General features: G+C 45.8%; 112 protein-coding genes (1 of these 112 only partly in view). 43 read left to right on the top strand and 69 right to left on the bottom strand.

Annotated elements, in window-relative coordinates:
- Positions 1 to 224: 224 nt before the first annotated feature.
- Entirely contained in the window at positions 225 to 764 is a 540-nt protein-coding gene (locus DQX04_RS09500; RefSeq protein WP_111915643.1) for a gamma carbonic anhydrase family protein, read from the top strand.
- Between the two features lie 18 nt (positions 765 to 782).
- Here the strand turns inward: DQX04_RS09500 and DQX04_RS09495 are convergent, their stop codons facing one another.
- The 3 genes from DQX04_RS09495 to DQX04_RS09485 are packed head-to-tail and all read right to left on the bottom strand — an operon-like array spanning position 783 to position 5,918.
- The gene (locus tag DQX04_RS09495; RefSeq protein WP_111915642.1) at positions 783 to 3,863 is read right to left on the bottom strand and encodes an error-prone DNA polymerase; all 3,081 of its coding nucleotides are present in this window, start codon (positions 3,861 to 3,863) and stop codon (positions 783 to 785) included.
- A complete protein-coding gene (locus tag DQX04_RS09490) occupies positions 3,863 to 5,260 on the bottom strand; it encodes a DNA polymerase Y family protein (RefSeq protein ID WP_111915641.1) in 1,398 nt (465 codons plus the stop codon). Before DQX04_RS09490 ends, DQX04_RS09495 begins: the two co-directional genes overlap by 1 nt.
- A gap of 10 nt (positions 5,261 to 5,270) precedes the next feature.
- Positions 5,271 to 5,918: an ImuA family protein gene (locus DQX04_RS09485; protein ID WP_111915640.1), complete on the bottom strand. Its 648-nt coding sequence runs from the start codon at positions 5,916 to 5,918 to the stop codon at positions 5,271 to 5,273.
- 131 nt (positions 5,919 to 6,049) lie between these two features.
- On the opposite strand from DQX04_RS09485, the gene DQX04_RS09480 reads away from it, so the two are divergent.
- Positions 6,050 to 6,955, top strand: a complete 906-nt coding sequence (locus DQX04_RS09480) for an acyltransferase (protein ID WP_111915639.1) — start codon at positions 6,050 to 6,052, stop codon at positions 6,953 to 6,955.
- Here the strand turns inward: DQX04_RS09480 and DQX04_RS09475 are convergent.
- The 8 genes from DQX04_RS09475 to DQX04_RS09440 all read right to left on the bottom strand — a co-directional run bounded on the left by DQX04_RS09475 (position 6,927) and on the right by DQX04_RS09440 (position 15,938).
- Positions 6,927 to 8,213: a mechanosensitive ion channel family protein gene (locus DQX04_RS09475; RefSeq protein ID WP_111915638.1), complete on the bottom strand. Its 1,287-nt coding sequence runs from the start codon at positions 8,211 to 8,213 to the stop codon at positions 6,927 to 6,929. The genes DQX04_RS09480 and DQX04_RS09475 overlap by 29 nt on opposite strands.
- A gap of 21 nt (positions 8,214 to 8,234) precedes the next feature.
- The gene (locus tag DQX04_RS09470) at positions 8,235 to 8,855 is read right to left on the bottom strand and encodes a thiol:disulfide interchange protein DsbA/DsbL (protein WP_111915637.1); all 621 of its coding nucleotides are present in this window, start codon (positions 8,853 to 8,855) and stop codon (positions 8,235 to 8,237) included.
- Between the two features lie 56 nt (positions 8,856 to 8,911).
- Positions 8,912 to 9,889: a serine/threonine protein kinase gene (locus DQX04_RS09465; RefSeq protein WP_111915636.1), complete on the bottom strand. Its 978-nt coding sequence runs from the start codon at positions 9,887 to 9,889 to the stop codon at positions 8,912 to 8,914.
- A 3-nt stretch (positions 9,890 to 9,892) separates the two neighbouring features.
- Complete coding sequence (gene ccoG, locus DQX04_RS09460) at positions 9,893 to 11,323, bottom strand: cytochrome c oxidase accessory protein CcoG (protein WP_111915635.1); 1,431 nt, start codon at positions 11,321 to 11,323, stop codon at positions 9,893 to 9,895.
- Positions 11,324 to 11,380: 57 nt separating this feature from the next.
- Positions 11,381 to 12,622: a Zn-dependent hydrolase gene (locus DQX04_RS09455; protein ID WP_111915634.1), complete on the bottom strand. Its 1,242-nt coding sequence runs from the start codon at positions 12,620 to 12,622 to the stop codon at positions 11,381 to 11,383.
- A gap of 55 nt (positions 12,623 to 12,677) precedes the next feature.
- Positions 12,678 to 14,030, bottom strand: coding sequence for a magnesium transporter (mgtE, locus tag DQX04_RS09450; RefSeq protein WP_111915633.1), 1,353 nt, complete (start codon positions 14,028 to 14,030; stop codon positions 12,678 to 12,680).
- 79 nt (positions 14,031 to 14,109) lie between these two features.
- Complete coding sequence (locus tag DQX04_RS09445; protein ID WP_111915632.1) at positions 14,110 to 15,141, bottom strand: FAD:protein FMN transferase; 1,032 nt, start codon at positions 15,139 to 15,141, stop codon at positions 14,110 to 14,112.
- Positions 15,141 to 15,938, bottom strand: a complete 798-nt coding sequence (locus DQX04_RS09440) for an undecaprenyl-diphosphate phosphatase (protein WP_111915631.1) — start codon at positions 15,936 to 15,938, stop codon at positions 15,141 to 15,143. Before DQX04_RS09440 ends, DQX04_RS09445 begins: the two co-directional genes overlap by 1 nt.
- 341 nt (positions 15,939 to 16,279) lie before the next feature.
- On the opposite strand from DQX04_RS09440, the gene DQX04_RS09435 reads away from it, so the two are divergent.
- The 4 genes from DQX04_RS09435 (at position 16,280) to DQX04_RS09420 (ending at position 22,224) form a co-directional block, all read left to right on the top strand.
- Positions 16,280 to 17,194 carry a hydrogen peroxide-inducible genes activator gene (locus tag DQX04_RS09435; RefSeq protein WP_111915630.1) on the top strand — a complete coding sequence of 305 codons (915 nt, stop codon included), beginning with the start codon at positions 16,280 to 16,282 and terminating at the stop codon, positions 17,192 to 17,194.
- A gap of 57 nt (positions 17,195 to 17,251) precedes the next feature.
- On the top strand, positions 17,252 to 18,403 hold the full coding sequence (locus DQX04_RS09430) for a PQQ-dependent sugar dehydrogenase (RefSeq protein ID WP_111915629.1): 1,152 nt from the start codon (positions 17,252 to 17,254) through the stop codon (positions 18,401 to 18,403).
- A complete protein-coding gene (locus DQX04_RS09425; RefSeq protein ID WP_111915628.1) occupies positions 18,403 to 20,454 on the top strand; it encodes a TonB-dependent receptor in 2,052 nt (683 codons plus the stop codon). Before DQX04_RS09430 ends, DQX04_RS09425 begins: the two co-directional genes overlap by 1 nt.
- A 99-nt stretch (positions 20,455 to 20,553) precedes the next feature.
- Entirely contained in the window at positions 20,554 to 22,224 is a 1,671-nt protein-coding gene (locus DQX04_RS09420) for a M28 family metallopeptidase (RefSeq protein ID WP_111915627.1), read from the top strand.
- Here DQX04_RS09420 and DQX04_RS09415 read toward each other — a convergent pair.
- Together DQX04_RS09415 and DQX04_RS09410 are read right to left on the bottom strand one after the other, a co-directional pair.
- Entirely contained in the window at positions 22,221 to 23,264 is a 1,044-nt protein-coding gene (locus tag DQX04_RS09415) for a glycosyltransferase family protein (RefSeq protein WP_111915626.1), read from the bottom strand. The genes DQX04_RS09420 and DQX04_RS09415 overlap by 4 nt on opposite strands.
- 18 nt (positions 23,265 to 23,282) lie before the next feature.
- Positions 23,283 to 23,819, bottom strand: a complete 537-nt coding sequence (locus DQX04_RS09410; RefSeq protein ID WP_111915625.1) for a phosphatase PAP2 family protein — start codon at positions 23,817 to 23,819, stop codon at positions 23,283 to 23,285.
- A 182-nt stretch (positions 23,820 to 24,001) separates the two neighbouring features.
- Here DQX04_RS09410 and DQX04_RS09405 point away from each other — a divergent pair, with 182 nt between their 5' ends.
- Positions 24,002 to 24,565 carry a glutathione S-transferase family protein gene (locus tag DQX04_RS09405; protein ID WP_111915624.1) on the top strand — a complete coding sequence of 188 codons (564 nt, stop codon included), beginning with the start codon at positions 24,002 to 24,004 and terminating at the stop codon, positions 24,563 to 24,565.
- Here DQX04_RS09405 and DQX04_RS09400 read toward each other — a convergent pair.
- A complete protein-coding gene (locus tag DQX04_RS09400) occupies positions 24,562 to 27,624 on the bottom strand; it encodes a ligand-binding sensor domain-containing diguanylate cyclase (RefSeq protein WP_111915623.1) in 3,063 nt (1,020 codons plus the stop codon). The genes DQX04_RS09405 and DQX04_RS09400 overlap by 4 nt on opposite strands.
- Before the next feature lie 149 nt (positions 27,625 to 27,773).
- On the opposite strand from DQX04_RS09400, the gene DQX04_RS09395 reads away from it, so the two are divergent.
- The 11 genes from DQX04_RS09395 to yghU all read left to right on the top strand — a co-directional run bounded on the left by DQX04_RS09395 (position 27,774) and on the right by yghU (position 37,193).
- Positions 27,774 to 29,063, top strand: a complete 1,290-nt coding sequence (locus DQX04_RS09395; RefSeq protein WP_111915622.1) for a mechanosensitive ion channel family protein — start codon at positions 27,774 to 27,776, stop codon at positions 29,061 to 29,063.
- Positions 29,063 to 30,895 carry an ABC transporter ATP-binding protein gene (locus tag DQX04_RS09390; protein WP_111915621.1) on the top strand — a complete coding sequence of 611 codons (1,833 nt, stop codon included), beginning with the start codon at positions 29,063 to 29,065 and terminating at the stop codon, positions 30,893 to 30,895. Before DQX04_RS09395 ends, DQX04_RS09390 begins: the two co-directional genes overlap by 1 nt.
- Positions 30,896 to 31,054: 159 nt before the next feature.
- Positions 31,055 to 31,504 (top strand): hypothetical protein, encoded by a 450-nt coding sequence (locus tag DQX04_RS09385; RefSeq protein ID WP_111915620.1) that lies wholly within the window; start codon positions 31,055 to 31,057, stop codon positions 31,502 to 31,504.
- Between the two features lie 4 nt (positions 31,505 to 31,508).
- Entirely contained in the window at positions 31,509 to 31,805 is a 297-nt protein-coding gene (locus tag DQX04_RS09380; RefSeq protein WP_111915619.1) for a helix-turn-helix domain-containing protein, read from the top strand.
- Positions 31,806 to 31,836: 31 nt separating this feature from the next.
- Complete coding sequence (locus DQX04_RS09375; protein WP_111915618.1) at positions 31,837 to 32,256, top strand: VOC family protein; 420 nt, start codon at positions 31,837 to 31,839, stop codon at positions 32,254 to 32,256.
- Between the two features lie 104 nt (positions 32,257 to 32,360).
- Positions 32,361 to 33,287: a MipA/OmpV family protein gene (locus DQX04_RS09370; protein WP_165831977.1), complete on the top strand. Its 927-nt coding sequence runs from the start codon at positions 32,361 to 32,363 to the stop codon at positions 33,285 to 33,287.
- 19 nt (positions 33,288 to 33,306) lie between these two features.
- Entirely contained in the window at positions 33,307 to 33,732 is a 426-nt protein-coding gene (locus DQX04_RS09365; protein WP_111915616.1) for a DUF3019 domain-containing protein, read from the top strand.
- On the top strand, positions 33,732 to 34,436 hold the full coding sequence (locus DQX04_RS09360) for a winged helix-turn-helix domain-containing protein (protein WP_111915615.1): 705 nt from the start codon (positions 33,732 to 33,734) through the stop codon (positions 34,434 to 34,436). The genes DQX04_RS09365 and DQX04_RS09360 overlap by 1 nt, the downstream gene beginning before the upstream one ends.
- A 6-nt stretch (positions 34,437 to 34,442) precedes the next feature.
- Positions 34,443 to 35,678 (top strand): ATP-binding protein, encoded by a 1,236-nt coding sequence (locus DQX04_RS09355; RefSeq protein ID WP_111915614.1) that lies wholly within the window; start codon positions 34,443 to 34,445, stop codon positions 35,676 to 35,678.
- A 71-nt stretch (positions 35,679 to 35,749) separates the two neighbouring features.
- Entirely contained in the window at positions 35,750 to 36,328 is a 579-nt protein-coding gene (locus tag DQX04_RS09350) for an NADPH-dependent FMN reductase (RefSeq protein ID WP_111915613.1), read from the top strand.
- Positions 36,321 to 37,193: a glutathione-dependent disulfide-bond oxidoreductase gene (yghU, locus tag DQX04_RS09345; RefSeq protein WP_111915612.1), complete on the top strand. Its 873-nt coding sequence runs from the start codon at positions 36,321 to 36,323 to the stop codon at positions 37,191 to 37,193. Before DQX04_RS09350 ends, yghU begins: the two co-directional genes overlap by 8 nt.
- Here yghU and DQX04_RS09340 read toward each other — a convergent pair.
- Positions 37,183 to 37,605 (bottom strand): hypothetical protein, encoded by a 423-nt coding sequence (locus DQX04_RS09340; RefSeq protein WP_111915611.1) that lies wholly within the window; start codon positions 37,603 to 37,605, stop codon positions 37,183 to 37,185. The two genes, yghU and DQX04_RS09340, sit on opposite strands and share 11 nt — an antisense overlap.
- A gap of 11 nt (positions 37,606 to 37,616) precedes the next feature.
- Positions 37,617 to 38,780, bottom strand: a complete 1,164-nt coding sequence (locus tag DQX04_RS09335; protein WP_111915610.1) for a hypothetical protein — start codon at positions 38,778 to 38,780, stop codon at positions 37,617 to 37,619.
- A 102-nt stretch (positions 38,781 to 38,882) separates the two neighbouring features.
- On the opposite strand from DQX04_RS09335, the gene DQX04_RS09330 reads away from it, so the two are divergent.
- The gene (locus DQX04_RS09330; RefSeq protein WP_111915609.1) at positions 38,883 to 39,206 is read left to right on the top strand and encodes a hypothetical protein; all 324 of its coding nucleotides are present in this window, start codon (positions 38,883 to 38,885) and stop codon (positions 39,204 to 39,206) included.
- A 78-nt stretch (positions 39,207 to 39,284) separates the two neighbouring features.
- On the opposite strand, the gene DQX04_RS09325 is transcribed toward DQX04_RS09330, so the two are convergent.
- Both DQX04_RS09325 and DQX04_RS09320 read right to left on the bottom strand, forming a co-directional pair.
- On the bottom strand, positions 39,285 to 39,641 hold the full coding sequence (locus tag DQX04_RS09325) for a DUF6768 family protein (RefSeq protein WP_111915608.1): 357 nt from the start codon (positions 39,639 to 39,641) through the stop codon (positions 39,285 to 39,287).
- Positions 39,631 to 40,158: an RNA polymerase sigma factor gene (locus tag DQX04_RS09320; RefSeq protein ID WP_111915607.1), complete on the bottom strand. Its 528-nt coding sequence runs from the start codon at positions 40,156 to 40,158 to the stop codon at positions 39,631 to 39,633. The genes DQX04_RS09325 and DQX04_RS09320 overlap by 11 nt, the downstream gene beginning before the upstream one ends.
- 123 nt (positions 40,159 to 40,281) lie before the next feature.
- Between DQX04_RS09320 and DQX04_RS09315 the strand changes: the two genes are divergently transcribed.
- On the top strand, positions 40,282 to 40,515 hold the full coding sequence (locus DQX04_RS09315) for a hypothetical protein (RefSeq protein ID WP_111915606.1): 234 nt from the start codon (positions 40,282 to 40,284) through the stop codon (positions 40,513 to 40,515).
- 15 nt (positions 40,516 to 40,530) lie between these two features.
- Here the strand turns inward: DQX04_RS09315 and DQX04_RS09310 are convergent, their stop codons facing one another.
- Both DQX04_RS09310 and DQX04_RS09305 read right to left on the bottom strand, forming a co-directional pair.
- Entirely contained in the window at positions 40,531 to 41,757 is a 1,227-nt protein-coding gene (locus DQX04_RS09310) for a hypothetical protein (protein WP_111915605.1), read from the bottom strand.
- Positions 41,754 to 42,908: a hypothetical protein gene (locus DQX04_RS09305; protein WP_111915604.1), complete on the bottom strand. Its 1,155-nt coding sequence runs from the start codon at positions 42,906 to 42,908 to the stop codon at positions 41,754 to 41,756. The genes DQX04_RS09310 and DQX04_RS09305 overlap by 4 nt, the downstream gene beginning before the upstream one ends.
- A gap of 101 nt (positions 42,909 to 43,009) precedes the next feature.
- On the opposite strand from DQX04_RS09305, the gene DQX04_RS09300 reads away from it, so the two are divergent.
- Both DQX04_RS09300 and DQX04_RS09295 read left to right on the top strand, forming a co-directional pair.
- The gene (locus DQX04_RS09300) at positions 43,010 to 43,261 is read left to right on the top strand and encodes a hypothetical protein (protein ID WP_111915603.1); all 252 of its coding nucleotides are present in this window, start codon (positions 43,010 to 43,012) and stop codon (positions 43,259 to 43,261) included.
- A gap of 93 nt (positions 43,262 to 43,354) precedes the next feature.
- Positions 43,355 to 44,014 (top strand): SGNH/GDSL hydrolase family protein, encoded by a 660-nt coding sequence (locus DQX04_RS09295; RefSeq protein ID WP_165831976.1) that lies wholly within the window; start codon positions 43,355 to 43,357, stop codon positions 44,012 to 44,014.
- A 10-nt stretch (positions 44,015 to 44,024) separates the two neighbouring features.
- On the opposite strand, the gene DQX04_RS09290 is transcribed toward DQX04_RS09295, so the two are convergent.
- The gene (locus DQX04_RS09290; RefSeq protein ID WP_111915601.1) at positions 44,025 to 44,675 is read right to left on the bottom strand and encodes an epoxyqueuosine reductase QueH; all 651 of its coding nucleotides are present in this window, start codon (positions 44,673 to 44,675) and stop codon (positions 44,025 to 44,027) included.
- 114 nt (positions 44,676 to 44,789) lie between these two features.
- Positions 44,790 to 45,794 (bottom strand): sensor domain-containing diguanylate cyclase, encoded by a 1,005-nt coding sequence (locus tag DQX04_RS09285; RefSeq protein ID WP_111915600.1) that lies wholly within the window; start codon positions 45,792 to 45,794, stop codon positions 44,790 to 44,792.
- A 161-nt stretch (positions 45,795 to 45,955) separates the two neighbouring features.
- Here DQX04_RS09285 and DQX04_RS09280 point away from each other — a divergent pair, with 161 nt between their 5' ends.
- Positions 45,956 to 47,083, top strand: coding sequence for an alpha/beta hydrolase (locus DQX04_RS09280; RefSeq protein ID WP_207916279.1), 1,128 nt, complete (start codon positions 45,956 to 45,958; stop codon positions 47,081 to 47,083).
- On the opposite strand, the gene DQX04_RS09275 is transcribed toward DQX04_RS09280, so the two are convergent.
- From DQX04_RS09275 to glmU, 13 genes are all read right to left on the bottom strand, one after another.
- Positions 47,080 to 47,304, bottom strand: a complete 225-nt coding sequence (locus DQX04_RS09275) for a hypothetical protein (protein ID WP_111915599.1) — start codon at positions 47,302 to 47,304, stop codon at positions 47,080 to 47,082. The genes DQX04_RS09280 and DQX04_RS09275 overlap by 4 nt on opposite strands.
- A 77-nt stretch (positions 47,305 to 47,381) precedes the next feature.
- Positions 47,382 to 47,912: a DUF4377 domain-containing protein gene (locus DQX04_RS09270; protein WP_111915598.1), complete on the bottom strand. Its 531-nt coding sequence runs from the start codon at positions 47,910 to 47,912 to the stop codon at positions 47,382 to 47,384.
- 143 nt (positions 47,913 to 48,055) lie between these two features.
- Entirely contained in the window at positions 48,056 to 48,328 is a 273-nt protein-coding gene (locus tag DQX04_RS09265) for a type II toxin-antitoxin system RelE/ParE family toxin (protein WP_111915597.1), read from the bottom strand.
- Positions 48,329 to 48,616 carry a CopG family ribbon-helix-helix protein gene (locus DQX04_RS09260; protein WP_111915596.1) on the bottom strand — a complete coding sequence of 96 codons (288 nt, stop codon included), beginning with the start codon at positions 48,614 to 48,616 and terminating at the stop codon, positions 48,329 to 48,331.
- Positions 48,617 to 48,679: 63 nt separating this feature from the next.
- On the bottom strand, positions 48,680 to 49,249 hold the full coding sequence (locus DQX04_RS09255) for a manganese efflux pump MntP family protein (RefSeq protein ID WP_111915595.1): 570 nt from the start codon (positions 49,247 to 49,249) through the stop codon (positions 48,680 to 48,682).
- A 77-nt stretch (positions 49,250 to 49,326) separates the two neighbouring features.
- Entirely contained in the window at positions 49,327 to 50,649 is a 1,323-nt protein-coding gene (locus DQX04_RS09250; RefSeq protein WP_243618934.1) for a PAS domain-containing sensor histidine kinase, read from the bottom strand.
- A 1-nt stretch (position 50,650) separates the two neighbouring features.
- A complete protein-coding gene (locus DQX04_RS09245) occupies positions 50,651 to 51,976 on the bottom strand; it encodes a sigma-54 dependent transcriptional regulator (RefSeq protein ID WP_111915594.1) in 1,326 nt (441 codons plus the stop codon).
- Between the two features lie 3 nt (positions 51,977 to 51,979).
- Positions 51,980 to 53,182, bottom strand: coding sequence for an FtsX-like permease family protein (locus DQX04_RS09240; RefSeq protein WP_111915593.1), 1,203 nt, complete (start codon positions 53,180 to 53,182; stop codon positions 51,980 to 51,982).
- Positions 53,183 to 53,186: 4 nt separating this feature from the next.
- Entirely contained in the window at positions 53,187 to 54,485 is a 1,299-nt protein-coding gene (locus DQX04_RS09235) for an ABC transporter permease (protein WP_111915592.1), read from the bottom strand.
- 10 nt (positions 54,486 to 54,495) lie between these two features.
- On the bottom strand, positions 54,496 to 55,194 hold the full coding sequence (locus tag DQX04_RS09230; protein ID WP_111915591.1) for an ABC transporter ATP-binding protein: 699 nt from the start codon (positions 55,192 to 55,194) through the stop codon (positions 54,496 to 54,498).
- A 14-nt stretch (positions 55,195 to 55,208) separates the two neighbouring features.
- Positions 55,209 to 56,477 carry an efflux RND transporter periplasmic adaptor subunit gene (locus tag DQX04_RS09225; protein WP_111915590.1) on the bottom strand — a complete coding sequence of 423 codons (1,269 nt, stop codon included), beginning with the start codon at positions 56,475 to 56,477 and terminating at the stop codon, positions 55,209 to 55,211.
- A 276-nt stretch (positions 56,478 to 56,753) separates the two neighbouring features.
- On the bottom strand, positions 56,754 to 58,583 hold the full coding sequence (gene glmS / locus DQX04_RS09220; protein WP_111915589.1) for a glutamine--fructose-6-phosphate transaminase (isomerizing): 1,830 nt from the start codon (positions 58,581 to 58,583) through the stop codon (positions 56,754 to 56,756).
- Between the two features lies 1 nt (position 58,584).
- Positions 58,585 to 59,964: a bifunctional UDP-N-acetylglucosamine diphosphorylase/glucosamine-1-phosphate N-acetyltransferase GlmU gene (glmU, locus tag DQX04_RS09215; protein WP_111915588.1), complete on the bottom strand. Its 1,380-nt coding sequence runs from the start codon at positions 59,962 to 59,964 to the stop codon at positions 58,585 to 58,587.
- Between the two features lie 202 nt (positions 59,965 to 60,166).
- Here glmU and DQX04_RS09210 point away from each other — a divergent pair, with 202 nt between their 5' ends.
- Positions 60,167 to 60,715: a hypothetical protein gene (locus tag DQX04_RS09210; RefSeq protein ID WP_111915587.1), complete on the top strand. Its 549-nt coding sequence runs from the start codon at positions 60,167 to 60,169 to the stop codon at positions 60,713 to 60,715.
- A gap of 78 nt (positions 60,716 to 60,793) precedes the next feature.
- Here DQX04_RS09210 and DQX04_RS09205 read toward each other — a convergent pair whose 3' ends face one another.
- The 14 genes from DQX04_RS09205 to DQX04_RS09140 form a co-directional block, all read right to left on the bottom strand.
- Positions 60,794 to 61,222 carry a F0F1 ATP synthase subunit epsilon gene (locus DQX04_RS09205; protein ID WP_111915586.1) on the bottom strand — a complete coding sequence of 143 codons (429 nt, stop codon included), beginning with the start codon at positions 61,220 to 61,222 and terminating at the stop codon, positions 60,794 to 60,796.
- Positions 61,223 to 61,240: 18 nt separating this feature from the next.
- Positions 61,241 to 62,626 carry a F0F1 ATP synthase subunit beta gene (gene atpD / locus DQX04_RS09200; protein WP_111915585.1) on the bottom strand — a complete coding sequence of 462 codons (1,386 nt, stop codon included), beginning with the start codon at positions 62,624 to 62,626 and terminating at the stop codon, positions 61,241 to 61,243.
- Between the two features lie 45 nt (positions 62,627 to 62,671).
- Positions 62,672 to 63,532, bottom strand: a complete 861-nt coding sequence (atpG, locus tag DQX04_RS09195; protein ID WP_111915584.1) for a F0F1 ATP synthase subunit gamma — start codon at positions 63,530 to 63,532, stop codon at positions 62,672 to 62,674.
- Positions 63,533 to 63,589: 57 nt separating this feature from the next.
- Positions 63,590 to 65,131, bottom strand: a complete 1,542-nt coding sequence (atpA, locus tag DQX04_RS09190) for a F0F1 ATP synthase subunit alpha (RefSeq protein WP_111915583.1) — start codon at positions 65,129 to 65,131, stop codon at positions 63,590 to 63,592.
- Between the two features lie 14 nt (positions 65,132 to 65,145).
- On the bottom strand, positions 65,146 to 65,679 hold the full coding sequence (gene atpH / locus DQX04_RS09185) for a F0F1 ATP synthase subunit delta (RefSeq protein WP_111915582.1): 534 nt from the start codon (positions 65,677 to 65,679) through the stop codon (positions 65,146 to 65,148).
- Positions 65,680 to 65,696: 17 nt separating this feature from the next.
- Positions 65,697 to 66,167: a F0F1 ATP synthase subunit B gene (gene atpF / locus DQX04_RS09180; RefSeq protein WP_111915581.1), complete on the bottom strand. Its 471-nt coding sequence runs from the start codon at positions 66,165 to 66,167 to the stop codon at positions 65,697 to 65,699.
- 37 nt (positions 66,168 to 66,204) lie between these two features.
- On the bottom strand, positions 66,205 to 66,459 hold the full coding sequence (gene atpE, locus DQX04_RS09175) for a F0F1 ATP synthase subunit C (protein WP_111915580.1): 255 nt from the start codon (positions 66,457 to 66,459) through the stop codon (positions 66,205 to 66,207).
- A 98-nt stretch (positions 66,460 to 66,557) separates the two neighbouring features.
- Positions 66,558 to 67,481, bottom strand: coding sequence for a F0F1 ATP synthase subunit A (atpB, locus tag DQX04_RS09170; RefSeq protein ID WP_111915579.1), 924 nt, complete (start codon positions 67,479 to 67,481; stop codon positions 66,558 to 66,560).
- 15 nt (positions 67,482 to 67,496) lie between these two features.
- Complete coding sequence (locus DQX04_RS09165; protein WP_207801097.1) at positions 67,497 to 67,895, bottom strand: ATP synthase subunit I; 399 nt, start codon at positions 67,893 to 67,895, stop codon at positions 67,497 to 67,499.
- 200 nt (positions 67,896 to 68,095) lie between these two features.
- The gene (locus tag DQX04_RS09160) at positions 68,096 to 68,983 is read right to left on the bottom strand and encodes a ParB/RepB/Spo0J family partition protein (RefSeq protein WP_111915578.1); all 888 of its coding nucleotides are present in this window, start codon (positions 68,981 to 68,983) and stop codon (positions 68,096 to 68,098) included.
- Between the two features lie 9 nt (positions 68,984 to 68,992).
- Positions 68,993 to 69,775: a ParA family protein gene (locus DQX04_RS09155; RefSeq protein ID WP_111915577.1), complete on the bottom strand. Its 783-nt coding sequence runs from the start codon at positions 69,773 to 69,775 to the stop codon at positions 68,993 to 68,995.
- Between the two features lie 28 nt (positions 69,776 to 69,803).
- A complete protein-coding gene (gene rsmG, locus DQX04_RS09150) occupies positions 69,804 to 70,439 on the bottom strand; it encodes a 16S rRNA (guanine(527)-N(7))-methyltransferase RsmG (RefSeq protein WP_370443887.1) in 636 nt (211 codons plus the stop codon).
- A 32-nt stretch (positions 70,440 to 70,471) separates the two neighbouring features.
- Positions 70,472 to 72,391 carry a tRNA uridine-5-carboxymethylaminomethyl(34) synthesis enzyme MnmG gene (gene mnmG / locus DQX04_RS09145; RefSeq protein WP_111915575.1) on the bottom strand — a complete coding sequence of 640 codons (1,920 nt, stop codon included), beginning with the start codon at positions 72,389 to 72,391 and terminating at the stop codon, positions 70,472 to 70,474.
- 577 nt (positions 72,392 to 72,968) lie between these two features.
- The gene (locus DQX04_RS09140) at positions 72,969 to 73,415 is read right to left on the bottom strand and encodes a flavodoxin domain-containing protein (protein ID WP_111915574.1); all 447 of its coding nucleotides are present in this window, start codon (positions 73,413 to 73,415) and stop codon (positions 72,969 to 72,971) included.
- 365 nt (positions 73,416 to 73,780) lie between these two features.
- Here DQX04_RS09140 and DQX04_RS09135 point away from each other — a divergent pair, with 365 nt between their 5' ends.
- The 3 genes from DQX04_RS09135 to DQX04_RS09125 are packed head-to-tail and all read left to right on the top strand — an operon-like array spanning position 73,781 to position 76,541.
- The gene (locus DQX04_RS09135) at positions 73,781 to 75,259 is read left to right on the top strand and encodes a SulP family inorganic anion transporter (protein WP_111915573.1); all 1,479 of its coding nucleotides are present in this window, start codon (positions 73,781 to 73,783) and stop codon (positions 75,257 to 75,259) included.
- Positions 75,260 to 75,270: 11 nt separating this feature from the next.
- Complete coding sequence (locus tag DQX04_RS09130) at positions 75,271 to 76,122, top strand: universal stress protein (protein ID WP_111915572.1); 852 nt, start codon at positions 75,271 to 75,273, stop codon at positions 76,120 to 76,122.
- An 11-nt stretch (positions 76,123 to 76,133) separates the two neighbouring features.
- The gene (locus DQX04_RS09125) at positions 76,134 to 76,541 is read left to right on the top strand and encodes a hypothetical protein (RefSeq protein WP_111915571.1); all 408 of its coding nucleotides are present in this window, start codon (positions 76,134 to 76,136) and stop codon (positions 76,539 to 76,541) included.
- Here DQX04_RS09125 and DQX04_RS09120 read toward each other — a convergent pair.
- The 3 genes from DQX04_RS09120 to DQX04_RS09110 are packed head-to-tail and all read right to left on the bottom strand — an operon-like array spanning position 76,528 to position 78,892.
- Positions 76,528 to 76,794 carry a hypothetical protein gene (locus tag DQX04_RS09120; RefSeq protein ID WP_111915570.1) on the bottom strand — a complete coding sequence of 89 codons (267 nt, stop codon included), beginning with the start codon at positions 76,792 to 76,794 and terminating at the stop codon, positions 76,528 to 76,530. The genes DQX04_RS09125 and DQX04_RS09120 overlap by 14 nt on opposite strands.
- A 2-nt stretch (positions 76,795 to 76,796) precedes the next feature.
- Positions 76,797 to 77,942: a dicarboxylate/amino acid:cation symporter gene (locus tag DQX04_RS09115; RefSeq protein ID WP_111915569.1), complete on the bottom strand. Its 1,146-nt coding sequence runs from the start codon at positions 77,940 to 77,942 to the stop codon at positions 76,797 to 76,799.
- Between the two features lie 47 nt (positions 77,943 to 77,989).
- Positions 77,990 to 78,892, bottom strand: coding sequence for a patatin family protein (locus DQX04_RS09110; RefSeq protein WP_111915568.1), 903 nt, complete (start codon positions 78,890 to 78,892; stop codon positions 77,990 to 77,992).
- 93 nt (positions 78,893 to 78,985) lie between these two features.
- Here DQX04_RS09110 and arsJ point away from each other — a divergent pair, with 93 nt between their 5' ends.
- A complete protein-coding gene (gene arsJ, locus DQX04_RS09105) occupies positions 78,986 to 80,191 on the top strand; it encodes an organoarsenical effux MFS transporter ArsJ (RefSeq protein ID WP_111915692.1) in 1,206 nt (401 codons plus the stop codon).
- Positions 80,192 to 80,195: 4 nt separating this feature from the next.
- Here arsJ and DQX04_RS09100 read toward each other — a convergent pair whose 3' ends face one another.
- The 8 genes from DQX04_RS09100 to rpmH form a co-directional block, all read right to left on the bottom strand.
- Positions 80,196 to 80,837 (bottom strand): DUF2959 domain-containing protein, encoded by a 642-nt coding sequence (locus DQX04_RS09100; RefSeq protein WP_111915567.1) that lies wholly within the window; start codon positions 80,835 to 80,837, stop codon positions 80,196 to 80,198.
- A 137-nt stretch (positions 80,838 to 80,974) separates the two neighbouring features.
- On the bottom strand, positions 80,975 to 82,162 hold the full coding sequence (gene chrA / locus DQX04_RS09095) for a chromate efflux transporter (RefSeq protein WP_111915566.1): 1,188 nt from the start codon (positions 82,160 to 82,162) through the stop codon (positions 80,975 to 80,977).
- Positions 82,163 to 82,165: 3 nt separating this feature from the next.
- Positions 82,166 to 83,551 carry a tRNA uridine-5-carboxymethylaminomethyl(34) synthesis GTPase MnmE gene (mnmE, locus tag DQX04_RS09090; protein ID WP_111915565.1) on the bottom strand — a complete coding sequence of 462 codons (1,386 nt, stop codon included), beginning with the start codon at positions 83,549 to 83,551 and terminating at the stop codon, positions 82,166 to 82,168.
- Between the two features lie 61 nt (positions 83,552 to 83,612).
- Complete coding sequence (locus DQX04_RS09085) at positions 83,613 to 84,377, bottom strand: ABC transporter substrate-binding protein (RefSeq protein ID WP_111915564.1); 765 nt, start codon at positions 84,375 to 84,377, stop codon at positions 83,613 to 83,615.
- Between the two features lie 222 nt (positions 84,378 to 84,599).
- A complete protein-coding gene (gene yidC / locus DQX04_RS09080) occupies positions 84,600 to 86,297 on the bottom strand; it encodes a membrane protein insertase YidC (protein ID WP_111915563.1) in 1,698 nt (565 codons plus the stop codon).
- A gap of 2 nt (positions 86,298 to 86,299) precedes the next feature.
- Positions 86,300 to 86,569, bottom strand: a complete 270-nt coding sequence (gene yidD, locus DQX04_RS09075; protein ID WP_111915562.1) for a membrane protein insertion efficiency factor YidD — start codon at positions 86,567 to 86,569, stop codon at positions 86,300 to 86,302.
- Positions 86,503 to 86,898: a ribonuclease P protein component gene (gene rnpA / locus DQX04_RS09070; RefSeq protein ID WP_111915561.1), complete on the bottom strand. Its 396-nt coding sequence runs from the start codon at positions 86,896 to 86,898 to the stop codon at positions 86,503 to 86,505. The genes yidD and rnpA overlap by 67 nt, the downstream gene beginning before the upstream one ends.
- A gap of 23 nt (positions 86,899 to 86,921) precedes the next feature.
- On the bottom strand, positions 86,922 to 87,056 hold the full coding sequence (gene rpmH, locus DQX04_RS09065) for a 50S ribosomal protein L34 (RefSeq protein ID WP_072154405.1): 135 nt from the start codon (positions 87,054 to 87,056) through the stop codon (positions 86,922 to 86,924).
- 442 nt (positions 87,057 to 87,498) lie between these two features.
- On the opposite strand from rpmH, the gene dnaA reads away from it, so the two are divergent.
- From dnaA to gyrB, 4 genes are all read left to right on the top strand, one after another.
- On the top strand, positions 87,499 to 88,869 hold the full coding sequence (gene dnaA / locus DQX04_RS09060; protein WP_111915560.1) for a chromosomal replication initiator protein DnaA: 1,371 nt from the start codon (positions 87,499 to 87,501) through the stop codon (positions 88,867 to 88,869).
- A gap of 67 nt (positions 88,870 to 88,936) precedes the next feature.
- The gene (dnaN, locus tag DQX04_RS09055; RefSeq protein WP_111915559.1) at positions 88,937 to 90,037 is read left to right on the top strand and encodes a DNA polymerase III subunit beta; all 1,101 of its coding nucleotides are present in this window, start codon (positions 88,937 to 88,939) and stop codon (positions 90,035 to 90,037) included.
- Positions 90,038 to 90,043: 6 nt separating this feature from the next.
- Positions 90,044 to 91,147, top strand: a complete 1,104-nt coding sequence (gene recF / locus DQX04_RS09050) for a DNA replication/repair protein RecF (RefSeq protein WP_111915558.1) — start codon at positions 90,044 to 90,046, stop codon at positions 91,145 to 91,147.
- A gap of 4 nt (positions 91,148 to 91,151) precedes the next feature.
- Positions 91,152 to 93,575: a DNA topoisomerase (ATP-hydrolyzing) subunit B gene (gene gyrB / locus DQX04_RS09045; RefSeq protein ID WP_111915557.1), complete on the top strand. Its 2,424-nt coding sequence runs from the start codon at positions 91,152 to 91,154 to the stop codon at positions 93,573 to 93,575.
- 194 nt (positions 93,576 to 93,769) lie between these two features.
- Here the strand turns inward: gyrB and glyS are convergent, their stop codons facing one another.
- Positions 93,770 to 95,842, bottom strand: coding sequence for a glycine--tRNA ligase subunit beta (glyS, locus tag DQX04_RS09040; RefSeq protein WP_207801104.1), 2,073 nt, complete (start codon positions 95,840 to 95,842; stop codon positions 93,770 to 93,772).
- A 5-nt stretch (positions 95,843 to 95,847) separates the two neighbouring features.
- The gene (gene glyQ / locus DQX04_RS09035) at positions 95,848 to 96,780 is read right to left on the bottom strand and encodes a glycine--tRNA ligase subunit alpha (protein WP_111915555.1); all 933 of its coding nucleotides are present in this window, start codon (positions 96,778 to 96,780) and stop codon (positions 95,848 to 95,850) included.
- 129 nt (positions 96,781 to 96,909) lie between these two features.
- On the opposite strand from glyQ, the gene DQX04_RS09030 reads away from it, so the two are divergent.
- Both DQX04_RS09030 and DQX04_RS09025 read left to right on the top strand, forming a co-directional pair.
- The gene (locus DQX04_RS09030) at positions 96,910 to 97,500 is read left to right on the top strand and encodes a DNA-3-methyladenine glycosylase I (RefSeq protein WP_111915554.1); all 591 of its coding nucleotides are present in this window, start codon (positions 96,910 to 96,912) and stop codon (positions 97,498 to 97,500) included.
- 104 nt (positions 97,501 to 97,604) lie between these two features.
- Entirely contained in the window at positions 97,605 to 98,084 is a 480-nt protein-coding gene (locus tag DQX04_RS09025) for a GNAT family N-acetyltransferase (RefSeq protein WP_111915553.1), read from the top strand.
- On the opposite strand, the gene tusA is transcribed toward DQX04_RS09025, so the two are convergent.
- From tusA to fadB, 3 genes are all read right to left on the bottom strand, one after another.
- Complete coding sequence (gene tusA, locus DQX04_RS09020) at positions 98,081 to 98,320, bottom strand: sulfurtransferase TusA (protein WP_111915552.1); 240 nt, start codon at positions 98,318 to 98,320, stop codon at positions 98,081 to 98,083. The genes DQX04_RS09025 and tusA overlap by 4 nt on opposite strands.
- A 132-nt stretch (positions 98,321 to 98,452) precedes the next feature.
- Complete coding sequence (gene fadA, locus DQX04_RS09015) at positions 98,453 to 99,613, bottom strand: acetyl-CoA C-acyltransferase FadA (RefSeq protein WP_111915551.1); 1,161 nt, start codon at positions 99,611 to 99,613, stop codon at positions 98,453 to 98,455.
- 18 nt (positions 99,614 to 99,631) lie between these two features.
- A complete protein-coding gene (fadB, locus tag DQX04_RS09010; protein WP_111915550.1) occupies positions 99,632 to 101,773 on the bottom strand; it encodes a fatty acid oxidation complex subunit alpha FadB in 2,142 nt (713 codons plus the stop codon).
- Positions 101,774 to 102,020: 247 nt separating this feature from the next.
- On the opposite strand from fadB, the gene DQX04_RS09005 reads away from it, so the two are divergent.
- Genes DQX04_RS09005 through DQX04_RS08995 form a run of 3 tightly spaced genes read left to right on the top strand, consistent with a single transcriptional unit; the run spans position 102,021 to position 106,727 of the window.
- Entirely contained in the window at positions 102,021 to 103,925 is a 1,905-nt protein-coding gene (locus DQX04_RS09005) for a transglycosylase SLT domain-containing protein (protein WP_165831975.1), read from the top strand.
- Positions 103,926 to 103,947: 22 nt separating this feature from the next.
- A complete protein-coding gene (gene pepQ / locus DQX04_RS09000; protein WP_111915548.1) occupies positions 103,948 to 105,279 on the top strand; it encodes a Xaa-Pro dipeptidase in 1,332 nt (443 codons plus the stop codon).
- Positions 105,279 to 106,727, top strand: a complete 1,449-nt coding sequence (locus DQX04_RS08995; RefSeq protein ID WP_111915547.1) for a TrkH family potassium uptake protein — start codon at positions 105,279 to 105,281, stop codon at positions 106,725 to 106,727. The genes pepQ and DQX04_RS08995 overlap by 1 nt, the downstream gene beginning before the upstream one ends.
- Here DQX04_RS08995 and trkA read toward each other — a convergent pair.
- The 4 genes from trkA to def form a co-directional block, all read right to left on the bottom strand.
- Positions 106,724 to 108,100 carry a Trk system potassium transporter TrkA gene (gene trkA / locus DQX04_RS08990; RefSeq protein WP_111915546.1) on the bottom strand — a complete coding sequence of 459 codons (1,377 nt, stop codon included), beginning with the start codon at positions 108,098 to 108,100 and terminating at the stop codon, positions 106,724 to 106,726. The two genes, DQX04_RS08995 and trkA, sit on opposite strands and share 4 nt — an antisense overlap.
- Before the next feature lie 90 nt (positions 108,101 to 108,190).
- The gene (gene rsmB, locus DQX04_RS08985; RefSeq protein WP_111915545.1) at positions 108,191 to 109,525 is read right to left on the bottom strand and encodes a 16S rRNA (cytosine(967)-C(5))-methyltransferase RsmB; all 1,335 of its coding nucleotides are present in this window, start codon (positions 109,523 to 109,525) and stop codon (positions 108,191 to 108,193) included.
- Positions 109,522 to 110,487: a methionyl-tRNA formyltransferase gene (fmt, locus tag DQX04_RS08980; RefSeq protein WP_111915544.1), complete on the bottom strand. Its 966-nt coding sequence runs from the start codon at positions 110,485 to 110,487 to the stop codon at positions 109,522 to 109,524. The genes rsmB and fmt overlap by 4 nt, the downstream gene beginning before the upstream one ends.
- 10 nt (positions 110,488 to 110,497) lie before the next feature.
- Positions 110,498 to 111,016 carry a peptide deformylase gene (gene def / locus DQX04_RS08975; RefSeq protein WP_111915543.1) on the bottom strand — a complete coding sequence of 173 codons (519 nt, stop codon included), beginning with the start codon at positions 111,014 to 111,016 and terminating at the stop codon, positions 110,498 to 110,500.
- Positions 111,017 to 111,146: 130 nt separating this feature from the next.
- On the opposite strand from def, the gene dprA reads away from it, so the two are divergent.
- The 6 genes from dprA to DQX04_RS08945 all read left to right on the top strand — a co-directional run.
- Positions 111,147 to 112,274, top strand: coding sequence for a DNA-processing protein DprA (gene dprA / locus DQX04_RS08970; protein ID WP_111915542.1), 1,128 nt, complete (start codon positions 111,147 to 111,149; stop codon positions 112,272 to 112,274).
- A gap of 4 nt (positions 112,275 to 112,278) precedes the next feature.
- A complete protein-coding gene (locus DQX04_RS08965; RefSeq protein ID WP_111915541.1) occupies positions 112,279 to 112,755 on the top strand; it encodes a DUF494 family protein in 477 nt (158 codons plus the stop codon).
- A gap of 9 nt (positions 112,756 to 112,764) precedes the next feature.
- A complete protein-coding gene (locus tag DQX04_RS08960; protein ID WP_207916285.1) occupies positions 112,765 to 113,349 on the top strand; it encodes a type I DNA topoisomerase in 585 nt (194 codons plus the stop codon).
- A gap of 27 nt (positions 113,350 to 113,376) precedes the next feature.
- Positions 113,377 to 113,967: an L-threonylcarbamoyladenylate synthase gene (locus DQX04_RS08955; protein WP_207916287.1), complete on the top strand. Its 591-nt coding sequence runs from the start codon at positions 113,377 to 113,379 to the stop codon at positions 113,965 to 113,967.
- A complete protein-coding gene (hemF, locus tag DQX04_RS08950; RefSeq protein WP_111915540.1) occupies positions 113,964 to 114,887 on the top strand; it encodes an oxygen-dependent coproporphyrinogen oxidase in 924 nt (307 codons plus the stop codon). Before DQX04_RS08955 ends, hemF begins: the two co-directional genes overlap by 4 nt.
- Positions 114,888 to 114,973: 86 nt before the next feature.
- A protein-coding gene (locus DQX04_RS08945) for a hypothetical protein (protein ID WP_111915539.1) crosses the window boundary here: on the top strand, positions 114,974 to 115,343 show its 5' portion. 209 nt of this gene lie beyond the right edge of the window; only the first 370 of its 579 coding nucleotides appear in the window; the start codon lies at positions 114,974 to 114,976; the stop codon falls past the right edge of the window.

Here is a 115,343-nt window from a genome sequence, read left to right as displayed (position 1 = left end):
TTCCAGATAACTCTTCAATCGCTTGCTATTTCTAGCTTTGCTCCCGAAGAAGTGGGGCGCATTATATCGATCAATTTACAATTCACAAGGGCTTTTTTAAGGTTTTTGTCGATTTAAATGTCGAATGGATGATTTTCCACCAGGTTGGTGGAAATAAGCACACTATAAATGCTTAGAGCCAAGCGTTAGAATATAAGCACACATTATTATTGAGAGGATCAGGAATGAATACTGGCCGATCTTACAAAGGTATTAAGCCAACCTTAGGCAACAATGTTTATATAGACGAGTCTTCAGTTATTGTAGGTGACATTCAGATAGGCGACGACAGTAGTATATGGCCATTGGTAGCTGCGCGCGGAGACGTGAACTATATTCGCATTGGTACCCGAACAAATGTACAAGACGGATGCATTCTTCACGTCACCCGAACTAGCAATAGTAATGAAGAGGGCTTTCCATTGATTATTGGTGACGACGTTACGCTTGGTCACCAAGTAATGCTACACGGTTGTCGCCTTGGCAATCGCATCTTAGTTGGCATGTCTGCAGTAATTATGGACAACGCTGTCGTAGAAGATGACGTGATTATAGGCGCAGGCTCTTTAGTTCCGCCGGGTAAAACATTAGAGAGTGGATTCTTATATGTAGGCAGCCCAGTGAAAAAGGCGAGAGCACTCACCAAAGAAGAGCTCGCATTTTTACCGAAGTCTGCAGAGAACTACGTAGAACTTAAAAACGATTATTTAAACGAGCCTTCCTAATAAACATAGAAGCTCGTATTAATGAAAGTTGCGCGAACGAATGTGCGCAGCAGGAAGCCGGTCGGTGTAGTCTCGCATACGACCGGCGATAACATGAATAACATCCCCGTGAATTTCTAGAATTCCTCTCACTAACAATAAACGTGCATGTAACCACTCTTGCCGCTGCTCCCTAGCTCTGTCTTGCCAAAGCACCACATTAATATTCCCAGTGTCGTCTTCTAAAGTAATGAAAGTTACTCCTTTACTTGTGCCTGGTCTTTGTCTTCCTGTAACTAATCCTAATGCAGTAATAATTTGACCATGCCGAAGTTGAGGCAGTTCATTAGCTTTTCTATGTTTGGGTAAACTATCTTTGCCTTTTAAGTATTGGCGGAGTAATGCGACGGGGTGCGCTCCTAAGGTTAACCCCATAGAGTTATAATCTTCTTTCATTGACTCTATGGGATGCGGAGCAGGTAAATTTATTTGCGCCTTTTCATCTAAAGATTCGAGCAACGGCAATTGCTCGCCTAACTCAGTAAGCTCCCAACGACTTTGGTAACGATGATTCGCTAAAACAGAAAATGCATCTGCACTTGCTAACGCTTCAATACTTCCTTGTTGTATTTGGATACGCTGTATTTCACGCATACAAGAAAACCCAGCACTCGGACGACTCGCAAGCAGTAATTCTATGTCTTGGTACCGTACGCCTTTTACCAGTCGAAAACCTAGTCTAATTTCTGGTCCGCGACTGCCATGGTGTAATGCATGGTCCCAACCACTTTGGTTAATGCATACCGGGTGAATAACAACGCCATGCCTTTTAGCGTCTTGAATAAGCTGAGAAGGAGAATAGAAACCCATAGGCAAACTATTGAGTAGCCCTACGTAGAATGCGGCAGGGTAATGATACTTCAACCAAGCAGAAGCATACGCAAGAATAGCGAAACTAGCTGCATGAGACTCGGGAAAGCCATATTCACCAAAACCCAGAATTTGTGCGTACAAGCGCTCAGCAAATGACTCGGGGTAACCTCGCGCAAGCATGCCTTTAACTAATTTATACCGAAAAGGCTCTAGTTGACCGTGACTTTTCCAGCTTGCCATTGCTCGCCGTAATTGATCAGCCTCGCCACCTGAAAAACCAGCAGCAACCATAGCCAGCTTAATCACTTGCTCTTGAAAAATGGGAACACCTAGCGTTCTTCTTAATACATCAGCAACTTCATCGCTTGGATACTCGATAGGCTCTAGCCCATCTCGACGTCTTAAATAAGGATGAACCATGTCTCCTTGAATAGGTCCGGGGCGAACAATGGCGACTTGAATAACAAGATCGTAGAACGTTGCCGGCTTTAAACGTGGCAGCATACTCATTTGCGCGCGCGACTCTATTTGAAATACACCAATAGAGTCTGCTTTTTGTAGCATTCCATAAACTTGCTTATCTTCTTGTGGAATAGAAGCAAGATCATAGGAGTCACCATAAAACTCAGGTAACGAAGACAGCCCTTTACGTAAGGCCGTTAACATTCCTAAAGCCAAAACATCTACTTTTAACAAGCACAAACTTTCTAAGTCGTCCTTGTCCCACTGAATTACAGTTCGCTCTGGCATAGAAGCATTTTCGACCGGCACTAACTCGGACAGCGGACCTGATGAAATAATAAAGCCGCCTACATGCTGAGATAAATGCCTAGGTGTACCTAATAGCATGGAGACAAGTTTCACTAACATAGAGCCGCGAGGATGTTTTTCAATGCCTAATGCCATTAACTGCTGCGCCCAACCTTCCTGGCTATCTCGACGATCAAGCCTAGCAAGCAGTTCTGCCAACATACCCTCTGAAAAGCCTAGAGCTTTGCCGACATCTCGAATAGCACTACGCAAACGATAAGTAATCACCGTAGCGGCAAGCGCCGCCCGTTCTCTACCATACTTCTGGTAAATATATTGAATCACTTCTTCACGACGCTCGTGCTCAAAGTCTACGTCGATATCTGGTGGTTCATTACGTTCTTTAGAAATAAACCGTTCGAATAATAGGTCAGACTGAGCAGGGTTTACCGCAGTAATACCTAGGCAATAACACACCGAGGAGTTTGCTGCCGAACCACGGCCTTGATGCAAAATTCCTTGGGCTCTCGCGAAGCTTACAATGTCGTGAATCGTTAAAAAGAAATGTGCGTAACCAAGTTCTCGTACCAACTTTAATTCGTACTCAATTTGCTTTCGCACTTTACTAGGCAAGCCTTCAGGGTAACGATCCTTTGCTCCTTGCAAAGTTAACTTACGTAGCCATTGGTCTGGAGTGTAATCTGGCGGTACTACTTCACTGGGATACTCGTAACGTAAACTCCCCAAGTCGAAGCTACATAAATCAGCAACATTTAACGTTTCTTTTATGTACTCAGGCGCATATAAAGACTTAATGTCACCTAACGTTCGTAACGTACGTTCTGCATTTCTCTCTGCTTTTGTACCTAACTCATCAATTTTGCATCCTTCACGAATAGCCGACATAACTTCGTGAAGCGGTACACTACTAGAATGATGAAACAAAGCACCGGAACAGCTGACTAAAGGACATTTATATTGCTGACTTATGGTTATTAATTCTTTGTGCCGCTTAATATCGCTTTCTGCAAGACTTCGTAAATAACCTATCCACAACCTACCCTGGAACGCTGTAGACATTTTCTGCATAAAATGATGAGCACGAGTGTCTAGTTCAGAGGGAGGAAGCCAAATACATAAGCAACAAGATAAGGGCACTTGTAGTAGCCATTCAGGTATAAATTGATAACTTCCCTTTTCCGCTGCTCTACGACATTTTGTAATGAAGGCACTCAATTGCGCATAGCCTTCTCTGTTTTGACAGAGTAAAACCCAGCGCCCTAAGCTTTGTGTTCTAAACTCACTTCCTATGATCACTTTAATAGAACTATGTTTGGCCGCTTGCCAAGCCTTAACGGCGCCAGCTACTGAACACTCATCAGTAATGGCTAACGCTTGATAACCTAGGCTCTCAGCTTGCTTCACAAGTTGTTCTGGCGAAGAAGCACCCCGCAAAAAAGAGTAGTGGGACAAACAGTAAAGCTCTGCATAACTCATTAGCTAAACCATCCTTGCAACCACCAGCAGCTTTGACGGTAACAATAAAACACCCAGCCAAGCCGACCACTTAAGTGGCGCGCTTGATAATAATCTCGCGTACTTTCTTCGCCCGTTTGCCACCAGCTCGTTCTTATACGCTCGGGTCCTAAACCCAGCTGCCATTCATGAATATCAATTCGCTGGGCATGTAGGCATAACCAAGCAGGGCGACGAATAACCTCTTCTCGATCATGCGAAGGTTGTATGGGCTGCCCAGCTAACCGTCTCTGCCAACTCAGTTCTGGTAACCAATAATGCTGTGTTTGTATGGCATAAACCCGCTCGGTTCCCATACGAAGCTGCAACTGATTTAAAAGCTGATGCAAAGGAACTGACGTTGAAGTGTGCTGATTCCATAGATCGGCCATTACAGCTTCATGGTTTTTCCAACCCTTCGCATGAACACTTAATTCAACAACGGGCGCTTTCAACACTTCATGCTCTGCTTTTAACTGACATAACGACAAAAATTCATCTGTAGTAACACAGCCATGTGGAGCACTCACGACCAGTTCTTGTTTCGGCTGCTCTCTGAAATATAAATGAATAACTAACTTTGTAGCCGCTTTACCTCGACCTTGTAAAAAGCGTTCTAATTCTCGAAAAACGCGTTTCAATGAAAACTGTAAGCCTTGCCAACTTTCAGCTTCTGAAGGCAAAACAATACGCTGATAAAAACTATGGGGTGGTTGGTAGGGTGCTAAACGCATGCGATGGTGCCCTTCCAGTTGTGCCAATAAAAGCACAATGTCTTGCCCCAACTTTCTACCTATTTCCTTTCGAGGAATAGCTTTTAAGTCTTCTAACGTATGTAAACCGAAGCGTACTAATTTCTCGATTTGCTTATGCTCGCAGGGCAACTGCTCAATCAGAATTTCATCTATATGAGACGCTTCAAACCTTGCTAATAAACGTGCGGCGGCAGGTGACACATGCACACCTTGTTTTACATGAACGGCAAATGGATGTAGCTGAACATGTAAAGCTTTTTGCCAAGCTGCTGCGTTAGGGTATACACGACGCATAGGCTGCAAGTTCAGCCATAAGCCATCGGGCGGGTCGAGATAAATATCAGAAAAGCCTTGGTAGATGTGTGTCGCTAACTGCCGTAACTGCTGGTTCTGCTCTAACTCTTTCCATGGGTAGGCTGCCATATCTTCAGCTAACAACCATGCTCGCGCTAACGGAGTACCGCTGTATACGCCACACTCCCGCGCTTTCGTATTACTTTGAACGACAGCTTGTTTGCGGTCTTGAGGGTCATATAGAACCGTAGCTCTACTTTCTAAAGCAGGTGTTAGAGCTTGCAAACGATCAAGCTGCAACTGAGGAAAATAAAGATACAACCAATGCATAGGTTCACTACTAAGCCGTAGCTCGCAACCAGTGAAGAGGTTTATGTAGCTCTACCTGCACAGGCCAACCTTGTGCGCGTTTTATGACTTCGATATTACGACAGTCGGTAGACAAGCGCAGGCGTGTAGTGAAAGGCCTAGCCTCTTCTGGTTGTATGTCGCTGATGACAAAAGCAATAGCACCACTGTTTTGCACCGCAAGGTGAAGCCTGCGGCACGCCGGCTGGCTTAAACTTGAGCTCCATAAAATAACCATTCCCGCTGAGCCGGAACGCAATATATGCTCCGCAGACCATAAAGCGTCTGCTTCGGTTTGCGGCGTCAGTACAATGTGCTGACTTTGTGGGTCTACGTAGCGAGCTAACCCAGAAGCGCAGGGCAGAGCGGGCGGAGCAATCCAAAATACTGGACGTTTTTGCGCGCCACTCCATGCTAATGCATTTTTAAGTAACACCACCTCTCCCGAAAAAGGTTGTTTCACCTGTATTTCATGCAGCTTTTGCCATTGCCACCCGCCGTGTAGCTTGTCGTCGAGCTCGCCGACCCCCGTAGCAATATTGTGCCCGCCGCTATTTTCTGCCGAACCTTGCTGAACACGACCTTGCCACACGTCTCCGCGTGACATAAGGCGGTTAAGAGAAACACTATTTACAGCCATAAACCTCACCAATAACTGTATATTTATACAGTATATTCTAGAGGTATTTTGTGGATGATCAAGAGAATTCGCACGGCGAATTGAGAAGCGGTATGATATGCAGGTTTTTTACTAGCTAAGGCATTGAAAGCATGCTTCGTTTTTTACCCGGGCCAATCAAAGTTATTATTAATTTCACATGGGCAGCACTAGCAACCGCGATTATTGGGCTGCTTATTATTGTTGTAGGAATATTCAAGTTACTACTGCCTATTCCCCCTATAAAAAGGCTCACCAGTAGTATTGCCAACGGTTTGTTCCGACTTTGGGCTTATTCGGTTTCAGGGCTTTTCAGCCTGACACATAAAACCGAATGGGTTATTGAAGGCGACTTACCCGACAATAGAAATGGTTGGTACATGATTCTTTGCAACCATTTAAGCTGGGTCGACATTCCTTTACTTATGCATTTGTCTCGCAAGCAGCTGCCTATGCCGCGCTTCTTCTTGAAGCAAGAGTTATTCTGGGTGCCGGTTATTGGTTTGGGCTGCTGGGTTTTAGACATGCCATTTATGAAACGCTACAGCCGCGAACAAATTGCGAAAAAGCCTGAGCTAAAAGGCAAAGATATAGAAACCACGCGAGAAAAATGTGAGAAGTTTAGAGACATTCCCACAACCATCATCAACTTCTGTGAGGGTACTCGACTTACCCCTGAAAAGCACAAGCGCAAGCAAAGTGAATTTCAAAACTTGCTCCCGCCAAAGGCTGGTGGAACGTCTTTCACTTTGCAAGCCATGGGTGAGCAATTTCAAGAGATCTTAGATGTAACGGTGGTATACCCAGGCATTCAACCGGGCGAGTCGGTGGTTTACCCATTGCTTTCAGGTAAGTTAAAGAAAATCTATGTGCATATCGATCGCATTCCGGTAACACCAGACTTACGCGGTGACTACTTTAACGACGAAGCATTTAGAGGTCACTTTCAAGCTTGGCTAAACGAACGCTGGAAAAAGAAAGACCAGCGTATTAGTCAGTACCGTTCTGATCACGAGTAATTCCGTTCTCGCCTAACAACTGCCCAAGTTCACGCACGTCGCGTCCACTTGGGCTTTGGAATACGCGCAAACCAAACTCAGGAAGAATAGCGAGCAAATGGTCGAAAATATCCGACTGAATACCTTCATATTTTGCCCATTCCGTGGTGTTGGTAAAAGCATAAACCTGTAACGGCAAGCCTTCAGAAGTAGGGCTTAATTGCCGCACCATAACCAACATATCCTGATGAATACCTTGGTGGCTCTGCAAGTAACGACGAACATAAGCTCGGAACGTACCAATATTCGTAATTCGGCGAGTATTTACTGGCTCTTTGCCCGCTTCTTTCAGTTCAGCGTTCCAGGCATCAATTTCTTGCTGCTTTTCTGCCATATAATCATGTAGCAAACGAAAGCGTTGTAAACCCTTTTTCTCATCGGCGGATAAGAACCCAATACTTTGCTGGTCGAGCAGGATATTGCGCATAATGCGGCGCCCACCCGACTCTTGCATGCCTCTCCAATTCTTAAAGCCGTCAGTAATAAAACGTCGGGTTGGAATAGAACAAATGGTGCGGTCCCAGTTTTGAACCTTCACCGTATGCAATGCAATATCGATGACTTCGCCGTCGGCACTTAAGTGCGGCATTTCCACCCAATCGCCCACACGAATGATGTCGTTCGAGGAAATTTGCATACTTGCCACAAGTGACAGCAACGTGTCCTGGAACACAAGCAGCAATACTGCTGCCATTGCGCCTAAACCAGAAAGCAATATAAGCGGCGAGCGATCAATAAGTGTGGCGATCATTAAAATAGCGGCAATCACATACACTGCTATTTTAAAAACCTGGATATAACCTTTTATAGGTTTGCGGGCGGCGTCGTATTTACGCTCATAAACAAGATTCGCCAATGTAAGCGAGCCGTTAATCGCAAGCGCTATGGTTAATACAATAAAAGCGTTAACCACGTTATGCACCACGGTGATCACGACCTCCGGCATTTGCGGAACGCGGTGAACACCAAAATACAGCACAAGTGCCGGTATAATATTCGCCAAACGAGCAATGATGGTCGACTTCATTACTCGCTTGTCTTCTTCTAATTGCAGCGCATCCAAGCCTTTTACAATAACTCGAATTAAAGCGTGTTTAACCACGAAGTTACTCACCGCGGCAACAGTGAGTAACACAAAAATTCCAAAGGTCAGTTCAAGATTCGGGTGCTCGGCAATTTTCGCGTAAAAAGACTGCCAAGCTTCCGTTAATCCTTCCATTGAATGCGCTCCAGGGGTCGCTTATTGGTCTTTATTCAGCAAGAAGCGAGCAAGTTCCATGTAGTCGTTGAAGAAATTCGTGCTATCGCGGAAACCTTGCTGAATCATGCGGTATTTACCATTCACAACGAATGTTGGCGTGCTACGAATATTGAAGTCGCGTGATGCGCTGCGCATACGGTTTCCTAAGCTACGCGCCGCAAAGCTCCCATAAGCTTGCTCGAACTGAGGCCCTGCAATGCCCATTTGCTCAAAGATACCTTTCACATCTTCAAATGTATTACTTTGATTACGGTTTACGAAATGCTCGTGGAAAATACGTTGCTTATATTCGCTTGCAACGTCTAGCATTTCCGCAACAGCCCAAGCACGAACAATAACTTCACCCATGTCGCGCGGAGCAATAAAGTCTACTTGGTAAGCTTTGTATGCTTCTGGGAATTCACTCGCCAACTGTCTGCTGAACGGTTGGAACTGATAACAAGCACCACAGTAAACAGAGAAAAAGTCGATGATTTCCGGTTCACTGGTCGCTTCGTCTGAAATGACTTCGTAATGCACGCCTTCTTCAAAGTCCATCGCAAACGCAGGAATGCTTAACATGCTAAGTACCGCAGCGGCGGCCAATAAAAACTTCTTCATAAACGTTTATTCCATTAGTTTTTCAAAAAATCGGAGGCATTATGCCCACACACACATTAAGGCTGCAAGCGCAGAGGCGGTTCTTGCATATTCGCCAACTGCTCTTTTAATGCGAGAATTTGCTGCTCCCAATAACGAGCTTCGGCAAACCACGCAAAAGAGAACGTAAATGCAGGGTCTCCCCAGCGCTTTGCTAACCAGGCCATATATTGAATGATTCTAAAACTGCGCAAAGGTTCAATTAATCTTAATTGAGAAGCGTCAAAAGATGTAAATTCTTCGTAAGCCGACACCAAAGTGTCCAGTTGCAAAGTCTGTTGCTGCCGGTCGCCGCTAAGCATCATCCACAAGTCTTGAATTGCAGGACCTTGCCTTGCGTCGTCAAAGTCGACAAAGGTTAAACCATCGTCGCGAACCAACAAGTTTCCCACGTGGCAGTCGCCATGAAGTCGAATGGTGTCGTAACGCTCCCACTCAATCTCCAGTAACTGCTTCACTACTGGCTGTAAAATGGCTTCAAAAGCGGTACGCAAACTATCGGGCATTAAGGGGCAAGCTAAAAGCGTCTCTTGAATATCTTTCAGAATAGCTTTATCGATTAAAGTGGGGCGTTGCTGAAATTGTTTTACTTTTGCCACTTGGTGCATGCGCCCCAACTGTCTTCCAAGCTCGTCTAAATGATCAAGGTTGTCACTTTCGAGGGCTCTACCGCCAACACTTGGAAATACCGAAAACCGATAGCCCTGATACTCAAATAAGGAAACACCATTTTCTCGAATGGGCTGCACCACAGGGATGTCGACGTCATGTAGTTCACTTAAAAAGTCGTGCTCTTCTTGAATTTGTGCATTGCTCCAACGCGCAGGGCGGTAAAACTTCACCACGTAACGCTGCCCGCCGTCGTTCAAGAATTGGTAAACCCGGTTTTCGTAGCTATTAAGTGCCAGTAACCCCGAGCTAGGGTAGTAACCTACCGACTCCAAGGCATCCAGAATCAGCTCTGGGCTGAGCGAAGAAAAAGTAAAGTCACTCATGGGTTACCGATAAATAAAGTTCGATTCAACGGTCATATTCACGCGTTCTTCGTTTATCGACTGCACAGTGAAGGTCACTTCTTTCATGGGCGTATCAAGAAAATAGGGGTCTATGGCCAAACTAATCGGTATGGTTTCCGTACTTCCGCCCTCTAACGTAATTTCTGTTGGCCCGTGCCATTGCAGGTCTTCAACTCCCTCGGCTTGTGCACTCAACGTATATATTTGAGCTTCTTGCGACTTGTTGATCACACGTAGGGTGTACACGTTTTCAATATAACCTTGCTGATTTTCTCTAAATAGTGAGTTTCGATCACGAATAACGTCGAACTCGAGTGGAATGCGAAGCAGTATGTCGAGCACCAATAAGCCTGTTAATACGGTTAACGCCAACCCATAGCCTACACTTTTAAAACGAAATAACTTGGTGCGTTTACCTTCCAGCTGATTTTCCGTGGTAAAGCTAATCAGCTTGCGAGGGTAATTCATTTTATCCATGACGCCGTCGCAAGCATCAATGCAAGCACCACAGTTTATACATTCGTATTGCAGCCCATTTCTAATGTCGATACCCGTTGGGCATACCTGCACACATAATTGGCAATCGATGCAATGACCTAATCCGACTTCGTCTAAGTCCGCTTTACGCTTACGCGGCCCTCGTGGTTCGCCTCGCTTCTCATCGTAAGCCACTATAAACGTGTCTTTGTCGAACATTGCAGACTGGAACCTTGCGTATGGGCAAATGTGCGTGCACATGATTTCACGCATCCAACCCGCATTTCCATAAGTCGCAAAGGTGAAAAATAAAACACAGCCAGTTGCCCAAGCACTGCTGTTCCATAAGAAAAACTCTTGGAATAGGGCGCGTATGTCCGTGAAGTAACCAACAAAGGTCATCGAGGTGAGTACAGCAACAACCAACCAAGCAGAATGTTTGGCTGTTTTACGCCAGAACTTGTCGAAGTCCATGGGGCGAGCATCTAGCTTCATTCGTTGGTGGCGGCTGCCCTCAATTTTCCGCTCGAACCACATAAAAATAAAAGTCCATGTAGTTTGCGGGCAGGTAAACCCGCACCAAACACGACCATATAACGTCGTGACCAAGAACAGAGCAAAAGCCCCAATCATAAAAATCCACGCCAAAATAGTGAGATCTTGCGGCCAAAGCGTCAGTCCGAATATACGGAACTTCTGGTCAAGAATGTCGAGTAAAATGGCTTGTTCGCCATTCCAAGTTAGCCAAGGTAACAAAGCAAAAGCCGCCATAAGCGCGAAACCAAGCACTCGTCTTAGGGTTTCTACACGTCCTTTGACTTCACGAACGTAAATTTGATCTCGTGGTGCGTAACTGTTGTTACTTTTGCTGGGATCGGGCTTATGAATACGAACCGACTTCGGAGGCGCGTCTTGAACTTCTATTTTTTGTTCCATGGCAATACCACTTTTAAGCCATTAAAGGCGTTAGTATACGCCCCTTAACTACGAATTTCATGTACTGGCCCGCTCAATAGCGCAGTCAAGAAGCAAGTTTGTACCCATTTCAATATGGTGCCAATGCGACCATTCATCTGGTGCATGACTCACCCCACCCACAGACGGAATAAAAATCAAACCCGACTCGGTAATATGAGTAAAAAATTGCACGTCATGGCCAGCACCGCTGGGCATTACTTTATACTCCCATCCTCGCTCCTTCGCCTTGATCTCCATCAAATCAATCATACTTGGGGCGCAGTAATTCGGGCCTAACCAGCTCACTTCGTCATATTCGAAATGCAGTCTATGTCTTCGTGAAATCGCCCGAAGCGTTCGCTCACAAGCCTCCGACAAAGCTTTCATGACATCTTCGCTCATGTCTCGGCCAACGATAGTGAAAATGACTTCTCCTGGTACGGTGTGCGGATACCCTGGTTTTAAATCAACTTTACCCACAGTAATACGGCTCATGTCCGTGCCCCATTCATCAATAATTCTTTGAATTTCGTGCGCAAAGTCCGCCAACCCCATGAACGCGTCACTTCGCATATGCATTGGCGCCGTACCTGCGTGATCAGCTTTACCTTTGAGTTTCACAATCCACTTAAATACCCCCGAAATACCTTCTACAACACCCAATGGAATTTTCTCAAGGTCGAGCACAGGGCCTTGTTCTATGTGCAGTTCCAAATAAGCTTTCATTTGGTCTTTTTGCCACGCTGCATCTAACGCCCCCATCGGGTCGAGGCCTTGCTTTTTCATCTCATCGGCAAGGTAAACACCATCAGCATCATGTGCAGACAAGATCCATTCCGGCGTGAGATCTCCGGTAATGGCTTGCACTCCAAACATACCGCCGAAACGACCTTCTTCTTCTGCAGTTCCTAATACTTTAAGCGGGTGTTGCAGGTTGAGCTCGTGGTCGCGAACTGTACGCATCACTTCTAAGCCAGCCATTACACCTAAACTACCGTCAAACATACCGCCAGCAGGAACTGAGTCTAAGTGCGAGCCCATCACAACCGCACTATCTTCCTCATGTTTTCCTGTGTCGTAGCCCAACCATACGTTTCCAGCTCCGTCCATGTCCGCGCTAAAACCGTCGTTCTTGGCCAAATCAATAAGCCATCGCCTTGCTTCCATGTCTGCGTCTGTAAAACCCGAACGGTAGATACCTTTGTCATCAGGGTTAAAACCAATACGAGAAAGCTCCATTAGGCTTTCTTTGAGGCGAGGAAGATTGATGTTTGGCATGAAAACTCCTTGTTTTGTCTACCTAAAGACTAGAACAAGGCATGCGTTTAGCAACTTAAGTTGGCGTGATATTCAGAATAGTTGTGGCGAATCCGAAGTAGATAAGAACACCACTGGTGTCTGCAATTGTGGTGACCAGAGGTGTACTTGCTGTAGCAGGGTCCCAACCTAAACGGTTAAGTACAAACGGCAGTAGTACCCCAATTAAACTACCCACGAGAACAATACAGAACATACTGATCGCAACAACCAGAATAATTTCCGGACCGGCGCGCCACCAGCCTACGACCATAATGGCAACCGCCATAGTTACACCAAGACCAATTGAAACCGTAAGTTCCTTGAATAGCATCCGGAACCAGTCGGTTCTGGCAATTTCACCTGTGGCAATACCACGAACCATAAGCGTAGCAGCCTGCGCACCCGTGTTACCGCCGGAAGCAATAAGTAACGGTAAGAAGAACAATAAAGCGCCATACGCTTGAATGGTCGCTTCAAAGTAGGCGATTCCTGCTCCCGAGAAGATATTGGCAAACACTAACAAAACCAACCAATTAATCCGTCGGCGGTAAAGTAGGATAGGGCTTGCGTCTTTCAAACCGCCATCAATTTTTCCGACCGTTGCCGATTTGTGCATGGTGTCGGTGTCTTCTTCTTCCACAACGTCCATCGCGTCATCGAAGGTCACCATGCCCACAAGAATATTGTCGTGGCTAATAATAGGAATCGCAATAAAGTCGTAGCGGCTGATAATTCTGGCTGCTTCTGCTTGTGGCATATCGGGTGTCAACGTCACTACGTCTTTCACCATTATGTCGTCAATCGGGTCGTCCGGTGACGCGGTAATTAAGTCACGCAAAGACACTACGCCATGCAGTTTATGATCGCTGTCGACTACATAAGCCTGATAAATAGTTTCCTTTTCTGGGGCACTCTGGCGAAGCCTACGTAACGCAGTTTCAACCGTGCCTCCCATAGGAATGGCGGCATAGTCTGAGGTCATCACAGCCCCGACCGAACCCTCTTCATAACTTGCCAACCGCAGCATATCCTCGCGCTCACGCTTTGCCATTCTGCGCATGAGTGCATCTTGCAGTTTTAGGTCCAACATGGCGTACACGTCGGCACGTTCATCTGAACTCATGTCACGGAATAACTTGGCGAGTAAACCAATTTCCATGTGGGTAGCAAGTTCTTGCTGGTTGTTCGGGCGAAGGTAGCCAAAAACGTCAGCCTGTTGCTCAGGCGTCATTTTTTCAAGTAAGGCGAGGGCGTTATAAACTTCGAAGTGTTCGTCGATATACTCTGCAATATCCGCTGAAGCCATGTCTGACAGCATGGTGCGCAAGGCTTTTTCATTGCCTTGTTCGATCATATCTATCAAATGTTCTTGTGACTCAACGGCCATGACCAATCTCCTGTGTCATGCGACGGTATAGCTTATTTTACAATGAAATCAAATTGTAACGCCAAATAATTATACATACTTATAGTACAGTTGGAATTTCTAGCTGTGCTTCATGATTAGCTTTAAAACTATTCGACATTAAGGTCGCAAAATCATTACCTTCGCGGTAAATGAAAACAGCATCAATACCCAACTCGTTTGCTAGCGATAACCCACGCTGCTCTCCCAACACAAGTAACGCGGTGGCCCAAGCATCAGCCTCTGCCGCAGACTCGAGCAACACATGTACAGCGGCCAACCGGTGAGCAATCGGGCGACCGTTTGTCGGATTTATAGTATGCGAATAGCGCACACCATTTTCTTCAAAATAATTTCGGTAGTCTCCGGAGCCTAAAATTGCCATATTGGTAAGCGGCAAAATATGTTGCGCCATTTGTCGTTGGTCTGTAGGAACTTCAATGCCCACACGCCACATAGCATCTTCGCTGCGTTTACCTTGGCTGCGCAAGTCTCCGCCTATATTCACTAAGAAGTTCTCGATGCCTAAATCTAGTAAATACTCACTAACTTGGTCTACCGCATAACCCTTAGCAATACCTGAAAGGTCAATGAACACATCAGCAAGTCTTGTGGCGGTTTGGTTTTGCGCATCTAGTTCTACTTTGTTGTAACCCACCCGCGCTAGGCGTGTTTGCAACAATTCATTTGGTGGGGCCGAAGTTACCCGACCTTCAGGACCGAACCCCCACAAATTAACAAGACCACCTACGGTGTTGTCGAACGCTCCACCCGAGGCTTCAGACACGTCTAATGAAAGTTCTAATACTTCAAATAGCTCAGCTGGAACTGGAAAAGGAACACCCACTGGCGCTTGGTTAAGCTGCATTAAATTCGACTGTTCTTTATAGGTCGACATTTGCATGTCTACTCGATTAAGAACTTCAAGTACACCTTGCTCTACTTCTTCTCGCTCATAACGCTCAGAGCCTGCAATAGTCACCTGGAAAAACGTTCCAAAAATATTGCCTTGTAGTGTTTCAGGCTCTTTTGAACAAGCGCTAAGGAATATACCTAAGCAAAGTAAACTTACCCATTTGAATACTGTTTTCATCACCAAACTGCTCCAATAATCAGTAAGCCTAATAACACACGATAAATAACAAACGGCTGCATTCCGATACGCTTTATGAATGCTAAAAAGTAATGAATACACGCATAGGTACTCACCACCGCGACAATAAAGCCTACCAACAGCGGACCTAACCCCATAGTTGTGCCTTGTTGCACAAGCTCTATGGTGTAAAGCAGTCCCGCGGCCGCAATCACAGGTACTGACAACAAGAAAGAAAAACGAGCAGAAGCTTCCCTAGACATACCTAAAAACAATGCGGCTGTCATAGTAATGCCCGAACGAGAAGTTCCTGGGATAAGCGCCAGCGCTTGAGAAAAGCCAATCACGATAACGTCTTTTAAATTTAAGTCGTATTCAGTGCGTTTGCCGCGACCTTTCCAGTCCGCTAATCCTAAAAATAGCCCGAAAACAATAAGCGCTGTTGCCATAATCCATGGGCTTCTTAGAATTGTTTCAGCATAGTCTTTCAGTAAAATGCCCAGCGCCCCCGCAGGGATAGTGCCGATAATAACCCACCACGCTAGCTTCGAGTCTTTGGTGCGTTCACCGCCCACCAGCGAACCAGTCCAGTCTTTTGCCATGGCAAATAACTCGTGCCGGAAATAAGTCACAACCGCTACCAACGAACCCGCATGTAAAATTACGTCGAAGTCTAAACCCTGGTAAACCTCACCGAACCATTCGCCAGCTAGCACTAAATGGGCTTGACTAGAAACAGGTAAGAACTCGGTAATCCCTTGCACCAACGCTAAAATAATTGCGGTAATGTATTCCATGAAATGGTCTCTGATTATAATTTTTATCGAAGAAAGAGAGTCTTTTAGTAGGCTGAAAGTTTAGCAGAAACGTTGCTTAGAAACAGCTAGCGCCAACATGAATAGATAAAAAAACAACAGGCAAAAAAAAGCCCGCTATGGGGAATAGCGGGCGCAATGTTACGGTTTAAATTAGCAACAACCGTTCCCAGGGGGAAACTGAAAGGAATGATACCCCCTAAAAATGAACCTTTTGTGACAAAAGATCCGTTTGAGCAAGAAAATGTTAGCCCAAACCCTGCGTGGACAAAATCGAATAAAAGGAATTATACTAATCGAATTATAAGATTAAGGAGCGATTTATGGCGAAGCTACCCAGCCTCAAGAATCTGACCTATTTACTTGCCTTGCATCAACACCAGAACTTCAACCGTGCCGCGCAGGCTTCGTTTGTGAGCCAATCCACATTAAGTAGCGGCATTCAAAACCTTGAGGAGCAGCTCGGCTGTCAGCTTATTGAGCGCGACCATAAATCGTTTCTGTTTACTGCCATGGGTGAGGAAATTGTCGACCGAGCAAGGAATATTCTTACTCATACCGAAGAATTGGTAAATTATGCGCAAAGCAAGGGAAGCATAATGGAAGGCCCTTTGCGTGTGGGTTGTATTCCTACTATTGGCCCGTTTCTTCTAGGGCGGTTAACACAAACTTTACGGGCCCAGTATCCAAAGCTTCAACTTCATATTCGCGAAGACACCACCCAGCAGCTACTTAACCTACTTCGAGACGGCGAACTCGATATGCTTATTCTTGCCGTTCCGGTAGATATTCATGGCAACCAACAATGGGTAGTCGGTCGTGATCCTTTTAAGTTTGTAGTACACCCTAAAATTTACGACCAATTAGGCGACCCGTTCGACTACAACAACTTGCCGGACCAAAGCATTTTCCTACTTGAAAGAGAGCATTGCCTGAGTGGGCACGCGGTTACAGCATGCCGACTGGGAAATACCAAGAAAATAAATCCGTTTACTGCGTCGAGCATTCATAGTTTGGTGCAAATGGCAGAGTCGCTAGAGGGTGCCACATTTATGCCGCAACTTGCCATAGACCAAGGTATTTTAGACAACAGTGAAATGATTATTACCAATCCAGTAGACGGTGACGCATATCGGGAAATTGGGGTGGTATTTCGCCCCACCACTAGCCGCCGCCAAACCTTTAGAAAAGTGGCGGAAACCTTGGCAGAACTCATGCCTATAAACACGTTGAAGTAATGAATCTCAAAATGAATGTATTGCGTATAACTAGCAACAACGCAACAGGGAGTGAACATGAAAAAGTTAACATTAAGTTTATTAACGACAGCACTAATGAGTACAACTCATGCAGCTAGCGCGGACGACCACGGAACAACCATTGAAACGCGCTGGGCAGACATTGAAGTAGAAACGGTAGCTTCTGGCCTTGTACGCCCTTGGGGTATTTCATTCATGCCAGATGGTCGCATGCTCGTTACGGAACTACCCGGGCGGATTCGTATTGTGGAATCCGACGGCACATTAGGAGAGCCCCTAGCAGGCTTGCCTGAAGTAAAAGTGAGAAACCAAGGTGGTTTATTAGACGTAGTTCTGGCCCCCGACTTTGAAACGTCACAGCGTATTTATATTAGCTACTCAGAACCCGAGTCTCCGGGAAGCACTATTACCAGTACAGCCGTTGCCCATGCGCGTATTGTTGGCAACGAACTACAAGATTTCACCCGTGTATTCAGTGGCGAGCCAAAAGTAGAAGGCGGCAGACACTATGGCGGTCGCATGACTTTTAGTGACGACGGTCAGTATTTATTCCTCGGTTTAGGCGATCGCGGACACCAAATGATGCAAGCCCAAGAGCTCGACAGCCATACCGGGACGATCATTCGTATTCACGCTAATGGCAGCATCCCTTCCGACAACCCGTTTGTGAATGACGCAGACGCACAGTCAGAGATTTGGTCCTATGGCCACCGCAACGTTCAAGGTATCGATATTCAGCCAAGCACAGGCACCATGTGGTCTGTAGAGCATGGTCCGCAAGGGGGTGACGAAATTAACCACCCAATGGCAGGGCACAATTACGGTTGGCCACTGATCACTTACGGTGAAGAATACGGCGGCGGAGAACTTGCTGTTTCTCAAGGCACTCACAAAGACGGTTTAGAACAACCTATTTGGCACTGGACACCTTCTATCGCAGTGTCTGGCATGACTTTTTACCAAGGTGATGTATTCCCACAATGGCAAGGCAACATTCTTGCGGGCGCATTGCGTGGACAACAAATTGCTCGCATGGAAATTGAAGACGGTCGAGTGATGCACTACGAACCAATAGCTATGGACTACCGAATTCGCCAAGTTGCAGTAGGGCCACAAGGCTATGTTTACGCGCTTACCGACGAGCGTGAGAATGCGAAAATATTGAGACTAAGTCCAAAGGCTGAATAATGCGTTGTAACTCAAAAAAAATGGGGCTTGCGATTCTCGTAAGCCCTTTTCTTTTCAACTCCAGTGCCGTGGTTGGTCAGTCTGAAAATGACAGCAACGACAACATTGAAACCATTACGGTAACGGCTTCAAGAACAGAAACACCTTGGCTCAACACGCCTGCTTCGGTATCACGTGTGGAGGTGGAGCAACAATTACCGGGGCAGCGCTCTGACGTCGCCGAAATTCTCGAAGGTATTTCTGGCTTACAAGTAGATACTCGCTACAATTTCGCTCAAGACACGCGCATTACGCTAAGAGGTTTTGGAGCTCGAGCAGCCTTTGGTGTGCGCGGTGTGCGTTTGCGCTTAGACGGTATCCCGCTATCCATGCCAGACGGCCAAGCTCAAACCTCCAGCATACTTATTGACGAGCCTGAATATGTTGAGGTTCTGCGTGGTCCGCTCGCCGCTATTTATGGTAATGCCGCAGGTGGTGTTATCGACTTAAGAAGCCAAATGCCTTTAGTATCTTCCGCGTTCGTTCACTTTAGTCAAGGCAGTGCGAGCCGAGAGAAGTCGCGGTTTCAAGGAACATATCGCCGAGGTGAACAAGCTTTTCGTGTCGACTATGCCGAATTTAGCAGTGCGGGTGACAGACAGGTTGGCGCTATTGAGCGAGAGCAATTGGCGCTGCGCGGTTTTCACGACGGCGAAAATATTCGTATAACGATCCGAGTCGATGATAATGACGCCCCTGAAATCGAAGATCCACTCGCACTTACAGCGTCAGTTTGGCGCGAAAACCCCTCTCAGGTTCACCCGCGAGCATTTCAATTCAAAACACGCAAGTCAATCGCTCACCAACAACAGTCTATTACTCTTGAGGGTGTATCTATCCCGTGGCAAGTCGCATTTTGGAATGGAGAACGAGAAATTCTTCAATACCTACCTTTTGCGGGCGACGACCCGACAAGTTCAGGTGCTGTGATTGATTTAAGCCGCGCCTTTTATGGCGTTTCTGCGACATATGATTGGAACGTACCTAGCTCAAACGATTGGGTACTGACATGGGGAGCGGACTTTGCGTCACAAGAAGACACCAGAAAAGGGTATGTAAATAACGAAGGCGTTATTGGTGATTTGCGAAGAGACGAAACCGGAGAAGTGGAAAGCTCAGATCTATCTCTCATTTCCAACTTTTCGCTCACTGAACGCTGGCACTGGACCGCAGGTGTCAGAACCTCATCCATGACCTTTTCCGTGTCCGATCGCTACATCACCGCACAAAGCCCGGACGACAGCGGGCGTGCAAATATAGATGAGTGGTCTTGGAGCCAAGGACTTAACTATCAAGTGTCATCGGCTGTCAGTGCGTATATCTCTGCCGGACAAGGGTTCGAGTCACCAACACTCACAGAGATGGCCTATCGGAATACGGGCACGGGTTTAAATACCGACTTAAGACCTAGTCTTATAGAGCAAACCGAAATAGGGTTAAAATGGTACAACCCAAACTTCCGTGGGCAAGCCAGTTTATTTCTTATCGACAGTGAAGACGACATCGTTGTTGATCAAAGTAACGATGGTCGCACAACTTATCGCAACGCAGCCCAAACAGAGCGTACGGGTTTTGAATTCGAGTCGAATTGGAATTTAAGCGAACAATGGGTTTGGGACATAAGCTATACCTATCTTGACGCCACATACCAAGGCGCTGTAGCAGAATCTGGAAACCGACTACCGGGTATCGCACAAACCAACCTTTATAACCGGGTCACTTGGTTCTCGCCTTTTGGTTTACAGTTCAAGCTCAATCAAACCTATCGGTCTAAAATCGCTACGAATGATGACAACTCAGAGTTTGCACCGTCTGCCACAGTATACGACTTAAGTATCTCGTCTCAGTACACGCAAAACCGGTGGGTGATAGAGCCATGGTTCAGAATCGATAACCTCACAGACAAAAAGTACGTCGGCTCTGTAGTGGTTAACCAAGGAAGCGGGCGTTCTTTTGAGCCTGCCCCAGGCAGAGTTTGGATGATTGGTTTTAACGCCAGATTTGAGCCGTAAGTCTTATCGTCTCTTCTTTAATGGAGCGCTTTTCGCTATGATGCGAGGCGTTCCATTTTTTATATAGCGACAACTTAAAATTACATAAGAGGCTCTATCATGCGCAACATGCTACTTTGCGCCTCAGCCATAGCCTTAGTTACTGCGTGTAGTCCTGCTACTGAGGACACTGAAAACACAGCAGCTATGGTTGATGCTGACGGTATCGTAGATTACCAATTTGACGAATCGTACCGCGAACATTTACGCACCTTAAGTTCTGATGAATTTGAAGGACGTGCGCCTGGTACACGTGGCGAAGAACTTACTATTGAGTATGTGGCGAACCACTTCAGAGAATTAGGCGTTCAGTCATTTACGAATGAAAACTACACACAACCATTACCTCTGGTTCGTATTGCTCCGACACGTATTACCGATATGGCAGTGCAAACTGAGTCTAGCGAATTTACCTTGGAAAACCGCACAGACTTTACCGGCTGGACTAACCGTATGGTCGATGGAATCAGTATCGAAGACAGTGAACTTGTGTTCGTTGGCTACGGTATTGTTGCGCCAGAATATGACTGGAACGACTACGAAGGGTTAGACGTAGAAGGTAAAACCGTGGTGATGTTTGTAAACGACCCAGGTTATGCCACGCAAGACGAAGACCTTTTCAAAGGCAACTCCATGACCTATTACGGCCGTTGGACTTACAAGTTTGAAGAGGCTGCGCGTCAAGGCGCTACCGGCGCTATCGTCATCCACGAAGACGGCCCTGCAGGTTACGGCTGGGGTGTAGTTGCTGGCGGTTCACCGGCGCGCTTCACCATGAAAGCAGAAAACAACAACATGCACCGCGTTGAGTTAGAAGGTTGGTTCTCAGCTGAAACTGCAGATCGCCTTTTCCAAAACATCGGCATGTCACTTGAAGAAGCTCATGAACAAGCGCTTTCACAAGACTTTGCTGCAACAAGCCTAAATGCGTCTGTTTCTATGGAAATTGAAAATGAATTTTCAGAGCTAGACACCTATAACATGGTGGGCTACATCGAAGGTTCTAAATATCCAGAAGAGCACATTATTTATATGGCCCACTGGGACCACTTGGGTATTGAGCCAGTCAGTGGTGAGGTATTTAATGGCGCGCAAGACAACGCTACGGGTACTGCAGGACTGCTTTCAATGGCTGAAAAGTTTGCTGAAGGTGAACAACCTGAGCGTACTGTAGTGTTTGCGCTTGTAGGTGCAGAAGAGCGTGGCCTACTGGGTTCTGCATGGTATGTGGAAAATCCATTGCTACCTTTAGAGCAAGCTGTTGCAGGTATCAATATCGATATGCTTTATGCTCACGGTCCAGTGCGTGATTTCGTAATTGTGGGTTGGAACAACTCCAATATGCAAGAATTCGCTGAACCTTTCGTACAGGCTCAAAATCGTTATTTAGCACCAGAAACGAACCCTGAAGCGGGTATTTTCTATCGCTCTGATCACTTCAGCATGGCGAAGAAAGGTGTACCGGTGCTTTACGCGAAAGGTGGTGTTGACCACTTCTTGCGAGGCGAAGAGTACGGCCGTGAACAGGCAAGTGACTTCCTAGCAAATCGCTACCACAAAGAAGGCGACGAATATAACCCAGACTGGGATTTACGCGGCATTCAACAAGACTTGTGGGTGTTCTACCGTGTAGGTGAGCAACTCGCGAACAGCCGCGAGTGGCCACAATGGGCGGAAGGTAATGAGTTTGAAGCACTTCGCTTAGAGAGCGAAGACCAGCGTCAGCCTTAAGCCACTGCTTGTACAAACTGTGTTTGCTGCCAGAGCTGACGACTTAGCTCAGTGACTGGCAGTTGCGCACCAGAAGCTAACCATTGGGTAATAGCCGGAGCTACATCAGGCCAGTCGATGCGAATCGGCTGGCTTTCTTCTAACCAGTCTTCAATGGCAGAAACAGAAAGTTCCGGCATACTTGTTGCCAAATTTCTGTCCATTAAACAATTTGCATTCGCCAACTGTTCAAACTGACCATGCAATGGTTTTACTAGCAAACGTTTACCCTGCGATAGAGCTTCGCTGCTCGTTTCAAAGCCAGCATTGGTAAGCACTCCGCTGCTTGAAGCAAATCGTTTTGGAAACTCGCTTCTGGAAGGTGGATGAAAATGAATATGACCTTCACTTTTAATTTCTGCGTTAGGATGAAAAACGTGAAATTCGTATTCAGGAAAGTTCTTCAATAGCGTATGTACTTCATGCAAGTCTTCAAATGGAAGGTAAACCAATATTTGATTACTATCGACCATGTCGCCGCTAATGCCGCCGTGAATGAGTGGAGGAATAACATGTTCACCTCCCGCTTCCCAATGCATGCCTAAGGTCGTGTCGCACGGCGCGAATTGCTTGAGCATGGCGCGCTGTAACGGGTTAATCGCTACACCTTGTAGGTCTTTAAAAAAGGCATACTGACGACCCATACCAATACAACGAACACCTTGGCGACGGGCGGCCCAAGCAGTTACGGGCTCAAAGTCAGTTACCACTAAATCGTATTGGCTTAAATCTAAGCTACGCACGTCGTCCCAAAATTGTAACCACGGGTTTTGGCTTATCGTATCTATTATTGAAACCTTCCCATCGCGAACTTGAAAGCTTAAACCTTTGCGCCATTGGTAATCGCCGAAGGCTTCCATATCAAACAGTTTGTCTTGGGCGCGGCCAGAAATAAGATAATCAGCTTGAATACTAGGTTCATTTTTAAGTGCCGCAGCTAACGCATGACAGCGGCTTAAGTGGCCATTTCCTGTACCTTGAACACCGATCAAAATTCGCATGATTAACCTCTATCTTAATTATCCAATCCAAGGCACGCCCAACTGCAGCACCGCGTAAGCCAAGCCAGAACCCAACAACGCACCCGCAAAAATGTCGCCCGGGTAGTGCACACCCAAAGCAACTCTAGACAGGCCAATCGCACTTGCCCAGACATACACCAACAAGGTCCAACTTGGCATCACCACATGGCATAGGCCTGCAAACATAAAGGCTGCTGTAGTGTGACCAGAAGGGAAACTGAATTGATCGTGAGCAATAATTACGGCTTTAAAGCGGGCAATTCTTTGATACGGGCGCTGTCGGCGAAGACTATTTTTAAGCACCCAATACACGGGAAGCTCTATAGCAAAGCCAATTAACAACAACGAGAGGAGCCAAAATGCATCGGGATCTCCCCACGCAAATGCGGCAATACAAGCAAAAAGATAGCCGTAGCCGTCACCACTTTTAGAAACCCAGCGAGCAATACGGTAACGGGTAATGTTTTTGAGCGCGTCGTACACGACAAAAAACATCCATTCATCAAATCGTTGTAATTGTGCTAACCAGCTCATAGGATTCTCCACGGCTTGATTGCAGTGAAGTCTAGTTGGGCAGTATGAAAGTTTTGTTACAGCGAGGTGATGATTTAGTGAACAATGCTCAGATGGAACTGAATTGCCCTTCCGGTATCAAAGTGACATGATGCAGCTCGCGTCATATATTCAATAGAAGTTATGAAACATAAGGAACTCCCATGAAATTGTTCGGCAGTTATACCTCGCCCTTTGTTCGCCATTGTCGGATTGCACTTGAAGAGTCCGGTGAACAATTTGAATTTGTGGAAACAGACTACGCACAAAGCGCCGAAGGAAGCCCAGCAAAGCGCGTGCCCTATTTAGAAATAGGCTCGTTGAAATTGCACGACTCGTCGGCCATTTTGAAGTATGTTCGCGAGCATTCTGGCGGTGACTTTCTTTCTAACTTAGAAGACTTCGACATGTATTGTTTGGTTAATACAGCCATGGATACCTGTATTAACCTATTTCTATTGGAACGCGATGGCATTACACCGGAGCAAGCTCCTTATTTAGAGCGCCAGCAACAGCGTACTCATGCTATCTTGAAGAGCTTAAACGACACGCCTTGGGACTTCGACAAACTGCCATGGCACGACGCTACCATTCGACTAGCTTGCTTTCTCGACTGGGCACTCTATAGAAAACGCCTAACATTAGACGCATACCCACAATTACAGAAGTTTTTAGCCGCCGCTAACCAGCACGAGAGCTTCGTACGAACAGCGCCTCCGAAAAACTAGTTGTTTTCCATACTGGCCGTGTAGAGCTCAGCGCGATTACGGCCACTTTTCTTGCTCTTATAAAGTGCAATATCAGCACAGTGCATCCAATGATCGAGCGGCGCTGTTACATCCTCACTCAAGTAAATGCCGAAGCTTGCGGTCACATCAAGATCAGCCCCTTCGTAAACGACACTAATATTCTCAATAGACTGTCTTAGGTTCTCACAAACCACTCTAGCACCGTGTTCGTCAGTATCTGTGAGTAAAATAGCAAATTCTTCTCCCCCCCAGCGCGCCGCTACATCTTGGGCCCGCAGCCTGCGTCCTAATTCACTCCCCAACGCCATAAGAACCTGATCACCTGCTTCATGCCCGTAGTTGTCGTTGAATGATTTAAAATGGTCTATGTCGCAAACAATCAGCGCCATCGGCTGCATACTTCTTTGAGCCTGGGCTTGTAATAATTTAAAGCGCTCTGTAAAGCCACGACGATTAGGAAGTTTCGTTAAATAGTCAGTTTGAGATTGTGCTTTCAACTGGTTATTCAATACTTCCAATTCTTGAGTACGTTCCTTAACTAACGTATCAAGTCTAGCATTGACCCTTTCTAATGATCTTAGACGCCATTTCAAAATACTTTGAAACACCGCAATAATAAGTGCACCTAATATGGTCCAGAACCAGAACGTTCTCCACCATGGTTTAGCCACATGAATCGGAATGCGTAACGTAGACTTCGCCATAATTCCTAGGCTGTTTCTACCTTGCACTTCTAACGTGTACTCTCCCGGAGCTATGCTACCGAAGGTAATTTGGCGTTGGTTATTCCAATTACTCCATTGGTTGTTCAAGCCTATAAGTCTGTATCGCAAAGCATTCCTAGTTGTATCGTGGAAATCTAAAACACTGAACTGAACGGTGAAGGATCTGTCGGTGGGGTTCAAGTTAAGTTCTGGTGACTCAAGTCCTACTTGACCTGTTACCTCAATTTCGTTGATCCAAATTCGGCTTAACCCAATAGACGGAGCTGACTGATTAAAATCTAAATCAGACGGATTAAATTCAACAGCTCCCCTTACCGAACCAACTGCAATCACGCCGTTGGCATTGCGGTGAATTGCTTGGCGCACAAACTCTGTAGCCGGCAAACCGTCGTTCAATCCAAAGGTGACCACTGACTGATCTTGGAGATTATAACGGGTAAGTCCCCAACTGGAGAGCATCCAAAGTCTGTTATTAAGGTCATGAACCATACCTATGACACGCACGTTCCCAAGGCTTCCTGAAACGGGTTTAAGTTCATACGTAGACGTATCAATTCTCCACACGCCTTCAGTCGAGCACAACCACAACTCATTAGGTCGCCAAGCATATGCACATAAAAATGAGTCGTCATTCAAAGGCAAAGACTCAGGCAAGTTAAAGTGATGCCACTCATTAGAGCCATGCTCTCGATAAAACAAACCAGAATAACGAGTAACCATCCACTCGCCATGCTCAGGAACATGTACAATGTCGTAAACTAAGTCGCCCTGCAGCTCTTCAAAACCTTGGAAAACCCACTCGGCATTACCGGTATTCAGGTCGTACTCTGCTAACCCCAAGCCCCAAATCCCTAACAGCAGCGTTTGCTCGTCTGTTTCAAAAATCTCGGTAATGGAGTTTTCGTCAAGCAATAACTGATCATGAATATCAGTAAATCTCAGGAGCTCGCTATTCATAGAATTCTGTCGATACAAGTTACGATTTGCAGCAACCCAGTAAGCGCCTAAACTATCTTTCAAAATCGACTCAACTCGTCCTAATGCCTGACCTTCAGCCTGAGCAACCCGTCGCCAATTACCACTGCCCTCTTCGCGAATAACAATACCATTGGAGGTACCAAGCCAAAGTTCTTCCCCAGCACCTTCATGAATAGAAAAAACAGCACGGTCCAGTTCTAGCTCTTCCACTACATTTGGATTTTCTTCAGCAACAGACCGGAAAGACTCACTCTCATTTCGAGTATAAAACACGCCTAGGTCTCGGGTGCCGGCCCATACACCACCCGTACCGTCTTGCTCAAGCGTTCGAATATCGACATCGTGCAGTAAACGCCACCTACCGTGCTCTATTGCGCGATATGCTTTTTGTTCTGGGTCTATAGCGAACAAACCGTCTGTGGTGCCTACTAAAAGAAGCTCCTGGTTGGTTTGACCAAGTTGGATAGCCTGAAATGTATTCACTCTAACTTGGGCAATATAATTCGCATCTTCAGGCACATTGATATGCTGAAAAGCTGAGCTAGCAGGATCGAACAGAAAAGAACCTTCGTCTGTTCCCACCCAAATCTTCTCGTTGTGAATGTAAACCGTACGAATCTCATTTAGCCGGTTTTGCCCTGAAGCTTCCGGAGAAATCAAATGTTTCTGCCATTGCGTGAGGTCTTTCGACAATTCAAACAAGCCTTGAGTTGTAGCAACCCACAAACGACTATCTGATTCTGCCACCCTCCATATGCGTTCATCATGCAAAGGATGGCCTGCAGGTAAAGTCTCTAATGTTAATGCATCCAAATTAACGTCATTTGACGCTTGCAGGTAATTGAGCCCAGAAAGCGTGCCCACCCACAGTCGCCCTCTAGAGTCTTCATAGAGTGTTTGCACTCGGTCATTGGATAAACTTTCAGGGTTCTCTTGTTGATGAAGGAATTGTTTATATTCGCCAGAAGCGTGGTCCCACCCCATTAGGCCATTACCCCATGTGGCTGCCCAAAGGCGGCCGTCTTGAGTTCGGCGAACATGTGCGAAGCTAACCCGAGCGTCTGCTCTTAGAACATCTGAAGACCAAAGAGCGAATTCATAGCCGTCATATCTAAGCAACCCGTCGGTGTCGGAGGCAAACCATAGAAAGTCTTGTTTATCTCGGTAAATTTCATAAACCGAATTCTGACGACCGCCTATTGTGTCTGAAATACGCTCAAAGGAAAGATGCTCGTCGGCTAACACGGGGGTAGAAAAAGACAGTTTTGCCCACAGCAATGCTGCAATCAAAAAAAGGTTCACAACTGCTTTCAGGGTAAAACGGCTAAACTTCATAGAGTTCCAAAAAGGATTATATCAGCTTAAGAATCAAACAATACATGTCCCATCTTAATCTAATGAGCTCGATAACAGAACCTTGATTATTGGCGTTTTTCGATATTATCGAGCATCATTAGGGGGTGTATTTAACAGCTCAGGTTTTTATGACTACAGTTTCCCAATATTTAAATCAGATTTTACATGTAGAGAACGCTTGGCAAGCCACGTTTATTGTTTTCGCTTTCGGTGTTGCTGCCGCGGTTCATTTTGCTTGGAAAAAACAGCAAAGTGAACGTACAGAGGCAGCGAAAGGCTTTGCTCGTGTGCTACTACGAAGCGTAGAGCGCGTAGCATGGCCACTTACAGCGCTGTTTATACTGCTACTCGGCGAGTTGGTATTTCAAAGGTTTCAGCTTCCCCATCAAGCTATGTCTGTATTAATACCGCTAGTTGCTGCGCTAGCCGGTATTCGCTTTATTATTTATTTACTCCGCAAGAGTTTGAAAGGCGGCCCACTTCTCAAAGCGCTCGAAAGTGTAGTAGGGCTCATCATTTGGTTAGTCATAGGCTTACACCTACTTGGGGTACTACCACAAACACTTAGCACGCTAGATAGCGTGGGCTTAGATATGGGTGACTTCAGGCTATCGCTGTTAAGCGGACTGAAAATGGTAGTGATGATTACCCTTGCATTAGCCATGGCCGGTATTATTACCAATGTCATTGAGGGACGAATTAGCGAAAGCACGGTGCTTAACCCGTCTACACGGGTAGGCTTAGTTAAATTCACCAAGTTTGCAGTCATCACCATAGCTATTCTCGTCGCGCTGAGTGCTGCGGGTATTAACATGTCTACCTTTGCCGTATTTGGCGGAGCACTGGGTGTTGGCTTGGGTTTTGGCTTACAACGTATCGCGGCAAACTTCATCAGTGGGTTTATTGTTATTTTCGACCGCTCGGTAAAACCTGGCGACAACATTACCGTGGGCGACCGGTTTGGTTGGGTACAAGAGCTGCGATCTCGCTATATTGTATTGCGAGATCGTAATGGCGTAGACATTCTGATACCCAACGAAAACCTGATTACTAATGAGGTTATTAACTGGAGTTACGCCGACACTAATGTTCGCTTACGTGTAGATGTCGACATTAGCTATGAAGATGACGTAGAAAAGGCGCTTGAAATCGTTAAAGCATGTGGCGCGGTTTCAGACCGCATACTGCAGGATCCACCTCCGAATGCGTTGCTCACCGAATTTGCAGACAGCGGCATAACCATACAGCTTCGTTTTTGGATAGCCGATCCGCAAAATGGTCGAGAGAACGTTTCTTCTATGGTGCGCGTAGCTATTTGGAAAGCATTCAAAGAAAACGGTATTACGATTCCTTTCCCACAGCGCGACTTACATTTAAAAAGTGTCCCTGAAGGCTTTCGGTTGGAAGACAAGTCCTAATGCTGAAGTGGTTCGAATCTAGATTACCCCCGTTTCCGGCGGAGTCTTTAGAGCAGCCACCGAAGGGTTTTTTCGCGTTTTGCTGGCACTTTACCCGTGGCGCTACGCCATTCTTAGTCGTTAGCGCCATACTAATGGCTCTTACCGCACTGGCTGAAGTTTGGCTGTTCGCTTTTCTAGGTAATATTGTCGATTGGCTTTCTGTTCAAGAAAGACAAACTTTTTTAACAAACGAAGGCATGAAGCTGTTAGGCATGGCTTTGTTGGTGCTGGTCGGCTTACCCCTCATGGTGTGGTTCAACTCTTTGCTTACCCACCAAACACTTTTGGGTAACTACCCGATGCGTATTCGTTGGCTGGTGCACCGCTATTTATTGCGCCAGTCGATGAGTTATTACCAAGACGAGTTTCCGGGTCGTGTTGCCACCAAACTGATGCAAACGGCCCTCGCTGTTCGCCAAGTGGTTATTACGTTTATCGAAGTGGTGAACTACATTGCCGTGTACTTCCTTGGCATGTTCCTCATCATTAGCCAAGCCGACTGGCGACTCACTCTGCCGTTAGCCGCATGGATTTTAGTGTACGGCACACTAATGTATTTCTTTGTACCCAAACTGGGAAAAGTTTCAGCAGAGCAAGCTGATGCCCGTTCGGTAATGACCGGCCGCATTGTAGACAGCTACACCAACATTCAAACCGTAAAGCTGTTCTCTCATTCGCAACGTGAAGCAGACTATGCTAAAGAAGGTATGGACGACTTTTTAGTCACCGTGCATAAACAAATGCGTTTAGTCACTTGGCTGTACGGCGCGCTATACCTTATTAATTGCTTATTGCTATTTTCCTCTGCCGCCGTCGCCATTTATTTATGGCTCCAAGAAAGCGTGTCTTTAGGTGCGGTTGCCGTAGTTATCGGTATGGTTCTGCGACTCTTTGGCATGTCGCAAATGGTAATGTGGCAGCTCTCTACTTTGTTTGAAAGCGTTGGCACAGTACAAGACGGCATTCAGTCTATCGCTGTTGAACAAACAGTGAGTGACATTCCTGATGCAGCACCTTTGAGCGTTACCCAAGGCGCGATAGAGTTTGACGCTGTTCACTTCCATTACGGCAAACAAAAAGACGTAATGTCAGAGCTTTCCCTAGCTATTCAAGCTGGAGAAAAAGTGGGTATAGTCGGGCGCTCTGGTGCGGGCAAGTCAACCTTAGTCAATTTACTCCTTCGCTTTTACGACGTTGAGTCAGGCGAAATACGTATCGACGGGCAGAATATTGCCAAAGTACAGCAAGAAACTTTGCGCGGTAATATTGGTATGGTTACCCAAGACACCTCTTTACTCCACCGCTCGGTTAAAGAAAACATAGCCTATGGAAGGCCCAACGCTACCGACGAAGAAATAGTCGAAGCGGCAAAAAGAGCCCACGCCCATGACTTTATTTTAGAACTTGAAGACAGCAAAGGGCGTAACGGCTATGACGCTCATGTGGGCGAACGCGGCGTGAAACTTTCCGGCGGTCAACGTCAACGCATAGCCATTGCGCGTGTCATGCTCAAAGACGCGCCTATTCTCATACTCGACGAAGCAACCTCAGCGCTAGATTCTGAGGTAGAAGCTGCTATTCAAGAGAACCTCAACGAGCTGATGCAAGGTAAAACCGTAATTGCCATAGCGCATAGACTTTCGACTATTGCCGAAATGGACCGCTTAGTGGTTATGAATAATGGCCAAGTTGTTGAACAAGGAAGTCATGACGAGCTGGTGGCTAAGCAAGGAATATACGCGCAGCTGTGGCAACGCCAATCTGGCGGCTTTATCGCAACCGACCATTAAGTCACTGAAAATTAAGGATTGTCGTAAAACTGTCAGGTGCCAGTTTTACGACTGACACACAACTGTCGGCGAATCAAAAACTCTTTTCCGCTTCAATGAAGTCGACCGGCGAGACTTAGCCGCGATATCATTTAAATCAAATAATGAGGTTTATTTTTCATGAACGATCAAAATAAAAAGGCACCTTCGGCAACTTGGAAGCAAGCGGAAGTATATTTCGACCACGAAGACCACCAAATTACAGTATGGTTTTCAACTTATAGCGGACTAGAGAAAATTTACGTAGACGGCGAACTCGTGTCGCAAGCTAGAAGCTGGCACATGAGAAACACGCATAACTTCAAGGTCGACGACAAAGAATACACTGTTGAAGTCGCGGTAAAGAGTTGTAAAAACCTTTTGCTCGGTATTTATAATGTGTACTTCAGCGTAGACGGTCAGCGTGTAGACCAAGACGAACTCGAGTTCATGAAGTACATCGGGCAAGGGCACAAAGGGAAACCATTCACATGGAAGCGTTTCATCTTAACCTTTATTCCATTCTTACTCGCAGGCTTTGCTGTAGGGTATTTTTCTGCCAAATACTTAATTCAGTGGTTCGGAGGATAACGCTGTGCAAATAGATGTGCATACTGTTAAATCTTCCCGAACTCAGAAAGGGTGGACACAGCAACAGCTTGCTGAAGTTGCTGGCTTAAGCCTAAGAACGGTTCAGAGAGTGGAAAGCCAAGGGCAAGGCTCAATAGAAACATGTAATGCGTTGTGCGCTGTACTTGAGCTCGAGCGCGAGCAACTGCTTGGGGAATCCAAAACGTCAGCGAAGAAAAACCGCTCGGTTGTACTTTATATTTTACTCGCCATGTTTTGGGGCTTCTTATGCGGAGTTGCCGCCACACTCATGTTAAATTAATACGTAACCAACGAATAATTTGGAGAGTTTTATGAAGTATTTACACACCATGGTTCGTGTTGAAGATTTAGACGCATCACTTCGCTTTTACCGTGACGGTTTAGGGTTAGAAGTTACGCGTAAAGTAGATGTGGAAAAGGGGCGCTTTACGCTTGTATATCTGGCAGCACCGGGGCAACCCGAGGCAGAGCTAGAGTTAACCTATAACTGGGACCGTGAAAGCTACTCAGGCGGAAGAAACTTTGGCCATGTGGCGTACCAGGTTGAAGACATTTACGCCCTATGTGAACACCTACAAAGTATGGGCGTAACCATTAATCGCCCACCTCGAGATGGTCACATGGCATTTGTACGCTCGCCAGACGGTATATCTGTGGAATTACTTCAAGCAGGTGAGTCATTACCGCCACAAGCACCTTGGGACACCATGGAAAATACAGGAACTTGGTAAGTCTATTTAGTCTTAGGTAATGAGTTGTCAATAATTGTCAGCTCTAGCTGCGCAGTAGTTTCCGGTTTGCTAGAGTTTTATTGCAATATGAGGGCATTTCCCCAGTGAAACTATTGAAACATTTAAATAATACAATTCTGGCAGTAAGCCTTAGCCTTCTAGGTTCTGGTTTTGTCATAAGCTCAAGTTACGCAAGCGACCACCTGAGGTATTGTGAACGAAACGGTCAGTGCATCACGCCTGGTAACGTCGGTGTAGGTTTCGCAATTGGCTATGGTCAACGCTCTAGCTCTTTGGTCGACGTTCACGACATGGACATTTTTATACTGCCAGAGCTTTATTATTACGGCCGTCATTTCTTTTTCGACAACGGAACTGCTGGCTGGCGCATAGACCCGTCCACCAATGTTGAGTGGAGCGTGGTAGCAAGAGTAAACCCAGAGCGTAGCTTTTTCGACGAACACTACCTGGGTATGTGGTTAGAGTCACCGTTTCAATCGGGCAACTCAGACGCTGTGCATCTGCCTTCTTTCACAGACCCTGAGGACGATCCTGTTGGCGGCTCGAGCGGTGGACAAGGCGTTTCTGTGCGGTCAGTGTCGGAGCGAGAATACTCCATAGACTTAGGGTTTCAGTTCGACACGAATATTGAAAGTTGGCACGTGAGGGGACAACTTTTTAATGACGCGCTTAGCCGCCATAAAGGTTACTCTGCAAATGTTTCACTGGTTCGAAACTACTATTTAGAATCGAGTATATTTTCAGTACGCATGGCAGCTGCGTATAAAAGTGAAAAGCTTATCGATTACTACTATGGCATTTCATTCGAAGAGTCACCTTCTCATCACTACGAAGCAGAAGCTTCTTGGCAGCCCTCTGTCTCTCTTTCCTGGCAAAAACCGCTGAGCGGCCATTGGCGGTTATTAGGTATATATCAATACCTTCAGTTAGGGAATGGTATTAGTAATAGTCCGCTCGTTCACTCTGACTCGGTAACGACCTGGTTCTTGGGGGTGGGTTATCGCTTCTAAACCGGTTTCCTTTTGCTTCATGCTGGTCAGCCTTTGCTTTGGGGCGCCAGTAGTTGCTCAAGACAAGCTTAATAAGCAGACGCCTAGTCAGCAGTCTGATGCACCCGTATATGAAATTCCTTGGGTGGAGTGTGAAACCGAGTCTTGTTTGGAAGTATTCCCTACAGTTTGCGTTACGGTAGAAGCCGAAGCAATTTGCGAGCAGCCTTTGCTTATTCGTTGGCAAAGCTCCGTATTACAGCGACCATGTATTTACCAAGATAACCAACTTTTACAATGTTGGGAAAACGCAGAAGCGGGTGAGTGGAGTGGTATTATCGAGTGGCCCGAGCGAGGCAGTATAAGTTTAACCGACGAGAGTGGCGCGATCATTCATGAAGTAAGCATCGCCGTTCATAGCTTAAAACCGAGACGCCGTTTAGGCAGCCCTTGGAGTGTCTTTTAATGAAAAAACGCATTGTATTAGCAGAGGACGACCAAAAGCTCGCCCAACTGATCAAAGACTATTTAATTCAAAATGACTTCGAAGTGGTTCACGAAGTTCGAGGCGAGAAGATTGCCGGTTTGGTGCAAAAACACAAACCCGACATTGTTATTCTCGACATTATGTTACCGGGTAAAGACGGGTTCGACATTTGTAAGTCTCTCAGGGAATTTTACAGAGGTCCTATTCTTATGTTCACGGCGCGTGAAAGTGACATAGATCAAGTTGTTGGGTTGGAACTTGGCGCTGACGACTACGTGGTAAAACCGATTGAACCTCGTGTTCTGCTTGCTCGTGTAAATGCTCTATTGCGCAGAGCTCAAAGCGACAGTAGTAGCAAACAGTCTAGCGCCGCAACCATGACCTTTGGTGCGCTAGAGCTAAAACCAAAGTCTAGAACCGCAAGTATTGGCAGCAAAGAGGTCGATTTAACCAGCCACGAATTCGACTTACTTTGGTATCTTGCAGAGCGTTCTGGGCAGATTGTTACGCGCGAAGTTATCCACCGAGACATTATCGGGCGTGAGTATGATGGACTAGACCGCACGGTTGATATGCGAGTTTCTCATTTGCGTAAGAAATTGGGCGACGACAACCAAAAACCTGAACGTATAAAAACAGTTTGGGGCAAAGGCTACTTATTCGTTCCTGAAGGTTGGGATTAAAGCTTAATGCGTCGTCTCTATGTTCATTTTTATGGTTTCATTTTACTAGCCGTTATTGGCCTAGGTTGGAGCCTTGAACAAATATGGAGAATGCAGGCCGATACAGTGCCCGAAATCCCAGCATGGGTTATTCCATTCTCGGAAGCAGCTGTTGAAGCGAGCAAGTACCACCAAAGTGCACAAAGCTTTTCCCAAGCCATAAACCAGCCCGTAAATACGCTTATGGTAGCGAGTGTAGGGTGGCTACCCGATCAGCGCGAAGCACTTGCCAACGGCAACGCAGTACCCCTTTTTAATAGTGACCAGCAGCTTTATTTGTACCTACAAAAAGGTCCTCAGCTTTGGCAAATAGGTCCCATTGGAGACCCCGCGCCACAACCGCAATATTGGTATCAAGCGGCTTTTGTCGTGTTGCTCGTAGTGCTTGCTACCCTCTGGATTGCACCACTTGCAAGAGACCTACGCCGGCTAGAACTACAGTTAAAACGCTTTCCAAAAGAGCCGAACGAGCAACTCAGCTTGCCTAAACGCTCTTTGGTGTCGAACATTGGCCAGTCATTTAATGCTATGCGCCAGCAAATTCAGCACTTGTTAGGACTTCAACGAGAATTAACTCGTGCCGTTTCACACGACCTGAGAACACCCTTAGCGCGATTAAAATTTGCCATTTCAATGCGGAATGAGCGCGGAGAAGACCTGACAGCACTTGCTGAAGACGTCGCGGAAATGGAGCAGTTAGTGGGTACGTTACTCGACTATGCAAAAATGGAAGGGCAAGAAGAGTTGCTCTCACTAAGCCAGGTCAATATTACCGAGCTTTGTACAAACCTTGCCGACAAGCTTAACACCATGCCCGGCGTAACCATAGAAAACAAACTTCAAGGTAGCGTAGTATGCGACTGTGACGGTCATTACATAGAACGCGCCATTCAAAATTTGGTCGTTAACGCAAAACGCCATGCTAGTACTCGGGTCGAATTATCGTTTACGCAAACAAAAGGTACTTTAAATATACATGTCGACGACGATGGCCCCGGCATCGCGCCTGAGCAACGCAAGCGCATTCTCGACCCTTTTGTACGTTTGGAGTCTAGCCGTTCAAAAGACTCCGGTGGTGTAGGCCTTGGGCTAACCATAGTGGCACGCATTATGGACTGGCATCATGGCTCTATCGAAATTTCTGAAAGCCCCATAAAAGGCGCTCGATTCACATTAGTTCTACCTTGTAGAAAAACCGTCTAAAACGATCCTTCAGTCTAATACTCCTCGTATAGTAAGCTAAGCTCTAACACTCAAACCTCGAGGAGTTACACATGGCAGCACCACAAGGCAGTAAACTGAAGTTGTTAGCTTTTGCAGGTAGTTTGCGCAAAGACTCACTCAATAAAAAGCTTATCCAAGCTTGGGCAAGCATCGCTCAAAAGCAGGGTGTCGAAGTTACATTAATTGAACTTAACGACTACGAGTTACCCATTTACAACGGCGACATAGAAGAACATGCCGTACCTGAAAACGTGCGAAAGCTTCAAGAGTTGTGCAGTGAGCACGACGGCTTTCTTATCGCCTCTCCAGAATACAATGGAGCCGTTCCCGCGCTGATCAAAAACACCCTAGACTGGATTAGTCGTCCGCTAGAAAACGGAGATTCCGGTGTGAGTGTTTTAAAAGGTAAGGTTTGCGGTATTGCCGCGGCGTCTCCGGGCGGGCTTGGCGGATTGCGCGCGCTTTTATTGCTTCGCGATCAACTCGCCAAACTTAGCTTATGGGTTGCTCCGTCACAGTTTGCATTAAGCAAAGCGCCCGATTCGTTTTCAAACGGAGAGCTCACCAACGAAAGCGCAGAAAAGGCGCTCGCGAACATTGTTCAAGAAGTTAGAGGATTTTATGAGTAACGAATATACACCGCCCAAAGTATGGAAATGGGACCCGAAAAATGGCGGCAAGTTTGCCAATATTAACCGCCCCATCGCTGGCGCTACACACGACAAAGATCTACCCGTAGGGAAGCACCCGTTACAGCTGTACTCTTTGGCCACCCCGAACGGTGTGAAAGTAACTATATTGCTGGAAGAATTGCTGGCTATGGGGGTTAGGGAAGCCGAATACGATGCATGGATTATCGATATCCTAGAAGGAGAGCAGTTTAGCAGTGGCTTTGTAAGTGCGAACCCTAACTCGAAAATACCTGCGTTAGTTGACCACAGCACAGAAACGCCAACACGTGTTTTTGAATCAGGTTCTATCTTGCTCTATCTCGCAGAAAAATACGGTCACTTTATTCCTCAAGACCCGGCCAAGCGCACTGAATGCCTAAACTGGCTGTTCTGGCAAATGGGGAGCGCGCCGCTGTTAGGTGGAGGCTTTGGTCATTTCTATGCATATGCGCCAGAGAAGTATGAATACCCCATCAACCGCTACACTATGGAAATTAAGCGTCAGCTCGACGTGTTAGATAAGCAACTAGAGCATAACCCTTATATTGCTGGTGATGAGTACACTATAGCCGATATGGCTATTTGGCCTTGGTATGGGGCACTCGTGAAAAATGAGGTGTATGAAGCGGCTGAGTTTATCGAAGCGCACACATACAAAAACGTTTTACGCTGGTGTGAAGACATTGGCAAACGTAATGCGGTTCAACGCGGCAAAATGGTAAATCGAGCTTGGGGTGAGCCGTCTTCACAGCTTCGTGAACGCCACGATGCCAGCGACTTCGACACCCAAACTCAAGACAAGCTAGAGCAGGCTAGCGAATAATTTCAATTTCAGGGGCATTGCGTTCTAGCCATGCCCTTACTTCTTCCATCTGCTCTAGCGGAAACAAATAGTTCGCAGGTATTTTACTGGTATACGGGAATTGCATTGTGGCGTACGTGTCATCGAATTTGTCGAGTGCAATTTTCTTAATCGTCTCTTTTTCTACCCACTCCATACCCACGCGTAGTTTAGAGCCGTCGACAGAGAGTAACTGCAGCATATCTTTGGTTTTGTCACCTGCGTAACTAGAATTAACCATTACTTCAGGAAACAGCAACCACAACAACAGCGCTCCACCACCCATATATTTAGCGGCGTCTTTACCCAACACTGCAAAAAAGAGCCACAACAGGCCGATTAATATAAGTACACGCTGCTGTTTTGAAAAACGCTCAACCCAATACTTACCCACAGACATCCTCGTCAAAAGTGCAATTCATACCAAGGAGAGTAAGGATATAAAAACCGTTTCTGATACGCCAGTTGAGTATTGGTATATTCTGTTTCAATTCTTTTCGATAGAGCTAAGTGGGCTTTATAAAGTGTTTCCGGTGTAATCGAAATGCCTAAACTATTAATGGTTTTGCAAAACTCTCCCACAAAAGAAGAGCGGGGAATATCCGAATCGTGAAACCATGGCATCTCAGGTGATTTGCTAGTGAGCTCCTGAAGACCCAACGCAAATGCACAACACTGAGAAATAACTTTGCCTAAGTTCATTGGCTTACTAGCAACATCATTCCATAGCCAATACATATTCGAATGATGTCCACCTAACCTAGCTAAGCATTCAAATGGCTCTGTTGTAGCAAATTTTGGCGCTAAATCCACAAATAAATCCTCATGCTCAAAGTTTTGTGAAGCAATACTTAACACTCGCTTTCCTAAATCAGTCGTAAAAAGCAACTGGCTCACATCTACCGAAGCAAAAGGGTTATTAGGCTTCTTATCTTGCACCAACATAATGTCTTGGTACCAAGTCGCAGCCATCATTCGTTCGAACTCCGAGAGCAACAGATAGCGCTCTGCGAGAGCGTTAGCCGAAGTTACCTGGTTATTTAAGCCATTTACCTTCGACGACTTTAACCAGCCCTGCTGAGCTCCGTATACCAACAGGTCAGTTAGCGCATGAGAATAAACGGCAAAGAAGCAATGCCAGCTTAAGTGGCAGAGCCATGTTGTTGGTATGTCTTTTAAATTGAGTTGCGGTGAACGCACTAAGACTTCCGCTGTTGCGGTTACTTTATCTTCCCTTAGGTTTTGCGATGCAATAGCGTCTTGTAGCAATCCATCTGCAACACTTACCGGATATTGATAGAGCTCCGCGGCAGTCTCCCGAACTTCCTCAGACTGATTCGCAACCATACCAGCCTTAAAACAGATACGGTTAGGAAGATTTTCGTAGGCATGAACCTGAACCAAGCATAAGGTGTAATGTTGCTCAGCTGTTGTTAAGTCTGGTGTGATTTCTAGCATTTTTTTAGATAGCTCACGCAACCACGCTACGTAACTGGAACCACCATAAATTAAGTATGCGTGCGCACGCATGCTTGCACCGATTGCCGGATATAGCCGGGAAAATTCCATATGAAACTTTTGTTTCCTTTTTTTATATATAGAAATACCAATAAAAATAAACAATAAAGGTGTTTATGCTGTTTCTCAAGTTCAACACTAAGGAGAAACAACATGGCTAATTCAATTCGTAAACATCATGCAGTGGCTACAGGCGGAACAATTGCGACTGTTGGAACCGGAGCATCAACCGCAGCAACTGTAGGAGGCGCTAGCGCTTCCGGTATTATGTCTGCCACAGCAGGTACTAGCGGTGCGGCGTTAGCATCGTCCTTCGGAGCTGCAGGAACCAGTGGGGCAGCCGCGGTATCTTCCGGTATGGCTTCTGTAGGCTCCATTGTTGGTGGTGGAATGGGGGCTGGCGCAATTATTACCGCTGCGGCTCCCGTTGCCGTTGCTTCACTAGCGGTTTGGGGGCTGGTGAAGTGGTTTGATTAATGACCAATAAACTCCTGCGCAAAGAAAAGCCCACTTGTTTAATCTCCGCAAGTGGGCTTTTTATTCTGTCTTGCTCAGCTAATTTGAACTTCGCAACCGCAACTCAAGTCTTCGGATTTCTTTGCTGGTATGGTTGCGGTTGGTTTCGATGAATATCCATAGCTTCACCGCAATAAGCCCGTTAAAAACCAGTATCAGCAACACACCCCAAAATATTTGCCGTTGCGGTTCTGCGTTGAAAAACTGATAACCAAACGTAAACATTAATACTGTAAATACGATGGCGTAAATGTACCCAATCACCATGACCCACTTCATACCTGAACGAAATCCGGTTTTTAAGTAGTCACCCAAACCCTCTTTTTCTTGCATCATTTGATCAAGCTCTTGTGCCTGCTCTGCTAAGTCTTTCTTAATTTTGTCGTCAATGCTCATGGTCTGTTTCCTCTCTTTCGTAATTCGCTTTCAATGTTTGCCTTGCTCTATACAATCTTGATTTCACCGTTCCAAGCGGGATACCAATCGTTAAACTCATGTCTTCAATGCTCATTTCATGAAGATAAAAAAGCTCAACCACCTCACGTTCGTCAGGGTTCAGTACCTCTAACATCGGTAACAGGGGTGAACTCTCCTGCTCTATTGCAGCTACCGGCTCAGGAACGTTCTCCAAAGTATCGGTTTGGCGTTGCGCGCTGTGTTTCACCCAGTCGGCAATTTCCCAACGTAAAGCGCGGTATATCCAACTTTTAAACACGCGAACATCTTTTAATTTTTGAATATCTCGGTCTATTCGAATCCAGACGTTATGCACTAAATCATCAGAAGCATCGCCAACACGGGCAACTGCATACCGTTTCAACTGTGGAGAGAAGTACCGGTATAGCAACGAAAACGCTCTACGATCGCCGTCTTGCATAGAAAGAACGAGTAATTCAATTTGTGCATTTTGCATTCATTACTCCATACTGATACTCACAAGACGACTGAGAAAAAGAAAAGGTTCACGAACCAAGAACTTTTTTACTATGGCACGCTCGAATTAAAAAGGCATGGAAATTACAGGGTGGTAGTTACAATGAAAACATTCTTAACAGCGCTACTGATGACGTTCAGCTTTGGCGTGCTCTTAACTGGCTGTACAACTCGAGATATGTACGAAGCAATGCGTGAAAACCGTATTAACGAATGTAAAACGATAATGCCGGGCATTCTAAGAGACGAATGCATGGAAAAGCAAAGTAGAACCTACGAGCAATATAAATCCGACAGAGAACGAGCGCGTCGCCAGGGAGAAGCTGGCGAGCACTAGTTTTACTGAGGCGGTTTAAGCTTGCGCTGCTAACGTCTGGAGAATATCTTCAACTAACTCGTCATCGGGGTTTTGTTCAAGTATAGCCTCCAGTTTTACAACTCCTTTGTCACGCAGTTCTTCATCACCCACATTTAAAGCCAGTGTGATAGCAGCCCTGCGTTGGTTTTCGTCGCTACCGTTTATAAGCAGATAATCAAGCCAAAGCGGTTGATACCAGAACAGAGCTAATCCAATTTCAGCATTTACACTCCCCTGACGGGCAGCACGCTCTAGCCAATATAGCTGATGAGAGCCAAGATCGTTTTCAAATACATCTAGTAGTTCACTGCCCTCTGCTCCCCAATACTTAGCTCTCGAATGCACTTCGAGCGCTTCATAAATTAAATACTGTGATTCTCTATTACCACTTTTAGCGACACCAAAATGGGACTCTATATTTCTTCGAGCGACTTCAGAAATATAGTTTTGTTCATAACTCCCATACATAAGCAACCTATGTACCGTGTAATTCTCTGAGTCATGGAATCTAAAGTCCCTAACCATATCTTCTAGGTTATGCATAAACTCTGAGTCGTAACCCTCTTGTGTCCAAAAATCAACAACACGGCCTCTTGGACTAATTAACAGAGTAACTCGTAAGTTAAGGAAGTAGTCGTTACGATTGTAATCGACAGGCATTTCAAACTGCCCTCTACCAACACCGCCGCGCGTTCCTCCACCATAGTCTCGTATTTCATGTCTTTCTCTTGATTCGAAATTGATCGTAGTTTCTTGGTTAACATTGATAACGGGTAATATGAGGTCGTGCTCAATAAACTGCTCTACAAACTGCTCAAATTGAGATATCTGCTGCTCTGTTAACTGAGGTAGTATTTGATCAAGAGCCTCTTGGGCTAAGTCGGAGTGGAAACGTTTGGCAAGCATAAAATGAAAAATAGCTTGGCTAAATTCAGAGCGGTCTAAATAATATTTCCCGAGATCGTATGCTGCGTCGGGACTAGCTTTATATACATTCTCATTCCAATATTGAAGTAAACCTTCCTCAGAATCAGGTACATCTTCAAGCTCCAACACCTTAAAAATCTCTATGAGTTCATATTCTGTGCCATTCGTATGCTGAGCGGAAGGAACTGCCGGCCCTTGCATAGGTGTCATAGGTGGAAGAGGCTCTGGTGAGACTACTTGCGCCATGCTGGGCATAGCAACGCAAAACATCACACCTAAAATTAAACTTCTCATTCTACTTCCTGTTCTAATATTGCTTGTACCAATTCATCGTTTGGATTTTGTTCTAGGTGGCGCTGCAAATAATCTATTACGGGCTGTCGATACTCAGAATCATTCAGCCTCAACAGTATGCTTATAGCTGATTGACGCTTTAATTCGGAAGAACCATGCTGGAATAAAAATAATGTCCATTCTATACGACCATAGCCAATGCCGAGGCGAGCCTGCGCTCCCTCAAAATTTTGTCTGGCGGCTAACTCAAACCAACCCATTGACCGGCTTGGCTTTAGCATCTCTGGAATATCTAAAGCTTCTTCATCAAGAATAGCCAAGGTTCGGGTAAGTTCAGCAACCGCACGTTGTGAAGGTCGGTGTCCATTTTGAGCAGGTGTTGTGAAGGTATTCAACGCGTCTACCACATCGTCTATGCCTGTTTGAAAATGAATTTCAGAGAATTGAATTGTGTACTGGTCGCCTTCCTCATAACGAAACCTTTCATATTCGTCTTGCGCTCTGCGCTCTATTCTTTGCTGCAAATCAGGAGGCGTCCAAGCCTCCGCGATACGTCCGTCGGGCGCAACTACAAATGCAAAAGGAAAGGAATAAATAATTGGACGTCTGCGTTCAGTAAGGCTAATACTGTAACCGTTAGGGGCTATGCGTGTTAGCCTAGTTTGACGTGTCTCGTAATTCTTTTCGGCTTTCTGTGGCGCAACTAAAAGTTGAGATGCTACAAACTCTTCCACCGCATTTTCAATTTGCGAGAGGGCAGACTCTGACAATAGCGGCAGCAACTGCTCTAAAACAGGCGCAGCTTTGTCTGAACCAAATCTGTCTGCTAGTAACAGATGAAAAATAGCGGGGCTCATTTGCGCACTTTCCAAATCCATAACCGCCAAGGCGTAAGCAGCATCTGGGCTTGCCAATTTCAGGCCTTCTAAGTGATATTCACGCAAATCTTGTTCTGCTTCCGGGAAGTCGAATTCATCTGCTTCATGATAAGCACGAGCATCTAAGTCTAATTGCGACTGACTGTGGTGACTTGGAACACTTAACCTTTCCGTTGGAAGCCATTCTAATTCAGGAAGGTTTACCGAGCTTGTAGTGGCCATGGCGCTGGAGGAACAAACAAAAAGCGCTAAGACAAAAGCTGATTTCTTCATCATAGTCCCTTATATTTTTTGTTATTATTTTGTGAACTTTATCAGAAAAATCCCCTGCCTGTCAGCATTGCATACGGTTATTTACTCGGTAGAATACCCGCATGGCTAAACCTCGTAAAAAACTACCTCTTCGCTCTGTCGACATCTTTTGCGCCAGCTGCCGAGCTCCGCTTTTCAAATATAGAAAGGGCGGGAAAGGCTCCTTGGTGAAATGCTTTTTAGAGCGCATCACTGAAAACCATACGAAAGAACCTTGTATTTGCCCAGGCTGTGGGCAGCAGTTTGCACGCGAAACCATGATACGTGGCGCACCAGCTTACAAAATGGTGGGTGGCAAGGTTAGAATGAAGTAAAGTGCAAACAACACCTTAACTAGAGTACCGCTCATGTTTATGCGCATTTTGACCCTGCTTTTGGCGCCCTGGTTGCTATACCAGGGAAAACAAGTGCGAGCCCAAACAATTAGACTGCCAGAAGCAAGTGGGCCCCGAGAAGGTTTGCGGCAAGAGCAAGTGGGGGAACATATTTCTGTGTTGGTGATTGGTGACTCAGCAGCCGCTGGAGTGGGCTGTGAGAGTCAAGCCGACGCGGTATGTGGTCAATGGGTAAAATTACTAGAGCACCATCATCAAGTACATTGGCAGCTCATTGCTAAGTCGAGCTTAACCTGCTCCGGCGTGCTTGAGCTTGTGAAGCAAGCACAAATAGGCCCTAGCAAACCCATCAACCAAGTGCTTGTTTCAGTAGGTGTAAACGACGTCACCCAACGAACTTCGCTTGGCCAATGGAAACGCAATTTAACCGACCTTACAGAATATTTAACTGAAACATTAGCAGCGGAAACCATTATTTTTTCAAGCTTACCCCCTATGCAGCACTTCCCGGCGCTGCCGCAACCGCTTCGGTGGTTTGTGGGTCTACAAGCAAAAAGATTAAACAAAGCACTAAAACGACATTGCGAAGCGCATCATCGTTGTATTTATTTACCGTTAAATATACCTTTTGAATCCAAGTATATGGCTGAAGACGGGTTTCATCCTTCAAAACACGCAGCAACCCTATGGGCCGCAAACGCATTTCAAGCAGTGAACTTAAATAAAGGTTAGTCGTCGGGGTTTAGTCATCACCGTAGTACTGAACGCCAAGCTCAATACGGTCACGACCATTTTCTAAGCGCCAGCGATTGGTGTCGCGCAATGAGTAAACACAGCCACAATATTCTTGTTGGTAAAAGCGCTCTCGTTTTGAAATCTCAACCATACGCGCAGCGCCACCTTGCTTGCGCCAATTAAATGTCCAGTAATGCATGCCTGGATATTTAGCCGCAGCGCGAGTACCACAGTCGTTAATTTGGTCCATATTCTTCCAGCGAGAAATACCTAAGCAGCTAGTAATGGTGTCGAAGCCATGTTCGTGTGCATAAAGAGCGGTGCGCTCGAAACGCATGTCGAAGCATTCCGTACAACGAGCTCCGCGTTCTGGTTCCCACTCCAAGCCTTTCACGCGTTCAAACCAGTTTTTCGAGTCGTAATCACAGTCGATAAACGGCACGCCTAGTTTTTCGGCGAAGCGGATATTCTCTTCTTTACGCAGCAAGTACTCTTTTTCTGGGTGAATGTTCGGGTTGTAAAAGAAAATAGTGAACTTGATGCCAGCTTCAGCCATTCTTTCCATAACTTCGCCGGAACAAGGCGCGCAGCAAGAGTGCAACAGAACGTGATCCGAACCTGTTGGAGTCTCGAGTACAATCATTTCTTTCTTAGCCATTATTTACCTCTAGCTGCAAGCTCTTACTGCTTTTTCAGGCCGCAGATCTTGCTTAAAGAAGCAGCAAATTGCAAGTTAGATTGCCCATAATGCTGTGAGTTATTGGTTATTCAACTAATATTTCGCTTTGCGTTTTTGTTTAGCAAGGTACATTGCGCTGTCGGCTTGGTTGAGTAAGCGGTCGACGGTAATGTCGTCGCCTTCATAACTCACCACTCCTACACTTGCGCCTTCGTATGAAAGCTCATAGTCGCCGAGGTCGAACAGGCCTTGGGTAAATTGCTCCACGCGGCTTTTAAGTGTCTCTTTAGACACTAAGTTGGGTTCTTGTCCTTTTATGCCAAAAGCTAAGAATTCGTCGCCTCCTAGTCTGCCTACAAAGTCTGAGTCTCTTAAGTTTTGAATCAGCACCTTCGCAATTTCAATAAGAAAGCGATCGCCCGCGTCGTGCCCGAAGTTGTCGTTAATCTTTTTAAACCCGTCTAAGTCGATATAGGCGACAAGTAAAGTACTACCAGACCGTTTAACCTGGTTCATCGCCCGACTTAACTCGATAATTGAAGCTCTACGATTGGGAATGCCAGTAAGTTGGTCTGTTAACGCAAAGTGTTTATAAGTAATGTTCTCGCTTTGCAGACGCTTTAACATGCGCTCACGCTCTATTTGGTGCGCAATAAGCTCTGCAAATAAATTCAGAATTTTTCTCGACTCTTGGTTAACTTTTACGCGGTCGGCAGAAGCGCCGCACAATGTGCCGTAAAATGTACCGTCAGAAAGGTTAATAGGTTGGCTAATGTAGGTTTCTATACCTATTTCTCTTGCAGCACCCGAGTCCGCCCAAATTTCTGAAACGCGGTCGGTATAGAAGATTTGGTCGTCTAACGCTCTTTTACATAGCGTGTCGTTCCATGGAACCTGTAGTCCTTCAGTCACAAAAGGCTTCTTTTTATGTTCGGCATATATAACGTTTTGGATGCTCTCGTGGTTATTCACTCGAGTCATATAAGTAGACTCTAATCCTGTAATAGCCTCCATCATTTTAAGTAAAGGGCGAACGAAAGACTCTAGGTCTTCGCTGTCAGAAACAGCTATCGCTAACTCTTTTAACATTTTTTCCATGAAGTCATCCTGTGCAAAACGGTATGTGCTCTTTGGCAACTTAAGCTTAGTTCAATAACTGGCTATTATTAAAGATTTACAGTTATACCTGTAAAACCCCGCTAGAGGTCATGCGACCAGTTCGATAAACTATTGTCAAAATTTATAAAAAGAGAATTTCCGTGAATACTTTCCGTTGGTTGGCCTACCTTTCATTTGTCTTACTTGTATTTCCATTAGGCGCTCAAGCTTCTGAACCCGAGCATGAAATAGAAGCAACAGTCCAAGGCGTTCCATTACGAATTTCATTACCCGAGAGCTATTTTCACTCCGATGAATTTAAATATCCGCTACTTGTCGTGTTCGACGGCTCTAATCAACATGATCACGTTCAAGGAAACGTTCGATTCTTAAGTACCTTCGCGGTCATTCCTGAGATGATCATCGTAAGTTTAGACGCAACAAGTCGGCTTAAAGACTTTTCTCCCACAGTAATAGAAGGGTACGAAGAGCGTTCTGGAGGTGCTCAACAATTCTCTACATTCATTCAAGAAGAGGTTTTAAACAATCTGGCAAACCAATATCGAGTTGCTGACTATCGCGTGGTAAGTGGGCACTCACTTTCAGGGTTATTTACAAGCTATTTGGCATTGGAAAAGCCTTATTTATTTAATGCTGCGATATCAATAAGCCCGAGTTTATGGTGGGACAATAATTATCTGAGTCGCAACCTTGAACAATTTCAAATTGAGGATCGTCCGCATGTACGATGGTTCCTGAGCATTGCTAACGAACCCGGAGAAATGGCTGAGGGCTTCAACCTAATGAGCAACGCCCTTAGCGCTCAAAGCATCACAAACCTTGAATGGTTTACAGAATCTTTTGAAAACGAAACCCATGACACCGCGCCCCTGTATGGAAATGTAGAAGGGCTTCGGCAGATATTTTCAGGGTATAACGCAGTGCCGAACATTGAAGTGAAGTCATTGGCTACGCTAAGGGAATTCTATCAAGACCTATCAGAGGCTTTCGGTTTTACCTTTCAAATGTCTGCACACCAATATAACGTATACGGATTAAAAGCAGCATACGAAGGCCAGTTAGACTGGGGCATTGAAATACTAGAACAGGGTACAGAAACGTTCCCACGCTCTGACATGCTTTGGGACAGCCTAGCCACCGCGTACGATATGAACAGGCAAACTGAAGCCGCAATGGCGGCCTCAACTCGCGCTCTGCAATTGGCTATCGCAAATAACTCTAAATATTTACCGGCTATACGCAGACAAAATGAGAGTTTGCGAGATTAACGCTTTAATGCGCTCATAAAACCCAAAATAGCACTAACCACAAGGCTACAAAGCCCAACAAAAATAAGCGTCGCTAGAATTGCAACTACGGAGTAGCCCACAATTCCTGCTACTTCAAAGCCAAACAACGTAAGTAGGTATTGCGCAAAAAGGAAGCTTGGAATGCCCACAACAATAAGCAAACCAATGGATAGTGAGAATCTTATTAATAATTGTCGCACGTGCTGCCTTCTAACCGTTTAGGGTATTGAAGGCAGCAAGGCTACTAAACCCAAGCGGGTTTTACCACCATGGCGAACTAACTCCAACTCACTAACGCAATTTCACCGTTTCCGATGTATTCAAAAGTAATACTCACCACTCCACCACTATTGTTCATAGCCAATAGGCCTTCACAATCAGACTCTGCTAAGCACTCAAAAGGTTGTCCCAAAAACAGATAAGTATCGTTTTCAAACGTGATGGTGTTTTCTAATAGATCTACTGACTCATAGCCAAAACGAGAACCTTCCGTAGCCTCGGTTTCGTTAAGTATCTCTATAAGCTCATACCTAAAACTTGAACCGTCTGCGGGTGGGTTCGAGATTCGTGTCACCCGAACAGACAACTGATAAGCGGTACCCCAAGCATACTGAAAGCCTACGATATTGTTGTAGAACAAGTCGCTTTCGGTGTCCGACTGCCCAGTTACGTAGCACAGCTGCTGACTTACGCCTGTACAAGGCGCTTTGTAGGGAAAAATAGATAAGTTTTCTACCCAAGAATTAGAGCTGTCGTCACAGGCGGAAAGCAACATAACCGCAGATATTACGAGAAGGAGCTTTTTCATCACACGTTCCTTAATGTTTAGGTGAAAGCAAATACACTCATTTGCTTGGCATAACCTTAGACGGAATTTAAAGCTGAAAAAGCAGGAAAAATGGCTGTTTTTTGTAAAAGATTGTCGTGGATAAAAGAGCAGTACAAGCTAGCTTATGGCCACTCTTTCTTGGAGTGAAGAATTCTTAATATATGAATTTGGTCGCTTACCAACTGATAAACCAGCATGTAGTTTCTATGAACCACTAATTCTCTAGTTGCCTTAACACGCCCTTCACGACCAATATGAGGGTTCTCAATGAGCTTTACACAAGATTCCGAAAACAAATCGTCCAAATTGATAGCAGCGGTGGGGTTTCTAGATTCAATATAATTATAAATATTTTCGCGATCTCCTATCGCAGCATAAGTCCAAAACAAATCCATTTATTCTGATGAATCCTCAGCAGCATAGGAAGCAGCGCGCCGCGCAGCAAATAGAGCCTCAACCTCTTTAAAGGGAACAAGCTCGCCTGCTTTTGCCGAATCCATGCCTATTTCAACCTGACGACGAAAACTTTCTTCGTTATCAACGGTTACTTGATGTTGGTTCACAAATTCACGCATAAAGTCACGAAGTAGTTGAGCACCACTACGATCTCTGGACTTCGCTGCATGAGTGAATTTGCTCTTAAGATCATCGTCTACGCGAAAGGTAAAAGTAGCATCCGTCATCATCAAACCCTATGTGTTACATCGTAACTACAATGTAGCACATCAATCCCATTTTTCTAATTGCTAGACGGCATATATGTGACTCACCAAGATAGACGTACCGACACCGATAAGCACGAAACCACCAAATACTTCTGCGCGTTTGCCAAACACAGAGCCCAACACGCTACCAAGCATCACACCCAGCGTAACCATTAGGAATGTCGCAAACCCAATTAACGTAGCCGCGAGAGCAATATTAACTTCAACAAAAGCGAGGCCAACACCGACAGCCATAGCATCAATACTCGTGCCTACAGCCGTTAACACAACAAGTCCTAAACTTTGGCGTTTAACAGGGGACTGCTCACTGTCATCTACCGGCTGCAAACCCTCATAAATAATGTGCACACCCAAACCGGCAAGCAAAGCAAATGCTATCCAATGGTCGAATGCTTCAACATAAGAGGCTGCAGCATGACCTATAAACCAACCAATAACAGGTGTTAAACCTTCAATTACACCAAACACCAACCCGGTTTTTAACGCCAAAACTAGCGTAGGCTTATGCAATTTGGTTCCTTTTCCAATTGCCGCTGCAAACGCGTCTGTCGACATTGCAAATGCAATAAGAATTAGGGCAATAAAGCTCATGAACACTCCATGTACAAAGGGTTATGCGTTTGGGGTGGGGATTATATCATTGAAAACAACACGAGACAGAGTGTCTTCTATTGCTGGTTACCTGACTGCATCGGCAATATTAGCCTCACTTCAAGACCACCCGACTTATTGCGTATATTAATAGTTCCACCGTGTCCTTCGATAATGTCACGACAAAGCGTTAAGCCAATACCTGAGCCTTTAGTCTTCGTGGTGTAAAAAGGTATGAGCGCATGTTGGAGTTGCTGGCTACTCATTCCACCACCTCGGTCTTGCAAAACGATTTCCAAGTAATGATGATTTTCGAGAATTTGAAGGGTGATTTCCTCTTTCGCAGACCCACTCTCGTGTCCATTTTTCAACAAATTCAATAGTAGCTGGTGAAGTTGATTAGGATCCGCTTGCCATTCCCGTTGTGGTAAGTCTCCAAGCAATTCAAATTCATATAAGTTTTGGAGCTGATTAATTAATCTCGGCCAATTCATAGTGCTCATTTTTGGCGGAGGTAGTTTGGCAAACTGAATATAAGCTTGAACAAACTCATTGATCTCGGACGCCCGCTCACTAATAGTTTCAAATACGTTGGCAAGCTCGAATTGATCTAATTGCTTAGCTCTTTCACGACCAGAAAAGCCTAGAGACGATAACGGCGCTAACGAATTATTTAACTCATGGCCTATCACTCTCAATAATTTTTTCCAAGCGGTTAGCTCTTCACGTTGGATCTCTCGAGTTAAAGGTTTAAGTAAGTAAAGCCAGTGCTGGTTATGGTTCAACTTGAATTGATTAATGGACAGGTGCCAAACACTTTGGTCTGGTAAGCGCAATAAACCTTGCTGTTTTTTGCATATTGCGTTTTCTAGCGGTGTTATGGTTGAGCTGACATCAGCAAGTTTACTGCCGTCAATTGCACGTCCCCCAGTGAAAAGCTGACGAGCTGAGGGGTTGCTCATAATTATCGTATCGCGGGAATCGGTTAACACTAAGGCCAGCGGGCTACTTTGTAATATGGTATCAAGCAACAGCTCTCGCTGGTTTAAAGCCGCACGCTCTTGGCGAAGCTGCTTAGACATGCTTTGTAAGCTCTCAGCTAAATTATCTAATTCACGTATCTTCAGCTGGTTTGCACTCGTATTAAAACTACCGTCTTGTAGATTTTGTGCATGTAAATTAAGTGCTTGTATTTCCTTCAACAACGGACGTATGGCCCAGCGGAGTAAACCCCCTAAAAATACGCCGGCACTGCAGGTCGCGATAATAAATACAGCGGGAACTTCGACTCCTTTAAAGTCGAAGTAGATATATTGAATGCCAATAGCTACAAATGTTAGCAACGCACAAAGCAAGTAAAGCCGATACTTTGTACTCAGTTTAAATCGGAGTGAAGTCAAACTAAGGCGTCTCAATGCCGTAAAACTCCATGCGTCGATAAAGCGCCTGACGGCTAATACCAAGATGTTGAGCGGCACGTGAAATTACTCCACCTGCCTGCGACAATGCTTGTTCAATGGTTTGACAGTCGATGTCGTCTAATGCCCTTTTACCTGTTACCGGAATATCAGGTAAACCCAATTCAGCGGCTGCAATTTCACGACCTTTACTCAGTATAAGGGAGCGCTGACAAACATTTTGTAGTTCACGCACATTTCCCGGCCAAGAATAACTGAGTAGCAGTTTCTCAGCTTCTTTTGTTAAGGATTTTTCCCCCTTAAGAAACAGCCGTGCCAGCGGGAGTATGTCATCTGTTCTTTCAACTAAAGCAGGTAAAGCCAACTGAACGACATTCACTCGGTAATACAAATCTTGTCGAAATTGACCTTGTGCAATTGCGTCTGCTAAATCTGAATTGGTTGCACTGATTAACCGCACATCGACACGACGTGTATTGCTTGAACCCAATCGCTCATACTCACCAGTTTGAAGTACACGTAACAACTTCGCCTGCCCCGAAAGGGGTAAATTACCTATTTCGTCGAGAAATAAAGTTCCACCATCTGCTGCTTCAAATCGACCAACACGAGTTTTATTTGCGCCGCTGTATGCGCCCGCTTCAGCGCCAAATAATTCAGCTTCCATGAGATCGGCGGGTAGAGCCCCCATATTTACTTTAATGAAAGGTTTGTTACGGCGCGATGAGTTCGCATGCAGCACGTTAGCAATACCTTCTTTACCCGCGCCATTTGGCCCTGTGATAAGTACGGCAGCATTGGCAGGCGCCAATTGCAGTGTCATTTCCATAAGTTGCTGCATCTGGCGACTGGCAAATACCAATCCACACAAATCTTTACCTTTGAATGCAGCTTTTTGCTCTGCGTCCCTGCGAGCTTGCTGTTCACTTAACTGTTTGAATTTAAGTGCATTGGCAACGGTGAGTAGTAAGCGCTGATCGCTCCAAGGCTTTGCAACATAATCGGTTGCGCCTGCTTTCACCAATTCTACAACCATATCTAACTGAGCCCAGGCGGTCATCAATATAATGGGAACCGTTGGATATTGCTCATGCAATTGATAGAACAAAGCTCGGCCCTGGTCGCCGTCCATTTCACCCGAGGAAAAGTTCATGTCTTGAAGAATCAAATCAATTGGCTGACTCCCCAGTATCTGCCATGCCATTTCCGGTGTATCTGCACTGTGTACATCATAGCCCTGCAATGAAAATAGAGTTTGCAGGGCTTGGCAAATAGCTGGGTTATCATCAATTACTAATAGATTAAACATGCTCTATAAAGCTTTAGTGGCAGTGGCCGGAGACACTCGAATAGCGATAGCCGCAGGATACCATGTGGCCAGTGTCACAGAAAGCAACAAAATTGCACTGGTTACGAGAGGTAGCCACCAATTAAGAGAGGGCAAGCTAATCACTTGTGACAACGATTGATTGAGTATCAGCGCGCAACCCACACCAAGAATTGCCCCAGCTAAAGTACATATCCAGCCTTCACTTAGTAACTCTAGGAATATTAAACCTTTGCTGGCACCCAGTGCACGTTTCACACCGATTTCTTGATTCCGCTTTAATACATGGAAGTGAGTGCTGCTGTAACTTGAAATCATGGTGACCAATAACATCAACGCCGTCAGAATCGCTAACAGTGAAGCTAAGCCATATTCATTGCTGTATAACTCGCGTTGCTGCTCCGCTAAAGTGCGAATGTAATAGACTTCAATATTCGGTTCTACTTGCTGCAAAGTACCAGTTAACTGTTCACGAACACTATTAGCCTGCCCCTGCGTTGTTCTCAGTATTAAGGTGTAACCCCAGTCGACCGATTCTGGTGGAATAACTTGAATGCTATTTAATGTTTCATTTCCCGGCGAGCGTTTGCGTTGGCCATAAAAGTCGCTTACCACCGCACGAACAGGGCCACGGTTAAGCTGAAGGCCAACAAAAGACGTTTGCTCAGGAAAAAGTGCTTTTGCCAAACTCTCAGTCAACACTATGCCTACGTGGCCATTTTCGTCTGGAGCGTCTGAGTAACTAGGTAATTCTCCCTGCAATACCTCCACATTGAGTACATCAAAAAACTCAGGTGAAGTGGTGTAGATAGGAACGCTTTCAATATTAGACGTGTCTTCACGTTCTACGTCGTAAAGATTTCCGTTACTTCCCCCTTGGGTAAGCAGTGCTTGGTTACTATATGAAGCGGCAACAACATTAGGAATATTCTGCAGGGCATCAATTTGCCGTTGCATTAAATCTTCAAGCGCTGGGTGCTGTCGAAGCTGTGGTGTCGTGGGTTTCAATTGAACCAGAAGTGTATTTTCCAACTCGAGACCTGTAGGTTGGTTAAGCTGCTGGTGTGTTTGATTAGCAAGTAAAATGCTGTTTAAAAGCAAAGCCAATGTTATCGCTAATTGCACCAGCAATAGAGTAGTAACAATTTTCCGATGAAGAATAACCTTAAGTAAAAGTGATAACGACATGGATTTATTCCTTTAATTGCTGGTTCAATGAGCCAAAAGAAGCGCGCAAAGATGGATACAAAGTAACGATATAACTGCAAATAAGCGCTGCCATTACAAGCGCAATAATCAATGCAATGTCCCAGCTAGAAAATAGACTATTCTGTGGAAGCAATGCGTTCATAAGAACTACCCCGGCATAGGCGATCAACAAAGCTCCAGCTAGCGAGAAAATAGTCATGAGTAACACATCTGCAAGCATTTGAAGTTGCAGTTGACTGCGGCTAGCCCCCAGTGCCCGACGTAAGCTAAATTCGTATTGATTACTTAAGTAGCGGTTTAGTGCAAGGTGAATAGCGTTCAGCAAACACACCACTAAAAAGAGCAAGGTAACTAACGCAAACGCTTCAATATCACCAGAAGCATCACCGAAATAATCCACGATTTCGGTGATAGGAACTAACTGATTATTGATAGGTGCAGGATGTCTTCCAGCAGATTTCTCATCTTCTGCCAGTCTTAACATAAACTGCTGATAACGCTGTTGATCTGCTGGCGTATCCAACTGCACCCAAAATTGCAGTTGGTGCAGCGCGCCAGCACGCCCTTCCGTAGCCAATTGCCTATAGTCGGTATCGTCATAAGATACTGAATTGGTATTCGACAGGTAGTTCAGATCGTAACCGGTTTCCAGTGGCAAATAGATGTCTGCGCCTTCACTAAGGTGGTTACGGCCATTCGCGTCATATAAGCGCGGTAGCATTTGCCAGTCGTTAAGTACGCCGATAACACTGAAGGTTATGTCATCCAGTAAAATTGATTCGCCCACTACATCGGTACGCCCAAACAAACTCAACGCCGTAGCTTTGGTTACTAAAACTTGGTTTTCAGCACTGCCATCTGACCATACCGTACCGTGCAATATTGGCACTTCGAACATCTCAAAAAAGTCACGTTGTGTTACTCGCAAAGATACCGGTGTAGGCAAGTTCTCTAAAGTTAAGCGAGCATATCCAGCAGAGCTATACATAGCGGCTTGAGCTGAGGGAATGCCGCTATTCGATAGCTTTTGCACATTGCTATAGCTAAGAACTCTAGGCGGTAAGCAGTTATTACATTCGTATGGCGTGATTAACGTCATAGGAAAAAACAATTTGTCACTTTTGTCTGGTAACGGGTCTGAATTCAGTCGGTAGTAAAACGTTGCGTTCGCGAAAAACACACCCAGGCCCACACTTAGAATAAGTATAGTTAAAGCGTAGGGTAGTGGTGCACGCTTAATGCTTTTTAAGCTTACTTTTAAATAGTAAATGAACTGTTCCATGACTTGCCCCTTAAGCGCTTTGCGACGCTAACGGTTCATACAAGGTGCTGTCATGAAGTTGTCCGTCAACAATTTGAATATTGCGACTAGCGCGGCGTGCTTGGTCGGGGTCGTGAGTCACCATTAAAATGGTACAACCTTGCTTATTTATTTGCTCTAGCAACTCCATAACTTGGCGAGCCATTAAAGAGTCGAGGTTACCTGTCGGTTCATCGGCGAGCAGAATACGAGGTTGTCCGGCAATTGCACGTGCTATAGCCACACGTTGCTGTTGCCCACCTGAAAGCTGACTCGGTAAATAATTGCGTCGAGCTTGCAAGCCTACTAGTTCTAATGCACTTTCTATACGGTCTTTGCGCTCTTTAGCTTTCAATCCTCGGTAGCGCAAAGGCAGTTCTATATTGTCGTATATACTGAAGTCTTTGATTAAATTAAAACTCTGGAAAATAAAACCAATTTTCTGGTTACGTAATTTAGACAATTCGCTGTCTGGCAAACCATTAACCGACTTCCCGTCGAGAAGGTAATCACCTTCGTCAAAGCCTTCTAAAGTACCAAGAATATTAAGTAGCGTTGACTTACCCGAACCTGACGGTCCGGTTAATGCGACAAACTCCCCTTCATTCACTTGTAAATTAACGTTTCTCAAAGCATGGGTTTCAATCAATTCTGTACGAAAAATTTTGCTTAAATTAGTTAGCGTTATCATGATTCAATTCCTGTTTAATTCAGATTAACTCTGTTTTGATTATTGAATTCGGTAAGGTTTGATATAACCCACTGTTCTCCTTCTTCTGCGCCGTCTAATATTTCGACCCATTGCACAGAGAGAGCGCCAAGCTGTACTTGCTTGCGAACAGCTTGGTTGTCTATAACTTGATATGCCTGCCGACCACCGCCCGTGCTCACAAAGTCACCACGCGCTATTTTCAGCACATCGGTTTTATGCTCCAGAATCACCCTTGCGGTAAGGCGTTGGTTTTGACGCAACTGGCTATTGTCTACTTCAGTGAATCGCACTCGAGCACTCACTTGGTTATTGCGCACTTCAGGGGCTATGTAACTAATCGAGCCTCTTAGTTGCTGATTACCCAACTGAATTTCCACTTGTTGTGAAGGCATGAGGTCTTGCGCATGACTTTCCTGAATCAACAATTCAGCCTCATACTCGCTTAAATCAATAACCGTAAGCAGGGGTTGCCCCGGTATAACATGGCTTTGCTGCTCAACTAGCCAGGTTCCCAATTGACCATTAACCGGAGCGGTAACATTAAGCTCTTCTACCTTGCGGCGTAGTTCGTCCACTATGAGTTGCTGGCGGTGAATTGTTTGCGCTCGCGAATTCTGCTCAAAGTTAAGCATGTCTTCAGCCAACTCAACTTTGCGTTTAGCGTGATCAAATGCAAGCTCAGACGTCATCAAGTTATCTTCGGCGATATCAACATCCAGTTGGCGAATAACACCCAGCTCAATAGATTGTCGCGCGCGTTGCAGCTCTCGTTGCGCAGCCATTAAATTAACCTGCGCAGTATTCATAACCTGCTCCATATCTAACTGCTGATTGCGAGCTTCTAATTCAGCACGTTCAGCGTCACTTCGCATTCCAGCAAGCACTGCTTCTTGTTGCTGTAAGTCGTTCTGTAACGCTGGGCTCGTAATCGTCGCCAGCAAATCACCCTCTGAAACAGCCTCACCGGGCTGTTTTAACAAATGAACCTGACCGTTCTCTTGGCTATACAAAGTAGGGGCGTTCGCAGCAACAATACGGCCTTGCACGGAAATGTCTCGAATCAAATCGCCGCGTTGAACTGTAGCGAATTGCAATTGGTCCCGGTCGAGAACTAAATTAGCCCCTTTACCGAATGACTGAAAAATTAAAATCACAAACATTATTGCTGCAACTATACCCACAGCGCTTGGCATGTAACGGCGCAGCGCGCTTTTAGGCTTACGCTGAATAATATGATCTTGTTGGTCGGTACCTTGAATCATCTAAGTTTGTCCTAATGATGCAATTTATTTATTCGTTTACCTCCAACTGCAGAATTGATGCCAACATTTAAGGTGTTGATTTAAATTGATTAATTTATAGGTCGGTGTGTCCGCGGACAGTCAATGTGTCCGTTTGCAATGTGCGGACACAAGTAGATACAGTAGTTCGATTATATGGGAGAGATTCATGTAGCGAACGCTACTGTTTTTGAGCGGGGTAAGTTTGTGGTAAAGGCTAAATGGGGTCAGGGGTAAAATACCCCTGACCCCATTTTGTTATTCCACAGTTACCGACTTGGCCAAGTTTCTTGGTTGGTCTACGTCGGTGCCTTTGATGATGGCGACGTAGTAGCTAAGAAGCTGTAACGGTAGGGTATAGAGTATCGGTGCGATGATTGGATCGACATGAGCGATATTAATCACGCGCATGGTGCTGTCGCTTTCGAAGTGTGCGTCGCGGTCTGCGAACACATACATAATACCGCCACGTGCACGTACTTCTTCTACGTTAGACTTCAGCTTTTCCAGTAATTCGTTGTTTGGAGCAACAACAATAACGGGCATTTCCGCATCGATAAGCGCTAACGGACCATGTTTCAATTCACCCGCAGCGTAAGCTTCGGCGTGAATGTAACTGATTTCTTTCAGCTTTAACGCACCTTCCATTGCAATAGGGTACTGGTCGCCACGGCCTAAAAACAAGCTGTGTTCTTTATCTGCGAACTCTTTCGCCAGCACTTCGATTTCTTCGGTGATACCCAGTGCTTCTTCAAGCTTGCTTGGCAACGAAGAAAGGGCATGTGCTATGCGCGCTTCTGTTTCTGAAGATACACCGTTTGCACGGCCTAGCGCGCCAACTAACATGAGCAATCCAACCAATTGCGTAGTGAACGCCTTCGTTGAAGCTACACCAATTTCCGCACCTGCTTTGGTTAGGAACGCCAAGTCAGATTCGCGTACCATTGAAGAGCTTCCTACGTTACAAACCGTAAGGGTTGAACGATAGCCTAATGTTTTCGCCAAACGCAGAGCCGCAAGGGTGTCTGCGGTTTCGCCTGACTGAGAAATAGTGACGAGCAAGCTGCCTGGGAACACGTGCGACTTGCGATAGCGAAACTCTGAAGCAATTTCCACATTACAAGAAACACCAGCGAACTCTTCTAACCAATATCGCGCCACCATTCCTGCGTGGTAGCTCGTACCACAAGCAACAATTTGTACATGGCGAATGTCTTTAAATATGTCTTCTGCGTCCTCGCCGAAAGCGTCTAAGGTTACGTGATCACCATTCACACGACCTTCCAAAGTGTTGCGCACTGCAATCGGTTGTTCGTGAATTTCTTTCAGCATGTAGTGGCGATATTCGCCTTTTCCGCCCGCGTCGTACTGAAGATCAGACGTAATTACGTCGCGTTCTACTGGAGCGCCGCTTTCGTCGAATATGCTTACTTCTGTGCGTGAAACAGAAGCTACGTCGCCTTCTTCTAGGTAAATAAACTTACGTGTTACCGGAAGTAGAGCAAGCTGGTCTGAAGCAACGAAGTTTTCGTCGATACCTAAACCAATAACTAACGGGCTACCCGAGCGAGCAACTACTAAGCGACCTGGTTCACGCTGGTCCATAATTACCGTGCCGTATGCACCTTCTAGCTTTTTCACAGCAGATTTCACTGCCGCCAATAAGTCTTCTGCAGTTTTAAGTTCTTCATGAACTAAGTGGCAAATAACTTCGGTATCGGTATCAGAATTAAAGGTATAGCCCTTCGCTTGAAGCTCTTTGCGCAAACTCTCGTGGTTTTCAATAATACCGTTGTGAACAACTGCAATGGTGTCATTTGAAAGGTGAGGGTGGGCGTTGGCTTCAGTTACGCCGCCATGGGTAGCCCAGCGCGTATGCGCTATACCCGCGAACCCATTTAAACCACTTTCTTCTTGCGCGTCGCTTAACGCTTTTACTTTGCCGACACGGCGAAGCTGATGTAAACCGTCATCATTTAATACTGCGATACCTGCAGAATCGTACCCTCGGTACTCTAAGCGGCGTAATCCCTCTAATAAAATTCCTGCAACTCTACGCTCTGCCGTTGCACCTACAATTCCGCACATATTATTCTCCGCTCTTCTTCTCAGGCCTTTTCCAGCCCGTTATATTTCTTTGTTTTGCTCTGCCTACGGCTAAAGTGTTGTCGGGCACGTCAGCGGTAACCACTGAGCCAGCGCCTGTTGTAGAGCCATGGCCAATATTCACCGGCGCAACCAATGAACTATTAGAACCAATAAAAGCCTTTTCACCGATAACCGTTGCGTGTTTATTTACACCGTCATAGTTACAAGTAATGGTACCTGCACCAATATTTGCTCCTGCACCGACAATAGCGTCGCCAAGGTAAGTTAAGTGACCGGCTTTCGCGCCTTCACCTAGAGTAGACTTCTTCATTTCTACAAAGTTGCCCACCGCAGCATTTTTCTCTAGTTTCGCACCAGGTCTTAAGCGAGCAAAAGGTCCTGCTTGCGCACCTTCTTGTAATTCTGCACCTTCAACAATGCTATTGGCTTTTATGCGCGCGCCGTCTCCAATTTTACAATCACGTAAAATACAGTTAGGCTCAATCACTACGCCTTCGCCAAGTTCAACCTTACCTTCAAAAACCACATTAACGTCAACCACAACATCATTGGCAATAGAAACTTCACCGCGAACATCCACGCGCGCAGGGTCGATAAGTGTTGCGCCGTCTAGCATCAACTGTTCTGCCAAGCGAGCTTGGTACGCGCGCTCTAACGCCGCAAGTTGTACGCGGTTATTCGCACCTTCTACTTCAGCAGTTGCCTGCGGTTGTGCGCTGGCTATTTCAACACCTTCATTAGCCGCCATAGCCACGATATCTGTAAGGTAGTATTCGCCTTGAACATTGTTATTGTCTAACGCACTCAACCATTTCTTTAATGACTTGCCATTCGCCGCCAAAATACCTGTGTTCACTTCCTGAATACGGTGCTGTTCTGGTGTCGCGTCTTTGTGTTCAACAATACCAGTGACTTTACCCTCGCTATTACGCAAAATTCTTCCGTAACCCGTTGGGTCCTGAAGGTTCACGGTAAGCAGCGCAAGCTCATTTTTTCCTTTTGCTGCCAATAGTGCTTCCAGTGTTTCAACGCGGGTAAGTGGCACATCGCCATAAAGAACGAGTACGTTTTCGTCGTCTGCAATATGCGGTATGGCTTGCTGTACTGCATGGCCCGTACCTAACTGATCTTTTTGCTCTACCCAATTCACCGCATAGTGGCTTAAACGCTGCTGAAGAAGCTCGCCGCCATGACCATAAATAAGCTGAATATTTTCAGCACCTAGCTTTTTCGCGCTATCAATAACATGGGCTACCATTGGCTTTTGCGCTACAGGATGCAAAACCTTAGGTAAATTTGAACGCATTCTGGTGCCTTTACCGGCAGCAAGAATAACTACATTTAGTGCATTCGCCGACATTTTATTTCCTTGTGAGCGAGCCTAATGGCAATTTGTTTTTAAACTCGACTGAACCGCTTATTCTATCAGGGTTTGGCGCCTTCTCAAATGAGCCTTAACTGACTTTTTAACTTTTTGTTTACTTTTTGGTGGCGGATTTATAGGATATCTCGCTTTTTTCAAGCAGGTTCAACAATACGGAATCACTCAATTAAGGAAAACAATGAAAAAATTAGTTTTGTTAGGTACCGCGCTTTTGGCATTGTCGTCATTACCCTCATTCGCGAAAACCTCAAGCAACGAGGTCGCCGAAGCGAAGAAATTCACCGTGAGTGTAGGTTCTTATGCACGTACATTTTCAAACAGCAACACAGACGAGTCATTCGTAGGTTTCGCTGTAAGCGGAATGGGCGTATTTGCAGAGTCAGAAAGGTTTGATTTTGCCGGCCACGCTGTCGCAACTTTTCTTGAAAACGAGAACTTAAGCGCGCTGGAATCAAACGATTTCGAAATGAACGCGTTAATTGGCCAAAACTTAACAGGCTTAGGCTTTAAGTGGTACGCAGGTGCAGGGTTCTTTAACGATAGTTGGGAGTTCTCTGGTGGTTCACTCGACTTTTCAGGCCCACAACTAGCTGGCGGAGTCGGCTACAACACAGAAAAAGTTTCTTTCGATTTATTTATAAACATTCGTTCAGAGTCATCTTACGACGACATACCAAATATAGACTCTGTTGCTAGTGCCATGTTCTCTATTGGATTACGTTTCTAACCTAAAATTTTGAAACGAATACAAAAAACCCGGCCTTATGAGCCGGGTTTTTTCTTTTCATCGCCTTTGCGAACCTGTTTAGTTGCCTTTGCGTTTCTTCAGTTGCTGAAGTACTCGCAACTGTGCAATCGCGCGGGCTAGTTCGGCAGCCGCTTCTGCGTAAGACATATCCGGTGAGGAATCTGCTAACGCTTCGCGTGCTTGCTGCATTGCTTTCTCTGCAGCTTGCTCGTCGAGGTCATCACCACGTACTGCGGTGTCCGACAACACTGTAACTGAATCTGGTTGAACTTCCATAACGCCACCGGCGACATAAAAGAACTCTTCTTCACCTGCTTCAGTCACAATGCGAACCATGCCAGGTTTCAAGGCGGTCAGCAAAGGAATGTGACCAGGCAAAATACCTAGCTCACCTTCGCTACCTGTCACCTGGATAGACTGTACGTCACCGGTAAATAACCGATCTTCCGCACTTACTACATCCAGACGTACTGTTGATACCGCCATTACAAACCTCCCGTTCGATTACATTTTGTTGGCTTTTTCGATCGCTTCGTCGATGGTGCCAACCATGTAAAACGCCTGTTCAGGCATGTGGTCGTATTCGCCGTCTAGGATGCCTTTAAAGCCAGCAATAGTGTCTTTCAAAGATACATATTTACCTGGCGCACCGGTGAATACTTCCGCTACGAAGAACGGCTGAGACAAGAAACGCTGAATCTTACGAGCACGGTCTACAGTGCGCTTATCTTCTTCAGAAAGCTCGTCCATACCCAAGATTGCGATAATGTCTTTCAACTCTTTATAACGCTGAAGTACAGACTGTACGCCACGCGCTACGTCGTAGTGCTCTGAACCGATAACTTGCGGGTCAAGCTGACGTGAAGTTGAATCAAGTGGATCAACCGCTGGGTAAATACCCAAAGACGCGATATCACGAGACAATACAACGGTTGCGTCTAAGTGAGCAAAGGTTGTTGCTGGTGATGGATCGGTCAAGTCATCCGCAGGTACATATACCGCTTGGATAGACGTGATTGAACCTGTCTTAGTAGACGCGATACGCTCCTGAAGTACACCCATCTCTTCAGCAAGTGTAGGCTGATAACCTACCGCTGATGGCATACGGCCTAGAAGTGCTGATACCTCAGTACCGGCTAGCGTATAACGGTAGATGTTATCTACGAAGAATAGAACGTCGCGACCTTCGTCACGGAATTTCTCCGCAATAGTTAGACCAGTAAGTGCAACGCGCAAACGGTTACCCGGTGGCTCGTTCATCTGACCGTAAACCAACGCTACTTTATCAAGTACGTTAGAGTCGTTCATTTCGTGATAGAAGTCGTTACCCTCACGCGTACGCTCACCAACACCTGCGAATACAGAGTAACCGCTGTGCTCGATTGCGATGTTACGGATAAGTTCCATCATGTTTACGGTTTTACCTACACCGGCACCACCGAACAAACCAACTTTACCACCCTTAGTGAATGGGCAAATCAAGTCGATAACTTTGATACCCGTTTCAAGTAGCTCAACTGCGTTTGACTGTTCTTCATACGAAGGCGCTTCACGGTGAATAGACATACGCTCTTCTTCACCGATTTCACCTGCTTCGTCAATTGGCTCACCCAATACGTTCATGATACGGCCGAGAGTTTTTGTCCCGACTGGCACCATGATTGGCTCGCCTGTATTTTCTACGCTTAACTCACGACGCAAACCGTCTGTAGTACCAAGCGCGATAGCACGAACAACACCACCACCTAACTGTTGCTGAACTTCAAGGGTTAGTCCCTTGAGGTCACCTTCAGTGATGCGTAGTGCGTCGTAGATCTTTGGAACGCTGTCTTGTGGAAACTCGATGTCCACAACAGCGCCAATGATTTGGACGACCTTACCTTGACTCATGACTTATCCTCTAAATTGCAAAATCTTTCTGACCTTTGCCCGGTATTAAACCGCACCAGCACCCGAAACAATTTCTGAAATTTCTTGGGTAATGGCAGCCTGACGAGCTTTGTTGTATACCAACTGCAAGTCGTCAATAAGCTCCCCTGCGTTATCGGTTGCGGCTTTCATTGCAACCATTCGCGCTGCTTGCTCACTTGCCAAGTTCTCTACTACACCTTGGTAAACTTGGCTTTCGATAAACCGACGCAACAACACATCTAGAATAGATTTTGCATCCGGCTCATACAGATAGTCCCACGCATGATTGCGATCGACATCTTCTGATTTCGGCAAAGGCAATAACTGGTTAATCACCGGCTCTTGCGTCATTGTATTCACAAAACGGTTATACACGAGAAATAGGCGGTCAATTTTGCCATTCTCGTATTCTTTCAACATGGCACCAACCGTTCCAATTACGTCTTCAACCTTAGGTTTGTCACCTAAGCCTGAAGCTTGAGAAACGATGCTACCTGTTAACCGTTTAAAGAACCCTGACGCTTTACTGCCCACGGCAGCGAAGCTGACATCAACGCCTTTTTCATCCCACTGTTGAACATCACGAACTACTTTTCTGAATTCGTTACTGTTCAAACCGCCACATAAACCGCGGTCGGTAGAAACGATGATGTAACCTACGCGTTTAACCTCGCGCTCTTCCAACCATTCATGGCGGTACTCGAGGTTACCTTGAGCAATATGGCCGATCACTTTCCGAATGGAATCAGCATACGGACGGCTCGTGTCCATCTGTTCCTGCGCCTTTTTCATTTTCGACGCAGCTACCATTTCCATTGCGCTGGTGATCTTTTGAGTATTGTTAATACTCGCGATCTGAGTTTTTATCTCTTTACCAACGGCCATAATTAATCTCCCGCGTTACAACGTTGAAAGGCCGCAACAAAGTTACGGCCAAACTCATTACCAAGCTTGAGTAGACTTAAACTTCTCAATACCTGCTTTGATTTCACCTTCGATGGTGTCGTTGTAATCGCCTGTTTCATTGATTTTCGCCATGAGATCAGCGTGTTCGCTGTTGAAGTAGCTTAATAATGCTTCTTCAAAGTCCTGAATTTTGCTGTTATCAACACCTTTCAGGAAGCCTTTCTCTGCTGCATAGATAGAAACACCCATTTCTGCAACACTCATTGGCGCATATTGGTTCTGCTTCATCAATTCAGTTACACGTTGACCGTGTTCAAGCTGCTCACGTGTTGCTTCGTCTAGGTCAGAAGCGAACTGAGCGAATGCCGCCAATTCACGATACTGAGCTAGTGCAAGACGAATACCGCCGCCCAACTTCTTGATGATTTTAGTTTGTGCAGCACCACCAACACGAGATACCGAGATACCTGCGTTCACAGCTGGGCGAATACCCGCGTTGAACAAGTCAGTTTCCAAGAAAATCTGACCGTCGGTAATTGAAATTACGTTGGTAGGTACGAATGCAGAAACGTCACCTGCTTGCGTTTCAATGATAGGCAATGCAGTTAATGAACCTGTTTTACCTTTCACTTCACCCTTAGTGAACTTCTCAACGTAGTCAGCGTTTACACGAGCAGCACGTTCTAGCAAGCGAGAGTGAAGATAGAAAACGTCACCTGGGAATGCTTCACGTCCTGGTGGACGGCGTAGCAACAATGAAATTTGACGATAAGCAACAGCTTGCTTAGACAAATCATCGTATACGATTAGCGCGTCTTCACCGCGGTCGCGGAAGAACTCACCCATAGTACAACCAGAGTAAGCAGCCAAGTATTGTAGTGCAGCAGACTCAGAAGCCGATGCAGCAACAACGATGGTGTGCTCTAGTGCGCCGTGCTCTTCAAGTTTGCGTACCACGTTAGCGATAGTCGATGCCTTCTGACCGATTGCTACGTACACACACTTAATGCCAGTGCCTTTCTGGTTAATAATTGCGTCAACCGCCATTGCTGTTTTACCAGTCTGACGGTCACCGATGATCAGCTCACGCTGGCCACGGCCGATTGGAATCATCGAGTCAATCGCTTTGTAACCTGTTTGTACAGGCTCGTCTACTGATTGACGTTCGATAACGCCCGGTGCGATTTTTTCAACTGGCTCATAGCCATCAGCGTCGATTGCACCTTTACCGTCGATAGGCATACCAAGCGTGTTTACCACGCGGCCTAACAATGCACGTCCTACAGGTACTTCAAGAATACGACCCGTAGATTTAACTTTTACACCTTCTTGCAGGTCCCCATAAGGACCCATAACTACCGCACCTACAGAGTCACGCTCTAGGTTCAATGCGATAGCATAGCGATTGCCAGGAAGCTCAACCATTTCACCCTGCATACAGTCAGCTAATCCAGTAATACGGATAATGCCGTCTGTTACAGCAGTGATAGTACCTTCGTTGCGAGCTTCGCTAACAACTTCGAACTGGTCTATACGTTTTTTGATCAGTTCTGCAATTTCATTTGAATTCAGTTGCATGCTCTCGTCCCCGATTATGACTGCAGTGTATTGGCAAGCCTTGAAAGCTTGCTGCGTAATGTACTGTCGATGACTAAGTCACCGGCTTTAATTAGCAACCCACCAACTGTGGTTGGGTCGACACTGCAATTGAGCTTAACTTTACGTTCGAGTCGTTTTTCCAATGCTTGAATAAGGCTCTTTTCATGAGCTTTAGTCAATTTCACCGCAGACGTTACATCTACAGTTACTTCTTTGTTGTAATCTGCACGAAGCTCGCCGAATAAACGGGCAACTTCAGGTAACGCATGAATACGATCATTGGATGCCATCATCTTCACAAGATTCTGGCCCTTCTCGTCGAGCTGTTCGCCACACACACCAAGAAAAACTTCTAATGCGTGTTCGCGATTCAAAGCGCCTTTAAGAAAAACCTGCATTTCTTTGTTTTGTTCCACTTCAGAAGCGAACGCCAACATTTCATGCCATTTTTCAATCGCGCCCTGCTCAACAGCAAAGTCAAAAGCTGCTTTAGCATAGGGGCGAGCGACCGTTGTGTATTCGGACATCTGCTCAACCCCCGTGATTACAATTCAGCGACAAGTTTTTCAACAATGTCGCTTTGCTTCTGTGCATCAATCTCGCGCTCGATGATTTTCTCTGCGCCAGCAACTGCCAATACAGCAACTTGCTTACGCAATTCTTCACGAACTCGACTGCGCTCAGCTTCCACTTCTGCATAACCGGAAGCGATAATTTTTTCGCGCTCTGCGTTACCGCGTTGAGTTTCCTCTTCAACTAATGCTGCAGCGCGTTTCTTCGCTTGCTCAATTAGTTCAGCTGCTTGTGTTTTTGCAGCTTTGAGTTCGTCATCGGCTTTCGCACGAGCGTCTTCGAGGTCTTTCTCTGCGCGTTCTGATGCCGCAAGACCGTCAGCAATTTTCTTCTGACGCTCTTCAATGGCGTTAATCAGTGGTGGCCATACGAACTTCATGCAGAAGATCACAAAGACCACGAACGCAATAGACTGACCAATCAGAGTAACGTTGATATTCACAACGGATCTCCTCTATGTTGGTGACCGTCGAGTGAAATTAGCCTAACAAACCTACGAATGGGTTAGCGAATACGAAGAATAGTGCAATACCTACACCGATCATCGCGATAGCATCCGTAAGACCTGCCATGATGAACATTTTAGTTTGAAGCTGAGAAGCTAGTTCTGGCTGACGCGCAGTAGCTTCTAAGAATTTACCGCCCATAAGACCGAAGCCGATAGCAGTACCCACAGCGCCTAAACCAATGATGATGGCAACAGCTAAGATTGTGTAAGAAACGACTAGTTCCATTGATATCTCCAGTTTTTCAGATAGTTAAAGTTAAAAATTAAAGTTAAAACAATTAAAACGCTTTACTAGAGGAGCAGGGTTAACCCCACTCCAAATTACTAATGTTTTTCACTCGCCATACTTAGGTATACCACTGTAAGCATCATGAAGATGAACGCTTGCAGTACGATAACCAAGATATGGAAAACAGCCCACGCGAAGTGCATTGGCAACTGCGCCAAACCTACCATCGCGATTAGAATGAAAATAAGCTCACCCGCATAAAGGTTACCAAACAAACGTAGTGACAAGCTTAATGGCTTCGCCAATAACGTTACGGTTTCAAGAACCAAGTTGAACGGGATCATCGACCAGTGATTAAACGGGTTCATAGTCAGTTCTTTTACAAAACCGCCCAACCCTTTATGTTTCACTGAGTAGAAAATAATTAGAACGAATACACCCAACGCTAACGCCAAAGTGGTGTTCAAGTCTGTTGTTGGAGCAGCTTTCATGTAGCTCCAAGGGTGCATCATGATAGTTTCGATAAACCCATAACCACCAAGAATAGATACTGCTGCCGCTTCTAGTTCTGCACCAGAAAGGCCAGCAAGTTGAGCTGCGTATTGCTCTTTGCCTGCCATGTACTCATACAACGCAGTAGGGTTTAAGTAGTAACCCAACGTACCCGCAAGTACAGGAACCCAGTCTACTGGAATCAGTTTCATCAGGTTCATAAGGAATACCCAGACAAAAATAGTCAGGGCAAGCGGGGCAATAACTTTGCTTTTCGCATGGAACGACTCTTTAACCGTTGTAGCAATAAACTCTACAACCATTTCGACAAAGCACTGAAGCTTGCCAGGCACGCCAACTGTCGCTCTACGACCTACGCGTGCAAAGAGCCAAATAAATAAAGCACCGAGTACAATACCAATACCCAACGAATCGACATGGAATGTCCAGAAGCCTTCACCGGCACTCGCGTTCGTTAAGTGGTGGTTGATGTAGTCAGTAGGATTCATCTTTCCTTCTGCAGCCATGTTTCACAACCCAAGTTAGTTAATTTTAAGATTTAAAAACGGTGTAATCCATTGCAGTACTGTTATGGCTATAAACACGGCAAATAAAGGAAACCACGGGCCGTTTAATATAACAAAAGCAATAACGAACAGTACTATGGTGAAAAGCATCTTCAGCATTTCACCTAAATAAAAACTCTGCACCACTTGTGATGCTGCGCGCGCTCCGCCAAAACGAAACATGTAATGCGCGAAAATCATGTTGGGGATAAGGCCAATACAAGCACCAGCAAATGCGGTTTTCGCACCTTCAATCCCGAATATTAGTCCCATCAGAGCTACCAAAATAGCAGCTGCTATGGCTTGTACCAGTAACACCGTTCTAGCTATACGGCGACCCTTCTGATTCAGCATATTATTATTTTGAACTGTCATTGCTGAAACCTAGTTATGGGTTTGCGATACACGTACTAAAAACTGCGCCGATTATAAAGTTTTAGCGCCAAAATGCAACCTAAGTCGCGTCGAAATAGCCCTTGCACAGACTGGCTTTCACAGATTGATTAAAAAACAATTAACAAAACCAATACATTAAAGTCGAATTTCGAAAAACTAGCTGTACTTTAAGACATACCTTATGAAAGGTGTTCAAGAATCCCGTCAAGTTCATCAAGACTATTGTACGAGATCACCATTTTGCCTTTCCCTTTCCGATTGTGACTTATACTTACTTTCGCACCAATCCGATCAGCTAGGTCACGCTCTAATTTTTGTACATCAGCGTCTGGTTTTTGAGGTTCTTTCTTAGAGGTAGGGTTTAACGCGGTGTTGACTAATTTTTCAGACTCACGAACCGTTAAGCCTTTCGCTACAATAACTCGCGCTAATTCGCTTTGCTGTTCGCCCTCAACGGCCAACAACACTTTTGCATGGCCAAGCTCAATGTCGCCACGTTCTAAATGAGTTCGAACATCGTCGTTTAGTTGCAGTACACGAAGTAAATTGGTCACTGTAGTTCGTGACTTACCCACTGCTTCTGCAACAGCTTGGTGGGTCATATCAAATTCTTCAATAAGGCGTTGAAGTGCGAAAGCCTCTTCCAGCGCATTTAAGTCCTCTCGCTGAATATTCTCGATAAGCGCTATAGCTACAGCAGCTTCGTCGGGTACGTCTTTTACTAAGCAAGGTACAACGTCTAAACGCGCAAGTTGAGATGCTCTCCAACGACGCTCACCGGCAATAATTTCGTATTGATCGTTACCAACTGGGCGAACCACGATAGGCTGAATAATACCTTGCGCTTTAATAGAGCTTGCTAACTCTTCTAACGCTTCAGGCGACATATCTTTACGAGGCTGATAACGACCAGGACGTAAAAATTCTACCGGTAGCTTTCGTAATTCGCCTTTTTCGCTAACCACAGATTCATTCGACTGTTCTTGCTCATGACGAGCGGCTGCGTTAGCACTGGTCGTAAGTAACGCGTCGAGTCCTCTTCCTAAGCCACGTTTTTTAGTCGTCATTTTTTATCCTCAAGAAGCTTTTTGTGTGGTTTCGTCTCGGCGAATCACTTCACCTGCGAGCGCAAGATAAGCGCGACTACCTGTCGAACCTTTGTCGTAATACATGGCCGGTGCACCGAAACTAGGTGCTTCAGCTAAGCGCACATTGCGTGGAATAACCGTGCGGTAAACTTTATCTCCGAAGTGATTCTTCAGCTGTTCTGAAACGTCGTTTGCCAAACGATTACGCGGGTCGTACATGGTTCTTAGCAACCCTTCAATCTGTAAATTAGGATTCACTACCGCAGCAAGTTGGTCGATGGTGTCCAGAAGTGCAGTTAAACCTTCGAGTGCGTAATACTCGCACTGCATCGGAACCATTATAGAGTCTGCCGCAGCCATAGCGTTCACGGTAAGCAAGTTAAGCGAAGGAGGGCAGTCAATAAATATATAATCGTAGTGGTCACGAACAGGCTCTAACGCTCTGCGAAGCTTGGTTTCACGAGCAAATACGTCCATTAACTTTATTTCGGCAGCGGTAGCGTCGCTATTGGCCGCGATGAGATCATATTTACCGCTAGTTTCTGAAACCACAACGTCTTTTAAAGGTTCGTCTTCAACTAGAAGGTTAAAAATCGTTTTTTCGACTTCATACTTGTCAACGCCACTGCCCATAGTTGCGTTGCCTTGTGGGTCTAGGTCTATCAGTAAAACTTTGCGACGAGTTGCTGCCATAGACGCAGCAAGATTCACCGCGGTCGTTGTTTTTCCAACGCCGCCTTTTTGATTAGCAATCGCGATGACTTTTCCCACAATCGAATACCTTTTACAGGACTTATAATTATTCTGAATTTGCTGGCGAGATAACTACTACATGCCTTGCAGCGTCTAATTGAGGTACTGCAATAGGGTAGGTTTCCCGAACTTTAAAAGGTGCTTTAACTTGCTCAAACTCTGCTTCGTCGAGCTGGCCTTTCAATGCCACAAACACGCCTTTGTCTGACAGCAAATGATGACACCAGCCGAGCATGTCTGCAAGTGATGCGAATGCGCGACTGACGATACTGTCGAAGCCGCCTTCAAAAGCATAGTCTTCAACGCGTGATTGTACCGCAGTTACATTGTTTAATTTCAGTAAATGTACCACTTGGCGGATAAAAGAAATTCTTTTGCCTAAGCTGTCGAGCAGTACAAATTCTTTTTCGGGGTTCAAAATAGCAAGCGGCAAACCAGGTAAGCCAGGACCAGTGCCAACGTCGATAACCTTATCACCGTGTAAATGAGGGCTAACCGCAATACTGTCTAGAATATGGCGAACCAACATGTCTTCAGGGTTGCGCACCGAAGTTAAGTTGTAGGCGTTATTCCATTTGTGTAGTTGTTCCAGCAAAACCACAAGCTGTTGTTGCTGTTCTTTGGTTACCGACAAATATTTCAGTTCTTCGGCGCGTAATGCTTCAGACAATTGTTGTTCAATCACTTGCTTTGGAAAGGGAGTCGATTTACGCATTAGGCGAGTTTCTTCTCCGTTTTACGCAACAAACCCTGCTTCTTAAGATGCACAAGTAACATGGAAATAGCCGCCGGCGTTATGCCAGAGATACGCATAGCTTGCCCAATAGTTTCAGGCTGATGCGACGCTAGCTTGGCAACAACTTCATTCGACAATCCAGAAATAGAACCGTAGTCGAAGTTTGCTGGTAGTTTGGTGTTTTCGTGACGAATTGTTTTTGCAATTTCATCAACCTGACGTGAAATATAGCCCGCATATTTAATTTGAACTTCAACTTGTTCTGCAGCCTGAGGGTCAGACTCAACCAAGCCAGGACCGATACCTTCAACCGACATAAGATCGTTGTATTTCATCTCAGGTCTGCGAATAAGTTCTTCTAAATTAGCTTCTTTAGAAATAGGGCTTTTCAACATGGTGTTTAACGACTCTACCGCCGCATGGTCTTTATGCACCCAAGTAGAACGCAAACGTTGTTTTTCTTGCTCAATATTTTCCATTTTTGCTTCGAAACGAGCAAAACGTTCGTCGTCAACTAAGCCTAGCTCACGACCTTTTGCAGTTAAACGTATATCTGCGTTGTCTTCGCGTAGTAGTAACCTGTATTCAGCACGCGAGGTAAACATACGGTAGGGTTCTTTGGTGCCTAATGTTGCTAAGTCGTCTATGAGCACACCTGTGTAGGCCTCATCACGGCGAGGTGTCCAAGACTCTTTACCTTGAACTGCCAATGCTGCATTCATACCCGCGACTAAGCCTTGTGCACCAGCTTCTTCGTAACCGGTTGTACCGTTAATTTGACCTGCAAAATATAACCCCTCAATAAACTTAGACTCTAGCGACTGTTTTAAGTCTCTAGGATCAAAGAAGTCATATTCAATGGCGTAGCCCGGGCGCGTAATATGCGCGTTTTCGAAACCGCGAATAGAATGCACAAGTTCGACTTGCACGTCGTACGGCAAACTCGTGGAAATACCATTTGGGTAAAGTTCTTGGGTATTTAGTCCTTCGGGTTCAACAAAAATTTGATGCGAATTTTTGTCTGCAAAACGCATAACTTTGTCTTCGATAGACGGACAATAGCGCGGGCCCACACCCTCAATTACGCCAGAGTACATAGGCGATCGGTCTAAGCCACTGCGAATTACGTCATGGGTTTGATCGTTAGTATGGGTAATAAAACAACTAATTTGCTGCGGATGATCTTCAGATTTACCCATGTAAGAAAAAATTGGTGTTGGGAAATCACCGGGTTGTTCCTGCATTACGCTAAAATCAACAGACTTAGCATCAATTCTTGGCGGTGTACCTGTTTTAAGACGATCAACACGTAGAGGTAATGCACGCAGACGTTCTGCCAACGCAATCGCGGGCGGATCACCAGCGCGGCCGCCTTTGTATTGAGAAAGTCCAATGTGAATTTGACCACCCAAGAATGTTCCAACGGTAAGCACCACGCGTGAAGCAAGGAATTTCAGCCCCATTTGCGTAACAACGCCTTCAACACGAGGGCCTTGGCCTGTTTCTGAAACGATTAAGTCGTCGCAAGACTGTTGGAATATTTTAAGATTCGGTTGGCTTTCAAGAGCTTGGCGAATGTAATTGCGATACAGCGCTCGGTCTGCTTGAGCACGCGTAGCTCTTACTGCAGGTCCTTTTGACGCATTTAAGGTTCTGAATTGAATACCCGCATGGTCAGCACCGCGCGCCATAATTCCGCCTAGAGCGTCGATTTCTTTAACCAAATGACCTTTACCTATACCGCCAATAGCAGGGTTGCAGCTCATTTGGCCTAAAGTGTCGATGTTATGCGTAAGCAGTAGCGTGCTTTGCCCCATACGCGCAGCAGCAAGTGCAGCTTCAGTGCCTGCATGGCCTCCGCCGATCACAATTACATCAAAACGCATATCTGAACTCATAACTTACCTTTCAACACTTTTTAAAACTTGCATGAACTCTTGTGCAGCTGAATAGAACAAAGAGCTCGTAGATTTTTGCTTAAAGACTTATCAATCACTTACCAAATGTTCCGTAAAGAGAGCTTCAAGCTAGCCGAATATTATAACTCGGATCGGGGTTGGGAATAAATGATCAATCTATCGGTTATTTCTGAAATGCTAATTTCGGTTTCTAAGCGATGGTAGTAAAAATATATATATATTTATTTATAAAAGATTATTACTACTATTATTAGCTTCGCTATTTTCTGTGGGAAACCCAAATTTTTCTATATAAATAAGTTAGTTAAAGACTAAGTTTGGTTGTGATCAACTCGCTATGATCAGTATGAATATCCAGTAGGAAAAATCGAGGCTTTTCCACAATTGAAGTTATCCCCAAATTTATACCTCGATCAGATCACATTTAAGATCATAGTTTATCCACACGATCTTATTTCGGTAGATATGAACGTGAATTATATGTGGATAAGATCGTTCTAATTGGTCGATAATCTTATTTATCTGGATTTTAACTGTGGAAAAGATCTATTCACGACTACGCTATTTTATCGATCCACTGAGCTAACCACTGTATCGCGGAAGTTTCAGGTTCTAGGTCGAACATCATGTCTATTTCTAAAACATCATGTATAGGCACACCGCCGAGACTTTGAACAAGTGCGTCTGTGTCTCGGCCAGCTTGGCAAAATGTATCGTAGCTCGAGTCACCAATAGCGATAATGGCAAACTTAATATTGGAGAGATCAGGCTTTTCTTGGTTCAGTTGTTCCATAAAACCCTCAATACTTTCTGCATATTCACCTGCACCATGAGTTGCAACACAGAATAACCAAATGCCTTGTTTAGTCACTTCCGGTAAATTCGGAGCGTCGTGAAACGTGGTGGTGAAACCTTTTTGTTGAATCTCAGTTTCAAGTTCTGAAGCCAAAAACTCTGTGTTTCCTGCCGTCGTGCCAACCAATATTTCAATATGTTCTGCCATATAGTACTCCGTTTCCTATTTTTAATAGGTGAAAGTTCTTTAGCGCTATTTTAGCAAACTTAGCGCGACAAAAAGAGTTGAAATGGTTGAGATCACTTTACGCGGTGCGTATCATTTGCACTCTTTTCTATTTGGTTCCTTGCCTAATTAAGGTCATTAACGCCAAATAAACTATGTTTTTTAGCATGTATTGAGTGAAAGTACTGTGAAATAGTTAAAAATTCAGTTTTTTTACTCTACCTAATCTTATTGAAGTGGCGAAAGGCTGATTATTTCTAGTTTTTAGCTACATTTAACACTTGGTTATTTTGCAATCACTTGCTCAAAGTACCGTATCAAACGACACAAACACTTGGAAAACCGTTATGAAAAGTAATTGGAAAAAGGAATGGTTTGGCACCATTCGCGCAGACGTTCTTGCTGGAATGGTTGTTGCGTTAGCGCTCATTCCAGAAGCAATCGCGTTCTCTATTATTGCAGGCGTCGACCCGAAAGTGGGTTTATATGCGTCTTTTTGTATTTGTGTCGTTATGGCGTTTATTGGTGGTCGTCCTGGGCAAATATCGGCGGCTACTGGTGCAATGGCCTTGTTAATGGTTACCTTGGTGAAAGAGCATGGACTTGAATATCTATTAGCAGCAACCATTTTAACCGGTGTTATTCAGCTTATATTTGGCCTTCTTAAGCTGGGTAGCCTTATGCGTTTTGTGTCACGCTCTGTGGTTACTGGGTTTGTGAATGCCTTAGCAATACTTATTTTTATGGCGCAATTGCCAGAGCTTATTAACGTAACCTGGCATGTATATGCCCTAACTGCCGCAGGTTTGGCGATTATTTATGGTTTACCTAGAATCACTAAGATAGTGCCTTCACCGCTAGTAACCATAGTTTTACTTACTGCGGTAACTATCTACTTTGGTATCGACGTGCGTACTGTAGGTGACATGGGCGAACTCCCAGACAGCTTACCGGTATTCTTCTTACCGAATATTCCGCTTAACCTCGAAACGTTAGAGATTATTCTACCTTACGCATTCCCACTGGCGATTGTGGGTTTACTTGAGTCGATGATGACGCAAACCATCGTTGATGACTTAACAGACACCAAGTCCGACAGAAATAAAGAATGTCGTGGCCAAGGTATTGCTAATATTGGTGCGGGTTTAATGGGCGGCATGGCTGGTTGTGCAATGATCGGGCAATCCGTTATTAACGTGAAGTCGGGTGGTCGCGGTCGCCTCTCAATGTTAGTTGCCGGTGTCGGCCTCATTATCTTGGTTGTGTTTTTAAGTGACTGGGTGCGTCAAATACCGATGGCTGCGTTAGTAGCAGTCATGATTATGGTGTCGATTGGTACGTTTAGCTGGCAGTCGATTAAAGACCTAAAGAAGCACCCTATGAGTACCAATGTGGTGATGATAGCCACAGTGGTTATTGTGGTATGGACGCATAATCTAGCGTTAGGTGTGTTTATTGGTGTGCTACTGGCGGCGCTTTTCTTCGCGGCTAAAGTGGGTAATTACATGCATATTTCTTCAACGCTTTCTAAAGACGGAGAACATCGGGAATATCAGGTTATTGGTCAGGTATTCTTTAGTTCCTCTGAGAAGTTCGCGGAATCTTTTGATTTTGGAGAAGCGCTTGCTAAAGTGACCATTGATTTAGACCGAGCACACTTCTGGGACATTACGTCTGTAGCTGCGTTAGACAAAGTCGTACTGAAGTTTCGCCGTGAAGGTACGGAAGTTGAAGTTAAAGGCATGAACAAAGCAACAGCTACCGTAGTCGACAAATTCGGTGTTGCAGATAAGCCAGATGCTATTGACAAGCTTATGGACCATTAAGGAGATTGAACATGACTACACATACTGTTGCATGTATTGACGGTTCATCATTAAGTGATGTGGTTTCCGACTATGCGGCTTGGTCTGCAAAGCGATTAAACAATTCATTAGTGCTGCTTAACGTGTTAGACGACCCTCGCGGAGTCGACGAGTCTGACTTTAGCGGCAACATTGGTATGGACGAGCGCCAGCGGTTACTCTCTGAATTGGCAGAACTTGAAGAAAAGCGAGCTAAGCTGTCGCGCCAACAAGGACATACCTTTTTAGAAGCCGCAAAAACCCATGTGGAAAAAACAATTGCCGAGCCACTACTGCGCCAGCGCCATGGTGATCTAGTAGATGCTTTATTAGAAATTGAAGATGAAATCAGATTGTTAGTCATTGGCAAACAAGGCAAACGTGGTAATGGCGTAGGTCAGAAAATTGGTCACCAAGTAGAGCGCGTTATTCGTGCGATGACCAAACCGGTGTGGGTAGTGAGTGGTGAGTTTAAAGCGCCTGAAAAAATCATGATTGCATACGACCACAGTGCTACAGCCAAGAAAGCCGTAGATATGGTTGCAGGAAGCCCGTTATTCCGCGAATTACCCGTAGACTTGGTTATGGTGGATAATGACTCTATTGAACATCAGTCACAAGTTAACGAAGCCGCGGAAAAGCTAAAAAGTGAAGGTTTCTCAGTAACCACGCACATCATTCAAGGAGAAGTAGAGTCGGCAATTAATAGCTTCGCCGAAACTAATCAAATTGATGCCATTATTATGGGTGCCTATGGTCATTCGAGAATTCGTGAATTCCTAGTAGGAAGCCATACCAATGCTCTTATTGGTAGCGCTAAGGTTCCTCTACTATTGCTGCGGTAAAGTGATTAGCCATGGAGTATTGGCTCGACAAACTTGCTTGGATTGAACCCTGGTTGCCCTGGATAGTGAGCATAAGTGTGCTCATTATCCTGCTGTCACTTGTGTTGGTTCCAATGCTTGTCATAAAAATGCCCACTGACTATTTTGTTGAAAAGAGTCGGCCAAGGCATTGGACCTTATCGCGCAGGCTTTTGTACCTCATTAGAAACTTATTCGCACTTATATTGCTATGTGCAGGCATACTTATGCTCGTGTTGCCTGGGCAAGGGCTACTCACTATTTTACTCGCAGTAGTTATTTCTGACGTACCTGGGAAGTTCTACGTGGAACGTTGGCTAGTTTCCCACAAAAGTGTAATGCGGGCGTTAAATTGGATACGTAGGCGTTACAACAGGCCTGAACTAATTAGTCCGCTATAGGCTCTTCGATAAATTTCAAAGATACAGCCTGTCCTGTTGAATTCATGCCGCTCACAAACCAGTGTTTATTGATTGGGTTCTGAGTAACACGTCCTTTCAATTCGTATGTTTCTCCGTTGTCGAATTCAACCTCTAACGTGCATGGGTGGTTGGCTTCCTTTTTAAAATGAAACACCTCAACCCGAATGGGCTGAGGTGTCTTTTCTGCACGTCTTCTTTTGTGCCAACTTAGTTGGCGTATTTCAAAGGGCATGTTTAGTCTTTTGCTGCGTTGTCCACAAACAGGGCAATAGCGCCGTCGCCCGTTACGTTACACGCCGTACCGAAGCTGTCTTGCGCCATGTAAAGCGCAATCATGAGTGCTATGGCGCTGTCGCCAAAACCGAGCATAGAGCCCAATAAGCCCACTGCTGACATTACTGCACCACCTGGAACACCCGGTGCAGCAAGCATGACTAAACCAAGCATAAAAATGAACGGAAGCATGGTAAGTAATGAAGGTACTTCTAAACTGCCATGTAAAACCATTACCGCAACAGCACAACTGACGATGGTAATGGTTGAGCCTGCTAAGTGCGTAGTTGCACAAAGTGGAACGGTAAAGTTGGCCACTTCATCTTTAACTTTATTGTTTTTCACTGCTTGTAGCGTTACTGGAATAGTTGCCGCACTCGACATTGTTCCTAGCGCCGTGAAGTATGCAGGAAGCATATTTTTAATGAGAAACAATGGTGATTTACCCGCCTTAGCACCTGCCATAAGAAACATCACGGTAAGGTAAACCCAGTGCAGTACTACGGCTAACACAAGAATAATGCCGAAGGTTTTTAGTGTTTCAAATACAGTGCCACTAGAGGCCATCTCAGCGAATACGCCGGCAATATAAACCGGTAGTAGTGGAATAATGATTTTCACGAGCACACGTTCAATAATGCCGCGGCCCTCGTCGCTAATGGTATGAAGCTGATTAGCGTTGGTTGCGTTAATACCCAGACCAAGAATAAATGCTAAAACCAAAGCGGTCATGACGCCAAATACCGGTGTAACGTCGATAGTAATTAACGGCTCTAAAGCTTGCGCTGCTGCTTGGGTAAGTTCGCGACTTTCGTTGGCCAACATAGGCACCACAAAAGAGGCCACAAGAAATGCCCCTACACCGGCAATAATGGTTGAAAGGTAAGCTATGCCTAACGTTCTACCTAATAATCTGCCAGAGTTTTTCGGCAGTCCAGCAATACCACTGGTAATAAAGAATAGAATAAGTAGTGGAATAATGAAGAATAGCAATTCGCCGAAAAGCGACTTGAAGGTAATTAAAATGCGCGTAAGCACGTCTGGTGCAAACAAACCAATAAGTGTACCGGCAACAATACCGATCACGAGTTTAATGATTAACCCCATAATGAATTCTCGTTGTTGTTAGGAGAGTGGCAGAAGCATAACACGGGTTATGCGTGTGTCGCATCCGACCTGATAAGGCTTTCAGCAATAAATCGATTACCAGCATTCTCGCCTTGCCGATACCCCATATCTAATGCAGAAAGCTCCATAGTAAAGCGCGATACCGGGAAGTTAGACGGCGGCGCAATAATGTTGATGTCGCAGTCTTTGGGTGGGTTAGCAATAAATTCGAGTGCCTCATTGTATTGAGTGCCTCTACGCACAACGGCTTCAAACAAAGCTGGGTGGTCTTTGAATAAGGGTTTAAGTAAGCCGGGAAAACGGTCAGAGTTTTTCTTAAAACCAAGCGGTTGCGACAATATCACCGTAATTTGTTTAGCTCCCTGTTCGTACGCATGGACCACCGGAATAGAATCGGCAAGTCCGCCGTCAGTCATAGGTTCTTCTTCAATAGGTGGAAACTCCCGGAAAACTACCGGCATAGCGCAAGACGCTGGGAAAAGATCAACAAGGTTGTCTTTGTTGGCCGTGAAATAACAAGCTTCACCGGTTTTAACACTGGTGGTGACTACTGTAAGTGGAATTTTACGCTTCATAAAAGCGTCGATGTCGAGTGGAAGCTCGTCTAACGAACTATGCCAAAGCCAACTTACGTCACAAAAGTGTCCGCCTCTTAAATAGCGGCGAATGTTCATGAATTCGTCGCGGCGAGCATATTCGGTAATTATTTTATAGCTACGCTGATAATTCCCGGCCAAATAACCAATAGAGTTGGTTGAACCTGCTGAAACACCAACGACAGCGTCAAACGGGTAAAAGTCTTGCTCTATAAAAGCGTCTAACACGCCAGCAGCAAAAATACCTCGCATAGCACCACCTTCAACCACTAAGGTATGCTTACGGTCGCTGTCTACGGGTTCGTCGGTAGTTTCAATGAGTGGCTCAGCCATGTGACTCCTTGTCTTTTAGAAGCAATATTGTCGCAACGTGTGTACAACACCTATATCATTATGAGAGTTCCACGATAAAGATCAAACATGCCTATGTTTTCGTTTTTAAAGTCTAATTTGGGTCAGTATGCCGTTATCACTGGCAACTACTGGGCGTTTACGCTTACCGACGGCGCTCTACGTATGTTGGTTGTGCTCTATTTTTACCAATTAGGGTACAGCGGATTAGAAGTCGCTTTGTTGTTCGTGTTTTATGAGTTCTTCGGCATTGTGACCAACTTATTTGGGGGTTGGCTGGGTGCAAAGTGGGGATTAAATCGAACCATGAATATAGGCTTAGCGTTGCAAGTGCTTGCGCTTTCGATGCTGCTGGTTCCTACTGCGTGGCTCTCTGTGATCTGGGTTATGGCGGCGCAAGCGCTTTCGGGCATTGCCAAAGATCTCAATAAAATGAGTGCCAAAAGCACCATAAAAACCTTAGTGAGAGACACTGAGCAGTCTAAACTTTACAAATGGGTCGCTATTCTTACGGGTTCGAAGAACACGTTGAAGGGTGTTGGCTTTTTCCTTGGCGGCTTAATGCTCACGCTAGTCGGTTTTCAAGGCGCAATTCTAATTATGGCCATCTCCTTAACTGCGGTTTGGGTTTCAAGTTTATTGCTACTTAAGGCAGACACCGGTAAAGCCTCGTTTAAACCTAAGTTCTCTGATATTTGGTCGAAGAGCAGGGCGATTAACATGCTGTCTGCGGCACGTTTGTTTTTGTTTGGTGCGCGCGACATTTGGTTTGTTATTGCATTACCGCTTTTCTTGGCAAGCCAGCTTGCTTGGTCACACTGGCAAGTAAGCGCTTTTCTTGCGTTTTGGGTTATAGCTTATGGCTTTGTGCAAGCACTTGCGCCTCGGTTTGCTCAAGCAAAACATCTATCGTTTTGGGGCATTTTACTGGCGCTAACACCTGCTGCTATTGGCTTTTATTTAGCGAACCAGCAAGCAGAAACCACCAGCCAAGTATTAGGTTATGCACTGATATTAGGACTTGGGTTATTTGGGCTTTTGTTCGCCGTAAACTCGTCTATTCACAGTTATTTAATTGTGTCTTCAGCAAGAGCCGATGGCGTTTCGCTCGATGTGGGTTTTTACTATATGGCGAATGCTGCAGGAAGGTTATTGGGTACGGTGCTTTCGGGTTGGATTTACCAAACAGCAGGGCTGGTGCCCTGCTTAATTGTGTCTAGTTTATTCTTATTGTTGGCAACCGCCATTGTTGGCGGTTTACCCAAAACTGCTGATGTGTAGAGAATTAGTTTGCTTGCTGAAACCGAGCTATGAAGGCTTCCGATTCGGCAATAGACGCTTCCATATTCTCTATTAACGTTGCGACGTCGCTTTGAATACGACCCAACTCACCTTCTAGCGCGCCAATCGCCTGCGCGTTCAAGTTATGTTTAAGAAACAATACTTGGTCGCGGAATGCGCTAAGTACAGGTGCCATACGCGATTCAGCCTGGCGCATACGTGAAATTAAGCTGTCGTACTGGCGCTGTGTTTCACGCATTTGCTGTTCACTCATACGACGGTAATTCGCGTTTTCGTATTGGTTAAGTTCGTCTTCCCATTCTTCAAAAAGATCGTGCGCTACACGCTCTACGTCGTTAATGCGGTCAGTTACGTCTTCTGCGGCTTTTTCACTGTCTTCAAACGCATTGTTTAAACGACTATAAGTTCTGCTGAGTTCTGTTTCGGGTGTACCTACCACAGTTTGAAACTGTTCCAAAGCAGAGCGAAACGTTTCTTGTGCTTCATTCTGTGCATCTCGAGCATTGCCCACCCGATCCACCAAAATATCACGTTTTTCAATGCCGAACTTTTCCATGGTGTCGTAATACACGGTAGTGCAACCGAATAAAAACAACGACATAACAAGGGTAACAAGCGCTTTCATCTGACATTCCTATCATTTAGCCAAACACGTTGGGAATATTCTTTCATACCCCAAACGGAAAAGGTACAAAGTTAAATACAGTGTAAACGTGAATGAGTTGTTTTGCATAAGTTTGGCAGTGGTTTGCTGCTGAGAATTCAAAGCAAAGTTATTACCCAACTTATAAACCCGCACAGTAGCACCAGAAGCCAAGGTGACAATTTCCAATACTTCAATGCAATAAATGCAGCTAAAGCTAGTGCTAGAGACTGGGCGTTAGTTATCGAGCTTGTCCACACTGGGTTGTAAAAAGCAGCAAGCAGTAAACCGACAACGGCAGCGTTCACTGCGCTCAGAGACGCTTGCATTGTTGTGTTGGTTCGCAGCGTCTGCCAAAACGGGAGCGCGCCGAATACCAACAGAAACGAAGACAGGAACATAGCTACAAGGCACAGTAAGGCTCCTGCCCAGCCGTTAATTGAGGCTCCGAGGAAGGCCGCGAAGGTAAATAGAGGGCCTGGTACTGCTTGTGCCGTTCCATAGCCGGCCAAAAAGGTGGTTTCGCTCACCCACCCGGTGGCAACAACTTCGGATTGCAATAGAGGTAACACAACATGACCGCCGCCAAATACTAGAGCACCAGCGCGGTAGAACGCGTCGACAACTGCAAGCCATTGTTGAGGGAAAAAGAACTGTAACGTGGGCAGCGCTAGAAGTAAGGCCAAGAACAACACCAACCAAAGCACCCCACTTCGCTGGCTTATGGGTACGTGAAAGTGGGTTTGCTGCAGTTGAGGTTCAGTTTTAAAAAGGAAGCGACCTACAATCGCTGCAATTCCAATAACAGCGACTTGCCCCCAGGTCACGGGTAGTAATAAAACTGTTAGTGCAGATAAAAGCATTAATAGAGTCTTTGCTTTTCCACGACACAAGCTTTGAGCCATACCCCATAACGCATGGGCTACAATGGCAACAGCCGCAATTTTTAAACCTTGTAAGACACTTAAAGGAATACTGTCACCGAAGTGGGCAAGACCTAATGCAGTAAGAGTCATCATGAGTGCAGAAGGAAGCGTGAAACCAACCCAAGCGGCTAGTGCGCCCGAATAGCCACTGCGAGTAACCCCGAGAGCAATACCCACTTGGCTACTTGCAGGACCAGGAAGAAACTGACAAAGCGCGACTAAGTCTGCGTAATTGGCGTCTGAAAGCCATTTTCTGCGATTCACAAACTCTTCGCGAAAATAACCTAAGTGCGCAACAGGGCCGCCGAAAGAGGTTAAGCCCAGCCGCAAGAAAATAAGAAATATGGATAGTGGGTGAACACGGTTTTCTGTGTTATCCATGCATTATTTCCCGATACAGAAAGACCCAAATATCTTGCCGAGCAAGTCATCACTGGTGAATTCGCCGGTAATCTCGTTCAGGTGAGATTGAGCGAGACGTAGTTCTTCAGCAAGTAATTCGCCTGCTGCGAACTCATGGAGTTGCTCTTGCCCGGTTTCAAGATGGCTTTTTGCTTTTGCGATGGCGTCGAGGTGCCTGCGCCGCGCCATAAAGCCACCTTCTATGTTGGTGTTTAACCCCATGCTTTGTTTTAAGTGATCACGTAGCAAATCTATGCCGTTGCCTGTAGAAGCGCTTAAAGATATTACGGGTATACCTTCGTAGTCGGCTTCGCCTATGCTTTCACCGGTTAGGTCTACTTTATTACGAACTACGCTAAAGGGCATGTTTTCTGGTAATCGGTGGAAAAACTCCGGCCAAATATCATGTGGGTGTATTGCATCGGTTTCGGTGCTGTCTACCATAAATAACACGCGGTCCGCTTGTTCAATTTCCTGCCACGCGCGTTCAATACCGATTTGTTCTACTTTGTCGGGGCTTTCCCGAAGGCCTGCGGTATCTATAATATGAAGCGGCATACCATCGATTTGAATATGCTCGCGAAGTACGTCGCGAGTCGTACCTGCTATGTCGGTTACAATCGCTGACTCCCTACCGGCAAGGGCATTCAGCAAGCTCGATTTACCTGCATTGGGACGCCCGGCGATAACGACGCGCATTCCCTCTCGCAAAAGCTGACCTTGTTTGGCTTCTCCCTCAACTTTGCTCAGTGATTCTAAAATTGCGCTTAAGTCGCCAGCGACTTTACCGTCGCCGAGAAAGTCGATTTCTTCTTCTGGGAAGTCGATTGCTGCTTCTACGTACATACGTAATTGAATAATGGCGTCTACTAGTTGGTCGACACGATGTGAAAAAGCACCTTGCAAGCTTTGTAGCGCCATTTTAGCTGCTTGTTCAGAGGTGGTTTCAATAAGATCGGCAATGGCTTCGGCTTGCGCTAAGTCGAGCTTGTCATTGAGAAAAGCGCGCTCACTAAATTCACCTGGTCTTGCGGCTCTGGCAAGTTGCGTCTCAAGTATGGCGCGAATAAGCATGTCTATAACGACTGGACCACCGTGCCCTTGCAACTCCAAGACATCTTCACCTGTGAATGAGTTTGGGCCCTCAAAATAAAGTGCTATGCCTTGGTCTAAAAGCGTGCCTTGGGGATCTTTAAACTCGGTGTAATGGGCAAAACGTGTTTTCGGTGTAAAGCCTAATATGTGCTTCGCTATGGCTTTTGCGTGAGTACCACTTACACGAACAATACCCACACCACCTTTCCCAGGAGGAGTGGCTTGGGCGACTATGGTGTCAAAATCAGTGGAATGTGAGTCGTGCGTACTCATGCCGTGCTACCTTTGAGCGTTGAAAGGCATAGTATAACGAGTAAAACAAAGGGTTGCAGTATTAGTGTTGCGCGTACTGATCGCGAGAAATAATTTCGCGGATTTGTTCGGTAAGGGGTTCTACCAAGTCTTCATGCGACTTGTGAATATAATGATAAAGCTCCCAACGCTCTAAGTCAGGCTGTACAAGATAAACATTGGGCAGATTCATTTCTTCAAATACCGGTGCTGCAATATCGCCAGGTACTACGAATACTTCTGACCGACCGTTTGCTAACCGGCGGAAGCCTTGTTCAATAGTGGTTACCGGATTCCAAGGGATATCACCTAATCTACTGGCAAGTACGTTTGTTCCAGCGACAAGGTCGATTCGTCTTCCAGCCAGTTGTTCCCAGCTTGTTGGCTTAAAGTCGGGATCATTGGTGTAAGCGACAGCTGAAGTGTAATGATAAGGCACTTGAATGCGAATCATACCGTCGGAAATAACCTCGTTGGTTCTTGCTAGTTCGGCGTCGATAATTCTGCCGCGATTACTCTCATACCAGCTTCGTGCATAGGGCAAGTTCAGAAGTTCAACTTCATATCCAAGGTTTCTATAAGCTTCTGACACAATTTGGAATGTTCTGTGACTTTCTGACACTTCGGTCATAGAGCCTATGACTAATGTCGGCTTAGTAGAAGTGGAGCGTGACTGAATGCTGTCGACAATAGCGTTGTCTACATCAGGGGTTAGGTAAACACTGCTGTCGCTTTCTGTTGTGTTCGAGTGAAGTTTTGCAGCCGCGAGCACGGAAGTGACTAGCAGAAGAGCTAGTAAAACTTTCATTATGTTCACTATATTCCTTGCGCTAACCACTTGCGATTTCCAACCTTGTAACAGCGTTTTATTAATCCATTATCACGCTAGATGTTTTGTTTCTAAAATTCTAATCAAAAACATTAACGAATGTTAGAGAATTGTAACATCTGCTTTTTTTGCTGTCACCAAAAGAAAACCCCAAGCTCATCAATGAACTTGGGGTTTTTAGAGTCTTTACGCTTACTTAGCTTAAGCTTTTTTCGTGCCTAAGCCTTTTTTGTCCAGTTGGCGATATATCCAAAGCATTTGGCTAATCGATATAAGGTTACTCACCAACCAGTAAAGCACTAGGCCTGCAGGGAAGAATAGGAAGAATACCGTAAACATAATCGGCATCAGCTGCATAATCTTCTGCTGCATTGGGTCGGTCATCGGCGTTGGCTGTAGGCGTTGCATAAGGAACATGCTGGCGCCCATGAGTACCGGTAAAATGTAATACGGGTCTTTACTTGAAAGATCGTTAATCCAAAGCATAAAGTCTGCGTGGCGGATTTCCGGGCTTTCTAGCAGCACCCAGTAAAGCGCTAAGAAAATAGGAAGCTGTAACAACATAGGCAAGCAACCACCAAGTGGGTTTACCTTTTCGTCTTTGTACATCTTCATCATCGCTTGCGACATTTTCTGTCTGTCGTCGCCAAAGCGCTCTTTCAATTCTTGCATGCGCGGTGCAATTTTGCGCATTTTTGCCATAGAGGTGTATTGCGCTTTTGTTAGTGGGTATAAAGCACCTTTTACAACAAGCGTAACCAGAATAATGGCAAAGCCCCAGTTGCCTACAAAGCTATGTAGGAATGAGAGCAACCAGTGAATAGGCTGTGCTAACCACCACAAGAAGCCGTAGTCTACGGTTAGGTTCAGGTGCTGCGCTAGCTCTGCCAAACGGTCTTGGTTTTTCGGACCCATATAAATGCTGCTTTCGAAGGTTTCTGTAGCACCTGCAGCAATCGTTTGTGTTGGACCAACGTAACCAATAAGCGCATTGCCAGAATTCGCTAAGTTAGTTGTGTACAGACGATTGTTCGCTTGTTGATTCGGTACCCAAGCCGTTACAAAGTAGTGCTCGAGCATAGCTATCCAACCAGCTTCTGTTTGACGGCTTAGATTTCTCTTCTCAATGTCTTTAAAGCTGTACTTTTCATAGCGTTCGTCAGAAGAAGAGTAAGCAGCACCGCGGTAGGTAGGCATAAACATGCTGCCACTATCCGCATTAGCTACAGTTTGTTTCAACTGACCATAAGGCGCCATTTGAATGTCACCACCGGTGGTATTTCGAACTTGGTGAGCTACTTCAATCGCGTAGTCGCCGCGGTTGAAAGTAAATGTTTTAGTTACTTCAACGCCGTTTTCGGTAACGTAAGTCAGTGGAACTACGAAGCGGTCTTCGCCGTTCATTACGTATTCGCGCTGCGAAGCTTGATAAAGTGGACGGTTATCCGCTCGGTCGATACCGTTAGGACCGATTAAACCACTTTGAGCGATGTGCACATGTCCAGGGTCTTGGAAAAGAATGGTGTAGCGCTCTTGTTCGCCCAGCGTTCTGGCGTGCTCAAGGAGTTCACTGCGCACAATGTCACCACCGCGAAGCGCAATTTCAATTTCAAACACGTCGGTGCGAATAACAACGGTGTCGCTATTATTGGTTTCGCTAGCTTCTGGTGTGCCCGATGCGTCGGCAACAGGTAAGGTAGAAGACTGAGAACCTGCCTCTGGAACTGAAAATTCGGCATTGCCACTCGTTGTTTGAGCAACCGTTTGAGTGTTCTGTGCTGCCGGGTTAGAAGCGTTCACACCGGGAGTATTGCTTGGGTCTTCAAGAAGCCATTGCTGGTACATGAAGAACGACAATACAAGTAGCAAGATAACTAATATTGTACGACGCGAATCCATAATTAATGTGTCTCTTTTTTCGTGTTTTTTTGTGAATTTTTTTCTGGCACCGGGTCGAACCCACCGGGATGACCAGGGTGACATTTACTAATTCTTCTAGCCGCTAACGCAATTCCTTTTATCACACCATGAGTGCGAATGGCTTCGATTGCATATTCAGAACATGTAGGAACAAAACGACACCGCGGCCCTAATAGTGGACTAATTAGGAGCTGGTAGAGTCGGATAAGTCCGATACATATTGCTTGCAGCGCTTGCTTAATTTTCGCCATAAATAATCGCTTAAATCCCTTAGCGCAGACTTGTCTAACTCTGTCACTCCAGGTTTGGCGATGACGATAATATCAAAGCCAGTTAATTTGTGCTGCTTTAACCGAAAAGATTCACGAATAATTCTTTTAATTTGATTTCTCTGCACGGCAAGCTTTGCATTTCGCTTGCTTACGGTAATACCTAATCTAGGATGCGAGAGCTGATTGGGTTGCGCAAGCAAAGTTAAATGCTTACTGACCGCTTTGACAGGAGGTTGGTTAAAGACTTGCTGGAAATGCGCGGGAGTTAACAGACGTAACTCCCGAGGATAGGCAAACTGCTTATTCACTCAGAGACCTGAGCTAACTGCAATTAAGCAGTTAGGACTTTACGTCCTTTCGCACGACGACGTGCTAGAACTTTACGTCCGTTTTTAGTTGCCATGCGAGCACGGAAACCGTGGTCACGCTTACGCTTTAATACACTCGGTTGAAATGTTCTTTTCATTGCTCTAATTCCGCTTAGTTAAATACTTGTTCACTATTGTCTTAGTGAGGTGCTCAGCGAAGTTAACTACTTGAGCTAACTTCCTTCACTCACGTTCGTTCACGTGAATGTAAAATTACGTGGTTGAACCGTGTGTCAAAATGAGCGCGGATTCTACCGTTAAAAAGGATCTGTGTCAAACCTAAAAGCGATCTTTTCCCTGTGGATAACTGCGATAAAATGCAGGTAAAAAGGTGGCTTCCAAGCAGCGAATTTCGTATGATGGGGGAATAGTTTTCGCGGTGATCAAAGACGTACAAAACGTTCTTTATAAGAGTATAAAAATACACCGCTAGGTCATTTTTTAGCCTTTTAAATTGAGCAGTTCAAACACTTAGCATGCTATGCGTGTATGTGAAGCGCTTTACGTACGGCTCTGTTTAAAGTGGTTCAGGAGAGATGAGTGGGTTCTTCTTTGTGGCAGCAATGTCTTTCTCGCCTTCAAGGCGAGCTTGCGTTGCAACATTTCAATACTTGGATTCGTCCATTACAAGCAAGTATTCAAGAGAATACCTTGTTTTTGTACGCACCAAACCCGTATGTCATGGAATGGGTTAAAGACAAATACCTGAAACAAATTATCGGTTTCTTGCGTGAGAGCGCGGGTGACAAAGCACCTAATGTGGAATTGAAAGTAGGTTCTATAAAAGAACAGCCGAGTCAGGCGTCAGAGAAACCTCGCAAAACTGAGCCAACAAATAAAAGGCAGCAGCCTGTAACAGCAGAGAAAGCAGACCGCCCAAGCTCATTGAATAATAGTAACTTGGTTAAAGCTCATCGCTTTGAAAACTTTGTTGAGGGTAAATCTAACCAATTAGCTAGAGCAGCAGCTTCACAAGTTGCAGAGAAGCCGGGTGAAGCCTACAACCCCTTATTTATATATGGCGGTACGGGATTGGGTAAAACTCACCTTCTGCACGCCGTTGGAAATGCCATCCTAGAGAAAAAGCCCGACGCGAAGGTTTATTACTTGCGGGCTGAGCGCTTTGTGCAAGAAATGGTTTATGCCATGAAGCACAACAAAATCGACGTATTCAAAGAGAGTTATCGCTCTGTGGAGGCGTTGCTCATCGATGACGTTCAATTCTTCGCTAAGAAGGAGCACTTCCAAGACGAGTTTTTTCACACTTTTAACTGGCTACTTGAGGGTAACCAGCAGGTTATTTTAACCAGCGACGTTTATCCAAAGGAGATAGAAGGCCTAGACGACCGACTAAAAAGTCGTTTTGGTTGGGGTCTTACCGTGGCGATAGAGCCGCCTGATTTACCCACTCGTGTAGCTATACTTGAGAGAAAGGCGGAAGAGCGGAAAATAAAATTGCCTCCGGAAGTGTCCTTCTTCATTGCAAAGCGGCTGAGAACTCACGTACGTGAGCTTGAAGGTGCACTGAACCGTGTTGTAGCAAACGTGAATTTAACGGGCCGAGACATTACTATTGAATTTGTTAAAGACGCGCTTCGTGATTTGTTGATGGCACAAGACAAAATGATCACGATTGACAATATCCAGCGCACAGTGGCCGACTACTACAATATTAAAATTACCGATATTGTCTCAAAGCGCCGCAGCCGCTCAATTGCGAGGCCAAGACAGGTGGCAATGGCATTAGCGAAAGAGTTAACGAACCATAGCTTGCCGGAAATTGGTGAAGCTTTCGGGGGGCGAGACCATACAACGGTTTTACACGCGTGTCGTAAGGTGAAAGAACTCATTGAAGAAGACCACGAAATTCAACAAGATTATAGAAACTTGAATAGAACATTATCTGTATAGAATTTCACTTTGTAGGTAAGCATTTAAGTACTAGGTTCGCAAAGAATAAAAATAGGAGAGCCAAATAATGAAACTGAACATAAGCCGTGACGCACTACTTAAACCCTTGCAAGTTGTGAGCGGTGCTGTGGAAAAGCGCTCAACTTTACCTATTCTTGGCAACGTATTGATCCAAGTTAGTGAAGACTCACTTCGAATGACGGGCACAGATTTAGAGGTTGAGTTGGTTTCGGCTATTACTTTAGAGCAGGCTACGCCTGGAGAGTTAACGGTGCCAGCGAAGAAGCTCCTAGATATCGTGCGTACGCTTTCTGAAGGTTCAGACATAGTACTTGAAGGCTCTGAAGATAAGGTGATTGTTCGCGCAGGGAAGAGTCGCTTTACGTTAAGCACATTGCCAGCTGCAGACTTTCCAAACATTGAAGACTGGCAAAGCGAAATTCAGTTTCAAATTTCACAAGGTAAGCTTAAAGCGCTTATCGAAAAAACGCATTTCTCCATGGCAAACCAAGACGTTCGTTACTATTTGAACGGGATGCTATTCGAAGTGAACGACAATGTATTACGCACTGTAGCAACAGACGGCCACCGACTGGCTATGGCTTCTGAAGAGTTAGAGCAAAGTTCATTACCGCAGAACCAAGTTATAGTTCCTCGTAAGGGCGTTACAGAGCTTCTTCGTTTGTTGGACGATTCGGACTCAGTAGTAGAGCTTTCGATTGGTCAAAACCATTTACGTATTAATACTGCGGGAATGTCTTTCACGACTAAATTGCTAGATGGTCGCTTCCCTGACTATCGACGTGTTATTCCAAACGGCGGTGAACGCATTGTTACTGGCGATAGAGATCTGTTAAAGCAGTCATTCCAACGGGTAGCCATTCTTTCTAACGAGAAGTTTCGTGGCGTACGCGTAGCGCTTACCGCAAACGAGATGAGTTTGGCAACAAATAACCAAGAACAAGAGCATGCGGAAGAGAAAGTAGAAGTCGACTACCAAAATGCTGAAATGGAGATTGGGTTCAATATCAATTATGTGGTTGATGTACTGAATGCAATTGAGGGCGATACGGTTAAGTTTATTTTAACAGACGAAAATAGCAGCGCGCTTGTTGAAGATAACGCGGACGACAGAGCGCTTTACGTGATTATGCCAATGCGCCTGTAGTGTGAAATGCATATTAGTACGCTTTATATCGAGAAGCTAAGAAACTTAACGCAGGTTAATTTAGACAACGTTGGCACAGTTAATATCGTTTTCGGGCAGAATGGCTCAGGGAAAACGAGTGTTTTAGAGGCAATATACTGCCTCGGTTTTGGTCGTTCGTTTCGAACTCATCAAAGCAAACAAATCGTGCAAGCGACAGAAGAAGCGTTTACGGTGTTTGCAAAACTTAAAGCGGACACTGCGGATAACAGAGAACATAGAATTGGTTTTTCACGGTCGAGAACTGGCGAGTCGCAAATTCGCATAGACGGTGAAAGTAGGGTTCGGTTTTCAGAGCTAGCGCAATATACGCCTGTTCAATTGATTACTCCAGAAGGTGTAGCCCTTGTAACTGATGGACCAAAAGCAAGGCGTCAGTTCATGGATTGGGGCTTGTTCCACGTGGAACATGCGCAATATCAGCATTGGGTGAATTATTCACGATTGTTGAAGCAGCGTAATACATTGTTGAGAGAAGGGAAGTACTTCTCAGATGGCGGAAGTTACTGGGATAAAGAGCTCATTAAAGCCGGAGATGCGCTTACTCAAGCACGAAAGGCGTATCTGCATAGCTTAAACGAGTATTTAGCAGAATATACCAATAGGTTTTTGCCAGATATTAAATTCGAGTTCAAACTCCTTCCTGGCTGGAGCGAAAAGTATGAAAGCTTTGAGGAGGCTTTGGTTGATAAGCTGGAGTTGGACACAAAGCAAGGTTTTACTAGTGTGGGCCCTAGTAAAGCTGAATGGCTGATTAAGGCTGACGGTGTAGATGCCAAAGAACGCCTATCGAGAGGCCAGTTAAAATTGTTGGTGGCGGCTCTGAGGTTTGTTCAGGGCGACCATTATAAAGCGGTTACCGGTAAGCAATGTGTTTATCTGGTTGACGATCTACCGGCAGAGTTAGACGTCATTAACCAAGAGAAATTATGCAAAGCATTGGCAGATACAAAAAGCCAGGTTTTCGTAACGACAATAGAGAAAGAGAATCTTCTCATGCATTTTAAAAATGATGAGACCCGACTGTTCCACGTGGAACATGGAACAGTTAAAGAAATAACGACAGGATGAAAGTATGTCTGAAGAACAAAATAGCTATAACGAATCCAGTATTAAAGTTTTAAAAGGTCTGGATGCGGTACGTAAACGACCGGGGATGTACATTGGTGATACCGATGACGGCTCAGGTTTGCACCACATGGTTTTCGAAGTGGTGGACAATTCCATCGATGAGGCGTTGGCGGGGCATTGTAATGAGATATATGTAACTATGCACTCAGATGGCTCTGTATCTGTTCGAGATGATGGTCGTGGTATTCCTGTCGATATTCACCCTGAAGAAGGGGTTTCAGCCGCTCAAGTTATTATGACGGTACTTCACGCAGGGGGTAAGTTTGATGATAACTCATACAAAGTGTCTGGTGGGTTACATGGCGTAGGTGTCTCAGTTGTAAACGCCCTCTCGAAACGCCTCGAGCTCACGATACAACGCGCGGGTAAAACCTGGAAGCAAGGTTACGTGCACGGTAATCCAGAGAAAGACATTGAAGTAATCGGTGATACTTCCAAGTCAGGTACAGAGATTAGATTCTGGCCAAGTGAAGAAACATTTAGTGACGTAACGTTCCATTACGACATCTTAGCAAAGCGCCTCCGCGAACTTTCATTCCTTAACTCAGGTGTGTCTATTCGTTTAGTGGACGAGGGTTCAGATCGCTCAGACCACTTCAAGTATGAAGGGGGTATCGCAGCGTTTGTTAGTTACTTAAATGACAAGAAGACCCCTATTCATCCGTCTGTTTTTCAGTTTACGCATGAGCGTGAAGACGGTATTGCTGTTGAGGTTGGCTTACAGTGGAATGACTCATTCCAAGAGCACATCTATTGCTTTACCAACACTATTCCGCAAAGAGACGGCGGAACGCATATGGCGGGATTCCGTTCTGCGTTAACCCGTACTTTGAACAACTATATGGAGCAGGAAGGTTACTCTAAGAAGGCGAAAACTAATGCGTCTGGTGATGATGCACGTGAAGGTTTAACTGCAGTTATTTCCGTGAAGGTACCGGATCCTAAGTTCTCTTCACAAACCAAAGACAAGCTTGTTTCTTCGGAAGTGAAGAGTGCGGTAGAACAAGCCATGGGTGAGAAACTCCAGGAATTCTTGTTGGAAAACCCAACAGATGCGAAAGTTATTGTTCAAAAGATCATAGACGCAGCGCGTGCTCGTGAAGCTGCGCGTAAAGCGCGTGAGATGACTCGACGTAAAGGGGCGTTGGACTTGGCGGGTCTTCCCGGCAAGCTAGCTGACTGCCAAGAAAAGGATCCAGCGCTTTCTGAACTTTATATTGTGGAGGGTGACTCTGCAGGTGGTTCTGCGAAGCAAGGTCGTAATCGGAAGAACCAAGCTATCTTACCTTTGAAAGGCAAAATCCTTAACGTTGAGAAGGCCCGCTTCGACAAAATGCTATCGTCGCAAGAGGTCGCTACATTAATTACTGCGATGGGCTGTGGTATTGGTAGGGAAGAGTATAATCCTGATAAGACTCGTTACCATCGTATTATCGTTATGACCGATGCCGATGTTGACGGTTCTCACATTCGGACATTGTTGCTTACGTTCTTCTATCGTCAAATGCCAGAGCTGATTGAACGTGGGTATATTTATATTGCACAGCCGCCACTTTATAAGGTGAAGAAAGGTAAGCAAGAAACCTACATTAAAGACGAAGCTGGACTTATCCAGTACCTAACTAGCCTTGCCCTAGATAAAGCATCACTTCATGTGAACGCAGATGCTCCGGGCATTACTGGTGTTCAACTAGAGAAAATGGTTCGTGATTACCAGTTCGCTGTAGACACCATAGAAAGGTTAAGTCGTCGCTTGCCTAAGCATATGCTAGAGCGCCTTGTGTATGCAGAGCGATTAACGCCGGAACTTTTAAAAGATAAAGCATACGTAGAAAAGTGGGCGGAGAACTTTACCACTAACCTTATGGACACAGAGAAGGATTCTGCAACCTTTAGTGTGTTCGTAGAAGCTGATGAGGAACGTGGCGTACACTTACCAGTAGTTCGCGTTCGTAGGCATGGTGTAGATCGTGACTTCAACCTGACATACGAGTTCTTGGTATCGCGTGACTATGACCGTATTGCGAGCATTGGTGGTGAAATTAACGGCCTTGTGGAAGAGGGCGGTTATGTACAGCGCGGTGACAAGCAAGAGCCTGTAGAAGACTTTGTAGAAGCAATTGAATGGCTTATCAAAGAATCTAAACGTGGTTTATATGTGCAGCGTTACAAAGGTCTAGGTGAAATGAACCCAGATCAGCTTTGGGAAACTACAATGGACCCAGAAAGTAGACGTATGATGCAAGTTACCATCGAAGACGCGATTGGTGCTGACCAATTGTTTACTACGTTAATGGGTGATCAGGTTGAGCCAAGAAGAGCGTTTATTGAAAGTAACGCGCTTAAGGTAGCTAACTTAGACGTATAGTTCCACGTGGAACAATCATTGAATAGAAGGCCTCTGCGACAGCGAGGCCTTTTTTTTGGCTGCATGAATTGTACAAACGAGGCACAATGCAGATCCCCGTATCTGGTTCTCAAAACGTATTTAGGGGTGTTCCACGTGGAACAAGACATAAAAAAACGCCCCGTAGGGCGTTTTATATGAACTGGAATTAACAGTTAAGATTGCAACAACCCAATATCTGCCACATTAAGAAATGCTTGGTGGAGCTTACTTAACAGAGCTAGTCGGTTATGTTTAACCTTCTCGTCGTCGGCATTCACCATTACATTGTCAAAGAATGCATCGATAGGTGCGCGTAGTGTAGCCAGCTCCTCTAGAACCGCTTTGTAGCCGTCTGAGCTGTCTTTTTGAAGGCTAGATAGTGCATCGAATAGCTCTTGCTCTTGAGGCTCTTGAAACAGCGCCTGAGAGATACTCAAGGTACTTAAGTCTGCTTCCGACTTCGACAAGATGTTACCGACACGCTTATTCGCTGCTGCAAGCGACTCAGCCACGTCGTTAGCCTTAAACGTCTGAACTGCTTTAACACGTTGATCAAAGTCCAATGGTACTAATGGACGACGCGCAAGAACCGCTTGAATAACGTCTACCGATATCCCTTGTTCCTGATACGAGGTACGGAAACGACCAAGAAGGAAATTGACAATCTCGTCCTGAATATCTTCGCTAACTTCAATGACACCTTTGTAGCTTTCTACGCTAGCTGATACGAGTTGGTCCAACCCTACATGAAGTTCCTTTTCGACAAGAATGCGGAGTAGGCCGATAGCAGCTCTGCGCAGCGCAAACGGGTCTTTATCGCCCTTAGGTGTTTGACCAATTCCGAATATACCTACCAACGTATCAAGTTTATCTGCTATTGCTACCGCAGCACCCTCTAGTGTGGAGGGTAATTCGTCACCTGCAAAACGAGGACGATATTGAGCTTCAATAGCAAGGCCTACGCCCTCAGCTTCACCATCGTTGTTGGCGTAATGCATCCCCATTACACCTTGAACTTCCGGGAATTCTGAAACCATGTCTGAGACCAGGTCGGCTTTTGCTAGTAAGCCTGCGCGGCTTGAAACTTCGACGTTCGCGTTAATGAGGTTTGCTACCTTGCCTGCAACCAACTCCAACCGGCGAGCTTTATCGCCTACAGTGCCTAACTTCTTCTGGAATAGCACGCTATCTAAGCGGGTAAGCCTAGAAGCGAGCGTAGACTTCTTATCTGTCTCATAAAAGAATTGCGCGTCGGCTAAGCGAGGACGAATAACCTTTTCGTTACCTGAAATAACTGCGCTAGGATTGCTAGACTCAATATTGGAAATGAAAACAAACTTTGCGTGAAGCTTGCCGCTGTTATCAACAAGTGGGAAGTAGCGCTGGTCATCCTTCATGGTGTAAATGAGTGCTTCTTTAGGAACATCAAGAAACGACTCGTCAAAGGAAGCCTCGAGTGCGACCGGGAATTCTACGAGTGCGGTTACTTCGTCGATTAAGTCCTCGTCCCAAACTGGTGATAGGTTAGCTGCTCCAGTAAGGGCCAGAGTTCTATCTACGACCATTTTGCGACGTTTCGCGAAGCTCGCGATAACGTTATTCTTCGTTAGGCTATCTTCGTACTGGACTGCATCGCTAATCTCTACAGTTGGCTCACCATGAAAGCGGTGGCCGAGTACTACGTTGCTAGCCTGAATGCCAAACAACGACATTGGAACTACTTCATGGTCAAGCATTACGGTAAGGTGCTTGAGGGGACGGATAAATGCGTGTGAACCTTCACCCCAACGCATCATTTTAGGTACAGGCAAAGACTTCGCTGCCTTCTCTACAAAGCTAGGTAATAGCTTGGAAATCGACTGGCCCTCAACTCGTGCGTTATAAACCAACCACTCGCCTTTATCTGTCGCCAAACGACCAGCCTGATCTACCTCGATACCCTGACCACGAGCCCAACCTAAAGCTGCTTTAGTTGGGTTGCCGTCCTGGTCAAATGCTGCGCTTATTGCAGGACCTTTACGCTCAACGTCTTCGTCTGGTTGTTTTACCAATACGTTATGAACCAGCACGCCCAGGCGACGCGGAGTTGCAAAGCTTTCTACGCTACCATCATTGTCCTGGTCTAGAAGGTTAGCTTGTTGCAGCTGGGTAACAATACTGTCTGTAAAGCTTTCACTTAATTTTTTAAGTGCCTTTGGTGGAAGCTCTTCTGTGCTTAGTTCGATAAGCAGATTGCGTGTTTCTATAGTCATTATTTTGCCTCCTGCTTATCAATTTTTGTTTTTGATTCCGGTGCTAACGGAAACCCTAACGCCTCGCGAGCTGCATAATATGCCTCGGCACACCCTTTAGCTAGGGTGCGAACACGCAGAATATAACGCTGGCGTTCGGTTACGGAAATGGCATGGCGGGCATCTAATAAATTGAATGCATGTGACGCACGCATAACTTGCTCGTACGCAGGTAGAGGGAGGTTGTGTGAAAGTAAGTGCTCACATTCCTTTTCCGCAGAATCAAATCGTGCGAACAATACATCTACGTCTGCATGCTCAAAGTTGTAGGTCGACTGCTCAACTTCGTTTTGGTGAAATACATCGCCATACTTAATTACACCGCGTGGACCGTCTGTCCAAACCAGGTCGTAAATGCTGTCCACACCTTGAATATACATTGCTAAGCGTTCAAGCCCGTAGGTGATCTCGCCAGCTACAGGGCGGCACTCTAACCCACCAACTTGCTGGAAGTAGGTGAACTGAGTAACTTCCATACCGTTTAACCACACTTCCCAACCTAATCCCCATGCGCCTAGGGTCGGTGATTCCCAATTGTCCTCTACAAACCGAATGTCGTGCTCTAATGGGTCGAAACCAAGCATCTTTAAGCTTTCAAGATATAGCTCTTGAATGTTGTCTGGTGAAGGTTTCATTAGCACTTGGAATTGATAATAGTGCTGAAGTCGGTTCGGGTTCTCGCCATAACGACCGTCTGTAGGGCGTCGGCAAGGCTGCACATAAGCGAAGCTTGCTGGCTCAGGACCTATTGAACGTAAGAACGTCATCGGGTGAAAGGTTCCTGCACCCACTTCCATATCAAGGGGTTGCACAACCGCACAGCCATGCTGCGCCCAAAAGTCTTGTAGGGCTAATATGAGCCCTTGAAACGTTTTTACGTCGAATTTTTCCATGGGAGAACTCTCAAATTCATTCGGTATAGAGGTAATGATTCAAAACTGTGCGATTATACCCCGACATGGCACTATATTTACAGGCTCTAGGCCAAATCAGACACTAAAACGAAAAGGCGATACACGCGTATGGCAGCAATCAACGATGGAAAAGAAAGATGCCCATGGTGCGGTGATGCGGAAGACTATGTGCATTACCATGACACAGTGTGGGGTGTGCCGGAATACGACAGCCAACAACTCTTTGCTAAGCTCTGCTTAGACGGTCAGCAGGCAGGTCTTTCCTGGATAACTATATTGCGAAAGCAAAAAGCCTATGAAGAAGCGTTTTTAGGGTTCAACCCTCATAAACTCTCAGCTATCACAGATAATGAGCGCTTAGCGTTCATTGAGAAGCAGATGGGCAATGCTGGAATCGTACGTAACCGCCTTAAGATTGAATCTATTTTCAGAAACGCCGATGCCTTTGTAAAACTAGAGCGCGAGGGCGTTAATTTCTCAAATTACCTGTGGGGCTTCGTAGGTGGTGAGCCGCGTGTAAATGCTTTTGCGAGTATGTCAGATGTGCCGGCTGAAACCGACGAGTCTAAAGCTATGTCGAAAGCTTTGAAAAAAGCCGGCTTCAACTTCGTTGGGCCGACTATTTGTTATGCCTTTATGCAAGCCGTGGGTATGGTGAATGACCACTTAACCACCTGCTTTCGGTATCCTAACGAATAAACCTAACTGATTTGATCTGTTGATTTGTGTGCACGGGACTGAATACCCGCCACTGCGCCAAGCCATGCTAGAATGGCTGCAAACAGAAGTAGGAGTCGTATTAGATGAACATTGAACGTGTAGATTATGCCAACGAAAAACATGCTAGCGCGTTGCTAGATATGTTGAACCATTACGCCGAAGACCCGATGGGTGGTGGCGAGAGCCTGTCTGCGGCAACAAAGGCAAAACTAATTTCAGAAATGGCGAAACGGGACACCGTGTTTAGCTTCTTAGCCTGGAATGACGACGGTGAAGCTATCGGCATTGTAAATTGTGTAGAGGGCTTTTCTACGTTCGCAGCAAAACCTCTGTGTAACGTGCACGACATTGCTGTGCGTGAGGGTTACCGAGGCCAGGGCATTGCACAAAAGCTGTTTGATGCAGTGAAGGCAGAAGCGGCTAGTCGAGGTTGCTGTAAATTGACGTTAGAAGTGCTTTCTGGAAATGAGCCTGCACGATTGTCTTACAAAAAATACGGATTTAAGCCTTATGAACTCGACCCTGAAATGGGCCAAGCTGAGTTTTGGGAACTTAAGATTTAACCCTTCTGTATAAGGTACTGGTAAGGAGTCTCCTGGGTCATTTGTGACAGTAGCTCGTGTTCCATAAAGGTACAAAAAGCGGGTATATCTCGTGTTGTTGCTGGGTCATCAGCAATAACCAGTAATGTTTCACCAGAGTCCATCTTGCGAATTTTTCCGCGAATCAGCATAACGGGCTCGGGACAACGAAGTCCAAGGGTGTCTAGCTCGTGATCGGCACTACCAATGCGGTTCATAGGAATCTCAACTCGGGGTTCGTTAACGGACTTATTCAAAGACTTCTAGTAACGAAGCGCTTTGATAACGAAATATAGCAAATAAAAAAGGCGGCACAACACTTGTGCCGCCTTTTTCTTAGAGGAAAACAGTTATACGCGTTCGTATACTGTTGCGATACCCTGACCTAGACCAATACACATGGTCGCTAAGCCTAATTTCGCATCTTTTTGCTCCATCAGGTTAATTAGCGTGGTACTGATACGTGCGCCAGAACAACCTAGAGGGTGTCCTAAGGCGATTGCACCTCCGTGCAGGTTCACTTGGTCCATCTTGTCTTCAATCTTCAAGCCTTTGAGAACGGCTAATGCTTGCGCCGCGAAAGCTTCGTTGAGTTCAAACAAGTCGATGTCGTTAATATCTACACCAGCACGTTTTAGCGCTTTCTGGGTGGCTGGTACTGGTCCGTAACCCATGATTGACGGATCGCAACCGGCAATGGCCATGCCGCGAATTTTAACTCGTGGTTTCAACCCAAGCTCTTTCGCTTTGTCTGCTGACATAACAAGCGTTGCCGCCGCACCGTCAGAAATCGCAGAAGAAGTTCCCGCTGTTACGGTACCATTCGCAGGGTCAAATACAGGGCGAAGCGCTGCAAGTGTTTCTGCGGTGGTTTCCGGACGAATAACTTCGTCGTGGTAAATCTTCTTCAATACGCCTTGCTCGTCGTGACCGAAAATAGGATAAATTTCGTTGTCGAATTCACCATTTACGGTTGCTTGGTGGGACAGGCGATGGGAGCGCGCGCCGAACTCGTCTTGTTCTTCACGGCTAATACCAAACTTCTTGCCGAGTAACTCGGCGGTTAAACCCATTGAGCCAGCTGCCTTAGCTACAGAGCGGTTCATACCAGGGTGGAAGTCTACCCCGTGCATCATAGGAACGTGTCCCATGTGCTCTACACCACCCGCGATAAAGATATCACCGTTTCCGGTTTGAATCGCACGAGTAGCGTCGTGAATCGCTTGCATTGAAGACCCGCACAAGCGGTTTACGGTAACCGCACCTACGTGGTGAGGGATACCGGCGACCAATGCGCTGTTACGCGCTACATTAAAGCCCTGTTCTAAGGTTTGTTGAACACAACCCCAGTAAATGTCTTCTAGGTCGTCTGCGCTTACTTCAGGGTTTCTTTCTAGCAAACCTTTCATCAAAGCTGCAGATAAGTCTTCAGCGCGAACGTTGCGAAATGCTCCACCTTTAGAACGACCCATTGGGGTTCTGATTGCATCTACAATAACGACGTCTTTCATAACATTCTCCGTTCGCAATTAGCTTTTGAAGTAAGTGCCGCCAGCTGCTGCTTTTTCACGCAGGCCGTCAGTCACTTCATAAATTTCACCTAGATGAGCATACTTGTCTGCAAGTTCTACAAACTTCTGCAAGCCAAGTGTTTCTAGGTAACGGAAAGCACCACCTCTAAATGGAGGGAAGCCTAAGCCGTAAATCAATGCGATATCCGCTTCTTCAGCCGAATCAACAATGCCTTCTTCCAAGCAGCGAACCATTTCGTTCACCATTGGAATCATGCAGCGCGCAATAATCTCGTCTGCTTCTGCTGCATTTGGCTTCTCGCCAATAACTTCGTAAACGTCTTCTGCAACTTCTTTAGTTGGTCTGCCACGTTTGTCTACGCCATAAACATAGAAGCCTTTACCGTTCTTCTGGCCATAACGCTTCGCAGCTGCAAGCTTGGCAATAGCGCCGTCGTCGTCGCGAGGCATACGTGTTGGGAAGCCTGCTGCCATAACGTCGGTTGCGTGGTCTGCCGTATCTAGACCAACCACGTCGCACAAGTATGCAGGACCCATAGGCCAACCAAACTGCTTCTCCATCACCTTATCGATACCTGGGAAATCAATTCCGTCGTCTAGCAACTTGCTGAAACCAGCGAAGTAAGGGAACAACACGCGGTTAACTAGGAAACCCGGGCAGTCGTTCACTACAATCGGTGTTTTACCCATTTGCAACGCATATGCAGTTACCGCAGAAATTGTTTCGTCGGTGGTGTGCTTACCACGAATAATTTCCACCAATGGCATTTTGTGCACTGGGTTGAAGAAGTGCATACCACAGAAACGTGATGGGTCTTCCAAGCTTTGTGCAAGCTGGTTAATTGAAATAGTTGAAGTATTCGAGGTAAGAATTGCATTCTCACCGACTACTTTCTCTACTTCAGAAAGCACAGACGCTTTAACTTTTGGATTTTCGACAACAGCTTCTACAACAATGTCTACGTTCTCTAGTTCGTCGTTGTGAAGTGTTGGTGTAATGCTGGTAAGCGTTGATGCCATTTTCTTAGCGTCAACTTTACCGCGTTGCATGCCTTTACCAAGAATTTTAGATGCTTCTTGCAAGCCCAGATCGAGCGCGTCTTGACGAATGTCTTTCATGACAACCGGTACGCCTTTCACAGCTGACTGGTAAGCGATACCGCCACCCATGATGCCTGCGCCGAGTACACCAGCGCGGTTCAATTTAATCTCAGAACCTTTAGCTAGTTTCTTGCTCTTGCCCTTAACAACTTGGTCTGCAAGGAAAATACCTACCTGTGCGCGGCAAGCGTCGGTTTGCGTAAGCTTAACGAAAAGCTCGTTTTCAATAAGCAAGGCGCCTTCCCGTGCTTCACCTGCGCCACGCTCAACAACTTCTACCGCAGCATGAGGAGAAGGGTAGTGCTTGCCTGCTTTCGCGAAGACCATGCCTTTAGCTGTGCTGAAGGTCATCAAACGTTCTGTGTCGTTTGCTTTTAGCGCTTCAAGCTTAGGCTGACGGGCTGCTTTCCAGTCTAATTCGCCAGCAATTGCGTCGCGTACCATCGCAAGAGCTGCATTTTTCAAGTTTTCCGCGTCGACTACAGCGTCTACTAAGCCAATAGCTAGAGCTTTCTGAGGCTTGTAGTTCATACCTGTAGTAATGGCTTCAAGTGCGTTGTCTGGACCTACTAGGCGTGGCATACGTACCGTTCCACCAAAGCCTGGAATAAGCCCCAATTTAACTTCAGGAAGACCTATCATGGCGGTGTTGTCTGCAACACGGAAGTCACACGCCAAGATAGTTTCACAACCACCGCCCAGCGCGAAGCCGTTAACTGCAGCTACGCTTGGGAATGGTAAATCTTCTAATTTGTCGAATACTCGAGATGCTTTGTGCACCCAAGTTTTCGTGGTTTCAACGTTTGCAAACAACGTTAAAAACTCTGTAATGTCTGCGCCAACAATAAATGTTGATTTCGCGCTTGTTAGAATAAGCCCTTTAACTTCAGAGCTTTGGCTTAAAGCGTCTAAAGCGTCGCTGAACTGATTCAATGTGTTTTCATCAAACTTGTTCACGGAACCCGGTGCGTCGAATACGAGCTCAGCAATGCCTGGCTCGATAATGTCAACACGTAGGTTTTCACCTTGGTAAATCATCTTAGGTCTCCTGAAATGCGAACAGAAAAACTGTCAACAAATACTTATTTCGCTTGAGTTGTTGCCATACTGTGGTACAAGAGTATGGCAAACAGATGGCAGTAATCATCCCACAATGCGAAAAGAAATTAAACAGGTGTTTAAAAAACCGCGCAATAAGCGCCAACAACTCTTAAGCATAACGTGTTCAAGCCGATTGATCACGAATATCGCGTCTGTGTGTCTACTCTTATTAGCGGCTCACCCCTTGCAGGCGCAAAACACTCAACTTCCACCTTCTATGCCGTTAGAGCAGCAACGCGAGCTGTTTTTAGAAACCGAGGACGCTATTGAGTCGCGACGTTTCAGAGAGGCTCGCGAAGGTATGGAGCAATTACAAGGTTATGCGCTTTATCCATACCTAGAAGCGGACTATTTAGAGCAGAATTTAAGTTACGCAAACGAAAGCGTGATTGCAGAGTTTTTAAGTCAATATGAAGGAACACCTGTCGACAACGGGTTAAGGTATCAGTGGTTAAATTTCTTAGCCAACAACAATGACGAAGAGCGATTTCTAACCTATTACCAAGGAAGCTCTAGCAGCCGCTTGCAATGCACGTATTTAGATTTTCTCTGGAAGACAACGGACAACCTTGCAGTTTTATGGCCTCAAGTTGCAAACCAGTGGGTTAGTGCGGAGTCGCAACCACGTAATTGTGACCCCGTATTTGCCGCATGGGAAAATGCCGGTCAGCGAACGGAAGCGTTAGTGTGGGAACGATTAGTGCTAGCGTTGAATGCCCGAGAGTGGGGTTTAGCTCGATATTTAACTCGGCAATTACCGCAGAATTCACGCTATTTGGGCGAGTTATACCGTCGGGTGGAGGTAAACCCGCTGACCCTTATGCGCTTTGCTGACTTCCCTAACAACGACCCCCGTGAACAAGACATTGTTGTAGCCGGAATGAAACGTCTGATTTGGCGTGACACCGATAAAGCTGCAGAAGCATGGCAGCATTTCCAAACCATATTCCCGTTTGCACCAGAAACTCAATGGGACATGAGCGAGCGATTTGGCATTACTTTAGCCGTCAGAAATGAAGAGGGCGCATTAACGTGGTTTAACCGTGTCCCTGCTTCTAAACTCTCTGAGTCGGGCTTGCAGTGGTTTTTGGCGTCTTTATTGCGTGCTGAGCGATTCGATCATGTTGTTATGTTTATTAATAGCTTACCTGCAGAGCAGCAAGAAAAGGCACAATGGCAGTATTGGCGAGGCCGTGCGTTAGCGGAGCTAGACTTTCATGAAGACAGCGAGGCAGTGTGGCAGGTGCTGGCGCAAGAGCGTAACTATTACGGTTTCTTGGCAAGCGCTCAACTCGGTATCGCCCCAAGCTTAGCGCATGTTCCGTTAACTTATGAACCTTCGGCAATGGCTACGCTAAAAGAGCAACCCTCGGTAAAACGCGCTTTTGAGTTATTTGCTATTGGGCGCTCACTACAAGCACGCCGCGAATGGAATATGCTGGGGTACCGTGGTACTTACGACGAGCAGGTTCTCAGTAGTATCGCTGCTCATGAGGCTGGTTGGCATGACCAAGCTATCTTTGGACTCGCCCACACCGGGCAATTCAATGACGTAGAGAAACGTTTTCCATTGGCATATATGTCACTTATCTCAAGTCATGCGAATAGTCACGACTTAGACCCTGCATGGGTTTTTGCATTAGCGCGGAGAGAAAGCGCATTTAGACCAGATGCAATTTCTAGGGTGGGAGCTCGTGGGTTGCTGCAAGTGATGCCTGATACCGCTAATTATGTCAGCCGCAGAACGCCCGGTCCGAATTTAGGACGTGTGTCGAATTATCGGTTAATGCAGCCAGAAGAGAATGTGAAAATAGCAACACGTTATATGTCTGACCTTATGCGTAGGACAGGGAATCATTGGGTTATTGCAACAGCTGCGTATAATGCAGGACTAAACCGAGTAGAAGAGTGGTTACCCGAGTCGCCGATGCCTTTCGACATTTGGGTTGAAACCATACCTTATGAAGAAACGCGTGATTACGTGAAAAATGTTTTGGCCTACCAGCAGATATATACGAACCTGCTCGGAAAAGATGCTAACGTGTTGTCTTCGTTAGTGAATACTCACATGGTTGCAGACGACAGTTAAGCAAAGGTACTGGAAAAATAAAATGGATTATCAGTCTCTTTATCCGGCCCATATAAAAGAACTTAAACAGCGCTCTGATCGTCTTTGCGAGCGCGAGCAAATAGATATGCTGGCCATTCATGCGGGCCAGCACAAACGTTTGTTTATGGACGATATGGAGTATCCGTTTAAGGCAAACCCATACTTTAAGGCTTGGTGTCCGTTTACTCAGTTGCCGCATAGTTGGGTGCTTCTCTCGCCAGCTAAAGACAAGCCGGTTTTGGTTATTTTGCACTCAGACGAATTCTGGGTTGAGCAGCCTGATTTAGATAATGCGCCATGGATGTCGATGTTCCATGTGGAACTGATCTCTCGCCCCGACGAAGTAGACAAGTTACTGCCGTATGACAAGAAAAACACGGTATACCTTGGTGAGCATATTGAAGTAGCGCAAGCCTTAGGATTTCTGCAGTTTAACCCAGAGCCCGTAACTAGCTTTCTAAATTACCACCGCGCTTTGAAAACCGACTATGAGTTAAATTGCATTCGCAGAGCCAATGAAATAGGTATTCGCGGACATCGAGCGGTTGCACAGGCATGGCAAGACGGTGAGAGCGAATTTGACTGTTTACTTGCGTATATGAAAGCCACTCAACAAGGTGAAAACGAAGTTCCGTACAACCATATTATTGGTCAAAACGAACATGCGGCTATCCTGCATTACCGTGGTAAGTCCCGGAAAAGTCTAGAGCAGGGCTTTCACCGTAGTTTAATGATTGATGCTGGCGCCGATTGGAATGGTTATGCTTCGGACATAAGCAGAACCTACGCAGGTAAAGACGCAAGCGAAGAGTTTGTAGAATTAATAGTGGCGATTGACCAAATTACGCAGGCCATTGCGCAAGAGGTAAGACCCGGCATGAGCTTTGGAGATATTCAGCATAAAGCTCAACTTCAAATCTCTCAGCTCCTTTTCGCCTTCGGCTTTTGCTCACTCGATCCTGAAGAAATGGTTAAACGAAAGATAAGCCAAGTGTTTATGCCACATGGCATTGGTCATTTACTGGGTTTACAGGTTCATGATGTGGGCAGTAACTTAGGTGACGAACGCGGAACAGTGGTGCCTGCCCCTGAGCAATTTCCAACCCTCAAGTCCACGCGCACCTTCGAGCCTAAAATGGTGTTTACTATAGAACCAGGTCTATATTTTATAGATGTACTGCTTAACCGCCTGCAAGACTCAGAAAATGGCAAACACATGAATTGGAAGCGCATTGCAGAGTTTAAACCATATGGTGGCATTCGAGTGGAAGATAATATTGTTCTGCATCGGGACCGCAACGAAAACATCACGCGTGAATTGGGTCTGAATTAATGCAAATTCGTACCATACTCAGAATGCTTGGCTTATTGGTGGGTATTTTCAGCTTCACCCTATTACCACCAGCGGTTATCGCTTACTTCTATGAAGACGGCGGTGGTTGGGCGTTTAGCTCGGCCTTTTTGCTCAGCCTAGTGGTTGGGTTTTTAATGTGGTTTGCCAACCGAGATTATCGAAGTGAACTGAAGACCCGAGAAGGGTTTATTATTGTGGTGATGTTCTGGGTGGTGCTTGGTACGGTGGGGGCAATTCCGTTCTGGATGCCAGACGACTACACGCTAACCTTTACCGACGCTATGTTTGAGTCGTTCTCTGCCTTAACAACGACAGGGGCAACCGTACTTACAGGTATCGAAGAGTTACCTCACTCTTACCGTTTCTACCGCCAGCAACTGCAATGGATGGGCGGTATGGGAATCATTGTACTTGCCGTGGCGATACTACCGTTATTAGGCATTGGTGGGCTTCAGCTATATCGGGCTGAAACTCCAGGGCCAATGAAAGACAAAAAGCTTACGCCGAGAATTGCTGATACCGCGAAGCAGCTTTGGTATATCTATCTAAGTATGACCGTTGCGTGTGCTGTAGCGCTCTGGCTTGCAGGTATGAGACCGTTCGACGCAATTGGTCATGCGTTTTCTACCGTGGCCATTGGAGGGTTCTCTACTCACGACGCTAGTATCGGATATTTTAATAGCTGGGTTATTGACTTAATTATTGTTTTCTTCCTACTACTTGCTGCGGTTAATTTCTCGCTCCATTTCGCGGCATATAGAGGCAAAAGCATAAAAACATATTGGCGAGATCCGGAATTCAAAGCTTTGATAGGCATTCAAGGTATTCTTATGCTTATTACCGTTTTAACGCTGTGGTGGAAATCTGATCTGTCCGTAAGCAGTGCCTGGATAGACGGTATATTCCAGTCTGTGTCGATTAGCACCACCGCTGGCTTTACCACCACCGACTACACCTTATTCCCTCTGTTTTTGCCTATCTTACTTATTTTCTCGAGCTTCATTGGGGGAAGCGCAGGTTCTACCGGTGGTGGCTTGAAAGTCATTCGTGTTGCACTGCTATATCGCCAAGGTAAGCGCGAGATCAATCGTCTGATTCATCCAAAAGGTACATTTACGGTGAAGTGGGGAAAGCGTGCTTTACCCGATAGAGTGGTGCAGGCTGTTTGGGGCTTTTTCGCTGCCTACGCATTAATCTTCGTAGTGCTGATGCTCGGTTTTATTGCAACCGGGTTAGACGATTACTCAGCGTTCGGTGCTACCGTGGCCACATTGAATAACTTGGGTCCAGGTTTAGGTGAGGTGGCCAGTAACTTCCAAAGCGTAAGTGACGGTGGTAAGTGGATAGCCATTATCGCCATGATGTTTGGCCGACTAGAGGTGTTTACGCTCTTGGTATTGTTCACACCTACATTCTGGAAGCACTAGAAATATAGTGCTCCAGGTGTGAATAGCTGCTCGATTTCTTCGACGTACTTCTTGTCGACGAGGAACAATATAACGTGGTCGTCGTCTTGAATAACGATGTCGTCGTGTGCAATCAGCACTTCATTGCCGCGCACCAACGCCCCCACGGTTGTTCCCGGCGGCAAGCTTAGCTCTCTAATTTCTTTCCCGACTACTTTTGAAGTGCTTTCGTCGCCTTTCGCTATAAGTTCGATAGCTTCTGCAGCACCTTTACGTAATGAGTAGTCGTTCACGAAGAAGTCACGGCGAATATGTCGCAATAATGCTGAAACCGTAGCTTGTTGTGGTGAAATAGCGATGTCGATATCGCCACCTTGAACAAGGTCTACGTACGCATTGCGCTGAATAAGTACTAGCGTTTTCCCCACGCCCATACGTTTGGCCAGCATCGCCGACATGATATTCGCTTCGTCGTCGTTGGTAACCGCTATAAACACATCTATTTCTTCAATGCGCTCGTCGCTTAATAACTTCTGGTCTGCTGCATCACCTTGCAATACCAAGGTGCTTTCCAGCTCGGAGCTTAATTCCTCGGCACGTTGTTGGCTGAGTTCCACCAATTTTACCCGATGGGTTTTTTCTAGCGCACGCGCTAAACCTGAGCCAACATGACCGCCACCTACAATCATTACGCGCTTGTAACGTTGCTCTAAAGGTTGCAGTTCTTCCATAACCACTCGAATGTGGCGGGTGTCAGCAACGAAGAATACCTCGTCGTCGGCTTCGATAATGGTTGTGCCTAATGGCTTAATGGCATGCCCTTGGCGAAATATTGCAGCAACGCGAGCGTCGATATTCGGAATATGGTCGCGCAAAGTGGAAATAGCTCGTCCAACCAACTTTCCGCCGTAGCATGCCTTCAAGCCCACCAAACTGACTAAGCCTTCTGCAAACTCAATAACCTGCAGAGCTCCGGGGTAATCGATCAGGCGTTTAATGTAATTCGTAACCAGTTGCTCGGGTGCAATAACGTGGTCTACGGGCATTTGGTCTTTGTGGAATAGCGTGTCGGCATAACGAATATATTCTGGTGAGCGAATTCGTGCGATTTTGCGATAAACCTTAAACACGCTGTGCGCTACTTGGCATGCAATCATGTTTACTTCATCTGCACTACTTACGGCTACCAATAGGTCAGCGTCTTCTGCGCCCGCACGTCTTAAAATGTCTGGATGAGCGCCGTTACCTTCAATGACGTTGAGGTCGTAGTGATCTTGAAGCTCATTTAGAAAAGCCGGGTTCTGGTCGATGACAGTAATTTCATTGCGCCCAGACACTAAACTTTGCGCTAATGTTGTTCCGACCTGACCTGCACCGACAATAATGATTTTCATGTTAAAACCGACTTGTTGTTATGCTTTATTGAATGTTTTCAGCCTACTGAATAAACAATGTTATTGCAGTAAAAATTACCAAATTCCTGTTTAGTTTTTCTTAGCTTTTTCTAAAATCGCATAAAAGAAACCGTCGCCCGCGTCTTCACCTGGAAGAATTTGGCCTCCACGGACATGAACGCTGCTGAACGTGGTGTCTATAACGTAGTTTGCGTTATCGTGTTTGGCTATAAAATTTTGAATTTGTTTGTCATTTTCTTCGGGTAACAACGAGCAAGTGGCATAAACTAAGCGCCCTCCGGGTGCGAGCATAGACCAACAAGCTTCAAGAATGTCACTCTGTAGCTGCACTAGTGCTGCAATATCCGCGTTCTGGCGTAGCCACTTGATGTCTGGATGGCGTCGAATTACACCGGTAGCAGAGCAGGGCGCGTCGAGTAAAATACGGTCATAGGGTTTGCCGTTCCACCATGTCTCTGGGGCGCTAGCGTCTTGGCATAATACGTTAGCATTTACGTTTAGGCGCTCGAAGTTTTGTTCCATGCGCTCGATTCGCGAAGCTTCTAGTTCTACAGCGTCGAGCTCTATGGTTTCCGCCAGCTCTGCGATATGTGCGGTTTTTCCACCAGGTGCAGCACAGGCGTCCAATACTCGTTGCCCTGGCTTAGGTTCTAACAGCCGAGCTGCCCATTGGGCGCTGATGTCTTGTACCGAAAGAAAACCTTCATCAAAATGAGGTAACTGCTTTACGTCTATGGGTTTTTCTAACCGAATAGCACTACTTAGTGTTGGGTGTTGAATCGCCCCAATACCTTCTTTTTGTAAAAGCTCTAAATACGCACTGGGTTCAATGTGTTTGACGTTTACACGCAACCATAAAGGCGGCTTCTCTTGGCTTGCAGCGAATACCTGCTCTGCATGCTCTGGCCAAGCTTCAGTCACACGTTCTCGCAACCATCTAGGGAAACACTGTGCTAGTGAATACCGCTGTAGAACTTGTGTTTCCAAAGCTTCTTGCTGGCGCTGGTAGGAACGAAGCACTCCGTTCACAAGCCCTGTAAGTGGCTTTTGCTTAAGTATGCGTGCAGCTTCGACAGTTTCAGCAAGTATTGCGTGAGGCGGGGTTTGTAACGATCTAAATTGGCATAAACCCACTAACAATAGACTGTGAATAATTCGAACTTTCTTTTTTAGCGGCTTGTCGACCAGCTGTTGAATGAGCCATTCATAACGCGGTAGTTCGCGCAAAACCTGAAAACACACTGTTTGAACCCAGCCTTTGTCTGCGCCCTCTAGGCTGGCTTGAACTTCGGGAAGTACGGCTGTTAATGACCGCTTTTGTTCGAGCACCGCAAACAATGCTTTTGCAGCGGCTGCTCTCGCAGCGCCTTTTTTATTTGTGTTTTTGCTACTTGCGGTTGTCATTCATTGTCGCTCAACGGCGCCTCATTCAACAATGAATCGCCCACTTTGAAATTGTCTTTCCGTGCATTAAGAAGTTCATGGATGGCCATGGGCTTCTTACCCGGCAACTGTACTTGCACTAGCTTCAGAGCACTGCCTTCACATTGCACAACTAAGCCATGTTTGTCGGCTTTTATAATCGTACCTGGTGCCTGACTGTTATCACTTTCGATAGGTTCGGCGTGAAGAACTTTAACTCGCTCCCCAGCGCGTAAAAATTCACTACCCGGCCATGGTGTGTACGCTCGCATGTAACGTTCTACAACAGCGGCAGGCAAGCTCCAGTCTATTCTCGCTTCCTCTTTGCTGAGCTTCTTCGCGTACGTTGCTTGGCTATCGTCTTGCTCTTGTGCGTGAACTTGACCTTGCTGTATTTGCTTTAATGTTTCCACTAACGCGACAGGCCCAGTTTCTGCCAGCTTTTCATACAGCGAGGCACTAGTTTCGTCAGCTGCAATCGGAGTTTTCTCAACGTGAAGCATAGGGCCCGTGTCTAAACCGGCGTTCATTTGCATAATGGTAATACCGGTTTCTTGGTCGCCCGCCCAAATAGCTCGCTGAATAGGAGCTGCGCCACGCCACTTCGGTAAAATTGAGCCGTGTACGTTAATGCATCCTAGTCGAGGAATGTCTAACACTGCTTGGGGTAGAATTAGGCCATAAGCAACCACTACCATAATGTCGGCTTGGTAGCTTTGAAGGGTTTGCTGGGCTTCAGGTGTTTTTAACGACACTGGTTGTTCAACCGGAATGTCATGTTCAAGTGCGGTAACTTTCACTGCTGAGGGCTGTAACTTTTTTCCTCTTCCTGCAGGGCGGTCGGGCTGGGTATAAGCAGCTACAACCTCAAATTGCTTATCGTTTAAAAGCGCTTGTAAGTGACGCGCAGCGAAGTCTGGTGTTCCGGCAAAAATAACGCGCACTTTGTTTCCTCTACGCTTGAGCGACTTTTTCGGCTAAGCGAGCTTCTTTCTCTAATTTCTTGCGAATACGGTCGCGTTTCAGCGGAGACAAATAATCCACAAACAGCTTACCGTCTAAATGGTCAATTTCATGTTGAATACAAATGGCTAGCAAACCGTCTGCTTCGCGGGTGAACTCTTCACCGTTGCGATCGAGAGCTTTTACCGTCACAGTTCCTGCGCGTTCAACCTTGGCATAAACACCTGGAAAGCTTAGGCAGCCTTCTTCATTGGTAAAGTGACCTTCTTGCTCAACAATTTCTGGGTTAATGAACACCAAAGGCTCGTCTTGATCTTCACTACAGTCGGCAACAAATAGTCTTTTATGCACGTCGACTTGGGTTGCGGCTAAACCTACGCCCTGAGAGCTATACATAGTTTCTAGCATGTCATCGATAGTTGCGCGCAATGCATCGTCTACGACATCAACGGTTTTTGCCACAGTGCGCAAACGCTCGTCTGGATATCGTAAAATCGTCATCGTTGCCATGGGTATAACTCCTCTCGTTCGGTGAACCCAATATTTTAACGGGTTTAACGCTGAATTCATAGTCAATCATTCGCGCTTCCCTAGTATAGAAATTAGGATAATAGTCTTTAATTTCAAGGGCGCGGCTACAATGAAATGGACTTCTGAAAGCTTAGAGCAATGGCTTCGTATTTATTATGCAAAGGGAACTTTGCAAAAAAAGATTCAGACGGTTTGGAGGAATACATCATTCTTGGTAAATACACCTCTACAATGCCTCCCCAAAGCCATTCTGAACTCGTTGCCGGAAGTAGAGCCCAGAGTTCTGGCAAGAACCTGGAAATGGCTTAATAATGATGAAGAAATACCACGAGACATTATTCTCAACTTACCCAATAGCGCGGGGCCGAATGAATACCCAACTCAGCTTAAGGAGATACATGACGCGCCCTGCATGCTGTTTGTTGAGGGTGACAGTTCATTACTCAACAGTACCCAGTTAGCTGTGGTGGGAAGTCGAAAAGCACCCAATGTCGCGTATTTGGCTATTCAGCAATTCCTGCCCGAATGTATACGCCATGGTATTTGCATTACCAGTGGCCTAGCCATGGGCGTAGACTCCAGCGCCCATCAATTATGTGTAGAGCAAGGTGGTAAAACTATAGCGGTATTGGGCTGTGGAATTGATTTATGCTACCCACCCAGAGCGAAGCAATTACGCAAAGATATTCTGAATAGCGGTTTAATTGTTAGTGAGTACCCGCCAGGAACCGCTGCGAAAACTGAACACTTCCCACGCCGTAACCGTATTATAAGTGGGTTAAGTCATGCTGTTTGGGTGGTTGCCGCAACGCCAAGAAGCGGCTCCTTAATTACCGCAAGGCTGGCGCTCGAGCAAAACCGTGAAGTGTTAGCTATTCCCTATGGCGTGTTTGAATCTGCTGGGCTCGGTTGTAACGAGCTTATTAAAAATGGCGCTAAATTGGTGAATAGTTCTGCCGATTTAATAGAAGTGTATGCGCTTTTTATTTCAAACCTTGAAAGTGGCAGTGAACACCCCCACTTAACTGGGGTAGGGGATAAACAGCAAGAAATGTTCGCTACAGGGTTGGCAAAGCCCGAAATGTTAGCTAACGTAGGTTTTGAGACCACGCCGTTAGAGCAAATTCTTGAACGCAGCGGCAAAACAGTAGCCCAAGCTATGAATTCTCTTGTGGGTCTCGAACTAGATGGATGGATCAAAGCTGTTCCTGGCGGTTATGTCAGAGTGAGGAGGTAATGACGTGTTTGATATCCTCATGTATTTATTTGAGAACTTTATCCATTCGGAAATGGAAGTCGTAGTCGACCACGACGAACTGACCGATGAGTTAACCCGTGCCGGATTTCATTCACAGGAAATCACTAAGGCATTGGCGTGGCTAGAGCGTCTCGCGGATCTGCAAGATAGCCAAGACAAACCTTATTTAATGCAAGCAGTGCCTGTTACTTCTTTCCGTGCGTATACGCCGGAAGAGTTGGCGCGTTTAGATAGTGAATGTCGCGGCTTTATGATGTACCTCGAGCAGATTGGTGTTTTAGACTTCACCACACGTGAAATGGTTGTTGACCGTGTAATGGAGTTAGACACGCCGCAGTTTGCGCTTGAAGACCTGAAGTGGGTTATTCTCATGGTGTTGTTTAATGTTCCTGGTCACGAAGACGCCTATACCCGTATGGAGGAGCTTCTTTTTGAGGAGCCCGAAGGCGTAATGCATTAGCGTTGTGCCATGACGGACCAAGATAAACTCATTCCGGGAATGAACCGGAACCTGTCTGAACACCGAGAGCCTTGCCCGAAATGTGGGGCTCCTATGCACCTTCGACACTCTAAAAAACATGCCGGCAAAGGTAAGTCGAACTCTTTTTGGGGCTGTTCAGCCTATCCGGAGTGTGACCACACCCAACCTCTGCATGAAAAAAGTGACTTTGAAGCCCAGCCTTTGCCCGGTGAAGTATGCCCTGAATGTGACGCTCCGCTTTTATTGAAAAAAGGTCGATACGGTTTCTTTATCGGTTGTAGTGCTTTCCCTGACTGTCATTACATGGTCGACCCTAACGCTCCAGCGGAACAATCTGCGCCGCATTGCCCTAACTGCAACAAGGGGCATTTAGTTTTGCGCACGAGCAGATATGGGAAATCTTTTTATGCTTGCGACGCTTATCCAGAATGCAAATACTCACTTCCAGAACCTCCGGTAGAGCACCCATGCCCAGAATGTGGTTGGAAAGTTATGATCAAGATCAAATCACAGGGCAGAATTACCTATAAATGCCCGCAAAAATCATGCGGTTTCAAAACTGACTCGTTATAATGCAGCAGCATTAAACGGGAGAATCAAATGCTTCACGAATCTGCAGAACCGGGCATGCTTACCGACGAGCAAATTGCCGCGGCAAAACAAGCTATAGAAAACCATGGTGTTATTGCTTACCCCACTGAAGCCGTATTCGGATTAGGCTGCGCGCCTTACGACGAAATAGCGGTACGTAAGGTATTAGAGCTTAAGCAACGCCCCATAGAGAAAGGCGTGATTTTGATAGCTGCCGATTACAGCCAGCTGTTGGACTATGTCGATGACTCAAAAATTGGTCAAGACGCTCGTTTTAAGGTGTTTTCTCACTGGCCCGGACCCATTACCTTGCTTCTTCCCGCAAAGGCTTCGGTACCCAAATTCTTAAAAGGCGAGCACGACACTATTGCTGTGCGGGTTACGGCTTTTGAACCGGTGCGTAAGTTGTGCCGAGTATTAAACACGCCTTTGGTTTCTACCAGTGCAAATCGTTCAGGGCAACCTCCGTTTACCGATGCAGAACAAGTCATTGAAGAATTTAAAGACGAGGTTTCTTGGGTGTGGCAAAGCTCTGTTGGACAAGCTAAAACCCCAAGCAAAATTATTAATCCATTCACCGGAGAGGTATTCCGCGCATGAGTGAACATGCTTATTTAGAACAGGTTAAGTCATTTCTTTTAAAGCTACAGGACGAAATCTGTACGGGTATTGAATCGCTGGATGGCAAAGCTGAATTTCAAGAAGACGCTTGGAAACGTCCTGGCGGTGGTGGTGGTCGTACTCGTGTTATCGCTGGCGGTGATGTTATTGAACAAGGTGGCGTGAACTTTTCACATGTATATGGTGAAGAAATGCCTGTGTCTGCAACAGCGCATAGGCCTGAGCTTGCCGGGCGAAGCTTCCATGCCTGCGGTGTTTCTTTAGTACTTCACCCCAATAACCCGTTTGTTCCGACCACGCATGCGAACGTGCGCTTTTTTATCGCCGAAAAGCCCGGTGAAGACCCTGTTTGGTGGTTTGGCGGCGGTTTTGATTTAACGCCTTTCTATCCATTTGAGGAAGACGTTGTGCATTGGCACGAAGTAGCACGTGACGCAGTGGCTCCGTTCGGCGAGAACTACTACCCAGATTATAAAAAATGGTGTGACGAGTATTTCTACCTAAAACACCGAGAGGAAACACGCGGTGTGGGCGGTTTGTTTTTTGATGACTTAAATACCAATGCCGAAGGCGAACTCGACTTCGAACACGCATTTGGCCTCATGCGAGCTGTGGGCGAAAACTTCTTACCGGCTTGGTTACCTGTCGCGCAAAAACGGAAAAATACAGAGTTCGAGCAGCGCCATAGAGACTTTCAATTGTATCGCCGTGGTCGTTATGTTGAGTTCAACCTTGTCTACGACCGAGGAACCTTGTTTGGCTTGCAGACTGGCGGAAGAACAGAGTCTATTTTAATGTCTATGCCACCATTAGCGCGCTGGGAATACGCATATCACCCTGAGCCAGGTAGTGAAGAAGCAAAACTATATGAATTCTTAAAACCACGGGATTGGCTATAATTATCTGTTTTTCGGGGATATGTTGCCTGAACCCGGAATAAGTATTAAGCTTAATTCTGTTTGAAAAATGAACAGGTGAAAGAGGTATGACAATTCAACTCTTTATATTAGTGGTTCTTGCCGCGATTGTTGTTGTGATTTTTATGAATCGTAAAAAGCAACAGTCGTCTTCAGAAGGCGAAGCCTCTACAGAAAAATCAGAGCAGCCGGAACCAGCTCAAGAGCAAGAAACGCCCGAGCCGTTGCCGAAAGCGGAACAAACACCGGGTTCGCCGGCAATTCCAGAAGCTCTGGAAGAAATTGCCGAGCCTCTTGATGGTGAAAAAGATCCGTTAGTGCGACATAAAATACTGTCGCAGCTCACGGAGAAGGCCTACAAGCATCGTAAAGACGATGAGTATCGTGACGCTTGTATTCATTATTCAGTTGTTCATATTCAAGAGTTTAGCGACATCA

Origin of the sequence: Aliidiomarina sp. B3213 (genome assembly GCF_003290085.1) — a bacterium.
In the GTDB taxonomy this organism is placed as follows: Bacteria; Pseudomonadota; Gammaproteobacteria; order Enterobacterales; family Alteromonadaceae; genus Aliidiomarina.
Note: the sequence above shows the minus strand (reverse complement) of the source record. Positions and strands in the feature narration are given on the sequence as shown.

What these genes read in the sequence shown, in the direction of transcription:
- DQX04_RS09500 (WP_111915643.1), top strand. Translation starts at nt 225, where the DNA reads ATGAATACTGGCCGATCTTACAAAGGTATTAAGCCAACCTTAGGCAAC.
- DQX04_RS09495 (WP_111915642.1), bottom strand. Translation starts at nt 3,863, where the DNA reads ATGAGTTATGCAGAGCTTTACTGTTTGTCCCACTACTCTTTTTTGCGG.
- DQX04_RS09490 (WP_111915641.1), bottom strand. Translation starts at nt 5,260, where the DNA reads ATGCATTGGTTGTATCTTTATTTTCCTCAGTTGCAGCTTGATCGTTTG.
- DQX04_RS09485 (WP_111915640.1), bottom strand. Translation starts at nt 5,918, where the DNA reads ATGGCTGTAAATAGTGTTTCTCTTAACCGCCTTATGTCACGCGGAGAC.
- DQX04_RS09480 (WP_111915639.1), top strand. Translation starts at nt 6,050, where the DNA reads ATGCTTCGTTTTTTACCCGGGCCAATCAAAGTTATTATTAATTTCACA.
- DQX04_RS09475 (WP_111915638.1), bottom strand. Translation starts at nt 8,213, where the DNA reads ATGGAAGGATTAACGGAAGCTTGGCAGTCTTTTTACGCGAAAATTGCC.
- DQX04_RS09470 (WP_111915637.1), bottom strand. Translation starts at nt 8,855, where the DNA reads ATGAAGAAGTTTTTATTGGCCGCCGCTGCGGTACTTAGCATGTTAAGC.
- DQX04_RS09465 (WP_111915636.1), bottom strand. Translation starts at nt 9,889, where the DNA reads ATGAGTGACTTTACTTTTTCTTCGCTCAGCCCAGAGCTGATTCTGGAT.
- ccoG (WP_111915635.1), bottom strand. Translation starts at nt 11,323, where the DNA reads ATGGAACAAAAAATAGAAGTTCAAGACGCGCCTCCGAAGTCGGTTCGT.
- DQX04_RS09455 (WP_111915634.1), bottom strand. Translation starts at nt 12,622, where the DNA reads ATGCCAAACATCAATCTTCCTCGCCTCAAAGAAAGCCTAATGGAGCTT.
- mgtE (WP_111915633.1), bottom strand. Translation starts at nt 14,030, where the DNA reads ATGGCCGTTGAGTCACAAGAACATTTGATAGATATGATCGAACAAGGC.
- DQX04_RS09445 (WP_111915632.1), bottom strand. Translation starts at nt 15,141, where the DNA reads ATGAAAACAGTATTCAAATGGGTAAGTTTACTTTGCTTAGGTATATTC.
- DQX04_RS09440 (WP_111915631.1), bottom strand. Translation starts at nt 15,938, where the DNA reads ATGGAATACATTACCGCAATTATTTTAGCGTTGGTGCAAGGGATTACC.
- DQX04_RS09435 (WP_111915630.1), top strand. Translation starts at nt 16,280, where the DNA reads ATGGCGAAGCTACCCAGCCTCAAGAATCTGACCTATTTACTTGCCTTG.
- DQX04_RS09430 (WP_111915629.1), top strand. Translation starts at nt 17,252, where the DNA reads ATGAAAAAGTTAACATTAAGTTTATTAACGACAGCACTAATGAGTACA.
- DQX04_RS09425 (WP_111915628.1), top strand. Translation starts at nt 18,403, where the DNA reads ATGCGTTGTAACTCAAAAAAAATGGGGCTTGCGATTCTCGTAAGCCCT.
- DQX04_RS09420 (WP_111915627.1), top strand. Translation starts at nt 20,554, where the DNA reads ATGCGCAACATGCTACTTTGCGCCTCAGCCATAGCCTTAGTTACTGCG.
- DQX04_RS09415 (WP_111915626.1), bottom strand. Translation starts at nt 23,264, where the DNA reads ATGCGAATTTTGATCGGTGTTCAAGGTACAGGAAATGGCCACTTAAGC.
- DQX04_RS09410 (WP_111915625.1), bottom strand. Translation starts at nt 23,819, where the DNA reads ATGAGCTGGTTAGCACAATTACAACGATTTGATGAATGGATGTTTTTT.
- DQX04_RS09405 (WP_111915624.1), top strand. Translation starts at nt 24,002, where the DNA reads ATGAAATTGTTCGGCAGTTATACCTCGCCCTTTGTTCGCCATTGTCGG.
- DQX04_RS09400 (WP_111915623.1), bottom strand. Translation starts at nt 27,624, where the DNA reads ATGAAGTTTAGCCGTTTTACCCTGAAAGCAGTTGTGAACCTTTTTTTG.
- DQX04_RS09395 (WP_111915622.1), top strand. Translation starts at nt 27,774, where the DNA reads ATGACTACAGTTTCCCAATATTTAAATCAGATTTTACATGTAGAGAAC.
- DQX04_RS09390 (WP_111915621.1), top strand. Translation starts at nt 29,063, where the DNA reads ATGCTGAAGTGGTTCGAATCTAGATTACCCCCGTTTCCGGCGGAGTCT.
- DQX04_RS09385 (WP_111915620.1), top strand. Translation starts at nt 31,055, where the DNA reads ATGAACGATCAAAATAAAAAGGCACCTTCGGCAACTTGGAAGCAAGCG.
- DQX04_RS09375 (WP_111915618.1), top strand. Translation starts at nt 31,837, where the DNA reads ATGAAGTATTTACACACCATGGTTCGTGTTGAAGATTTAGACGCATCA.
- DQX04_RS09365 (WP_111915616.1), top strand. Translation starts at nt 33,307, where the DNA reads ATGCTGGTCAGCCTTTGCTTTGGGGCGCCAGTAGTTGCTCAAGACAAG.
- DQX04_RS09360 (WP_111915615.1), top strand. Translation starts at nt 33,732, where the DNA reads ATGAAAAAACGCATTGTATTAGCAGAGGACGACCAAAAGCTCGCCCAA.
- DQX04_RS09355 (WP_111915614.1), top strand. Translation starts at nt 34,443, where the DNA reads ATGCGTCGTCTCTATGTTCATTTTTATGGTTTCATTTTACTAGCCGTT.
- DQX04_RS09350 (WP_111915613.1), top strand. Translation starts at nt 35,750, where the DNA reads ATGGCAGCACCACAAGGCAGTAAACTGAAGTTGTTAGCTTTTGCAGGT.
- yghU (WP_111915612.1), top strand. Translation starts at nt 36,321, where the DNA reads ATGAGTAACGAATATACACCGCCCAAAGTATGGAAATGGGACCCGAAA.
- DQX04_RS09335 (WP_111915610.1), bottom strand. Translation starts at nt 38,780, where the DNA reads ATGGAATTTTCCCGGCTATATCCGGCAATCGGTGCAAGCATGCGTGCG.
- DQX04_RS09330 (WP_111915609.1), top strand. Translation starts at nt 38,883, where the DNA reads ATGGCTAATTCAATTCGTAAACATCATGCAGTGGCTACAGGCGGAACA.
- DQX04_RS09325 (WP_111915608.1), bottom strand. Translation starts at nt 39,641, where the DNA reads ATGAGCATTGACGACAAAATTAAGAAAGACTTAGCAGAGCAGGCACAA.
- DQX04_RS09320 (WP_111915607.1), bottom strand. Translation starts at nt 40,158, where the DNA reads ATGCAAAATGCACAAATTGAATTACTCGTTCTTTCTATGCAAGACGGC.
- DQX04_RS09315 (WP_111915606.1), top strand. Translation starts at nt 40,282, where the DNA reads ATGAAAACATTCTTAACAGCGCTACTGATGACGTTCAGCTTTGGCGTG.
- DQX04_RS09310 (WP_111915605.1), bottom strand. Translation starts at nt 41,757, where the DNA reads ATGAGAAGTTTAATTTTAGGTGTGATGTTTTGCGTTGCTATGCCCAGC.
- DQX04_RS09305 (WP_111915604.1), bottom strand. Translation starts at nt 42,908, where the DNA reads ATGAAGAAATCAGCTTTTGTCTTAGCGCTTTTTGTTTGTTCCTCCAGC.
- DQX04_RS09300 (WP_111915603.1), top strand. Translation starts at nt 43,010, where the DNA reads ATGGCTAAACCTCGTAAAAAACTACCTCTTCGCTCTGTCGACATCTTT.
- DQX04_RS09290 (WP_111915601.1), bottom strand. Translation starts at nt 44,675, where the DNA reads ATGGCTAAGAAAGAAATGATTGTACTCGAGACTCCAACAGGTTCGGAT.
- DQX04_RS09285 (WP_111915600.1), bottom strand. Translation starts at nt 45,794, where the DNA reads ATGGAAAAAATGTTAAAAGAGTTAGCGATAGCTGTTTCTGACAGCGAA.
- DQX04_RS09270 (WP_111915598.1), bottom strand. Translation starts at nt 47,912, where the DNA reads ATGAAAAAGCTCCTTCTCGTAATATCTGCGGTTATGTTGCTTTCCGCC.
- DQX04_RS09265 (WP_111915597.1), bottom strand. Translation starts at nt 48,328, where the DNA reads ATGGATTTGTTTTGGACTTATGCTGCGATAGGAGATCGCGAAAATATT.
- DQX04_RS09260 (WP_111915596.1), bottom strand. Translation starts at nt 48,616, where the DNA reads ATGACGGATGCTACTTTTACCTTTCGCGTAGACGATGATCTTAAGAGC.
- DQX04_RS09255 (WP_111915595.1), bottom strand. Translation starts at nt 49,249, where the DNA reads ATGAGCTTTATTGCCCTAATTCTTATTGCATTTGCAATGTCGACAGAC.
- DQX04_RS09245 (WP_111915594.1), bottom strand. Translation starts at nt 51,976, where the DNA reads ATGTTTAATCTATTAGTAATTGATGATAACCCAGCTATTTGCCAAGCC.
- DQX04_RS09240 (WP_111915593.1), bottom strand. Translation starts at nt 53,182, where the DNA reads ATGTCGTTATCACTTTTACTTAAGGTTATTCTTCATCGGAAAATTGTT.
- DQX04_RS09235 (WP_111915592.1), bottom strand. Translation starts at nt 54,485, where the DNA reads ATGGAACAGTTCATTTACTATTTAAAAGTAAGCTTAAAAAGCATTAAG.
- DQX04_RS09230 (WP_111915591.1), bottom strand. Translation starts at nt 55,194, where the DNA reads ATGATAACGCTAACTAATTTAAGCAAAATTTTTCGTACAGAATTGATT.
- DQX04_RS09225 (WP_111915590.1), bottom strand. Translation starts at nt 56,477, where the DNA reads ATGATTCAAGGTACCGACCAACAAGATCATATTATTCAGCGTAAGCCT.
- glmS (WP_111915589.1), bottom strand. Translation starts at nt 58,583, where the DNA reads ATGTGCGGAATTGTAGGTGCAACGGCAGAGCGTAGAGTTGCAGGAATT.
- glmU (WP_111915588.1), bottom strand. Translation starts at nt 59,964, where the DNA reads ATGTCGGCGAATGCACTAAATGTAGTTATTCTTGCTGCCGGTAAAGGC.
- DQX04_RS09210 (WP_111915587.1), top strand. Translation starts at nt 60,167, where the DNA reads ATGAAAAAATTAGTTTTGTTAGGTACCGCGCTTTTGGCATTGTCGTCA.
- DQX04_RS09205 (WP_111915586.1), bottom strand. Translation starts at nt 61,222, where the DNA reads ATGGCGGTATCAACAGTACGTCTGGATGTAGTAAGTGCGGAAGATCGG.
- atpD (WP_111915585.1), bottom strand. Translation starts at nt 62,626, where the DNA reads ATGAGTCAAGGTAAGGTCGTCCAAATCATTGGCGCTGTTGTGGACATC.
- atpG (WP_111915584.1), bottom strand. Translation starts at nt 63,532, where the DNA reads ATGGCCGTTGGTAAAGAGATAAAAACTCAGATCGCGAGTATTAACAAT.
- atpA (WP_111915583.1), bottom strand. Translation starts at nt 65,131, where the DNA reads ATGCAACTGAATTCAAATGAAATTGCAGAACTGATCAAAAAACGTATA.
- atpH (WP_111915582.1), bottom strand. Translation starts at nt 65,679, where the DNA reads ATGTCCGAATACACAACGGTCGCTCGCCCCTATGCTAAAGCAGCTTTT.
- atpE (WP_111915580.1), bottom strand. Translation starts at nt 66,459, where the DNA reads ATGGAACTAGTCGTTTCTTACACAATCTTAGCTGTTGCCATCATCATT.
- atpB (WP_111915579.1), bottom strand. Translation starts at nt 67,481, where the DNA reads ATGGCTGCAGAAGGAAAGATGAATCCTACTGACTACATCAACCACCAC.
- DQX04_RS09165 (WP_207801097.1), bottom strand. Translation starts at nt 67,895, where the DNA reads ATGACAGTTCAAAATAATAATATGCTGAATCAGAAGGGTCGCCGTATA.
- DQX04_RS09160 (WP_111915578.1), bottom strand. Translation starts at nt 68,983, where the DNA reads ATGACGACTAAAAAACGTGGCTTAGGAAGAGGACTCGACGCGTTACTT.
- mnmG (WP_111915575.1), bottom strand. Translation starts at nt 72,391, where the DNA reads ATGAGTTCAGATATGCGTTTTGATGTAATTGTGATCGGCGGAGGCCAT.
- DQX04_RS09140 (WP_111915574.1), bottom strand. Translation starts at nt 73,415, where the DNA reads ATGGCAGAACATATTGAAATATTGGTTGGCACGACGGCAGGAAACACA.
- DQX04_RS09135 (WP_111915573.1), top strand. Translation starts at nt 73,781, where the DNA reads ATGAAAAGTAATTGGAAAAAGGAATGGTTTGGCACCATTCGCGCAGAC.
- DQX04_RS09130 (WP_111915572.1), top strand. Translation starts at nt 75,271, where the DNA reads ATGACTACACATACTGTTGCATGTATTGACGGTTCATCATTAAGTGAT.
- DQX04_RS09125 (WP_111915571.1), top strand. Translation starts at nt 76,134, where the DNA reads ATGGAGTATTGGCTCGACAAACTTGCTTGGATTGAACCCTGGTTGCCC.
- DQX04_RS09120 (WP_111915570.1), bottom strand. Translation starts at nt 76,794, where the DNA reads ATGCCCTTTGAAATACGCCAACTAAGTTGGCACAAAAGAAGACGTGCA.
- DQX04_RS09115 (WP_111915569.1), bottom strand. Translation starts at nt 77,942, where the DNA reads ATGGGGTTAATCATTAAACTCGTGATCGGTATTGTTGCCGGTACACTT.
- DQX04_RS09110 (WP_111915568.1), bottom strand. Translation starts at nt 78,892, where the DNA reads ATGGCTGAGCCACTCATTGAAACTACCGACGAACCCGTAGACAGCGAC.
- arsJ (WP_111915692.1), top strand. Translation starts at nt 78,986, where the DNA reads ATGTTTTCGTTTTTAAAGTCTAATTTGGGTCAGTATGCCGTTATCACT.
- DQX04_RS09100 (WP_111915567.1), bottom strand. Translation starts at nt 80,837, where the DNA reads ATGAAAGCGCTTGTTACCCTTGTTATGTCGTTGTTTTTATTCGGTTGC.
- chrA (WP_111915566.1), bottom strand. Translation starts at nt 82,162, where the DNA reads ATGGATAACACAGAAAACCGTGTTCACCCACTATCCATATTTCTTATT.
- mnmE (WP_111915565.1), bottom strand. Translation starts at nt 83,551, where the DNA reads ATGAGTACGCACGACTCACATTCCACTGATTTTGACACCATAGTCGCC.
- DQX04_RS09085 (WP_111915564.1), bottom strand. Translation starts at nt 84,377, where the DNA reads ATGAAAGTTTTACTAGCTCTTCTGCTAGTCACTTCCGTGCTCGCGGCT.
- yidC (WP_111915563.1), bottom strand. Translation starts at nt 86,297, where the DNA reads ATGGATTCGCGTCGTACAATATTAGTTATCTTGCTACTTGTATTGTCG.
- yidD (WP_111915562.1), bottom strand. Translation starts at nt 86,569, where the DNA reads ATGGCGAAAATTAAGCAAGCGCTGCAAGCAATATGTATCGGACTTATC.
- rpmH (WP_072154405.1), bottom strand. Translation starts at nt 87,056, where the DNA reads ATGAAAAGAACATTTCAACCGAGTGTATTAAAGCGTAAGCGTGACCAC.
- dnaN (WP_111915559.1), top strand. Translation starts at nt 88,937, where the DNA reads ATGAAACTGAACATAAGCCGTGACGCACTACTTAAACCCTTGCAAGTT.
- recF (WP_111915558.1), top strand. Translation starts at nt 90,044, where the DNA reads ATGCATATTAGTACGCTTTATATCGAGAAGCTAAGAAACTTAACGCAG.
- gyrB (WP_111915557.1), top strand. Translation starts at nt 91,152, where the DNA reads ATGTCTGAAGAACAAAATAGCTATAACGAATCCAGTATTAAAGTTTTA.
- glyQ (WP_111915555.1), bottom strand. Translation starts at nt 96,780, where the DNA reads ATGGAAAAATTCGACGTAAAAACGTTTCAAGGGCTCATATTAGCCCTA.
- DQX04_RS09030 (WP_111915554.1), top strand. Translation starts at nt 96,910, where the DNA reads ATGGCAGCAATCAACGATGGAAAAGAAAGATGCCCATGGTGCGGTGAT.
- DQX04_RS09025 (WP_111915553.1), top strand. Translation starts at nt 97,605, where the DNA reads ATGAACATTGAACGTGTAGATTATGCCAACGAAAAACATGCTAGCGCG.
- tusA (WP_111915552.1), bottom strand. Translation starts at nt 98,320, where the DNA reads ATGAACCGCATTGGTAGTGCCGATCACGAGCTAGACACCCTTGGACTT.
- fadA (WP_111915551.1), bottom strand. Translation starts at nt 99,613, where the DNA reads ATGAAAGACGTCGTTATTGTAGATGCAATCAGAACCCCAATGGGTCGT.
- fadB (WP_111915550.1), bottom strand. Translation starts at nt 101,773, where the DNA reads ATGATTTACCAAGGTGAAAACCTACGTGTTGACATTATCGAGCCAGGC.
- pepQ (WP_111915548.1), top strand. Translation starts at nt 103,948, where the DNA reads ATGGATTATCAGTCTCTTTATCCGGCCCATATAAAAGAACTTAAACAG.
- DQX04_RS08995 (WP_111915547.1), top strand. Translation starts at nt 105,279, where the DNA reads ATGCAAATTCGTACCATACTCAGAATGCTTGGCTTATTGGTGGGTATT.
- trkA (WP_111915546.1), bottom strand. Translation starts at nt 108,100, where the DNA reads ATGAAAATCATTATTGTCGGTGCAGGTCAGGTCGGAACAACATTAGCG.
- rsmB (WP_111915545.1), bottom strand. Translation starts at nt 109,525, where the DNA reads ATGACAACCGCAAGTAGCAAAAACACAAATAAAAAAGGCGCTGCGAGA.
- def (WP_111915543.1), bottom strand. Translation starts at nt 111,016, where the DNA reads ATGGCAACGATGACGATTTTACGATATCCAGACGAGCGTTTGCGCACT.
- dprA (WP_111915542.1), top strand. Translation starts at nt 111,147, where the DNA reads ATGAAATGGACTTCTGAAAGCTTAGAGCAATGGCTTCGTATTTATTAT.
- DQX04_RS08960 (WP_207916285.1), top strand. Translation starts at nt 112,765, where the DNA reads ATGACGGACCAAGATAAACTCATTCCGGGAATGAACCGGAACCTGTCT.
- DQX04_RS08955 (WP_207916287.1), top strand. Translation starts at nt 113,377, where the DNA reads ATGCTTCACGAATCTGCAGAACCGGGCATGCTTACCGACGAGCAAATT.
- hemF (WP_111915540.1), top strand. Translation starts at nt 113,964, where the DNA reads ATGAGTGAACATGCTTATTTAGAACAGGTTAAGTCATTTCTTTTAAAG.